General features: G+C 73.9%; 113 protein-coding genes and 2 pseudogenes (2 of these 115 cut by a window edge). 71 read left to right on the forward strand and 44 right to left on the reverse strand.

Going from position 1 to position 110,199, the window contains the following annotated elements; all coding sequences use genetic code 11:
* Positions 1-1,531, forward strand: the 3' portion of a protein-coding gene (locus ACVCAH_RS14550; protein ID WP_447136646.1) for a DEAD/DEAH box helicase. Its footprint begins 1,250 nt before the window's first position; the window shows 1,531 of its 2,781 coding nt (coding positions 1,251-2,781); the start codon falls outside the window, past its left edge; it ends in the stop codon at positions 1,529-1,531.
* Between the two features lie 72 nt (positions 1,532-1,603).
* Here the strand turns inward: ACVCAH_RS14550 and ACVCAH_RS14555 are convergent, their stop codons facing one another.
* Together ACVCAH_RS14555 and ACVCAH_RS14560 are read right to left on the reverse strand one after the other, a co-directional pair.
* Positions 1,604-2,503: a 5'-3' exonuclease gene (locus ACVCAH_RS14555; RefSeq protein WP_447136785.1), complete on the reverse strand. Its 900-nt coding sequence runs from the start codon at positions 2,501-2,503 to the stop codon at positions 1,604-1,606.
* A 78-nt stretch (positions 2,504-2,581) separates the two neighbouring features.
* On the reverse strand, positions 2,582-2,815 hold the full coding sequence (locus ACVCAH_RS14560) for a hypothetical protein (RefSeq protein ID WP_447136647.1): 234 nt from the start codon (positions 2,813-2,815) through the stop codon (positions 2,582-2,584).
* 116 nt (positions 2,816-2,931) lie between these two features.
* Here ACVCAH_RS14560 and ACVCAH_RS14565 point away from each other — a divergent pair, with 116 nt between their 5' ends.
* Positions 2,932-4,002 carry a DUF4037 domain-containing protein gene (locus tag ACVCAH_RS14565; RefSeq protein ID WP_447136648.1) on the forward strand — a complete coding sequence of 357 codons (1,071 nt, stop codon included), beginning with the start codon at positions 2,932-2,934 and terminating at the stop codon, positions 4,000-4,002.
* Positions 4,003-4,020: 18 nt separating this feature from the next.
* On the opposite strand, the gene ACVCAH_RS14570 is transcribed toward ACVCAH_RS14565, so the two are convergent.
* Positions 4,021-5,286, reverse strand: a complete 1,266-nt coding sequence (locus ACVCAH_RS14570; RefSeq protein WP_447136649.1) for an MFS transporter — start codon at positions 5,284-5,286, stop codon at positions 4,021-4,023.
* Positions 5,287-5,374: 88 nt separating this feature from the next.
* On the opposite strand from ACVCAH_RS14570, the gene ACVCAH_RS14575 reads away from it, so the two are divergent.
* Positions 5,375-6,280 (forward strand): winged helix-turn-helix transcriptional regulator, encoded by a 906-nt coding sequence (locus ACVCAH_RS14575; protein WP_447136650.1) that lies wholly within the window; start codon positions 5,375-5,377, stop codon positions 6,278-6,280.
* Positions 6,281-6,360: 80 nt separating this feature from the next.
* Here the strand turns inward: ACVCAH_RS14575 and ACVCAH_RS14580 are convergent, their stop codons facing one another.
* Positions 6,361-7,740 carry a glycosyl hydrolase family 18 protein gene (locus ACVCAH_RS14580; protein ID WP_447136651.1) on the reverse strand — a complete coding sequence of 460 codons (1,380 nt, stop codon included), beginning with the start codon at positions 7,738-7,740 and terminating at the stop codon, positions 6,361-6,363.
* A 232-nt stretch (positions 7,741-7,972) separates the two neighbouring features.
* On the opposite strand from ACVCAH_RS14580, the gene ACVCAH_RS14585 reads away from it, so the two are divergent.
* The 3 genes from ACVCAH_RS14585 to ACVCAH_RS14595 all read left to right on the forward strand — a co-directional run bounded on the left by ACVCAH_RS14585 (position 7,973) and on the right by ACVCAH_RS14595 (position 10,852).
* Complete coding sequence (locus ACVCAH_RS14585; protein WP_447136652.1) at positions 7,973-9,088, forward strand: M24 family metallopeptidase; 1,116 nt, start codon at positions 7,973-7,975, stop codon at positions 9,086-9,088.
* Positions 9,085-10,227 (forward strand): acyl-CoA dehydrogenase family protein, encoded by a 1,143-nt coding sequence (locus ACVCAH_RS14590; RefSeq protein ID WP_447136653.1) that lies wholly within the window; start codon positions 9,085-9,087, stop codon positions 10,225-10,227. The genes ACVCAH_RS14585 and ACVCAH_RS14590 overlap by 4 nt, the downstream gene beginning before the upstream one ends.
* Before the next feature lie 118 nt (positions 10,228-10,345).
* Positions 10,346-10,852 carry an Lrp/AsnC family transcriptional regulator gene (locus ACVCAH_RS14595; RefSeq protein WP_447136654.1) on the forward strand — a complete coding sequence of 169 codons (507 nt, stop codon included), beginning with the start codon at positions 10,346-10,348 and terminating at the stop codon, positions 10,850-10,852.
* On the opposite strand, the gene ACVCAH_RS14600 is transcribed toward ACVCAH_RS14595, so the two are convergent.
* The gene (locus tag ACVCAH_RS14600) at positions 10,782-11,393 is read right to left on the reverse strand and encodes a histidine phosphatase family protein (protein WP_447136655.1); all 612 of its coding nucleotides are present in this window, start codon (positions 11,391-11,393) and stop codon (positions 10,782-10,784) included. The two genes, ACVCAH_RS14595 and ACVCAH_RS14600, sit on opposite strands and share 71 nt — an antisense overlap.
* 161 nt (positions 11,394-11,554) lie before the next feature.
* Here ACVCAH_RS14600 and ACVCAH_RS14605 point away from each other — a divergent pair, with 161 nt between their 5' ends.
* Together ACVCAH_RS14605 and ACVCAH_RS14610 are read left to right on the forward strand one after the other, a co-directional pair.
* Complete coding sequence (locus ACVCAH_RS14605; RefSeq protein WP_447136656.1) at positions 11,555-11,722, forward strand: CsbD family protein; 168 nt, start codon at positions 11,555-11,557, stop codon at positions 11,720-11,722.
* A 229-nt stretch (positions 11,723-11,951) separates the two neighbouring features.
* Positions 11,952-12,284, forward strand: a complete 333-nt coding sequence (locus tag ACVCAH_RS14610; protein WP_447136657.1) for a YnfA family protein — start codon at positions 11,952-11,954, stop codon at positions 12,282-12,284.
* Here ACVCAH_RS14610 and ACVCAH_RS14615 read toward each other — a convergent pair.
* Both ACVCAH_RS14615 and ACVCAH_RS14620 read right to left on the reverse strand, forming a co-directional pair.
* A complete protein-coding gene (locus tag ACVCAH_RS14615) occupies positions 12,262-13,419 on the reverse strand; it encodes a low temperature requirement protein A (protein WP_447136658.1) in 1,158 nt (385 codons plus the stop codon). The genes ACVCAH_RS14610 and ACVCAH_RS14615 overlap by 23 nt on opposite strands.
* Positions 13,420-13,514: 95 nt before the next feature.
* On the reverse strand, positions 13,515-14,921 hold the full coding sequence (locus tag ACVCAH_RS14620; RefSeq protein ID WP_447136659.1) for a KamA family radical SAM protein: 1,407 nt from the start codon (positions 14,919-14,921) through the stop codon (positions 13,515-13,517).
* Positions 14,922-15,059: 138 nt separating this feature from the next.
* Here ACVCAH_RS14620 and kdd point away from each other — a divergent pair, with 138 nt between their 5' ends.
* Genes kdd through ACVCAH_RS14650 form a run of 6 tightly spaced genes read left to right on the forward strand, consistent with a single transcriptional unit; the run spans position 15,060 to position 21,738 of the window.
* Positions 15,060-16,121 carry an L-erythro-3,5-diaminohexanoate dehydrogenase gene (gene kdd, locus ACVCAH_RS14625; protein WP_447136660.1) on the forward strand — a complete coding sequence of 354 codons (1,062 nt, stop codon included), beginning with the start codon at positions 15,060-15,062 and terminating at the stop codon, positions 16,119-16,121.
* 5 nt (positions 16,122-16,126) lie between these two features.
* Positions 16,127-17,695, forward strand: coding sequence for an amidohydrolase (locus tag ACVCAH_RS14630; protein WP_447136661.1), 1,569 nt, complete (start codon positions 16,127-16,129; stop codon positions 17,693-17,695).
* Entirely contained in the window at positions 17,692-19,254 is a 1,563-nt protein-coding gene (gene kamD / locus ACVCAH_RS14635) for a lysine 5,6-aminomutase subunit alpha (RefSeq protein WP_447136662.1), read from the forward strand. Before ACVCAH_RS14630 ends, kamD begins: the two co-directional genes overlap by 4 nt.
* On the forward strand, positions 19,251-20,015 hold the full coding sequence (gene kamE, locus ACVCAH_RS14640) for a lysine 5,6-aminomutase subunit beta (protein ID WP_447136663.1): 765 nt from the start codon (positions 19,251-19,253) through the stop codon (positions 20,013-20,015). Before kamD ends, kamE begins: the two co-directional genes overlap by 4 nt.
* Positions 20,012-20,404, forward strand: a complete 393-nt coding sequence (kal, locus tag ACVCAH_RS14645; protein WP_447136664.1) for a 3-aminobutyryl-CoA ammonia lyase — start codon at positions 20,012-20,014, stop codon at positions 20,402-20,404. The genes kamE and kal overlap by 4 nt, the downstream gene beginning before the upstream one ends.
* Positions 20,401-21,738: a glutamate mutase L gene (locus ACVCAH_RS14650; protein ID WP_447136665.1), complete on the forward strand. Its 1,338-nt coding sequence runs from the start codon at positions 20,401-20,403 to the stop codon at positions 21,736-21,738. The genes kal and ACVCAH_RS14650 overlap by 4 nt, the downstream gene beginning before the upstream one ends.
* Before the next feature lie 404 nt (positions 21,739-22,142).
* On the opposite strand, the gene ACVCAH_RS14655 is transcribed toward ACVCAH_RS14650, so the two are convergent.
* A complete protein-coding gene (locus ACVCAH_RS14655) occupies positions 22,143-22,724 on the reverse strand; it encodes a helix-turn-helix domain-containing protein (protein WP_447136666.1) in 582 nt (193 codons plus the stop codon).
* Positions 22,725-22,797: 73 nt separating this feature from the next.
* On the opposite strand from ACVCAH_RS14655, the gene ACVCAH_RS14660 reads away from it, so the two are divergent.
* From ACVCAH_RS14660 to ACVCAH_RS14675, 4 genes are all read left to right on the forward strand, one after another.
* Positions 22,798-24,378, forward strand: a complete 1,581-nt coding sequence (locus ACVCAH_RS14660; RefSeq protein WP_447136667.1) for an FAD-dependent oxidoreductase — start codon at positions 22,798-22,800, stop codon at positions 24,376-24,378.
* A gap of 101 nt (positions 24,379-24,479) precedes the next feature.
* Entirely contained in the window at positions 24,480-26,075 is a 1,596-nt protein-coding gene (gene lnt, locus ACVCAH_RS14665; protein WP_447136668.1) for an apolipoprotein N-acyltransferase, read from the forward strand.
* Between the two features lie 34 nt (positions 26,076-26,109).
* Positions 26,110-26,919, forward strand: a complete 810-nt coding sequence (locus ACVCAH_RS14670; RefSeq protein WP_447136669.1) for a polyprenol monophosphomannose synthase — start codon at positions 26,110-26,112, stop codon at positions 26,917-26,919.
* 51 nt (positions 26,920-26,970) lie between these two features.
* Positions 26,971-27,495: an FxsA family protein gene (locus ACVCAH_RS14675; RefSeq protein ID WP_447136670.1), complete on the forward strand. Its 525-nt coding sequence runs from the start codon at positions 26,971-26,973 to the stop codon at positions 27,493-27,495.
* Between the two features lie 65 nt (positions 27,496-27,560).
* On the opposite strand, the gene ACVCAH_RS14680 is transcribed toward ACVCAH_RS14675, so the two are convergent.
* Positions 27,561-27,902 (reverse strand): RNA polymerase-binding protein RbpA, encoded by a 342-nt coding sequence (locus tag ACVCAH_RS14680; protein WP_007460094.1) that lies wholly within the window; start codon positions 27,900-27,902, stop codon positions 27,561-27,563.
* A gap of 220 nt (positions 27,903-28,122) precedes the next feature.
* Here ACVCAH_RS14680 and ACVCAH_RS14685 point away from each other — a divergent pair, with 220 nt between their 5' ends.
* Positions 28,123-29,604 (forward strand): peptide MFS transporter, encoded by a 1,482-nt coding sequence (locus tag ACVCAH_RS14685; RefSeq protein ID WP_447136671.1) that lies wholly within the window; start codon positions 28,123-28,125, stop codon positions 29,602-29,604.
* Positions 29,605-29,640: 36 nt separating this feature from the next.
* Here ACVCAH_RS14685 and ACVCAH_RS14690 read toward each other — a convergent pair whose 3' ends face one another.
* From ACVCAH_RS14690 to ACVCAH_RS14700, 3 genes are all read right to left on the reverse strand, one after another.
* Entirely contained in the window at positions 29,641-30,231 is a 591-nt protein-coding gene (locus tag ACVCAH_RS14690) for a pyridoxamine 5'-phosphate oxidase family protein (RefSeq protein WP_447136672.1), read from the reverse strand.
* 249 nt (positions 30,232-30,480) lie between these two features.
* Positions 30,481-31,656, reverse strand: coding sequence for a hypothetical protein (locus ACVCAH_RS14695; RefSeq protein ID WP_447136673.1), 1,176 nt, complete (start codon positions 31,654-31,656; stop codon positions 30,481-30,483).
* 97 nt (positions 31,657-31,753) lie between these two features.
* Positions 31,754-32,404: a LysE family translocator gene (locus ACVCAH_RS14700; RefSeq protein ID WP_447136674.1), complete on the reverse strand. Its 651-nt coding sequence runs from the start codon at positions 32,402-32,404 to the stop codon at positions 31,754-31,756.
* Positions 32,405-32,607: 203 nt separating this feature from the next.
* Here ACVCAH_RS14700 and ACVCAH_RS14705 point away from each other — a divergent pair, with 203 nt between their 5' ends.
* A complete protein-coding gene (locus tag ACVCAH_RS14705; protein ID WP_447136675.1) occupies positions 32,608-33,165 on the forward strand; it encodes a GNAT family N-acetyltransferase in 558 nt (185 codons plus the stop codon).
* 80 nt (positions 33,166-33,245) lie between these two features.
* Positions 33,246-33,734 carry a DnaJ family domain-containing protein gene (locus ACVCAH_RS14710; protein ID WP_447136676.1) on the forward strand — a complete coding sequence of 163 codons (489 nt, stop codon included), beginning with the start codon at positions 33,246-33,248 and terminating at the stop codon, positions 33,732-33,734.
* A gap of 28 nt (positions 33,735-33,762) precedes the next feature.
* Here ACVCAH_RS14710 and ACVCAH_RS14715 read toward each other — a convergent pair whose 3' ends face one another.
* Positions 33,763-34,329 (reverse strand): maleylpyruvate isomerase N-terminal domain-containing protein, encoded by a 567-nt coding sequence (locus ACVCAH_RS14715; protein ID WP_447136786.1) that lies wholly within the window; start codon positions 34,327-34,329, stop codon positions 33,763-33,765.
* A 365-nt stretch (positions 34,330-34,694) separates the two neighbouring features.
* On the opposite strand from ACVCAH_RS14715, the gene ACVCAH_RS14720 reads away from it, so the two are divergent.
* Positions 34,695-35,528, forward strand: a complete 834-nt coding sequence (locus ACVCAH_RS14720) for a nitroreductase/quinone reductase family protein (RefSeq protein WP_447136677.1) — start codon at positions 34,695-34,697, stop codon at positions 35,526-35,528.
* Positions 35,529-35,778: 250 nt separating this feature from the next.
* Here the strand turns inward: ACVCAH_RS14720 and ACVCAH_RS14725 are convergent, their stop codons facing one another.
* On the reverse strand, positions 35,779-36,534 hold the full coding sequence (locus tag ACVCAH_RS14725; RefSeq protein WP_447136678.1) for a helix-turn-helix domain-containing protein: 756 nt from the start codon (positions 36,532-36,534) through the stop codon (positions 35,779-35,781).
* Positions 36,535-36,760: 226 nt separating this feature from the next.
* Here ACVCAH_RS14725 and ACVCAH_RS14730 point away from each other — a divergent pair, with 226 nt between their 5' ends.
* The 3 genes and pseudogenes from ACVCAH_RS14730 (at position 36,761) to ACVCAH_RS14740 (ending at position 39,188) form a co-directional block, all read left to right on the forward strand.
* Entirely contained in the window at positions 36,761-37,426 is a 666-nt protein-coding gene (locus ACVCAH_RS14730) for a DUF4097 family beta strand repeat-containing protein (protein ID WP_447136679.1), read from the forward strand.
* Between the two features lie 12 nt (positions 37,427-37,438).
* A pseudogene (locus ACVCAH_RS14735) lies at positions 37,439-38,400 on the forward strand (ATP-binding cassette domain-containing protein).
* Positions 38,397-39,188 (forward strand): ABC transporter permease, encoded by a 792-nt coding sequence (locus ACVCAH_RS14740; protein WP_447136680.1) that lies wholly within the window; start codon positions 38,397-38,399, stop codon positions 39,186-39,188. Before ACVCAH_RS14735 ends, ACVCAH_RS14740 begins: the two are co-directional and overlap by 4 nt.
* A 623-nt stretch (positions 39,189-39,811) precedes the next feature.
* Here ACVCAH_RS14740 and ACVCAH_RS14745 read toward each other — a convergent pair.
* From ACVCAH_RS14745 to ACVCAH_RS14755, 3 genes and pseudogenes are all read right to left on the reverse strand, one after another.
* Positions 39,812-39,895: pseudogene (locus ACVCAH_RS14745) on the reverse strand (IS5/IS1182 family transposase); the annotation flags it as partial.
* A 41-nt stretch (positions 39,896-39,936) separates the two neighbouring features.
* The gene (locus tag ACVCAH_RS14750) at positions 39,937-40,779 is read right to left on the reverse strand and encodes an alpha/beta fold hydrolase (protein WP_447136681.1); all 843 of its coding nucleotides are present in this window, start codon (positions 40,777-40,779) and stop codon (positions 39,937-39,939) included.
* Between the two features lie 4 nt (positions 40,780-40,783).
* A complete protein-coding gene (locus ACVCAH_RS14755) occupies positions 40,784-41,401 on the reverse strand; it encodes a dihydrofolate reductase family protein (protein ID WP_447136682.1) in 618 nt (205 codons plus the stop codon).
* A gap of 131 nt (positions 41,402-41,532) precedes the next feature.
* Between ACVCAH_RS14755 and ACVCAH_RS14760 the strand changes: the two genes are divergently transcribed.
* Entirely contained in the window at positions 41,533-41,976 is a 444-nt protein-coding gene (locus tag ACVCAH_RS14760) for an OsmC family protein (RefSeq protein ID WP_447136683.1), read from the forward strand.
* Here ACVCAH_RS14760 and ACVCAH_RS14765 read toward each other — a convergent pair whose 3' ends face one another.
* Positions 41,977-42,453: an HNH endonuclease gene (locus tag ACVCAH_RS14765; protein ID WP_447136684.1), complete on the reverse strand. Its 477-nt coding sequence runs from the start codon at positions 42,451-42,453 to the stop codon at positions 41,977-41,979. It abuts the gene before it with no gap.
* 198 nt (positions 42,454-42,651) lie between these two features.
* Here ACVCAH_RS14765 and ACVCAH_RS14770 point away from each other — a divergent pair, with 198 nt between their 5' ends.
* The 4 genes from ACVCAH_RS14770 to ACVCAH_RS14785 all read left to right on the forward strand — a co-directional run bounded on the left by ACVCAH_RS14770 (position 42,652) and on the right by ACVCAH_RS14785 (position 48,094).
* Positions 42,652-43,299 (forward strand): ABC transporter ATP-binding protein, encoded by a 648-nt coding sequence (locus tag ACVCAH_RS14770; RefSeq protein ID WP_447136685.1) that lies wholly within the window; start codon positions 42,652-42,654, stop codon positions 43,297-43,299.
* 80 nt (positions 43,300-43,379) lie between these two features.
* On the forward strand, positions 43,380-46,400 hold the full coding sequence (locus ACVCAH_RS14775; RefSeq protein ID WP_447136686.1) for an FtsX-like permease family protein: 3,021 nt from the start codon (positions 43,380-43,382) through the stop codon (positions 46,398-46,400).
* Entirely contained in the window at positions 46,397-47,278 is an 882-nt protein-coding gene (locus ACVCAH_RS14780) for an ABC transporter ATP-binding protein (protein ID WP_447136687.1), read from the forward strand. Before ACVCAH_RS14775 ends, ACVCAH_RS14780 begins: the two co-directional genes overlap by 4 nt.
* A 75-nt stretch (positions 47,279-47,353) precedes the next feature.
* On the forward strand, positions 47,354-48,094 hold the full coding sequence (locus ACVCAH_RS14785; protein ID WP_447136688.1) for a class I SAM-dependent DNA methyltransferase: 741 nt from the start codon (positions 47,354-47,356) through the stop codon (positions 48,092-48,094).
* 12 nt (positions 48,095-48,106) lie between these two features.
* Here the strand turns inward: ACVCAH_RS14785 and ACVCAH_RS14790 are convergent, their stop codons facing one another.
* Positions 48,107-49,567 (reverse strand): hypothetical protein, encoded by a 1,461-nt coding sequence (locus ACVCAH_RS14790; protein ID WP_447136689.1) that lies wholly within the window; start codon positions 49,565-49,567, stop codon positions 48,107-48,109.
* Positions 49,568-49,706: 139 nt separating this feature from the next.
* On the opposite strand from ACVCAH_RS14790, the gene ACVCAH_RS14795 reads away from it, so the two are divergent.
* Positions 49,707-50,210 (forward strand): DinB family protein, encoded by a 504-nt coding sequence (locus ACVCAH_RS14795; protein WP_447136787.1) that lies wholly within the window; start codon positions 49,707-49,709, stop codon positions 50,208-50,210.
* A gap of 35 nt (positions 50,211-50,245) precedes the next feature.
* On the opposite strand, the gene ACVCAH_RS14800 is transcribed toward ACVCAH_RS14795, so the two are convergent.
* Complete coding sequence (locus ACVCAH_RS14800) at positions 50,246-51,790, reverse strand: glycosyltransferase family 39 protein (RefSeq protein WP_447136690.1); 1,545 nt, start codon at positions 51,788-51,790, stop codon at positions 50,246-50,248.
* Positions 51,791-51,876: 86 nt separating this feature from the next.
* Between ACVCAH_RS14800 and ACVCAH_RS14805 the strand changes: the two genes are divergently transcribed.
* Positions 51,877-52,272 carry a cupin domain-containing protein gene (locus ACVCAH_RS14805; RefSeq protein WP_447136691.1) on the forward strand — a complete coding sequence of 132 codons (396 nt, stop codon included), beginning with the start codon at positions 51,877-51,879 and terminating at the stop codon, positions 52,270-52,272.
* Between the two features lies 1 nt (position 52,273).
* Here the strand turns inward: ACVCAH_RS14805 and ACVCAH_RS14810 are convergent, their stop codons facing one another.
* Complete coding sequence (locus ACVCAH_RS14810; protein WP_447136692.1) at positions 52,274-53,497, reverse strand: MFS transporter; 1,224 nt, start codon at positions 53,495-53,497, stop codon at positions 52,274-52,276.
* 69 nt (positions 53,498-53,566) lie between these two features.
* Here ACVCAH_RS14810 and ACVCAH_RS14815 point away from each other — a divergent pair, with 69 nt between their 5' ends.
* The 6 genes from ACVCAH_RS14815 to ACVCAH_RS14840 all read left to right on the forward strand — a co-directional run bounded on the left by ACVCAH_RS14815 (position 53,567) and on the right by ACVCAH_RS14840 (position 56,758).
* Entirely contained in the window at positions 53,567-54,064 is a 498-nt protein-coding gene (locus ACVCAH_RS14815) for a MarR family winged helix-turn-helix transcriptional regulator (protein ID WP_447136693.1), read from the forward strand.
* 52 nt (positions 54,065-54,116) lie between these two features.
* On the forward strand, positions 54,117-54,635 hold the full coding sequence (locus ACVCAH_RS14820) for a DUF2087 domain-containing protein (protein WP_447136694.1): 519 nt from the start codon (positions 54,117-54,119) through the stop codon (positions 54,633-54,635).
* A gap of 52 nt (positions 54,636-54,687) precedes the next feature.
* Positions 54,688-55,161, forward strand: a complete 474-nt coding sequence (locus ACVCAH_RS14825) for a MarR family winged helix-turn-helix transcriptional regulator (RefSeq protein ID WP_447136695.1) — start codon at positions 54,688-54,690, stop codon at positions 55,159-55,161.
* A gap of 75 nt (positions 55,162-55,236) precedes the next feature.
* A complete protein-coding gene (locus tag ACVCAH_RS14830) occupies positions 55,237-55,650 on the forward strand; it encodes a DUF6069 family protein (RefSeq protein ID WP_447136696.1) in 414 nt (137 codons plus the stop codon).
* An 87-nt stretch (positions 55,651-55,737) separates the two neighbouring features.
* Positions 55,738-56,238, forward strand: coding sequence for a GNAT family N-acetyltransferase (locus ACVCAH_RS14835; protein ID WP_447136697.1), 501 nt, complete (start codon positions 55,738-55,740; stop codon positions 56,236-56,238).
* A gap of 94 nt (positions 56,239-56,332) precedes the next feature.
* The gene (locus tag ACVCAH_RS14840; protein WP_447136698.1) at positions 56,333-56,758 is read left to right on the forward strand and encodes an Hsp20/alpha crystallin family protein; all 426 of its coding nucleotides are present in this window, start codon (positions 56,333-56,335) and stop codon (positions 56,756-56,758) included.
* Positions 56,759-56,847: 89 nt separating this feature from the next.
* On the opposite strand, the gene ACVCAH_RS14845 is transcribed toward ACVCAH_RS14840, so the two are convergent.
* A complete protein-coding gene (locus ACVCAH_RS14845) occupies positions 56,848-57,828 on the reverse strand; it encodes a helix-turn-helix transcriptional regulator (RefSeq protein WP_447136699.1) in 981 nt (326 codons plus the stop codon).
* Between the two features lie 116 nt (positions 57,829-57,944).
* On the opposite strand from ACVCAH_RS14845, the gene ACVCAH_RS14850 reads away from it, so the two are divergent.
* On the forward strand, positions 57,945-58,943 hold the full coding sequence (locus ACVCAH_RS14850) for a tyrosine-type recombinase/integrase (RefSeq protein WP_447136700.1): 999 nt from the start codon (positions 57,945-57,947) through the stop codon (positions 58,941-58,943).
* A 21-nt stretch (positions 58,944-58,964) separates the two neighbouring features.
* On the opposite strand, the gene ACVCAH_RS14855 is transcribed toward ACVCAH_RS14850, so the two are convergent.
* The 3 genes from ACVCAH_RS14855 to ACVCAH_RS14865 all read right to left on the reverse strand — a co-directional run bounded on the left by ACVCAH_RS14855 (position 58,965) and on the right by ACVCAH_RS14865 (position 61,238).
* On the reverse strand, positions 58,965-59,336 hold the full coding sequence (locus tag ACVCAH_RS14855) for a VOC family protein (protein ID WP_447136701.1): 372 nt from the start codon (positions 59,334-59,336) through the stop codon (positions 58,965-58,967).
* 55 nt (positions 59,337-59,391) lie between these two features.
* Complete coding sequence (locus ACVCAH_RS14860) at positions 59,392-59,877, reverse strand: cation:proton antiporter regulatory subunit (RefSeq protein WP_447136702.1); 486 nt, start codon at positions 59,875-59,877, stop codon at positions 59,392-59,394.
* A 68-nt stretch (positions 59,878-59,945) separates the two neighbouring features.
* Positions 59,946-61,238, reverse strand: coding sequence for an SLC13 family permease (locus tag ACVCAH_RS14865; protein WP_447136703.1), 1,293 nt, complete (start codon positions 61,236-61,238; stop codon positions 59,946-59,948).
* A gap of 645 nt (positions 61,239-61,883) precedes the next feature.
* Between ACVCAH_RS14865 and ACVCAH_RS14870 the strand changes: the two genes are divergently transcribed.
* The 3 genes from ACVCAH_RS14870 to ACVCAH_RS14880 all read left to right on the forward strand — a co-directional run bounded on the left by ACVCAH_RS14870 (position 61,884) and on the right by ACVCAH_RS14880 (position 64,013).
* Positions 61,884-62,837: a histidine kinase gene (locus tag ACVCAH_RS14870; RefSeq protein ID WP_447136704.1), complete on the forward strand. Its 954-nt coding sequence runs from the start codon at positions 61,884-61,886 to the stop codon at positions 62,835-62,837.
* Positions 62,834-63,481, forward strand: coding sequence for a response regulator (locus ACVCAH_RS14875; protein ID WP_447136705.1), 648 nt, complete (start codon positions 62,834-62,836; stop codon positions 63,479-63,481). Before ACVCAH_RS14870 ends, ACVCAH_RS14875 begins: the two co-directional genes overlap by 4 nt.
* A 73-nt stretch (positions 63,482-63,554) precedes the next feature.
* Positions 63,555-64,013, forward strand: a complete 459-nt coding sequence (locus ACVCAH_RS14880; protein ID WP_447136706.1) for an Rv0361 family membrane protein — start codon at positions 63,555-63,557, stop codon at positions 64,011-64,013.
* A gap of 9 nt (positions 64,014-64,022) precedes the next feature.
* On the opposite strand, the gene ACVCAH_RS14885 is transcribed toward ACVCAH_RS14880, so the two are convergent.
* From ACVCAH_RS14885 to ACVCAH_RS14900, 4 genes are all read right to left on the reverse strand, one after another.
* The gene (locus tag ACVCAH_RS14885; protein ID WP_447136707.1) at positions 64,023-64,739 is read right to left on the reverse strand and encodes a thymidine kinase; all 717 of its coding nucleotides are present in this window, start codon (positions 64,737-64,739) and stop codon (positions 64,023-64,025) included.
* Between the two features lie 59 nt (positions 64,740-64,798).
* Complete coding sequence (locus ACVCAH_RS14890; protein WP_447136708.1) at positions 64,799-66,196, reverse strand: MFS transporter; 1,398 nt, start codon at positions 66,194-66,196, stop codon at positions 64,799-64,801.
* Between the two features lie 17 nt (positions 66,197-66,213).
* Positions 66,214-66,981 (reverse strand): glycerophosphodiester phosphodiesterase, encoded by a 768-nt coding sequence (locus tag ACVCAH_RS14895; protein WP_447136709.1) that lies wholly within the window; start codon positions 66,979-66,981, stop codon positions 66,214-66,216.
* A 340-nt stretch (positions 66,982-67,321) separates the two neighbouring features.
* Complete coding sequence (locus ACVCAH_RS14900; protein WP_447136710.1) at positions 67,322-68,098, reverse strand: lysophospholipid acyltransferase family protein; 777 nt, start codon at positions 68,096-68,098, stop codon at positions 67,322-67,324.
* 209 nt (positions 68,099-68,307) lie between these two features.
* Here ACVCAH_RS14900 and ACVCAH_RS14905 point away from each other — a divergent pair, with 209 nt between their 5' ends.
* The 3 genes from ACVCAH_RS14905 to ACVCAH_RS14915 are packed head-to-tail and all read left to right on the forward strand — an operon-like array spanning position 68,308 to position 71,800.
* On the forward strand, positions 68,308-69,723 hold the full coding sequence (locus ACVCAH_RS14905; protein WP_447136711.1) for a cytochrome ubiquinol oxidase subunit I: 1,416 nt from the start codon (positions 68,308-68,310) through the stop codon (positions 69,721-69,723).
* A 15-nt stretch (positions 69,724-69,738) separates the two neighbouring features.
* A complete protein-coding gene (cydB, locus tag ACVCAH_RS14910; protein ID WP_447136712.1) occupies positions 69,739-70,737 on the forward strand; it encodes a cytochrome d ubiquinol oxidase subunit II in 999 nt (332 codons plus the stop codon).
* Positions 70,738-70,762: 25 nt separating this feature from the next.
* Positions 70,763-71,800, forward strand: a complete 1,038-nt coding sequence (locus ACVCAH_RS14915; protein ID WP_447136713.1) for a nitronate monooxygenase — start codon at positions 70,763-70,765, stop codon at positions 71,798-71,800.
* A gap of 69 nt (positions 71,801-71,869) precedes the next feature.
* Here ACVCAH_RS14915 and ACVCAH_RS14920 read toward each other — a convergent pair whose 3' ends face one another.
* The gene (locus ACVCAH_RS14920) at positions 71,870-72,328 is read right to left on the reverse strand and encodes a hypothetical protein (RefSeq protein ID WP_447136714.1); all 459 of its coding nucleotides are present in this window, start codon (positions 72,326-72,328) and stop codon (positions 71,870-71,872) included.
* Positions 72,329-72,423: 95 nt separating this feature from the next.
* Between ACVCAH_RS14920 and ACVCAH_RS14925 the strand changes: the two genes are divergently transcribed.
* On the forward strand, positions 72,424-72,882 hold the full coding sequence (locus tag ACVCAH_RS14925; RefSeq protein ID WP_447136715.1) for a MarR family winged helix-turn-helix transcriptional regulator: 459 nt from the start codon (positions 72,424-72,426) through the stop codon (positions 72,880-72,882).
* Between the two features lie 61 nt (positions 72,883-72,943).
* Here the strand turns inward: ACVCAH_RS14925 and ACVCAH_RS14930 are convergent, their stop codons facing one another.
* From ACVCAH_RS14930 to ACVCAH_RS14940, 3 genes are all read right to left on the reverse strand, one after another.
* Positions 72,944-73,639 (reverse strand): hypothetical protein, encoded by a 696-nt coding sequence (locus ACVCAH_RS14930; protein ID WP_447136716.1) that lies wholly within the window; start codon positions 73,637-73,639, stop codon positions 72,944-72,946.
* 72 nt (positions 73,640-73,711) lie between these two features.
* Positions 73,712-74,170, reverse strand: coding sequence for a peroxiredoxin (locus ACVCAH_RS14935; protein WP_447136717.1), 459 nt, complete (start codon positions 74,168-74,170; stop codon positions 73,712-73,714).
* A 40-nt stretch (positions 74,171-74,210) separates the two neighbouring features.
* A complete protein-coding gene (locus ACVCAH_RS14940) occupies positions 74,211-75,044 on the reverse strand; it encodes a patatin-like phospholipase family protein (protein WP_447136788.1) in 834 nt (277 codons plus the stop codon).
* Between the two features lie 76 nt (positions 75,045-75,120).
* On the opposite strand from ACVCAH_RS14940, the gene ACVCAH_RS14945 reads away from it, so the two are divergent.
* A complete protein-coding gene (locus tag ACVCAH_RS14945) occupies positions 75,121-75,849 on the forward strand; it encodes an SDR family NAD(P)-dependent oxidoreductase (protein WP_447136718.1) in 729 nt (242 codons plus the stop codon).
* Between the two features lie 13 nt (positions 75,850-75,862).
* A complete protein-coding gene (locus ACVCAH_RS14950; RefSeq protein WP_447136719.1) occupies positions 75,863-76,603 on the forward strand; it encodes a class I SAM-dependent methyltransferase in 741 nt (246 codons plus the stop codon).
* A 4-nt stretch (positions 76,604-76,607) separates the two neighbouring features.
* Here the strand turns inward: ACVCAH_RS14950 and ACVCAH_RS14955 are convergent, their stop codons facing one another.
* Positions 76,608-77,741 carry a hypothetical protein gene (locus ACVCAH_RS14955; protein WP_447136720.1) on the reverse strand — a complete coding sequence of 378 codons (1,134 nt, stop codon included), beginning with the start codon at positions 77,739-77,741 and terminating at the stop codon, positions 76,608-76,610.
* A gap of 156 nt (positions 77,742-77,897) precedes the next feature.
* On the opposite strand from ACVCAH_RS14955, the gene ACVCAH_RS14960 reads away from it, so the two are divergent.
* Both ACVCAH_RS14960 and ACVCAH_RS14965 read left to right on the forward strand, forming a co-directional pair.
* Positions 77,898-78,500, forward strand: a complete 603-nt coding sequence (locus tag ACVCAH_RS14960) for a GNAT family N-acetyltransferase (RefSeq protein ID WP_447136721.1) — start codon at positions 77,898-77,900, stop codon at positions 78,498-78,500.
* Positions 78,501-78,623: 123 nt separating this feature from the next.
* On the forward strand, positions 78,624-80,201 hold the full coding sequence (locus ACVCAH_RS14965) for a beta-N-acetylhexosaminidase (protein ID WP_447136722.1): 1,578 nt from the start codon (positions 78,624-78,626) through the stop codon (positions 80,199-80,201).
* A 127-nt stretch (positions 80,202-80,328) separates the two neighbouring features.
* Here ACVCAH_RS14965 and ACVCAH_RS14970 read toward each other — a convergent pair whose 3' ends face one another.
* Positions 80,329-81,312, reverse strand: coding sequence for a GlxA family transcriptional regulator (locus ACVCAH_RS14970; RefSeq protein WP_447136723.1), 984 nt, complete (start codon positions 81,310-81,312; stop codon positions 80,329-80,331).
* A 169-nt stretch (positions 81,313-81,481) separates the two neighbouring features.
* Here ACVCAH_RS14970 and ACVCAH_RS14975 point away from each other — a divergent pair, with 169 nt between their 5' ends.
* From ACVCAH_RS14975 to ACVCAH_RS15010, 8 genes are all read left to right on the forward strand, one after another.
* Positions 81,482-82,120 carry an HD domain-containing protein gene (locus ACVCAH_RS14975; RefSeq protein ID WP_447136724.1) on the forward strand — a complete coding sequence of 213 codons (639 nt, stop codon included), beginning with the start codon at positions 81,482-81,484 and terminating at the stop codon, positions 82,118-82,120.
* A 167-nt stretch (positions 82,121-82,287) separates the two neighbouring features.
* Positions 82,288-84,135: a glycoside hydrolase family 15 protein gene (locus tag ACVCAH_RS14980; protein ID WP_447136725.1), complete on the forward strand. Its 1,848-nt coding sequence runs from the start codon at positions 82,288-82,290 to the stop codon at positions 84,133-84,135.
* Positions 84,135-84,914 carry a glucose 1-dehydrogenase gene (locus ACVCAH_RS14985; RefSeq protein WP_447136726.1) on the forward strand — a complete coding sequence of 260 codons (780 nt, stop codon included), beginning with the start codon at positions 84,135-84,137 and terminating at the stop codon, positions 84,912-84,914. Before ACVCAH_RS14980 ends, ACVCAH_RS14985 begins: the two co-directional genes overlap by 1 nt.
* Before the next feature lie 170 nt (positions 84,915-85,084).
* Positions 85,085-85,531: a VOC family protein gene (locus ACVCAH_RS14990; RefSeq protein ID WP_447136727.1), complete on the forward strand. Its 447-nt coding sequence runs from the start codon at positions 85,085-85,087 to the stop codon at positions 85,529-85,531.
* A gap of 39 nt (positions 85,532-85,570) precedes the next feature.
* Positions 85,571-85,756 carry a hypothetical protein gene (locus tag ACVCAH_RS14995; RefSeq protein ID WP_447136728.1) on the forward strand — a complete coding sequence of 62 codons (186 nt, stop codon included), beginning with the start codon at positions 85,571-85,573 and terminating at the stop codon, positions 85,754-85,756.
* Positions 85,757-85,895: 139 nt separating this feature from the next.
* A complete protein-coding gene (locus ACVCAH_RS15000; RefSeq protein ID WP_447136789.1) occupies positions 85,896-86,276 on the forward strand; it encodes a helix-turn-helix transcriptional regulator in 381 nt (126 codons plus the stop codon).
* 5 nt (positions 86,277-86,281) lie between these two features.
* The gene (locus tag ACVCAH_RS15005) at positions 86,282-86,692 is read left to right on the forward strand and encodes a VOC family protein (RefSeq protein WP_447136729.1); all 411 of its coding nucleotides are present in this window, start codon (positions 86,282-86,284) and stop codon (positions 86,690-86,692) included.
* 203 nt (positions 86,693-86,895) lie between these two features.
* Entirely contained in the window at positions 86,896-89,289 is a 2,394-nt protein-coding gene (locus ACVCAH_RS15010) for an ATP-binding cassette domain-containing protein (protein WP_447136730.1), read from the forward strand.
* Positions 89,290-89,427: 138 nt separating this feature from the next.
* Here ACVCAH_RS15010 and ACVCAH_RS15015 read toward each other — a convergent pair whose 3' ends face one another.
* Positions 89,428-89,913 carry a carboxymuconolactone decarboxylase family protein gene (locus ACVCAH_RS15015; RefSeq protein WP_447136731.1) on the reverse strand — a complete coding sequence of 162 codons (486 nt, stop codon included), beginning with the start codon at positions 89,911-89,913 and terminating at the stop codon, positions 89,428-89,430.
* A gap of 309 nt (positions 89,914-90,222) precedes the next feature.
* On the opposite strand from ACVCAH_RS15015, the gene ACVCAH_RS15020 reads away from it, so the two are divergent.
* Both ACVCAH_RS15020 and ACVCAH_RS15025 read left to right on the forward strand, forming a co-directional pair.
* Positions 90,223-91,431 carry an NAD(P)/FAD-dependent oxidoreductase gene (locus ACVCAH_RS15020; protein WP_447136732.1) on the forward strand — a complete coding sequence of 403 codons (1,209 nt, stop codon included), beginning with the start codon at positions 90,223-90,225 and terminating at the stop codon, positions 91,429-91,431.
* A 10-nt stretch (positions 91,432-91,441) separates the two neighbouring features.
* Positions 91,442-92,395 (forward strand): sigma-70 family RNA polymerase sigma factor, encoded by a 954-nt coding sequence (locus ACVCAH_RS15025; protein WP_447136733.1) that lies wholly within the window; start codon positions 91,442-91,444, stop codon positions 92,393-92,395.
* 255 nt (positions 92,396-92,650) lie between these two features.
* On the opposite strand, the gene ACVCAH_RS15030 is transcribed toward ACVCAH_RS15025, so the two are convergent.
* Entirely contained in the window at positions 92,651-93,487 is an 837-nt protein-coding gene (locus ACVCAH_RS15030; RefSeq protein ID WP_447136734.1) for a hypothetical protein, read from the reverse strand.
* A gap of 436 nt (positions 93,488-93,923) precedes the next feature.
* On the opposite strand from ACVCAH_RS15030, the gene ACVCAH_RS15035 reads away from it, so the two are divergent.
* The 4 genes from ACVCAH_RS15035 to ACVCAH_RS15050 all read left to right on the forward strand — a co-directional run bounded on the left by ACVCAH_RS15035 (position 93,924) and on the right by ACVCAH_RS15050 (position 97,306).
* On the forward strand, positions 93,924-94,193 hold the full coding sequence (locus ACVCAH_RS15035; RefSeq protein WP_447136735.1) for a metal-sensitive transcriptional regulator: 270 nt from the start codon (positions 93,924-93,926) through the stop codon (positions 94,191-94,193).
* 131 nt (positions 94,194-94,324) lie between these two features.
* Positions 94,325-95,737 (forward strand): rhodanese-like domain-containing protein, encoded by a 1,413-nt coding sequence (locus ACVCAH_RS15040; RefSeq protein WP_447136736.1) that lies wholly within the window; start codon positions 94,325-94,327, stop codon positions 95,735-95,737.
* 70 nt (positions 95,738-95,807) lie between these two features.
* On the forward strand, positions 95,808-96,413 hold the full coding sequence (locus tag ACVCAH_RS15045) for a rhodanese-like domain-containing protein (protein ID WP_447136737.1): 606 nt from the start codon (positions 95,808-95,810) through the stop codon (positions 96,411-96,413).
* Positions 96,410-97,306: a sulfite exporter TauE/SafE family protein gene (locus ACVCAH_RS15050; protein ID WP_447136738.1), complete on the forward strand. Its 897-nt coding sequence runs from the start codon at positions 96,410-96,412 to the stop codon at positions 97,304-97,306. The genes ACVCAH_RS15045 and ACVCAH_RS15050 overlap by 4 nt, the downstream gene beginning before the upstream one ends.
* A 393-nt stretch (positions 97,307-97,699) precedes the next feature.
* On the opposite strand, the gene ACVCAH_RS15055 is transcribed toward ACVCAH_RS15050, so the two are convergent.
* Complete coding sequence (locus tag ACVCAH_RS15055) at positions 97,700-98,245, reverse strand: AAA family ATPase (protein ID WP_447136739.1); 546 nt, start codon at positions 98,243-98,245, stop codon at positions 97,700-97,702.
* Positions 98,246-98,300: 55 nt separating this feature from the next.
* Here ACVCAH_RS15055 and ACVCAH_RS15060 point away from each other — a divergent pair, with 55 nt between their 5' ends.
* On the forward strand, positions 98,301-99,305 hold the full coding sequence (locus ACVCAH_RS15060) for a tyrosine-type recombinase/integrase (protein ID WP_447136740.1): 1,005 nt from the start codon (positions 98,301-98,303) through the stop codon (positions 99,303-99,305).
* 81 nt (positions 99,306-99,386) lie between these two features.
* Here ACVCAH_RS15060 and ACVCAH_RS15065 read toward each other — a convergent pair whose 3' ends face one another.
* Positions 99,387-99,596, reverse strand: coding sequence for a hypothetical protein (locus tag ACVCAH_RS15065; RefSeq protein WP_447136741.1), 210 nt, complete (start codon positions 99,594-99,596; stop codon positions 99,387-99,389).
* 38 nt (positions 99,597-99,634) lie between these two features.
* Here ACVCAH_RS15065 and ACVCAH_RS15070 point away from each other — a divergent pair, with 38 nt between their 5' ends.
* Positions 99,635-99,955: a hypothetical protein gene (locus ACVCAH_RS15070; protein ID WP_447136742.1), complete on the forward strand. Its 321-nt coding sequence runs from the start codon at positions 99,635-99,637 to the stop codon at positions 99,953-99,955.
* Positions 99,956-99,962: 7 nt separating this feature from the next.
* Here ACVCAH_RS15070 and ACVCAH_RS15075 read toward each other — a convergent pair whose 3' ends face one another.
* The 3 genes from ACVCAH_RS15075 to ACVCAH_RS15085 form a co-directional block, all read right to left on the reverse strand.
* Positions 99,963-100,622 carry a fasciclin domain-containing protein gene (locus ACVCAH_RS15075; RefSeq protein WP_447136743.1) on the reverse strand — a complete coding sequence of 220 codons (660 nt, stop codon included), beginning with the start codon at positions 100,620-100,622 and terminating at the stop codon, positions 99,963-99,965.
* Positions 100,623-100,708: 86 nt separating this feature from the next.
* Positions 100,709-102,808, reverse strand: coding sequence for a M14 family zinc carboxypeptidase (locus ACVCAH_RS15080; protein WP_447136744.1), 2,100 nt, complete (start codon positions 102,806-102,808; stop codon positions 100,709-100,711).
* A 131-nt stretch (positions 102,809-102,939) separates the two neighbouring features.
* Positions 102,940-103,719 (reverse strand): endonuclease/exonuclease/phosphatase family protein, encoded by a 780-nt coding sequence (locus ACVCAH_RS15085; RefSeq protein ID WP_447136745.1) that lies wholly within the window; start codon positions 103,717-103,719, stop codon positions 102,940-102,942.
* Positions 103,720-103,981: 262 nt separating this feature from the next.
* On the opposite strand from ACVCAH_RS15085, the gene ACVCAH_RS15090 reads away from it, so the two are divergent.
* The 4 genes from ACVCAH_RS15090 (at position 103,982) to ACVCAH_RS15105 (ending at position 108,519) form a co-directional block, all read left to right on the forward strand.
* On the forward strand, positions 103,982-104,917 hold the full coding sequence (locus ACVCAH_RS15090) for a LysR family transcriptional regulator (protein ID WP_447136746.1): 936 nt from the start codon (positions 103,982-103,984) through the stop codon (positions 104,915-104,917).
* A 181-nt stretch (positions 104,918-105,098) separates the two neighbouring features.
* Positions 105,099-105,872 carry a sulfite exporter TauE/SafE family protein gene (locus ACVCAH_RS15095; protein WP_447136747.1) on the forward strand — a complete coding sequence of 258 codons (774 nt, stop codon included), beginning with the start codon at positions 105,099-105,101 and terminating at the stop codon, positions 105,870-105,872.
* Between the two features lie 47 nt (positions 105,873-105,919).
* Positions 105,920-106,696, forward strand: a complete 777-nt coding sequence (locus ACVCAH_RS15100) for a GNAT family N-acetyltransferase (RefSeq protein WP_447136748.1) — start codon at positions 105,920-105,922, stop codon at positions 106,694-106,696.
* Between the two features lie 242 nt (positions 106,697-106,938).
* A complete protein-coding gene (locus ACVCAH_RS15105) occupies positions 106,939-108,519 on the forward strand; it encodes a VWA domain-containing protein (RefSeq protein ID WP_447136749.1) in 1,581 nt (526 codons plus the stop codon).
* A gap of 69 nt (positions 108,520-108,588) precedes the next feature.
* On the opposite strand, the gene def is transcribed toward ACVCAH_RS15105, so the two are convergent.
* Positions 108,589-109,098 (reverse strand): peptide deformylase, encoded by a 510-nt coding sequence (gene def / locus ACVCAH_RS15110; protein ID WP_447136750.1) that lies wholly within the window; start codon positions 109,096-109,098, stop codon positions 108,589-108,591.
* 10 nt (positions 109,099-109,108) lie between these two features.
* On the reverse strand, positions 109,109-109,897 hold the full coding sequence (locus tag ACVCAH_RS15115; protein WP_447136751.1) for a TetR/AcrR family transcriptional regulator: 789 nt from the start codon (positions 109,895-109,897) through the stop codon (positions 109,109-109,111).
* A 76-nt stretch (positions 109,898-109,973) separates the two neighbouring features.
* Here ACVCAH_RS15115 and ACVCAH_RS15120 point away from each other — a divergent pair, with 76 nt between their 5' ends.
* Positions 109,974-110,199: the 5' portion of an ATP-binding cassette domain-containing protein gene (locus ACVCAH_RS15120; RefSeq protein WP_447136752.1), read on the forward strand. Its footprint extends 740 nt past the window's final position; only the first 226 of its 966 coding nucleotides appear in the window; it begins with the start codon at positions 109,974-109,976; its stop codon lies beyond the right edge, outside the window.

The following is a 110,199-nucleotide window of genomic DNA, read 5'->3' on the forward strand; positions in this document are numbered from 1 at the left end:
CAACGGCGAGGCGCACGTTGACCTGACCCCGGGGGAGTACACCCAGCTCACCGGCCGGGCCGGCCGGCGCGGGATCGACGTCGAGGGGCACGCCGTGGTGGTCTGGTCCCCGGAGACCGACCCGCGGCACGTGGCCGGTCTCGCCTCCACCCGCACCTATCCGCTGCGGTCCAGCTTCCGGCCCTCGTACAACATGGCGGTGAACCTGGTCGGCACGGTCGGCGCGGAGCCGGCCCGGGCGCTGCTGGAGTCGTCGTTCGCGCAGTTCCAGGCGGACCGGTCGGTGGTCGGTCTGGCCCGGCAGGTGCAGCGCAACACCGAGACCATCGAGGCGTACGGCGCGGAGGCGGCCTGCCACCACGGTGACTTCGACGAGTACTTCGCGCTGCGGGTGGCGATCGCCGACCGGGAGCGCGCCATCGCCCGGCAGGGGCAGAGCCAGCGCAAGGCGGCGGCGGTGGCCTCGCTGGAGCGGCTGCGGGTGGGCGACGTGATCCGGGTGCCGTCCGGCCGGCGGGCCGGCCTGGCGGTGGTGCTGGATCCGGCGACCGGCGGGTTCGGTGAGCCGCGGCCGCTGGTGCTCACCCAGGACCGCTGGGCCGGGCGGGTCAGCCCCGGCGACTTCACCACCCCGGCCGAGGTGCTGGCCCGGATCCGGGTGCCCAAGCACTTCAACCACCGCTCCCCGGCCGCCCGGCGGGACCTCGCGGCCGAGGTCAGCGGCACCGGGCTGGACCGGCACGGCGGCCGGCGCGGCGGGCGGGGCCGGCAGGCGGCCGGCGAGGACCACCGGCTCGGCCAGCTCCGCGCCGAGCTGCGCGGCCACCCCTGCCACGCCTGCCCGGACCGGGAGGAGCACGCCCGCTGGGCGGAGCGGCGTCGCCGCCTGGAGCGCGACACCGAGGAGCTGCGGCAGCGGGTGGCCGGGCGGACCGGCTCGCTGGCGCGTACCTTCGACCGGATCGTCGCGCTGCTCACCGCACGCGGCTACCTGGCACCGGACGGCGCGGTGACCGACGCTGGCCGGATGCTCGGCCGGATCTGGACCGAGGCCGACCTGCTGGTCGCGGAGTGCCTGAGGCGCGGGGTGTGGGACGGGCTCTCCCCGGCCGAGCTCGCCGCCGCGGTCTCCGTGGTGGTCTTCGAGGCGCGCCGGGACGTCGACGAGCGGGCGTCGCTGCCGCGCGGCGGGGTCTCCGATGCGGTGGACGCCACCTTGAAGCTGTGGAGCGAGATCGAGGCCGACGAGGCGTCCCGCGGGCTGGCGGTGACCCGGGAGCCCGACCTGGGCTTCGCCTGGCCGATCTACCGCTGGGCCCGGGGCGAGGCGCTGGCCAAGGTGCTGGCCAGCGGCCACGAGATCGACGGGGAGATGCCCGCCGGCGACTTCGTCCGGTGGGCCCGGCAGGTGGTCGACCTGCTCGGCCAGCTCGCCGACTCCGGCGGCGCCTCCGCGGACCTGCGGTCCACCGCCCGGCAGGCGATCGGCGCCGTCAACCGGGGCGTGCTGGCCTACCACGCCGCCGCCTGACCCAGCCGGCGGCGCCCGCCGTTGACGGGCGCCGCCGCCCGGCCGCGGTGGGTACCGCGGCCGGGCGGGCGGTCAGCCGCGGGTGGCGAGGGCGTCGACCAGCCGACGGGCGGAGCCGGCCAGGTTCCACCGCTGGGCCAGCTCCAGCAGGCGCTCCGGGTCGGCCGGGGCGGTCGGCAGGTCGGTGGGCAGCTCGGGCAGCGGCACGTCGAGGGCGACCCGGACCACCTTCGGCGCCACCGCGAGGTAGTCCTGGGCGGCGGCGAGCTTGGCGCGCAGCCCGGGGGCGAAGCCAGAGTCTGGGTCGTCCAGGGCGGCCAGGATGCCGGCGATGTCGCCGTAGCGGGTCACCAGCCGGGCCGCGGTCTTCTCGCCGACGCCGGGCACGCCGGGCAGCCCGTCGCTGGGGTCGCCGCGCAGCGCGGCGAAGTCGGCGTACCGGTCGGCCGGCACCCCGTAGCGGGTCCGCACCGCGGCGTCGTCGCAGTCCTCCAGCTTGGCCACCCCGCGCCCGACGTAGAGCAGCCGCACCGGCCGGGCGTCGTCGACCAGCTGGAACAGGTCGCGGTCGCCGGAGACCACCTCGACCGGGGCGCGCTGGGTGACCGACAGGGTGCCGAGCACGTCGTCGGCCTCGTAGCCGGCCGCGCCGACGGTGGTGATGCCGATGGCGTCGAGCACCTCCAGGATCACCGGCACCTGCGGGGTGAGGGTGTCCGGCACCACCTCACCGCCCTCCGGCGCCAGCCGGTGCGCCTTGTACGACGGCAGCAGCGCCACCCGCCAGTCGGGCCGCCAGTCGTGGTCGAGCGCGCAGACCATCCGGTCCGGCCGGCGGGTGCGGATCAGGGTCGCCAGCATGTCGAGGAAGCCCCGCACGGCGTTGACGGGGCTGCCGTCCTCGGCCCGCGCGGCGGACTCGGGAATGCCGAAGTAGGCCCGGAAGTAGAGGCTGGGGGAGTCGACGAGCATGATCGGGGGTTGCTGTGCCACGTCCGACAGCCTGGCACAGCCCACCGACGATCGGGGGGACGGCCCGCCCGCCCGCCGTCAGGTCCGGTCGCCGTGCCGGTAGTAGGTCTCCCGGCGGGCCACGTACTGCAGGCCGTAGCTGACCAGCAGCAGCAGGATCGCGGCCGTCACCTCGATCCAGGCGGTGGCGCCGTCGGCGATGGTCAGGCCGACGACCAGCAGCAGCAGGCCGAGCAGCGCGAGGACGCCGGACCAGAGCAGCCGGCGACGACGTGCCGCGGCGCGGTCCGCCTCGTTGGCTGCCACCGTCATCGGTCCTTCCGTCCGTCGCCCCCGGCCCGGGCGCCCGTACCCAGGCTATCGACGCGCCGGCCGCCGGAGGGCGGAACCGGGATGCGGCCGGCCGGCGGCGGGCGCAGACTGCCCGTGTGGCGTTCCTTCCCGGCCTGACGCTGGCCCGCCGGTTCCACGACGAGGTGCTGGCGCCGATCGTGCGCCGGCGCTGCCCGGGGCTGCGGTACGCGGCCGGGCTGCTCGACGGTGGCTCCGAACTGCTCGGCCTGGACACGGCCCGGTCCACCGACCACGACTGGGGTCCGCGCGGCCAACTGTTCGTCGCGGCGGCCGACGCCGGGCGGATCCCGCAGCTGCGGGCCGGGCTCGACGCCGATCTGCCGGCGGAGTTCCTCGGCTGGCCGACCCGGTTCGCCGGTGCGGACGCCCGGCTGGGGGTCGCCGACCCGGCCGGCATCCGGCACGGGGTGAGCGTCCGCGAGCTGGGCGGCTGGTGGCACGAGCGGCTCGGCTTCGAGCCCGCCGCCGGGGTGGGCACCGCCGACTGGCTGGCCACCCCGACCCAGCGGCTGGCCGAGCTGACCGGCGGCGCGGTCTTCCACGACGGGCTCGACGGCGCGCTCACCGCGGGCCGGGCGGCGCTGGCGTGGTACCCGGACGACGTGTGGCGGCAGGTGCTCGCCGCCGGCTGGACCCGGATCGCCCAGACGGAGCACCTGCCGGGCCGCTGCGCTGAGGTCGGCGACGAGCTGGGCAGCCGGACGGTCACCGCCGGGCTGGCCCGGGACGTGATGCGGCTCGGCCTGCTGACCCAGCGCCGGTGGCCGCCGTACGACAAGTGGCTCGGCACGCTGTTCGGCCGGCTGCCGGACGCGGCGCCGGTGGTCGCGGCGCTGGTCGAGGCGCTCGGCCCGGGCGACTGGTCGCGGCGGCAGCACGGGCTGGTCCGCGCCTTGGAGGCGGTGGCCGGCTGGACCGACGCCACCGGGCTGGCCGACCCGGTGCACGCCCGGGCCCGGCCGTTCCACCGCCGGCCGTTCCTGGTGCTGGACGCCGGTCGGCTCGCCGCCGCGCTGCGTGCCGCCGTCACCGACCCGGCGCTGCGGGACCGTCCCCTGCTCGGCGCGATCGACCAGTACGTGGACAGCGTCGACGTGCTGACCCACGCCGGACGGGCCCGCCGGCTGGCCGCCGGGCTGCGCTGAACCCGCCCGGTCGGCGGCTCAGCGGCCGGCCGGCACCGGGGCGGGGTGTTCCTCGGGCTCGCGGTCGTGGTCGGTGAGGTCGCGCAGCCGCCGGACGGGGGAGAGCAGCAGCACCAGCGGCGCGCCCACCACGGCGCCGGCGAAGAGCAGCAGCGTGACCCGGGCGTCGAGGGCGGCGGCCAGGGTGCCGGCGACCAGCCCGCCGACCGGGATCGCCCCCCAGGAGACGAACCGGACCGTGGCCATCACCCGGGCCAGCAGCTCGGGCGGGCTGGCGACCTGCCGGTAGGTGCGGGTGGTCACGCTGAGCACGACCGTCCCGACGGCGAAGACGACGTTGCCGGCCGCGAACGCCAGGTACGCGGGCCAGCCCGTGCCCAGCGGGACGAGCACCGCCCCGCCGACGGTGACCCACGAGGCGAGGACCAGCGCCCGGGCGGTGCCGAGCCGGGCCGTGATCCGCGGGGTGAGCGCCGCCCCGACCAGCGCGCCGACGCCCTCGACGGCGAGCAGCACGCCGACCAGGCCGGCCGGCGCGTGCAGCTCCCGGACCAGGTAGAGCGGGTAGAGCGCGAACTGGGCGCCGCAGACGAAGTTCATCGCGGTGGCGGCCCACATGCTCGGGCCCATCACCGGGTGGTGCGCGACGAAGCGCCAGCCCTCGCGGATCATCGCTCCGACCGGCGGCCACCGGTCCGGCGCGTCGGCGCGGCGCGCGGGCAGGGTGCGCAGCAGCACCGCCGAGACGAGGTAACTGGCCGCGTCGACCAGCAGGGTCGGCACCGCGCCCAGCGCCTGCACCGCGAGCCCGCCCAGTGAGGGGCCGCTCAGCTGGGTGGCGGCGTGGGTGGCCGAGGTCAGGCTGTTGCGGGCGTGCAGCTGGTCCCGGTCGACGATGCTGGGCAGGAAGGTCATGTTGGCCACGTCGAAGAGCACGTTGGCGAAGCTGACCACCAGCGCGGTGATCACCAGGTGGGCGACGGTCAGGTGGCCCCACCACCAGGCGAGCGGGATCGACGCGACCGCCGCCGCCCGGGCCAGGTCGGCGCCGACCTGCGCGCCGCGCAGCGGCAGCCGCTGCACGATGACGCCGGCGGGTAGGCCGATCACCAGCCAGGCCACGTAGCTGGCCGCGGCGATCAGGCCCATCTCGAACGCGCTGGCGTCCAGCACGGTGAGCGCGGTCAGCGGCAGCGCGACCGCGCCGACCGCCGACCCGACCTGGCTGGTCGTGCCGGCGGTCCACCAGCGCCAGAACACCCCGGCTCGCTGTCCGACGTCCATCGCGTCCGCCCCCGTTCCGCCGAGCCAGTCAGTTCCAAACTGAAACGGACTATAGTCGGGGCGACGGTGACCGGTGAAGGGGTGGGGTGTGCGGAGGGCCGACCTGACAGTCGCGGACTGCGGCATCGCGCAGGCGCTGGGTGTCCTCGGCGACTGGTGGACGTTCCTCATCGTGCGCGACGTCGCCGGCGGCACCACCCGCTTCGACCCGCTGCAACGCGCCCTCGGGGTGAGCCGGCGGGCGCTGGCCGAGCGACTGGCCGGGCTGGTCGAGCACGGCGTGTTGGAGCGGCGGGCCTACTCGCAGCACCCGCCGCGCTTCGACTACCTGCTCACCGCCAAGGGCGAGGCGCTGCTGCCGGCGCTGATCGCGCTCCAGGACTGGGGCACCCGCCACGTGATGGGCGACGGTGGCCTGACCGCCACCGCCGCGTCGGACTCGGCCGAGGCGCGGCGGGTGCACGACCTGGTCGGCCGGCGGCTGCCCGAGGTGGTCCTGCCCGGGCCCGACGGGCGGCCGGTGGCCCCGACCGACGGGCGCCGGTGGAGCGTGCTCTACTTCTTCCCCGGCGCGTTCGCGCCCGGTGCCCGGGAACTGCCGCCGGGCTGGGGCGAGATCCCGGGCGCGACCGGCTGCACGCTGGAGTCGACCACGTACGCCGCCCGGGACGCCGACTTCCGCGCCGCCGGGGCCCGCATCGTCGGGGTCAGCACCCAGCGCCCCGACCAGCTGGCCGACTTCGTGGCGTACGCCGACCTGCCCTTCCCGCTCCTGTCCGACCAGGACGGCCGGCTCGCGGCCGGGCTGCTGCTGCCCACCTTCCGGGCCGGCGGGGTCGAGCGGTTCAAGCGGCTGAGCCTGCTGGTCGATCCGGGCGCCGTGGTCCGCGCGGTGCAGTTCCCGGTGACCGACCCGGCCGGCTCGGTGGACGAGATGCTCGACCTGGTCCGCCGCCGGTCGGACGCGGCCGGGCCGGCGGCCGGGGTGGCCTGACGGGTCGCCAACCGGCTCCGGGGTGAGCCGGGCGCGGACCCGGGTGGGGCCCCGCCAGCCGGCGGGACCCCACGACCGGCTCAGGCGGGCAGCCGCCAGACCTGGTTGGCGCCGCCGAAGCAGTCCCAGATCTGCAGCCGGGTGCCGTCGGCGGAGCTGTTGCCGGTGGCGTCGAGGCACTTGTTGGACTGCGGATTGCGCAGCGTGCCGTTGGCCTGGGCCTGCCAGACCTGGGCGCCGGTGCCGTTGCAGTCCCACAGCTGGACCTTGGCGCCGTTGGCGGTGGAGCCACTGGCCACGTCGGCGCACTTGCCGAGGGCGCGCAGGGTGCCGTCGCCGCCCACCGTCCAGCGCTGCGCGTTGGTGCCGTTGCAGGTCCAGAGCTGGATCGCGGTGCCGTTGGCGGTGCTGGCGGACGCCACGTCGACGCATTTGCCGCCGATCCCGGTGATCGGGCCGGTCCGCCCGGTCGGCGGCGGGGTGCCGCCCATGACGGTGTCGTAGATCGCGCTGACCAGCGAGGTCGAGTCGTTCCGGTCCTGGGACAGCTCCCAGTTCATCATCCCGCCGGCGTTGGTCGGCGCCCACTGGGTCTTCCGCTTGACCGTCGGTACGCCGTTGTAGCACTGCTGGACGCCGCCGACCGTGGTGCAGTCCCGGTTGGCGTTGGCCGGGTCCATGCCCACCAGAGCCGAGTAGGTGTAGTAGCCGGGCCGGCTGTAGAACGGCACGCCGAGCACCGCCTTGCCGGCCGGCAGGCCGCGCGCCTTCCACCCGTTCACGCTGTTGATCGACCAGTCGTAGTTGGCGTGTGGGCTGCCGCCGTCGTACGCCATGATGTTCAGCCAGTCGACGTGGCCGAAGACCGCGGTCGGCACGCCCTGCACGTAGTAGCCCTCGGACACCACGGCGGCGGTGAGCAGCTTGCCCCGGCTGTGCAGGGCGCTGCTCAGCTGCTGCATCAGCAGGCCGTAGTTGGTGGCCGACGCGCCCGGGTCCGGGTACTCCCAGTCCATGTCGACGCCGTCGAGGTTGTACTGGTTGACGAAGTTGACCACGTTGTTCACGAACGCGGTGCGGGTGCTGGCGTTGGCGGCGAGCGCCTCGAACGCGGAGTCGTCGCCGTTGTTCCAACCGCCGATGGCGATCGAGACCTTCACGTTGTTGGCGTGCCCGAGCGACACCAGTTGGGACAGCTTGCCCGGGTTCTCCACGGCGCGCAGGCTGCCGGTGCTGTTCGGCAGCACGAACGCGTAGTTGATGTGGGTGAGCTTGCTGTACTGGACGGCGTTGACGTCACCGCTCCAGGACGGCAGGTAGCCGACGCTCTTGAAGTTGTTCGGCAGCACGGCGGCGGCGGCCGGGGACGGCGCGGCGAGGGCCAGGCCCGCGCCGGCGGTGACCAGCGCGAGCAGGCCGGCCGCGAGGGCCGAGCGGGGACGGGGATGTGGTGAGGACATCGCGGGCCTTCCCGTGGGCGGGCGGTGGCGACCGTGCCGCCGGGCCGGTGCCCGGTGGGCCGGGTACCGGCGCGGCGTACGGATCGGAACGGGAGGGTGCGCATCCTCGGGGGAGCCAAATCTTAAAGAGTGTTAACGGTTTACGTCAATGACGGTTCTCGATGAGTGGGAGAGCGCTTTCCCGTGCCCGGGGCGGCTGGGTCACCGCCCGAACGACCGTTAAGCTGACCGGGTGGGAACCGACGAGCTCTACCCGCCGGATCGGCTGGCCGCCGCTCGGCGCGCCACCGCCGCCGCCGGCCTGGACGCGCTGCTGCTCACCCCCGGCTCCGACCTGCGCTACCTCACCGGCTACGACGCGCACGCGGGCGAGCGGCTGACCTGCCTGGTGCTGCCCGCCGAGGGCGAGGCGACGCTGATCGTGCCGACCCTGGAACGGCCCGCCGCCGAGGCCTCGCCGGCCCCGGCCACCGGGGTGCGGATCGTCGACCACGCCGACGGCACCGACCCGTACCCCCTGGTGACCGCGGCCCTCGGCGGGCCGGTCGGCGCGGTCGGGCTGGCCGACCGGATGTGGGCGGAGCAGGTGCTCGCGCTGCGCGCCACGCTGCCCGGCGCCGACCAGCGGCTCGCCGGTGAGGTGCTGCGCGAGCTGCGGATCCGCAAGTCGACCGCCGAGGTGGCGGCACTCGCCGAGGCCGGCGCGGCGATCGACGCGGTGCACGAGCGGATGGGGCAGTGGCTGCGCCCGGGGCGCACCGAGGCCGAGGTGGCCACCGACATCGCCGCGGCGATCCGCGCCGCCGGGCACGTGACCGTCGACTTCGTCATCGTCGCCGCCGGGCCGAACGGGGCCAGCCCGCACCACGGCACCTCCGACCGCCCGATCGGGGCCGGTGAGCCGGTGGTGGTCGACATCGGCGGCACCATGCCGTCGGGCTACCGCTCCGACTGCACCCGCACCTACGTCGCCGGCGGCCCGGCCCCGGCGGAGTTCTCCGAGTACTACGCGGTGCTGCACGCCGCCCAGCGCGCGGCGGTGGCCGCGGTGCGCCCCGGGATCACCGCCGAGGCGGTCGACGCCGCCGCCCGGGAGCCGATCGCCGCCGCCGGCTTCGGCGCCGCGTTCCTGCACCGGACCGGGCACGGCATCGGCCTGGACGGGCACGAGGAGCCGTACGTGTTGGCCGGCAACCCCCGGCCGCTGGAGCCCGGCATGGCGTTCTCCGTCGAGCCCGGCATCTACCTCGCCGGCCGGCACGGCGCCCGGATCGAGGACATCGTCGTCTGCACGACGGACGGCGTACAACGGCTCAACACCACCCCCACGGAGCTCATCGCGCTATGACTGTCGACCGGATCCTCCCCACCGACGAGGCCCACGACCTGCTGGACCTCGCCACCGAACTCGCCGATCGGGAGCTCGCGCCGCGGGCCGCCGGGTTCGAGGAGCGCGCCGAGTTCCCCCGGGAGGTGCTGCGTACCCTCGGCCGGGCCGGCCTGCTCGGCCTGCCCTACCCCGAGGAGCACGGCGGCGCCGCGCAGCCGTACGAGGTCTACCTCCAGGTGCTGGAGATCCTGGCCAGCCGGTGGCTCGCGGTCGCCGAGGCGGTCAGCGTGCACACCCTGTCCTGCTATCCGGTGGCCGCCTTCGGCAACGCCGAGCAGCGCAAGCTGCTGCCCGACATGATCGGCGGCGAACTGCTCGGGGCGTACTGCCTCTCCGAGCCGCAGGGTGGTTCGGACGCCGCCGCGCTGACCACCCGCGCGGTCCGCGACGGCGACGCGTACCTCGTCTCCGGCACCAAGGCGTGGATCACCCACGCCCGGGTCGCCGACTTCTACAACATCTTCTGCCGCACCGGCGGGCCCGGCCCGAAGGGCATCTCCTGCCTCCTCGCCGACCGCGGCACGCCCGGCATCCACCCACAGGCGGCCGAGCGGACGATGGGGCTGCACGCCTCCCCGGTGGCGCAGATCGCCTTCGACTCCGCCCGGGTTCCCGCCGACCGGCTGATCGGCGGGGAGGGGATGGGCTTCACCATCGCGATGTCCGCGCTGGACTCGGGCCGGCTGGGCATCGCCGCGTGCGCGGTGGGGCTGGCCCAGGCGGCGCTGGACTACGCGGTCGGCTACGCCAAGGAGCGGCAGCAGTTCGGTCGGCCGATCATCGACTTCCAGGGGCTGGGGTTCAACCTCGCCGACCTGGCCACCCAGATCTCCGCGGCCCGGGCGCTGACGCTGGCCGCGGCCCGGCTGCGCGACGCGGGCCGGCTGTACTCGATCGAGGCGGCCAAGGCGAAGCTCTTCGCCACCGACGTGGCGATGCGGGTCACCACCGACGCGGTGCAGGTGCTCGGCGGGGCGGGCTACGTGGCCGACCACCCGGTGGAACGGTACATGCGGGAGGCCAAGGTGCTGCAGATCGTCGAGGGCACCAACCAGATCCAGCGGCTGGTGATCTCCCGCGCGCTGGCCAAGGGCTGAGGCGTCGCTGACGCAGCGTCGCGCGGCCGGTGCGATGGGTCCACCGCGCCGGCGCGGGTCCGTTCGACTGCGGGCCACGTCGTCGCCGTCGGGCGGTTTTACCGGTAGGTTGCACGCCGTGGAGGAGATCGACCGCGCCATCGTCGCAGCCCTGACCGTTGACGGCCGGCTGTCGTACACGGATCTGGCGGAGAAGGTGGGCCTGTCGGTCTCCGCCGTGCACCAGCGGGTGCGCCGGCTGGAGCAGCGCGGGGTGATCAAGGGGTACGCCGCGCGGGTCTCCTTCGAGGCGCTGGACCTGCCGCTGACCGCGTTCGTGGCGATCCGGCCGTTCGACCCGTCGCAGCCGGACGACGCGCCGGAGCGGCTGGCCCACCTGCCGGAAATCGACTCCTGCTACTCGGTGGCGGGGGAGGACTTCTACCTGCTGCTGGTGCGGGTGGCCGGCCCGGCGGACCTGGAGCGGGTGCTGCAGGAGATCCGCACCGCGGCCAACGTGACCACCCGTACGACGGTGGTGCTCTCCACGCCGTACGAGGGGCGGCCGCCGAAGGTCAGTGCCGAACCCCCGGTGCGGGGACGGTCCCGGGTGCCGGGAGAGGTGGCTGGTTCCACCGCCGGATGACCTGTCGGCCGTGCTCGTGGCCGAGGGTGCTGACCGTCGCGGTGTCCAGCCGCAGTCGGCCGCCGGCCGCGGGCGGCAGCCCGATCCAGCGGGCGCCGGCCACCCGGAGGCTGTGCCCGTGCGCGACCAGCGCGACGTGACCCTTGTCCAGCAGGGGAGTGACCCGGGCCAGCACCCGGTCGAGTCGGCCGCCCACCTGCTCGGGTGACTCGCCGCCGGGGCAGCCGTCGCTCCACAGGTTCCAGTGCGGGTGGTCGGCGTGGATGTCGGCGCTGGTGCGGCCCTCGTACTCGCCGTAGTTCCACTCGGCGAGGTCGTCGTCGGTCTCGTCGACGGTGAGCCCGGCGAGCTGGGCGGTGCGCACCGCCCGCTTCCGGGGGCTGCTGAGCACCGCGATGAAGTGCCAACCGGCCAGGAACGCGCCGACCATCCGGGCCTGTCGCTCACCGTCCGGGGTGAGCTCCAGATCCGTGTACGAGGTGTGCCGGTGACTCGCGCTCCAGGTGGTCTCGCCGTGCCGGATCAGCAGGATCTCGCCCATTCGCCCAGTTAACCAGGCAGCGGTCTCCGATGTTCACCTAGTTTCCTAGGATGCCCTAGCGGGTGTGCGCCACGCGACCACGTTTCCGGTCACCGGCGACGGGCATGCACGGAGTCGAGGGGCCCGCAGGCCCCTGGATCGGCCGGAGCAGAGGAGGCGACATGGGCTTCACCGACAAGGCGAAGAGCAAGGTCGAGCAGCTGACCGGCGCCGCCAAGGAGCGGATGCGGCAGGAGGGGGCTTCGCAGCAGGGCGAGGCCCGGCCCCGCCAGGCCGGCGAGCCGGCCAAGGAAGCCGGTCGGAACGTGCGGGATCCCTTCACGAGGTGACCTCGCGCTGTCGTGGCGGCCCCCGGTGTACGCCGGGGGCCGCCACGTGTCCCGGGCGATTTCCGCGTCCCGGTGGCGCGTCGGGTGCGTCTGCTCTGCAGCCACCGGCGCGACTCCAGGCGGCGGTACGGGGGTGACCTGGTCGGGCGGATCCCGCCAGGTCGCCGATGTGGCGTCGGCCCGTGGGCCCGGGCCAGCGCTGGCCGGCCCGGCGGCTAGGGTCGCCGAGGTGACCGTCCTGCGTTCCCTGCTGTTGTTCGTCCTGGCCGCGCTCGCCGAGATCGGTGGTGCCTGGTTGGTCTGGCAGGGGTGGCGGGAGCACCGGGGCCTGTGGTGGGTGGCGGCCGGGGTGATCGCGCTGGGTTGCTACGGCTTCGTGGCCACCCTGCAACCGGATCCGCACTTCGGCCGGATCCTCGCCGCGTACGGCGGGGTGTTCGTGGCGGGTTCGCTGGGCTGGGCGGTGCTGGTGGACGGCTTCCGGCCGGACCGGTGGGACCTGACCGGCGCGGCGATATGCCTGCTCGGCGTCGCTGTGATCATGTACGCGCCGCGCGGCTGACCGGTCGCGTCGGGCCGCCGGCGCGGTGGCCGTCGACGACCAGCATGACGGTCACCGCGGCGATCACGACGACCAGGTGCAGGGTGGCGTTGACGTAGCCGCCGATCGGGACGGTGGCCAGGACCAGGGCCGCGGTGAACAGGCGGCTGGCCGGGCGGCCGTGGCGGACGACGCGGCGGATGTCGGCGATGCCGACCAGGAAGAGGGCCACTCCACCGGAGAGGGCGAGCGCGGCCGGCCAACCGGTCGGGGCGTCGGGATGGGCGACGGTGGCGTGCAGGCCGGTGGCGGTGGCGACGATGCCGAGCAGCAGGACGAAGTGGCTGAGGATGTAGACGCGGGCGGAGAGCCGGCTCCGGGCGCCGCGTTCGGCGCGGTCGAGGGCCGCCTCGGCGGCGCCGGCCTCGGTGAAGTAGGTCCACCAGAGGGCGGCGGGGAGCGCGAGGGCCAGCACGATGGCGCCCGCCGTGCCGGGGGTGAGGTGGTCCAGGGGCGCGCCCATGCCGATGGTGACCACGGTTTCGCCGAGGGCGACGATGACGAGCAGGCCGTGCCGTTCGACGAAGTGGGTCGGGACGATGCGGAAACTGGCGGCGACGCCGAGCCACGAGTGGCCGGGTAGCAGGTAGGGCAGCAGGGTCTGGACGAAGATGGCGGCGGCCCAGAGGGCGTACACGGCGGGTCCGGAGAGCAAGCCGGCGGCGAGGACGAGCAGGGCGGCGCCGAGGTTGTAGGGGGCCAGTCGGCGGACGCCGGCGCGGGCGGTGCTGTGGCTGAACAGGGTCAGGTGGACGGTGACCACGATGAGGTAGCCGATGCCGAAGAGCAGGCCGCTGCCGGTGAAGGCGTCGGGGATGGCGACGGCGGTGAGCAGGAAGCCGGCCATCCCGGCGAAGAGGAGGAGTTTGCGGGCGGGCCGGTGCGGTGGCACGTGGTTGGTGAGCCAGGCGTAGCCGCTGTAGAGGTACCAGAGCAGACCGAGGATCAGGACGGTGCTGCCGAGGCCGGTGTAGTCGAGGTGGTCCTCGAGCAGGTGGGCGAGTTGGGTGATGGTGAGGACGAAGACGACGTCGAAGAAGATCTCGACGGGGGTGGCCCGGTCGGCGGTGTCGGCGTCGCCTCGCGCGCGTCCCATGGGTGCAGGGTAGTCAGGGCGTCGTGCCGGGGTTTCCCGGATCCGACAGCCGCACCCCTCGGCCGTGCGACGGCCGAGGGGTGCGTGGGTGCCGGTCAGTCGTCGCGGTGCGCGGCCCACCACTGCTGGCCGCTGTCGGGCAGGGTGTCGATCGGGTCGTAGTAGGCGTAGCGCTTGTTGAGCGCCTCCAGGTCGGCGGACTCGATGCTGGTGCGGTAGTTCTTGGTCCAGTACGAGATGCCGCGTTCGCGGTCGTACTCGGTGAGCATGTGCACCCAGCGCTTGCCGACGAAGGGGACGTCGCAGACGATCCGCGGGGTGGCGTAGCCGGGCAGGTAGCCCATGATGTCGTGCTGGAGCTGCTGGGCGTGCCAGACCGGGACCCGCCAGTGTTCGGCGTTGGGGATCATGTCGCACATGTAGAAGTAGTAGGGCAGGATGCCCGCCTCTCCCTGCAGGGCGAAGCAGAGGTCGAGCAGGTCGGAGTTGGTGGCGTTGACGCCGCGCATGAGCACGCCCTGGTTGCGCACGTCGCGGACGCCGACGTCGAGGGCGGTCTGGGCGGCCTTGGCGACCAGCGGGGTGAGCGACTGGGCGTGGTTGACGTGGGTGTGGATGGCGAGGTTGACGCCGCGGCGGGCGGCGGTGCGCGCGACGCGTTCCAGGCCCTCGACGACGTCGGGCTGGAGCCAGTGCTGCGGTAGGCCCATGAGGGCCTTGGTGGCGAGCCGGATGTCGCGGATGGTCTCGATCTCGAGCAGCCGCATCAGGTAGGACTCGAGGTTGCGCCAGGGCACGTTGGCGACGTCGCCGCCGGAGACGACGACGTCGCGGACGCCGGGGTGGGCCTTGAGGTAGGTGATGTGGGCGTCGTAGCGGTCGACGGGCTTGAGGGTGAGCTTGAGCTTGTCGACGGCGGGGGTGGAGTTGCCGACCAGGTCCATCCGGGTGCAGTGGCCGCAGTACTGCGGGCAGGTGGAGAGCAGCTCGGCGAGGACCTTGGTGGGGTAGCGGTGGGTGAGTCCCTCGGCGACCCACATGTCGTGCTCGTGCAGGGAGTCGCGGCTGGCGTAGGGGTGTGAGGGCCAGTCGGTGCGCCGGTCGGAGGCGACGGGGATCATGTAGCGCCGGACGGGGTCGGCGAGGAACGCCTCGGTGGTCATCGGCGCGAACGGGACCATGGTGTTGAGCATCTGCGGCGGCACCAGCATGGACATGGTGGCGAGGGCGGCCTGGTCGGCGGCGAGGTCGGCGTAGAAGGTCTCGTCGACGAGGTCGCCGAGGACGGCGCGCAGTTGCTTGATGTTCTTGACGCAGTTGACGCGCTGCCACTGGGCGGATTCCCACTGTTCGCGGGTGACGTGGCGCCAGCCGGGGAAGCGGGTCCAGTCGGGTTCGACCAGGGGGGCCCGGCGGTATTCGTAGGGCTGGGCGGCGGTGGGGACCGTGGCCGGCGTGGGGCGGGGCGCAGGGATGGTCTCCACCGGTTGGGTCTGGGTCACGGCCCCTCCTCGTGCATGAGATGATCGGCGGCCCGAAGGCTACTGGAAAATATCCGGTGAAGAAATTAGTCTGCCGGAAGTTTTCCCGCTACGCGAGCCCTGACCGGGGGTTCGGGCGGTTGACAGGGGGAGGTCGGCGTGACGTCACCGGTGGGTCTGCACCGCGTTGTGGAACCGGCGGGGGTGCTGCCGCAGGCGGCGTGGCGGCTGGACGCGTCGCCGGTGATCGCGCCGAACGAGGTGCGGATCCGGGTGGAGCGGCTGAACCTGGACGCGGCGAGCTTCCGGCAGTTGTGGGAGAAGCACGGCGGGAACGGGGCCGCGGTGCGCGCCGAGGTGCTGGAGATCGTCAACGCCCGGGGCAAGATGCAGAACCCGGTGACCGGGTCGGGCGGGATGCTGATCGGCACGGTGGAGGAGGCCGGGCGGCGCTCGCCGCTGGGGCTCAAGCCGGGGGAGCGGGTGGCGACGCTGGTGTCGTTGACGCTGACCCCGCTGGTGATCACCGACGGGTTGGCCCGGTGGGACGGGCGCAGCGAGCAGGTGCCGTGCGACGGGCACGCGATCCTGTTCGCCCGGTCGATCGCGGCGGTGCTGCCGGACGACGAGGACCCGCAGTTGTCCCTCGCCGTGCTGGACGTGTGCGGGGCGCCGGCGCTGACCGCGCGGGTGGTGTCGCGCTATGTGGCCGACCGGGCGCGCGAGGGGGACGCCCGGCCGGTCAGCGTGGCGGTGATCGGTGCGGCGGGCAAGAGCGGGTCGCTGTCGTTGGCGGCGGCGCGGCGGGCGGGCGCCGCCCGTACGGTCGGGGTGGTGCCGGTGGCGGCGGAGCGGGACGCGCTGTCCGACGCCGGGCTGGCCTCGGTGGTGGCGTTGGCCGACGCCCGGGATCCGGTGGCGTTGTCCCAGGCGGTGACGTCGGCGCTGGGGGTGCCGGCGGACGTGACGGTGGTCTGCGTGGACGTGCCGGGCTGTGAGCACGGGGCGGTGCTGGCGACCGCGGACGGCGGCACGGTGATCTTCTTCTCGATGGCGACCAGTTTCTCGGCGGCGGCGTTGGGTGCCGAGGGGTTGGCGGCGGACGTGACGATGCTGGTGGGCAACGGGTACGTGCCGGGGCACACGGAGTTGGCGCTGGGTCTGCTGCGTTCGGAGCCGGGGGTCCGGAGGCTGTTCGAGTCGCGGCTGGTTGCAGACTGAGTGCCATGACGAACCCCTCGACGTTGTACCGCGGCGGAGTGCTGCACTGTCCGGCCGACCCGAGCGCGACGGCGCTGCTGGTGGCGGACGGCAAGATCGCATGGTTGGGGCCGGACGCGGAGGCGCCGGCCGCGGACCGGGTGGTGGAGCTGGACGGGGCGTTGGTGACGCCGGCGTTCGTGGACGCGCACGTGCACGCCACGGACACCGGGCTGGCGCTGTCGGGGCTGGATCTGTCCGGGGTGCGCTCGGCGGGGGAGTTGCTGGACGCGGTGGCCGGGTTCGCGGCGGGTCTGCCGGCGGAGGCGGTGCTGCTGGGGCACGGTTGGGACGAGTCGAGCTGGCCGGTGCCGCGGTTGCCGGACGCGGCGGAGTTGGACCGGGCGGCCGGTGGGCGGCGGGTGTACCTGTCGCAGGCGTCGATCCATTCGGCGTTGGTGTCGCGGGCGCTGCTGGCGGCGTGTCCGGAGGTGGCGGCCGCGGCGGGGTACGACGCGTCGGGGTGGCTGCGCCGCGACGCGCACCACGTGGCGCGGGCGGCGGCGTTCGCGTCGGTGACCCGGTCGCAGCGGATCGCCGCGCAGCGGCGGGCGTTGGCCCACGCGGCGTCGCTGGGCATCGCGGCGGTGCACGAGTGCGGTGGGCCGGAGATCTCCGACGAGGAGGACTTCACCGGCCTGCTGGGGATCTCCGGTGCGGGGTTGCCGGAGGTGTACGGCTACTGGGGTGAGCTGGGCGGCGCGGCGCGGGCGCGGGAGTTGGGCGCGGTGGGCGCCGGGGGTGACCTGTTCGCCGACGGGGCGTTGGGGTCGCGCACGGCGCACGTGTCGCGGGACTACCTGGACGGGGACGGCGGCTGCGGGCACGGCTATCTCACCGCGGAGCAGGTGCGTGACCATCTGGTGGACTGCGCGGCGCACGGGCTGCAGGGCGGGTTCCACGCGATCGGTGACGCGGCGATCGCCACGGTGCTGGCGGGGTTCGCGGCGGCGGCGGAGAAGCTGGGTACGGATCGGCTGCGGGCGGCCCGGCACCGGGTGGAGCACGCGGAGATCATGAGCAAGCGGCTGATCGCCGGGTTCGTGGAGTACGGGATCGTGGCGAGCATGCAGCCGGCGTTCGACCGGTTGTGGGGCGGCGCGGGCCGGATGTACGAGGCGCGGTTGGGGCTGGACCGGTCGTTGGAGTCGAACCCGATGGGGTCGATGCACGCGGTCGGGGTGGCGTTGGCGTTCGGGTCGGATTCGCCGGTGACGCCGCTGGACCCGTGGGGTTCGGTGCGGGCGGCGGCGGCGCACCACAATCCGGCGCAGCGGATGAGTGAGCGGGCGGCGTTCGCGGCGCACACCCGGGGTGGTTGGCGGGCGGTGCACCTGGACAACGAGGGGGTCCTGGCGCTGGGGGCGCCGGCGACGTTCGCGGTGTGGTCCACGCCGGCGGGAGTGGACCGGGGGTTGCCGGTGGTGCAGGCCGACGACCCGGAGGTACGGGGTCCGCAGGATCCGACGCCGTTGCCGGTGTGCCGGCGCACGGTGCTGCGCGGTGAGGTGATCTTCGAGGAAGGGTCTTCGTGACAGGGAAGCTTGACCTGGATCCGGCGCTGGTGGCCCGGGCGCGGGAGTTGGCGCGCCGGGCCGGGCGGCCGGTGGTGGAGCTGGCGCGCAGCCACACGACGGTGTCGGTGGAGCGGGCGGTGCTGCGGCTGGCCGGGGTGGCCGGCGCCGACCCGGACGGCATTCCGTGGGTGAACCGGCTGGTCGACGCGGTGGTCGCGGACACCGGCCTGGGGCACGGGGTGGCGATGCCGGTGTTCGACGCGCTGGCCCGGGAGCAGATCAGCGACGTGACGCTGCTGGCGCAGAAGGCCGCCGCCGGGTCGGTGCGGTTCCAGGTGCCGTCGGGGAAGGCGGCGACCGCGGCGCGCCGGGCCGCCCGGCGGGCGGTCGCGGCGGGGATCCGGCAGATCGACCGGCGCCGCGTCGAGCGGGAGCGTCTGGTCAAGCGGTACGGGGATCCGGCGCGGCGGCCGTGGATCTACCTGATCGTGGCGACCGGGGACATCTACGAGGACATTCCGCAGGCGCAGGCGGCGGCCCGGGCGGGCGCGGACGTGATCGCGGTGATCCGGTCGACGGGGCAGTCGCTGCTGGACTACGTGCCGGAGGGGGCGACCCGGGAGGGGTTCGCCGGCACGTACGCCACCCAGGAGAACTTCCGGTTGATGCGGGCGGCGCTGGATCAGTCGTCGAAGGACCTGGGCCGCTACGTGCGGCTGACGAACTACGCGTCGGGGCTGTGCATGCCGGAGATGGCGACGCTGGCCGGCCTGGAGCGGCTGGACATGATGCTCAACGACTCGATGTACGGGATCCTGTTCCGCGACATCAACCCGATCCGCACCTTCGTCGACCAGCGGTTCTCCCGGCAGGTGCACGCCCGGGCGGGCATCATCATCAACACCGGGGAGGACAACTACCTCACCACCGCCGACGCGGTGGAGGAGGCGCACACGGTGACCGTGTCGCAGCTGCTCAACGAGTACTTCGCGCACGAGGCCGGGTTGGCCGACTGGCAGCTGGGGCTGGGGCACGCGTTCGAGATAAACCCGGATCTGCCGGAGTCGTTCCGGCTGGAGTTGGCGCACGCGTTGCTGGCTCGGGAGTTGTTCCCGGACGCGCCGCTGAAGTGGATGCCGCCGACGAAGCACATGACCGGGGACGTGTTCCGCGGGAACCTGCTCGACGGGTTCTTCAACCTGGTGGGCGCCATGACCGGGCAGGGCATCCTGCTGGTCGGGATGATGACCGAGGCGGTGGTGACGCCGTGGCTGTCGGACCGGGACATCGCCCTGCAGAACGTCCGCTACGTGCTGGGTGCCGCCGGTGGGCTGCACGAGGACTTCGTGCCGGCGCCGGGCGGGTTCATCCAGCAGCGCGCGCAGCGGGTGCTCGGTGAGGCGGTGCGGCTGTTGGAGCGCATCGGTGAGCAGTCGCTGCTGACCGCGATCGCCGAGGGCACGTTCGGGATCATGAAGCGGCCCGCGGACCGGGGCAAGGGCCTGGACGGGGTCGCCGCGCACGAGCCGGACTACTACAACCCGGCCACCGAGATCCTGGAAGGGGACCGCGCGTGACGGCCGCGGCGGAGAAGAAGATCGTCCGGCCGTACGGGGACACCACCGGCGACGGCATGGTGCAGGTGTCGTTCACGTTGCCGGTGCCGCACGACAAGCGGGCCGAGGGCGCGGCGATCCAGCTGGCCAACAAGATGGGCATCGACCCGGCGATGCTGGTGCACGCCAAGCCGATGGGCGACGGGTTCACCTTCTTCGTGGTGTACGGGCGGGTGAACCACCTGGTGGACCTGTCCGCGGTGCAGGTGGTGGAGCGCGACTTTCCGCTGCTGAGCGCCAAGGAGGTCAACGCGGTGGTGAAGCAGCGGCTGCGGCGCAAGCTGTCGGTGGTGGGGGCGTGCATCGGCACCGACGCGCACACCGTCGGCATCGACGCGATCCTCAACGTCAAGGGCATCGCCGGGGAGAAGGGCCTGGAGTACTACCGGGAGCTGACGGTGACCAACCTGGGCGCGCAGGTCAGCGTGCCGGAGTTGGTGGAGGCGGCGCGGGCGGAGAAGGCCGACGCGGTGCTGGTGTCGCAGGTGGTCACCCAGCGCGACGCGCACCTGCACAACACCCGGGAGATGTCCGCGGCGTTCCGGGAGGCGATGCCGGCGGGGAAGCGGCCGCTGCTGATCGTCGGCGGGCCGCGGTTCGACGAGACGATGACCGAGGAGTTGGGGGTGGACCGGATCTTCGGCCGGGGCACCACCCCGGGCGAGGTGGCCAGCTACCTGGTGCACGCCCTGATCACGAACAAGAAGGCGGCGAAGGCATGACTGATTCCCGGGTCGGGTTGACCGTGACGCACCGGCGGTACGTGCCGTACTCGCACGCCCACTACGCCGGGAACCTCGTCGACGGGGCGTACGCGCTGGGGTTGTTCGGGGACGTGGCCACCGAGGTGTGCATCCGCACCGACGGCGACGAGGGGCTGTTCGCGTCCTATTCGGACGTGCAGTTCCGCAGCGCGATGCGGGCCGGGGACGTGCTGGAGGTGACCGCGACGGTGACCCGGGTGGGCACCCGCAGCCGCACCATCGACTTCGCCGCCCGGGTGGTGTGCCGGGGCCGCCCGGACCGGGGCGAGTCGGCGGCGGAGGTGCTCGCCGAGCCGGTCGTGGCGGTCACCGCGACCGGCACGGTGGTCGTGCCCGCCGCGTCGTGACCCTGGCGGTCTGCGCCGACGTCGGGTCGACGTACACCAAGGTCGCGGTGGTGGACCTGGCCGCGGCGGCGCTGGTCGCGGCGGCGTCGGCGCCGACCACGGTGGGCACGGACGTGCTGCACGGCCTGGACGCCGCGGTGGCCGCGGCCACCGACGGGCTCGGGGCGCGCGACGTGCCGTGGTACGTCTGCTCGTCGGCCGGCGGTGGGCTGCGGCTGGCGGTGGTCGGCTACGAGCATCTGGTGACCGCGCAGGCCGGCCGGCGGGTGGGCCTGTCGGCGGGCGCGAACGTGGTGCACGTGGCCGCCGGCCGGCTCGGCGGCGCCGAGGTGACCGCGTTGCGGGCGGCCCGGCCGGACGTGGTGCTGCTCGTCGGCGGCACCGACGGCGGGGACGCCGACACGCTGACCCACAACGCGACCCGGCTGGCCCGGGCCCGGTGGCGGCGGCCGGTGGTGCTGGCCGGCAACGTCGATGTGCGCGACGACCTGTACGCCCTGCTCGCCGGCGCGGGGGTGCCGGTGACCGTCGCCGACAACGTGCTGCCGCGCATCGGGGTGCTCGCGCCGGCGAGCGCGCGGGCGGCGATCCGGGAGGTGTTCCTGCGGCACGTCATCGGCGGTAAGGGGCTGTCGCGGGGGTCGCGGTTCACCCGGCTGGTGCGCGCCGCCACCCCCGACGCGGTGCTGACCGGGGTGGAGGCCCTGGCCGACGCGATCGGCGGGGATCTCGCGGTGGTGGACGTGGGCGGGGCGACCACCGACGTGTACTCGGTGCTCACCCCGGACGAGCGGGACAGCGGGCCGGGTCGGGAGGTCGCCGGCACCCTGTGGCGGGCCCGCACGGTCGAGGGTGACCTGGGCATGCGGTGGAGCGCGCCGGGGGTGGTGCGGGCCGCCGCGGAGGAGCGGCTGCTGGCCCCCGGCGAGCAGGAGACGCTGGCGGCCGCCGCGGCGGCGCGGGCCGCCGAGCCGGGGCTGCTGGCCGTCACCGACGCCGAGCGGGCCGTCGACCGGCGGATCGCCGCGCTGGCCGCGACGGTGGCGCTGCGCCGGCACGCCCGCGGCGGCGCCACCGGGGAACGCGGCGGGCGGGACCTGCGGGACGTGCGGCTGGTGGTGGGGTCCGGCGGGGTGCTGCGGCACGCCCCGGCCGGGCACGCCGCGCAGGTGCTGGCGGCGGTGCTGGCCGACCACGCCGGCGGGTGGCCGCTGCCCCGGGCGGCGCGGGCGGTGGTCGACGTGGATTACGTGCTGGCCGCCGGTGGGCTGCTCGCCGGTGAGCATCCGCAGGTGGCGGGGGCGTTGCTGCGCCGGCACCTGACCGTCGACTGAGGACCGCCGGCGCGACACGCCGAACCGCGACACACGACAGGCCGGGGGTGGGTTGACAGCGCCCGGGGTGGAGCACGTACCGTCTTTGAGTCCTACCACGGGAAGCGGCTGCTGTTCGCTTCGTCCCTTCGTCCGCTGGCCGAGCGACCTTCACGGTCGCGGCGGCCAGGTCCAGCGGGCGGGGGTCGGCGGGGCGGCGCGAACCGGCCGCGGTTACCGGTGTACGGGCAGGGTGAGGTGCACGGCCAGTAGACAACGGCCCGGCGGGGGCAGCCAGTCCGCGTCCGGTCGGTCCGAAGGTCGGCGTGCCGCATCCTCGCCCCACCGGCCGGGAAGGGCCTGGGAGCATCGGGGCGCGGCGCGAGCCGCGCCCCGATTTCGTCCACCCCGGTCGTGGTGTGGGGTCAGCGGCGGGTGGGGCGGGCGCGCACGTGCAGCCGTTCGCCCTGCGGCCCGAACAGGGTGAGGATCTCGGCGGGTTCCGGTCCCGGGTTGGCCACGCAGTGCGGCACCCGGGTGTCGAACTCGGCCACCTCGCCCGGGTTGAGGATCAGGTCGTGCTCGCCGAGCAGCAGCCGCACCCGGCCGGAGAGCACGTACAGCCACTCGTAGCCCTCGTGGGTCTGCTGTTCGGGCTCGGCGGGGGTGTGCGGCGGCAGGATCTGCTTGAACGCCTGCAGACCACCCGGGCGGCGGGTCAGCGGCAGGAACGTCACACCGTGGCGGACGATCGGGCGGGCGTGCACCCGCGGATCGCCGACCTCCGGCGCGCCGACCAGCTCGTCCAGCGGCACCTGGTGGGCGCGGGCCAGCGGCAGCAGCAGCTCCAGGGTGGGCCGGCGTTGCCCCGACTCGAGCCGGGACAGCGTGCTCACCGAAATGCCGGTGGTCGCGGCCAGGTCGGTCAGGGTCGTGCCACGCTGCTTACGCAGCGCCCGCAGCCGCGGCCCCACCGCCGCCAGCACGGTCGCCTCGTCGTTTGCCATAACAGCAACATTACTTGTCGAAACCGCGACGCCGGTGGAACGTGGAGCCCGCACGAGGCGACGAGGGGGAGAGATGGACGACAGATACGACGTGGTGGTGGTCGGCGGCGGCGCCGCCGGGCTGGCCGGGGCGATGGCCCTGGCCCGGGCGCGGCGCTCGGTGCTGGTGGTCGACGCCGGCGAGCCGCGCAACGCCCCCGCCGGCCACATGCACAACTACCTGGGCCGCGACGGCACGCCGCCGGCCGAGCTGCTGGCCGCCGGCCGCGCGGAGGTCACCGGCTACGGCGGGCAGATCGTGCCCGGGCGGGTCGAGGACGCGCGGCGCGACGGGGCGGACTTCACCGTCGCCCTGGACGACGGGCGCACGGTGCGGGCGCGGCGGCTGCTGGTGACCACCGGCCTGGTCGACGAGCTGCCCGAGCTGCCCGGGCTGGCGCAGCGGTGGGGCCGTGACGTGCTGCACTGCCCGTACTGCCACGGCTGGGAGGTGCGCGACCAGCGGATCGGGGTGCTGGCCACCGGCCCGTTCGGGCTGCACCAGGCGCAGCTGTGGCGGCAGTGGAGCCGGCACGTGCTACTGCTGATGCACGGCGCCCCGACGCCCAGCGCCGAGGAGGCCGAGCAGCTCGCCGCCCGGGAGATCACCGTGGTGGACGGCCCGGTCGCGGAGCTGGTGGTGACCGGCGACGCGCTCACCGGCGTCCGGCTGGCCTCCGGCGAGGTCGTCGACCTCGACGCGGTGGTGGTCGCGTCGACGATGACCGCCCGCGCCGGGGTGCTGGCCACGCTGGGACTCAAGCCGGTCGAGGTGGAGATGAACGGGCACGTCTTCGGCACCCAGATCCCGGCCGACGCCAACGGCGCCACCGCCGTGCCGGGGGTGTGGGTGGCCGGCAACGTCGCCGACCTCCGCGCCCAGGTGATCACCGCCGCCGCGGCCGGCCTGACCGCCGGCGCGGCGATCAACGCCGACCTGGTCGCCGAGGACACCCGCGACGCGGTGGCCGCGCACCGGCAGCGGCGGGAGACCCTGTTCATCGAGGCGGCCTGGGAGGAGCGCTACCGGTCCCGGCCGGCGGTGTGGAGCGGGCGGCCCAACCCGCAGCTGGTCGCCGAGGCCGCGCAGCTGGCCCCCGGCCGGGCGCTGGACGTCGGCGCCGGGGAGGGCGCCGACGCGGTGTGGCTGGCCGAGCGGGGCTGGCGGGTCAGCGCGGTGGACATCTCCGCCACCGCGCTGGAGCGGGCCGCCGCGCACGCCGCGGCGCTCGGCGCCCCGGTCGCCGAGCGCATCGACTGGGTGCGGGCCGACCTGCGCGCCCAGCCGCCCGCCGCCGACGCCTACGACCTGGTGTCGGCGCAGTTCATGCACCTGCCGCCGGAGGAGCGGCGGGAGCTGTTCGCCCGGCTGGCCGCCGCGGTGGCCCCCGGCGGCACCATGCTGCTCGTCGGGCATCACCCGTGGGACCTGCGCACCACCGCGCACCGCATGCACTACCCGGAGATGATGTTCACCGCCGAGGAGGTGGCGGCGTCGCTGGACCCGGCCCGCTGGGAGGTGCGGGTCGCCGAGGCGCGGCCCCGGGCGGCGACGGATCCGGACGGACGGGACATCACCATCCACGACGCCGTGCTGGTCGCCCGCCGCCGGTAGCGGCGCGAAGGTCCCCGGCCGGTCCCGCCGGCTGCCGCCACGGCGGCGGCAGCCGGCGCCGGGCGGGTAGCCTTCAGCACCGTGATCGAGATGAGGCACCGGTGACGACCCTGGACTCCACGCACGCCGAGCCGGCCGCGCGGCCGGCGGCGGCGCCGCGCCCGCTGCCGCTGCGGGTGGCCGCGCCGCTGGCGATCGCCGCCGGGGTGGCGCTGCTACTGGCGTTCCCGCCGTACGGGGTGTGGCCGCTGGCGCCGGGCGGGGTGGCGCTGCTGGCCGCGGCGGCGCACCGGCGGCGGCTGCGCGCCGGCGCGGGCCTGGGCTTCCTCACCGGGGTGGCGCTGTTCGCACCGCTGCTGGCCTGGACGAACCTGCACACCGGCTACCTGCCGTGGGTGCTGCTGTCCCTGCTGCAGGCCGGCTACCTGGCGCTGCTCGGGGCGGGCACCGCGTGGGTGTCCCCGCTGGCCGACCGGTGGCGCGGGGCGTGGCCGGCGCTGACCGCCCTGCTCTGGGTGGGGCAGGAGGCGCTGCGCGACCGCACCCCGTTCGGCGGCTTCCCGTGGGGCCGGCTGGCGTTCAGCCAGGACGACGCGCCGCTGCTTCGGCTGGCCGCCCTCGGCGGGGCGCCGCTGGTGACGTTCGCGGTGGCGCTGACCGGCGGGCTGCTGCTGGGCGCGGCGTGGCGGCGCTTCGACGGCCGGCGGAGCTGGGCGCCGGCCGCCGCACTGACCGCCGGCGCGCTCGTCGTGGTCGCCGCCGGGCTGCTGGTGCCGGTCGGCGCCGCCGGCGGCGGACCCGCCGTCACCGTCGCGATCGTGCAGGGCAACGTGCCCCGCCTCGGGCTGGACTTCAACGCCCAACGGCAGGCGGTGCTGAACAACCACGTCGACGCCACCATCGAGCTGGCCGCCCGGGTGGCCGCCGGGCAGCAGCCGCAGCCGGACCTGGTGGTGTGGCCGGAGAACTCCAGCGACATCGACCCGCTGCGCAACTCCAGCGCCGGGGCGCGGATCTCCGCGGCCGCCGACGCGGTCCGGGCGCCGATCCTGGTCGGGGCGGTGCTGCTCGGCCCGGAGCCCGGCCAGGTCCGCAACGCCGGCATCCTGTGGCGTCCCGGCGCCGGCGCCGACCTGGAGCAGCTCTACACCAAGCGGCACCCGGTGCCGTTCGCCGAGTACGTGCCGCTGCGGGATCTCGCCCGGATGGTCAGCAAGCAGGTCGACCTTGTCCGCAACGACTTCGTGCCCGGCACCGAACCGGGCGTGCTGCGAGCCGGGCAGACGGTGCTCGGCGACGTGATCTGCTTCGAGGTCGCCTACGACGAGGTGGTCCGGGACACCGTCACCGGTGGCGCGCAGCTGCTGGTGGTGCAGACCAACAACGCCACCTTCGACGTGGCCGAGGCGCGCCAGCAGCTGGCCATGGTGCGGCTGCGCGCAGTGGAGCACGGCCGGCCGGCGCTGATGGCCTCCACGGTCGGGGTGTCCGGGTTCGTTTCCCCGGACGGGCGGGTAAGCGACGCCACCGGGTTCAACACCCGCGCGGTCGTGGTCCGGCAGCTGACGCTCGCCGACGGGCACACCCTGGCCACCCGGGTCGGGCTGTGGCCGGAGGTGGCGCTGACCGCCCTCGCCGTGGCGGCCCTGGCGGGCGCCGCGGTGCTGCGCCGCCGGCAGCGCGCCGTGCCCGGGTAGCGACCAGCCGGCCGGCCGGTGGAGGGGGAGCAGCGTGGGTGAGGCGACCGACATCCGACGGCCGGGCACCGGTCACCCCGGGCTGGGTCGGGTGCTGGTGGTGATCCCGACCTTCAACGAGGCCGACAACGTCACCCGGACCGTTGCCCGGGTGCGCCGGGCCGCCCCGGCGGTGGAGATCCTCGTCGCCGACGACAACAGCCCCGACGGCACCGGCGCCATCGCCGCCGCTCTCGCCGGCGACGACCCGCAGGTGCACGTGCTGCACCGGGAGGGCAAGCAGGGCCTGGGCGCGGCGTACCTGGCGGGCTTCGCGTGGGCGCGCGAACGCGGCTACGACGCGGTGGTGGAGATGGACGCCGACGGCTCGCACGCCCCGGAGGAACTGCCCGCGCTCCTGGACGCCGCCCGCGACGCCGACGTGGTGATCGGGTCGCGGTGGACCCGTGGGGCGCGGGTGGTGAACTGGCCGCTGCGGCGGCTGCTGCTGTCGCGCTGCGGCAACCTGTACGCGCGCGTCGCGCTGGGGATGCCGGTCTCCGACGCCACCGGCGGCTACCGGGTGTACCGGCTCGACGCGCTGCGCCGGCTCGACCTGACCTCGATCTGCTCCCAGGGCTACTCGTTCCAGGTGGAGCTGTCCCGGCTGGCGCACCGCGCCGGGGTGCGGATCGTGGAGGTGCCGATCACCTTCGCCGAACGGGAGTACGGCAGCAGCAAGATGAGCCCGCTGATCGTCGCCGAGGCGATGTGGCGGATCACCGCCTGGGCGGTGCAGGACCGCCGGCTGGCGGTGCGGCGCGGCCTGCACCGCACGCCGACGGGTCAGGTCCGCTGGCCCTGAGCGTGGCCGTGTCATGCTGGACGGGCGGGCGTGCCGACGGGATGGGGTGACATGCGCCGGGGACTGAGGTTCGTACCGCCGGCCCTGCTGCTGGCGGTGGTGCTGGAGCTGGCGGTGTTCGTGCTGCTGGGCCGGGCCGTCGGGTTCGGCGCCGCGGTGCTGGTGGTGTTCGCGGCGTCGCTGGTGGGGCTGGTGTTGCTGCGCCGGGAGGGAATGCGGGCGTGGCGGGGCTTCCGGGCCTCCGCGCAGGCCGGGCAACCGCCGGGCCGGCAGGTGACCGACGGGCTGGTCGGGCTGGCCGGCGCCCTGTTGCTGGCCGTTCCCGGCCTGGTCAGCGGGGCGGTCGGGCTGGCGCTGCTGGTGCCGCCGGTGCGACGGCTGGCCCGCGCCGGGGTGCAACGTGCCGCCGAGCGCCGGGTGTCGTCGATGGTCGCCGGTGACCTGTTCGGGCCCCGGCGGGTGCGGGTGCGGGTGCGCCGCGGCGCACCGCAGCCCGCCGAGCGGCCGGCCGAGCAGCCGCCGGTGGTCGACGGCGGTCGGGCCATCGAGGGGGAGATCGTCGAACCGGGCCGCTGAACGACCCGGGACAGACGACGGCGCCCCGGGAGGGTTCTCCCGGGGCGCCGTGATGTCGGTACGCGTCAGGCGCGGCCGCGGCGGGTGCGGACCTCCTGCAGCCGCTCGGCGAGGATGTCCTCCAGCTCGGCGATCGAGCGGCGCTCCAGCAGCATGTCCCAGTGGGTACGCGGCGGCTTGGCCTTCTTCTGCTCCGGCTCGTTGCCGTCGACCAGCCGGGCGACGCTGCCGTCGAACTTGCACTCCCAGGTCGTGGGGACCTCGGCGTCCACGGCGAACGGGACCTCGAACTGGTGGCCCTTGGCGCACAGGTACTCGCGGGTCTGACGCGGCGCGAGCTCCGTGTTGCGGTCGGATTCGTAGCTGACTGCGCCCAGCCGGCTACCGCGCAGCATACGCTCGCCCATGATCGACTTCCCCTCGTTCGTGGTGCTGTCTACTGGTGTAACGGTCCGTCTCCGCCGGGCCATTCCCGCCCCGGGCGCTGCCGCGCCGAGGGTCGAACCTGAACAAGGGTAGCCGGCCATGACAGTCGCCCGGCGGGGTCGTCCCCGGCCGGGTGGAAACGGTGGAGTGTTTTCGCTGTCAACGGGGATGTTAGCCGCTCCGAACAGAGCGGAGGCTGCGATGGCTGGTGACGCGCCGGTGGCGAACCGACCGCCCGCCGGGCGGACCTTCTTCGGCCACCCGCGCGCCCTGGCCACCCTCTTCCTCACCGAGATGTGGGAGCGGTTCAGCTTCTACGGCATGCGGGCGATCCTGGTGCTCTACCTGACCGCCGAGCTGGCCGACGACGGGCTGGGCCTGGCCGAGTCCAGCGCCAACGCCGTCTACGGCACGTACAACGCGATGGTCTACCTGATGGCGCTGCCCGGCGGCTGGGTCGCCGACCGGCTGATCGGCGCCCGCCGCAGCGTCCTCTGGGGCGGGGTGGTCATCGCGGCCGGCCACTACGTGATGGCGGTGCCGGCGCGGTGGAGCGTCTTCGCCGGGATGACGTTGATCGTGCTCGGCACCGGCCTGCTCAAACCCAACATCTCCACCATGGTCGGCGACCTGTACGACCGGGACTCCCCGCGCCGCGACGCCGGGTTCTCCATCTTCTACATGGGCATCAACCTCGGCGCGTTCATCGCGCCGCTGATCACCGGGTTCCTCGGCGAGAAGATCAACTGGCATCTGGGCTTCGGCGCGGCGGCGGTCGGCATGACCTTCGGGGTGCTGCAGTACGTGCTGGGCGGGCGGCACCTCGGCGAGGCCGGCGCCCGCCCGGCCGACCCGCTGCTCGGCGCGGACCGGCGGCGGGCACTGACCCGGGTCGGCCTCGGCGCCGGCGTGGTGCTGGTCGCGGTGGTCGTGCTGGCCGTGGCCGGGCTGTTCACCGTCGACACCGTGGTCAACCTGCTCGCCGCGGTCACCGTGCTGGTCACCATCGGCTACTTCACCCGGATCATGGTGGACCGGGAGCTCAGCGACACCGAGCGCAGCCGGATGAAGGCGTACGTGTGGCTGTTCGTCTTCGCCGCGGCGTTCTGGCTGATCTACGACCAGGCCGGGTCGGTGCTGAACCTCTTCGCCGCCGAGCGCACCGACCGGGACGTCGCCGGGTTCACCTTCCCCGCGTCCTGGTTGCAGTCGGTCAACCCGATCCTGATCATCATCGGGGCGCCGCTGTTCGCGCTGCTCTGGCTGCGGCTGGGGCACCGCGTCTCCACTCCGGCGAAGTTCGCCGTCGGCCTGGTGCTCAACGGCCTGTCGTTCGTGCTGATGGCCGCCGCCGCGCGGGCCGCGGTCGGCGGCGACCTGGTCTCCCCGTGGTGGCTGGTGGCCGTGTACGCCATCCAGGTCGCCGGTGAGCTGTCGCTGAGCCCGGTCGGCCTGTCCGCCACCACCAAACTGGCGCCGGTGAAGTACGCCAGCCAGATGATGGGGCTGTGGTTCCTGGCCACCGCCGTCGGGGACGCGATCGGCGGGCAGGTCGCCCGGCTCGCCGACACCTGGTCCGAGCCGGTGTACTTCCTGACCTTCGGGCTGGCGTCGGTGGCGCTCGGGCTGGGCGCGGTGATGTTCGCCCGGCAGATCCGCACGCTGATGGCCGGCATCCACTGACGCCCCCGCCGACGGCCGGCGGGCGACCGGTCCCGGTCAGGGCGTCGGCGGCAGCGGCAGCGGCAGCGGCAGCCCGGGCAACCCGTCGATGCTACGGGCGACGTGCTCCTTCTTGGCGAAGTAGTCGCTCAGCGACGCGTCGTCCTCCCGGGCGAACCGGCGGGCGTGCAGGTCCCGGTCGGCGTCGTAGGACATGAACGGCACGGCGTAGCCGCAGGTGTCGCGGATCAGCTCGGCGCGCACCACGATGATCGCCCGCAGCCCGTGCACGCTGGTGTCGATGTCCGGGAAGTGGGTGACCAGCTGTGCCCAGCGCGGGTCGTCGCGGAACACCGGCTCGCCGCGCCCGTGCACCCGGACGATGTTCGGCGGCCCCTGGAAGGCGCACCACATCAGCGTGATCCGGCCGTTCTCCCGCAGGTGCGCGACGGTCTCGGCGTTGGAGCCGGCGAAGTCGAGGTAGGCCACGGTCAGCTCGTCGAGGACCGCCCAGGAGCCGCGCAGCCCCTTCGGGGACAGATTGATGGTGCCGTCGCCGGCCAGCGGCGCGGTCGCGGTGAAGAAGAGCGGCTGTTCCTCGATGAAGGTGCGCAGGCGGCCGTCGATGCGTTCGTACGTCTTTCCCACCCCGGCATCATCTCCCCGACCGCGCCCGATCGGGTGCCCCGCCCCGGCACCGTCCCACCCGCTGGCCGTGCTCCGGACCGATCCGTCGTTCGATCGGCACGTCGGCGTGCACGAACTGGGAGCGCGCCGTCGGTTGACCGCAGCGCGGTGCGCAGCGGCTCGTGCCGCCGGGAAAGCTCGATGAGCGCGCGCAGCACTTCGGCGTCGGTGCCGGCCGGCGGCAGGATCGGTGGCCGCAGGAGGAAGCGGTCAGCGGGACGCGGCGTCGGCCACGGTCCCGGCGGGGGCGGCCGGGCCGGACAGCCGGGCCAGTGCGGCGGCCAGGTCGGTCACCTGGCCGGCGAGTTGGGCGACCCGCTGCTGGCTCAGGTCGCGGTCGGCCTCGGCGGCACGCAGCCGTACGGTCAGCTCGGAGAGCCGGCTCTCGGCGGCGGCGCCGCCCTGCCGGGCGGCGGCCAGCTCGGCGCTGAGCGCGTCGCGCTGGGCGGCGCCGGCGGCCAGCTCCGCGCCCAGCTGTGCGGCCGCGGCGACCGCCTCCTGCCGCGCGGCGTCGGCGGCGCGGACGGCGGCCTCGGCCCGTTCCCGGGCGCGGTCGGCCCGCTCGTGGGCCCGCACCGCGTCGGCGGCGGCGGCCCGGGCCCGCGCGGTGTCGGTGCGGGCCTGCTCGACCTGGCGGCGGACGTCCTCGACCTCGACCCGCCACCGCTCGGCGCGTTCGGCGGCCTCGGCGGCGGCCCGGGTGGCCCGCTCCGCGTCGGCGAGAGCGGTGTCGCGTTCGGCGGTCAGGTCGGCCGCCCGGCGTCGCTCGGCGTCCCGGTCCGCGCGCACGGTACGCAGCTCGTGCCGGGCCGCGTCGCGGTCCCGCTCGGCCTGCACCCGCAGTGCCTCGGCCGCGCTGGCCGTCCGGCGTGCCTCGTCCCGGGCCGCCTCGGCCCGCTCCGCCCGCTCGGCGTCCCGGCCGGCCCGCGCCACGGCCTGCTCGGCCCGCTCACGCGCCGCGTCCCGGTCGGCCAGGGCCGCCCGCGCCTCCTGCCGGGCCTGCCCGGCGGCCGCGCTGGCCTCCTCGGCCTCGCGGCGTGCCTCGTCCCGTTCGGTGTGCGCCGAGGCCACCTGGGCGGCCGCCTCGGCGCGGGCCTGGGCCAACTGGCGCTCGACCCCGACCGGTGACAGTTCGTCGTGCAGCGCCTCGGTCAGCGTCTGCACGATCTGGTCGAGCCGGTCCACCGCCTCCCAGGTGCGGGCCACCTGCCCGGGCAGCCCCGGCGCGTTGCGGTGCCGCATCCGGTTGTTGCGCGACGCCCGCTGGCAGGCGCCGTCGTTGTCCCGGCAGTAACGGAACGGCCGGCCCGCGCCGGCGCGCTGCGGCACCGGGCGTCCACAGTGCGCGCAGGGGCGGGTCTCGACGGGGGTGGGCTCGGCGTCCATCGAGGGCGAAGTCTAGTGCCGTGCGGTCGTCCGGCCCGTGCCGGTCGCCGGTGCGGGTTGGCCGGCGCCACCACGCCGCGCGTCGACCGGCCGGGGGTCAGGGCGTGGCGACGGCGGCGCGGGAGCGGTCGGCGGCGATGCGGACCGCCAGCCCGCCCAGCACGGTGCCCATCACCCAGCGCTGCACGCGCAGCCAGAGCGGCCGGCGGGCGAAGAACCCGGCGAGCGTGCCGGCGCCGAGCACGATCAGCCCGTTCACGGTCAGCGCGACGCTGATCTGGGTCAGGCCGAGCAGCAGGCTCTGCGCGGCGACGTGCCCACGCTGCGGGTCCACGAACTGCGGCAGCAGCGACACGTAGAGAATGGCGATCTTCGGGTTGAGCAGGTTGGTGACCAGCCCCATGGTGAACAGCCGCCGGGGCCGGTCCGGCGGCAGCGGCGCCGGGGTGAACGGCGACTGCCCGCCCGGGCGCAGCGTGCGCCAGGCCAGCCAGAGCAGGTACGCCGCCCCGGCCAGCTTCACCGCCGTGTACAGCGCCGGCACCAGCACGAAGACGGTGGCCAGGCCGGCGACCGCGGCGGTCAGGTAGACGGCGAACCCGGCGGCCACCCCGAGCAGCGAGATCAGCCCGGCGCGGCGGCCCTGGGCCACCGAGCGGGAGACCAGGTAGACCATGTTCGGCCCGGGCGTGAGCACCAGACCCAACGCGACCAGAGCGATCCCCACCAGCGCGCCCGTACCGACCATGACCAGACCCCCCCGTCGACCTGCGCCGACCCTATGCCGGGGCGATGGCGGCGGCCGAGAGCCACCGGCCGTCCGGTGGCCTGCGGGAAGCCCGGCAGAACCGGGCACAACGCCACAAGACCGCTCGTGACGGCGAACACACCGCCGCTGCACAGCCGCGGCCCCGGTCCCATCGGCGGACCGGCGGCGGGGACACTGGGCCGGTGCCGATCCTGTTGCGCGCGCCGGCGTCCCCGGCCGCACCGGAACTCCTGCTGCGCCCCTGGCGGGCCGAGGACGCCGACGCGCTGATCGAGGTCTACCGGGATCCGGTGCTGCGCCGGTGGACGAGGTTCCCGGTGACCACGCACGTCGAGGCCCGACACTGGCTGGCCGAGGTTCACGAGGGCTGGGAGAGCGGCCGCCGGTATGCCTTCGCCGTGCTGGAACCGCTGCCCGACGGCGACCGGCTGGTGGCCAACGTGGTGCTCAAGAACGTCACGCCGGGGCGCCAGGACGCCGAGGTCGGCTACTGGACGGCCGCGGGGGCCCGGGGGCGGAGCATCGCCCCGCACGCGCTGGAGGCGGTGACCCGGTGGGCGTTCGACCGGTTCGCCGCCGTCGGGCTGACCCGGCTGGAGCTGCTGCACCAGGTGGACAACCCGGCCTCCTGCCGGGTGGCGGAGAAGACCGGCTACCGGTTCCAGGAGGTGCTGCCGGCCCGGCCGCCGTTCCCCCGCGACGGGCACCGGCACGTCCGGTGGGCCGGGTCACCGGCCTGACCCCGCCGGGAATGACCGTTCCGCCCGGTGCGCTGGTTCTTCCGACGACCGCGTTACGGTGGCTTTCGGGAGGTGGCGGGGTGAACGGTGCGTGGGAAGCGAGCGTCGAGGCGCAGATCCGCTCGGCCCAGGAGCGGGGCGAGTTCGACAACCTGCCCGGCATGGGCAAACCGATCCCCGGCCGCAACCTGCCCTACGACGAGTCGTGGTGGATCAAGAGCTTCCTGGAGCGCGAGGCGCTCCCCAGCGACCTGCTGCTGCCCACCCCGCTGCAACTGCGCCGCAAGGTCGAACAGGTGCCGGACGAGGTGCGGGACCTGCCGACCGAGGCGGCGGTGCGCTCGTACGTGGCCGCCCTGAACGCCGAGATCATCGCCTGGCTGCGCAACCCGGAAGGGCCGCAGGTGGTGGTGCGCCCGGTCAACGCCGACGACGTGGTACGCCGCTGGCGCGACGAGCGCCGGCCGGCCCCCACCACCGGACCCGCCACCCCGGCGCCCGCTCCGGCCGCCGCCGGCCGGCGTAACCGGCGCGGGTGGTGGCTGCCGTGGCGCCGCCGGGCGGCGTAGTCGGCCCCTCTCCGGTGCGTGGCCCGGGTCAGTCCAGCGCGGCGCGCCACGTCCAGGACGTCCGCCGCGGCCGCCCCGGCAGCTCACCCCGACCGGTCAGCCAGAGCAGCACCGCCGGCGCGGGCCCGTCCGGGGCGTCCGGGAACAACCGGCGCACCACCGCGGCGCTCAATCCGTCGGGCGGCTGCCACCGCACCCCGAGTCCACGGGTGATGTCGTAGGTGTGCAGCAGGGTCTCGGCCACCCCCATGGCCGCGAAGCCCGGCGGCTCGCACGGCCCGTAGTGCCAGGCCCGACTCTCCGGCGCGGCGGCGTCGAGCGCCGCGCGCAGCAGGCCCGCGCAGGCGGCGACCACCCGCAGCACCTCCCGGGGCGCGGCGGTCGGGGTGACGACGAGGTCGAACGGCAGGTAGCCGGCCTCCGGCCGGCCCGCCACCTGGCCGGCGTAGGCCAGCAGGTCGTGCGCGACGTGCGCCGCGGTGGTCCAGCAACTCCAGGTCAGGTCGCCGGCCGGCACGGTCCAGTCCCGCTCGTCGTACGGGCTCAGGACGGCGGTCATCTCGGCCACCGCGCTAGCCACGTCGGCCCCGGTCATCGGCATCCCCAGACGGTGCCAGCGGTCCGGGCCGGGCACAACCGGAAAAGATCGTTGCCGGGCGCGGCCGCGCGGCACTAGGGTCGGGACCGTGACTGCCGGGTCGGCCATGGGCCACGAGCGGACAGGGCACCCGGCCGGGTCGTGAGCCGGGGGTGGGCCCGCGGCCCGCCGACCCTGCCGACAGTTCCGCCGCGCCTCGGCGCGGCACGGTCACGACCTCGGCTCCCTCATCTCACCGGGCATCAGGTGCCCGTGATCCTGGCTTCCCTCTTGCGCACGCGCCGGCCCGAACGCGGCCGGGGCGCGCTCCCCGCGCGGCCCGCCACCGGCCGGCCGTCGCGTTCTCCGACAGAAAGCAGCGCATGCCGAACGACTTCAACCAACAGATCATCGACGAGTTCCGGGCCAACTCCGGCCGGGTGGGCGGCCCCTTCGAGGGCGCCCGGCTGATCCTGCTCACCACCACCGGGGCGCGCACCGGCGCCCCGCACACCACCCCGGTCGGTTACCTGCCCGACGGCGGGGAACGGATCCTGGTGATCGCCTCCGCCGGCGGTGCGGCCCGGCACCCCGACTGGTACCACAACCTGGTGGCCGACCCGCGGGCCACCGTCGAGGACGGTGTGTTCACCTACCAGGCCCGGGCGCAGGTGCTGACCGGCGCCGAACGCGACCGCGTCTTCGCCCGCGCGGTGGAGGCCGACCCCGGGTGGGCCGCGTACCAGGAGAAGACGACGCGGGTCATCCCGGTGGTGGCGCTGCACCAGGTGGCCGGCGGGCCGCCCAACGCGTCGTCCTTCGGCGCGGGGCTCAAGCTGCTGCACGACGCGTTCCGGCGGGAACTCGCGCTGATCCGCGACGAGGTGGCCCGCTCCGGGCCGGGCCTGGGCGCCCAGTTGCGGATCAACTGCCTGACCGTCTGCCAAGGGCTGCACCACCACCACAGCATCGAGGACGCCGGCATGTTCACCGCCCTCGACCAGCAGCGGCCCGACCTGGCCCCGACGCTGGCGCGGCTGCGCGAGGAGCACCGGCGCGTCGCCGACCTGGTGGAGCGGCTGCGAGCGGTGATCGCCGACGCCGCCGCCGACCCGGCCGAACTGCGCCGCGAGGTCGACCGCCTCACCGACGAACTGGAGCGGCACCTGACGTACGAGGAGGAGCAGCTGATCCCCGTCCTGGACGGCGTCGGCTGAACCCGCCGCGGCGGCGACGGGCGTCCGTCGCCGCCGCGGCCGGGGCCGCCCGCCCGACGGCTCAGTCGTCGCCGGCGTCGTGGGGACCCTTCCCGGGCTGCTCACCCCGTTGGTGGCGGAGCGCGGCCGACCGGCCGCGGGGACGACGGCACGAAGGGCCGGGGGGGCGACGCCGCAAACTGACCGCCGGGTAGCTCTCGGGGAGTCACGTCTGCCGTCTCCCCGCCGCACGGCACCTCAAGACGGCTGCCTATCCGCGATCTGAACGTGGCGTGGCAGTGCCGCCCGAGGTCGATCCGGGTTTCGTGGAGAGGATCTCGCGGGCCTGCTCGGCGGCGCGGGTGATGCTCTCGCCGACGAAGTCGACGAAGCGGGCGATGTTCTCGAGGCGGGCGGCGGCCGGGGTGTCGGGACCGAGGATGCGGACGCCCTGGCGTGCGGTCTCGGCGAGCTGGGCGTGGGATCGGGCGCTTTCGATCATTCCCTGGTACCAGACGTCGTTGTCGGCGACGTAGCGCTCGCGGCGGCGTTCGTCGCGTTCCCGACGGACGAGGCTCTGGCTCTCGAGGAACGTGATCGCTTTGGAGATGGACGCCGGGCTGACCTGGAGGCGCTGGACGAGTTCGGACGCGGTGAGGCTGCCCGCGTCGCTGGTGTAGAGGCAGGTCAGCACCCGGGACATCATCTTGGGCAGGCCCTGGCGCATGAGGAGGGTGGTGAACGTCTCCTCGTACTCGCGCACGGCCTCGGCGTCGCGTCCGTGGGCCTGCGTGGGCGCCTGCGGCCCTCGGGGAGTGGCCTGCCTGCGCCGGTGGGCGCGGCGTTCGGTGGCGCGGTGGGCGAGGTCGGCACGGTAGGCGGTGGGGCCGCCGTTGCGCATCACCTCACGGGTGATCGTCGAGGTGGGGCGGTCGAGACGTCTGGCGATCTCCGCGTAGGCGAGCCCGTCGGCCAGCCCCAGCGCGATCTGCTGGCGTTCCTGCTGGGTGAGCCTGCCGCCCGGCATCGCGATCTCCCTTCACGCTTCCTTGATGCCTCCAGCATAGCGTTCACTCCAGATTCAATGCAACGAAGAGGATCTCCGCCGTTGCATTAAAAACAGAGCCGGTGCAACGATTATTGGGCTCTTACCTGCGATAATGCCGATCCTGTGCAACACAGTCGTTGCCGGATTGTTGAACGCAACGTAGCGTTTCCGCTGTCAGAAACAACAAGCGCAGGAGGAGAACACCATGCAGACCTTCGACACCCCCGCCCCGATCTCCGCCGTTGTCGACATCCCCGCCGGACGCGTCCAGTTCATCGCCGCCGACCGGGCCGACACCACGGTCGAGGTCCTGCCCTCGGACGCCTCGAAGGGCCGCGACGTGAAGGTGGCGGAGCAGACCAAGGTCGAATACAGCGACGGCGTCCTGCGGATCCGCACCCCCGAGCCCAAGAACCAGCTCTTCGGCCCCTCCGGATCCCTGGAGGTCACCGTCCAGCTGCCCGCCGGCTCCCGCATCGAGGCCAAGGCCGCCAGCTCCGAGCTGCGCGGCGTCGGCCGCCTTGGCGACGTCGTCTTCGACGGCGCGTATCGCCAGATCAAGATCGACGAGGCCGCGAGCGTCCGCCTCACCGCGATCGACGGCGACGTCGAGGTCGGCCGGCTCAACGGCCCCGCGGAGATCAGCACCGCAAGGGGCAGCATCCGGATCACCGAGGCCGTGCGCGGCACGGTAGTGCTCCGCACCCAGTCCGGCGACATTTCGATCGCCGCCGCCGCCGGCGTCTCGGCCGCCCTGGACGCCGGCACCGGCTATGGCCGCATCAGCAACGCCCTCAAGAACGACGGCACCGCCGATCTCGACATCCGCGCCACCACCTCCCACGGCGACATCGTCGCCCGCAGCCTCTGAGGAGCACCCATCATGACCAACCTGGCCATCGCGGCGAACGGGCTGCGCAAGTCCTACGGCGACAAGGTCGTGCTCGACGGCGTCGACCTGGCCGTCCCCGAAGGAACGATCTTCTCCCTGCTCGGCCCGAACGGCGCCGGCAAGACCACCGCCGTCAAGATCCTCTCCACCCTCATCTCCCCCGACCGAGCCTCCGGCGACATCCGCGTCGGCGGCCACGACCTCGCCGCCGACCCGCAGGCGGTACGCGCCGCGATCGGCGTCACCGGCCAGTTCTCCGCCGTCGACGGCCTGATCACCGGCGAGGAGAACATGCTCCTGATGGCCGACCTGCACCACCTGTCCAAGCGCGAGGGCCAGCGCACCGCCGCTGAGCTGCTGGCGCGCTTCGACCTCACCGACGCCGCGAAGAAGCCCGCCTCCACCTACTCCGGCGGGATGAAGCGCCGCCTCGACCTCGCCATGACCCTGGTCGGCAACCCGCGGATCATCTTCCTCGACGAACCGACCACCGGCCTCGACCCCGCAGCCGCCACAACATGTGGCAGATCATCCGCGAGCTCGTCTCCGACGGCGTCACCGTCTTCCTCACCACCCAGTACCTGGAGGAGGCCGACGAGCTCGCCGACCGTATCGCCGTGCTCAACGACGGGAAGATCGCCGCCGAGGGCACCGCCGGGGAACTGAAGCGGCTCATCCCCGGCGGACACGTCCAGCTGCGCTTCGAGGACCCCGCGGCGTACGAGCGGGCCGCCGGCGTGCTGCGCGAGACCGTACGCGACGACCAGGCACTGACCCTGCAGATCCCCAGCGACGGCACCCAGCGCGAGCTGCGCGCGATCCTCGACCGGCTGGACGCCGCCGACGTGCACGCCGACACCCTCACCGTGCACACCCCTGACCTCGACGACGTGTTCTTCGCCCTGACCGGCGGCGCCCGCGTCCCGCACCAGCCCAAGGAGGCCCTCCGATGAGCTCCCTCTCCCTCGCCGTACGCGACTCGTCCACCATGCTGCGCCGCAACCTCCTGCACGCCCGGCGCTATCCGTCCCTCACCCTGAACCTGCTGCTCACCCCGGTCATGCTGCTGTTGCTCTTCGTCTACGTCTTCGGCGACGTGATGGGCTCGGGCATCGGCGGCGGCGGTGCGGACCGCTCCGAGTACATCGCGTACATCGTCCCGGGCCTCCTGCTGATGACCATCGGCAGCACCGTGATCGGTACCGCGGTGTCCGTCTCCACCGACATGAACGAGGGCATCATCGCCCGCTTCCGCACGATGGCGATCCACCGCGGTTCGGTGCTCGTCGGGCACGTCGTCGGCAGCGTGCTGCAGTCGATCATGAGCGTGGTCCTCGTGGGCGCCGTCGCCGTGGCCATCGGCTTCCGGTCCACCGACGCCGGCGTCCTGGAGTGGCTGGCGGCGTTGGGGCTGCTCGTGCTCTTCGCCATGGCGCTCACCTGGATCGCGGTCGGCATGGGCCTGGTCAGCCCGAACGCCGAGGCCGCCAGCAACAACGCGATGCCGATGATCCTGCTGCCGCTCCTGTCCAGCGCCTTCGTGCCGGTCGAGGCCATGCCCGGCTGGCTCCAGCCGATCGCCGAGTACCAGCCGTTCACACCTGCCATCGAGACCCTGCGCGGTCTGCTGCTGGGCAGCGGGATCGGCCACAACGGGTGGCTGGCGGTCGTCTGGTGCCTGGGTCTCGCGGTGCTCGGCTACTTCTGGTCGACCTCGAAGTTCAACCGCAGCCCGAAGTAGCCGCCATGACAGCGCGGGCCGCCTCCCGCAGCTCGTCCGCCCGAGGGCGGCGTACTCCGACACCCCGTCGGCGTACGCCGCCCGTCGGCGTTCTCGGCTTCGTTGGGCCCGATCCGCGGCCGGGTCACCGGGATCTGGGAGAGCGTCGACGGCACGGTCCCGTCACGCCGTTCCAGGACGCCCTACGGGCAGCCGTAGCCGACGAGTTCTGCTGGCACAGCCGAGCGCTTCGCGTGCCCGACGCGGTGTGGCTGCCGCCAGCTCGGCCTCCGGCGACAACCCGGTGACGCCTTGGACGAGCAGGCCTTGGACGGCAGCCCACAGATCCTCCACGGCTGGCCGCAACGAGCCGTCGGGGTCTGCCGGCTGCATTATCGGATTGCGATTACCAGTAATCCGATAATGCACTCCGGCAAATCGGGCATAAAGCCGACGCATCATAATGACTGTTCTTGAGCGTAAGGATTTTCGATGGTGTAGCTCGTGGGCCAGGCTGTGAGTGACTTCCCTGACGAGGAGGTTGGTGAGATTTCTCGGTCAGATGTCGGTGCCGAATTCTCATCTCCTGCCAGCGGCGCCGGTGGCGGCGGAACGGGACGCGCTGGTCGCGCCGGCGGGATCGACAGCGGCCGGCCGCGTCCGTCGACGGCGAGGTGGATCTTCGTGCTCAGCCCGCCTCGGGATCGGCCGATGGCCTCACCATCTTGCGCACCAGGCGTCGCCGGACTTGCCGGGGAGCCCTCGTCCGCTATCCGAGTGTGAGCATTGCCTCGGTGACCTCGCCGACCGCCGCATCGGGGATCGCAGTGGCAGCCTCCTCGAGGACGAGCAGCCGTGCCCCAAGGATCTCGCGCGCGATCGCCTCGCCGTTGCCGACGGGGAAGAACCGGTTGCGGCGGCCGTGGACGACGAGCGTGGGGACCTCGATCTCGGGCAGGCGCTCACGCCAGCGTGGTGTGCAGTCGAGCCTGGAAAACACCATGCCCATCTGGTTGGCCATCTGGACCGGTGGTGTAGTGCCGGGCGTGCGGTCCCAGATGCGCGCAGCGATTGCGCGCGCGGCGACGGGGTCGTCGCCGAGGATCTCCGCGCCGGCGGCGGCGAACTCCGCAACCGCCTCGCGGTCGGTCCAATCGGGCATCGGACGCGCGAACAGCCGGCTCATCGTCGCCTGGTCATGGTCGGGGAGGTCATCGTCAGGCGGGCCAGGGGCAACCGCGCGGGTGCCGACCAGGGTGAGCGCCGAGAACCCGCCCGGATGGTCGAGCACGGCCACCTGGGCGACCATCCCGCCGACGCCGATCCCCGCGAGGTGCGCAGGCCCCCCGCCGAACGCGTCAGCAAGGGCCGCCGCGTCGGCGGCGAGGTCGCGCAGGGTGTAGGCGGGCGCCTCCGGATCCGTCGTTGTCGACTCCCCGCTGTCGCGCAGGTCGTAGCGCACCACGCGGCGCCCGCCAGCGGCGAGGCGCTCGCAAAGCGCGTCGGGCCAGGAGAGCATCGTCGGCCCGCCCGCGAGCAGGACGAGTGGCGCGTCGTCGTCACCAAACGACTCCATGCCCAAGGCGATCCCATTGGCGTTGACAGTGGTCATCGGATCACCGGGAGACGTCGTAGGTCAGGTGCGTCGCGGTCGATGTCGAGATCACGCTCCGCTGCACCAGCGTACGCGGCGCTCCGCCGGTGAACAGTGGTGTCCCGGCGCCCAGCACGATGGGCGCGAGGTGCAGCGTCAGCGCGTCGACCAGCCCGGCGTCGAGCGCCGAGCCGATCGTGGCGCCGCCGCCCATGAGGATGACGTCGAGGTCCTTGCCGCTGTCCGACGACGCCGCCTCGGCTCGCTCGCGCGCGGCGGTGACGGCGTCGGGCAGACCGGTGGTGACGAACGTCCAGTCGAGGTTGGTTGTCCACACCGACTCTGGTCGCGAGCTCGTCACGACGACGAACGCGGGCTTGCCGACCTCGCCGGCTCCGTAGCCGGACGTGTCGTCCCAGCCTTTCGGCCCGTCGACCACGTCGAAGAGGTGGCGGCCGAGGACGACGGCGTCCGAGCGGACGGTCCCCTCGCGCAGGACCCGGCGGTCGTCGGGGTCGTTGGAAAACGCCCACCTGTGCAGGGCCTCGCCGCCGGTTCCCAGACCGTTGTCCGGGCTGGGGTCGGGCCCGGTGACGAAGCCGTCGAGAGAGACCGAGATGTCAGCGATGATTCGAGTCATGCCAGGGCAGACCCGATCCGCCGCCCAAACTCATCGCTCACGCAGGAAGCGTTTGGTGAGAAACCTCATCGCGGGACGGGTCAGCCAGGCCGGTGGCTCGGTGGCCGGAAGGCCTGGGTAGCTTCCCTGTCATGAGTGAGGACACCTTCCGCTCGGTGGAGATCGAGCGCACCAGCGTCGGGCAGTACGTCGTGCGGAACGTCCGCGGCGGATCAATGACGATGGGCACGGGCGAGGACGGCAGCTTCACGCCGGTGGAACTGCTGCTGGCGGCCATCGGTGGCTGCACCGCGGTGGACGTGGACCACATCACCAGCCGCCGCGCCGAGCCGACCCAGTTCACCGTCGCAGTCACCGGCGACAAGGTGCGGGACGCGGCCGGCGGCAACATCATGCAGAACCTCAAGGTCGAGTTCACCGTGACGTTCCCGGTGGGCGCGGACGGCGACAAGGCGCGCGAGGCGCTGCCCCGGTCGCTGCAGCAGTCGCACGACCGGCTCTGCACCGTCTCCCGAACCGTCGAACTCGGCACGCCCATCTCGATCGTCGAGGTTTCCGGTTCCACCGGCCACTGATCAGCAGCTCGCCGGCTTCGGCCGACCGTAGCTGGCGCGCGCCTCGGCAACCTGTGCCGCCTGCCGTTCTCGCCACCGCTTCTGCGCGTCCCGGTTACAGCTGCGGCAGACCTTGCGGTAGCGGCCGGTGGCGGGATCGATGTCGCGGTCGTGCCCGTTGCGGCATCGTGGGCGCTGCCTCCGAGGGCGACGGTGCTCGGCGGGGGTGCCCTGGCGGAGGTGGGTCGGCTCGATGCAGTCCGGCGCGCCGCACACGTGCTGGACGTCGAGTGCCGGGTCGTAGCCGCCGACGAAGACGACGAAGGCGGCGATGTGCGCCCACGCCCGGCCCGCGAGCTTCTGATGGACGCCGCGCTGGCCGCCGTAACCGCGCACGACCAGGCAGCCGTCATCGAGGCGCACGGCCCGGTCGAGCAGGTAGGCCCGGAGGGTCTCCTCGGTGAAATGTCGGGACAGCCCCTTCACCTGCGACAGCACGCCGTCAGGATATGGACGGGGTGAGACACCGCACCGTCGGGTGCCTCTGCGGGCGACGGGCGGGCGGTCTGCAAGCCCGGGAAAGGCCCGACGTCCCGGGGCCTGATCCGGGAGCGCCGAGCGCACGGATCTGTTGTGCGGCGGCCACTCGGCGTGGCAGTCTCCTTGGGCCCCGGCCCCGGAGGGAAGCGGTTGCACATGCTGGCGATCCACGAGGTGTCCGTCGGATACGGCGACGCGCCGGCCGTCCTCACGGACGTGTCGGCGACGGTCCGGCCGGGCCGGGTGCTGGCGCTGACCGGCTCGTCGGGCGCGGGCAAGACCACCCTGCTCAACGCGATGGCCGGGCTGCTCCGACCGCGGGCCGGCGCGGTGACCGTGAAGGGGCAGCCGCTGCGCGACCGCGACCACGCGGTGGCCTGCGGGATCGTTCTCGTCCCGCAGGACAACGGCCTGGCCTCGATCCTGACGGCGGCGGAGAACGTCCAGGTGGCCCTCGACGCCGGTGGGGTGGCACCGCCGGAGGCGCGTCGGCTGACCGCCGGGGCGCTGGACCGGTTGGGGCTCGCCGGCCAGGCCGACCAGCTGGTCGAGGAGCTGTCCGGCGGCCAGCAGCAGCGTACGGCGATCGCCCGTGGCCTGGCGCTGCGCGGCGGCGTGCTGCTGGCCGACGAGGTGACCAGCGAACTCGACGCCGGTAACCGGCAGCGGGTGCTGGAGCTGCTGCACGAGGAGGCCCGGCGGGGCGCGGCCGTCGTCTTCGCCACCCACGACCCGGAGGTGGCGGCCGACTGCGAGGCGGAGCTGCACCTGGCCGACGGGCGGGCGGAACTGCTACGGGGGTGAGCGACTCCCGGTAACCGATCGGTATCGAAACTCGTGCGCGGGCCGGTGGCGGTCCGCGGCGCTGCATAGCATGACCGTCCATGCTGGCCGTCATCGTGGGAGCACTGGCCGCCCGCCGGATCCAGGCCCTGGCGGTGCTCCTGCTCGCGGTCCTCGCCAGCGCCGCCGCCGCGGCCGCACCGATGTACGTGGCCGCCGCCGGTCAGGCGCTCGCGAGTCAGGAACTCGCCGCCGCCGCCCCCGACGAACGCCGGCTACGGCTCAGCTCGATCGACGAATATACGGGGATGCCGGCCGATCCCGGCGTCGCGGCGTTCCGTGGCCAGGTCGAGCCGTTCGCGGCGGCCGGCTTCGACGTCGTGCTCGGCGCGCAGGCCGGTGGCGTCGCCGCCGGCCCGGCCGGGACGGTGACCTCGAACCTCGTCTTCCGGCAGGGCATCTGCGAGCGGGTCGCCGTGACCGGCACCTGCCCGAGGTCCACCTCGGACGGCCAGCGACCCGAGGTGATCGTCAGTACGAGCACCGCGGCGCATCTCGGCGTGACCGCCGGCGGCGAGGTGACCTTCGCCGGTGTGCCGCTGCGGGTCGCCGGCGTCTATCGGCCGCTCGACCCGGCCGCCCCGTTCTGGCTCGGCGACGAGTATCTCCGACCCCCGGCACCAGGCCCGGCGACCGCCTCCGCCGTGGGCAGCGCGCAGGACGCCATCTTCACTGCCGAGTCCGCCCGCCTCGCCGACCCGGAGGCCCTCCTGCAACGCCCGACGGTCGACCTGTTCGTCACCGAGGAACTGGTGCGCACCGGGTCGGCCGAGGCACTCGATGCCGCCGTCGCGAATGCGGCACGCAACGCCGCGCATCAACGTCTCAGCGTCGGCACCAGCCTGCCCAACCTGCTCGACCGCGTCACGGTGCAACGCGGCCAACTGGCCGTCGGCGTGACCCTGGGCGCCGGGCTGCTGGTCCTGCTCTGCTGGCTGGTGCTCTTCGTGGCGGTCAGCTCGGCGGCCGACGTGCGCCGACCGGAGCAGGGCCTGCTGCTGCTGCGCGGCGTGCAACGCCGGCGCCTGTGGCTGCTGGCGGTCGGCGAACACGCCGTGCCCGCGCTGGCCGCCATCCCACTGGGCTGCCTGGCCGGCCTGGCCGCCGCGGACCTGCTCGCCGCGCGCACGCTGACCGGCGGGGCCGGGACGACGCTCGGCATCGCCGCAATCGGCTCCGCCACGCTCGCTGCCGCCGGCGCGCTCGCCGCCGTGCTGCTGGCCCAGGCCCGGACCTTGTCCGCACCGGTCGTCGACCTGCTGCGCCGGGTACCGGCGCGGACGCGTGGCTGGCGGGCGAGCATCGGTGACGTCGCGGCAGTGTCCCTCGCCGTGGCCGCCGTGGTGCAGTTGCGCGCCGGCGGGCCACCCACCGGGCTGGCCCTGCTGGCGCCGGTCGTCGGTGCGCTCGCCGTGGGTGTCCTGCTGGCGCGGCTCGCCATGACCGTCGGGGCGGCGGTGGGCGCCCGACTGCTGGCCCGGGGCCGGACCGCCGTCGGCCTCGCCCTGGTGCAGGTGGCCCGGCAGCCGCGGTTCCGGTCCCTGATCGCGCTGCTCACCGTGGTGGTCGCGATGCTCGCCTTCACCGCCGCGACGCGGCAACTCGCGGCGGCGGCCTACGCGGACCGGGCAACCGTCGACGTCGGCGCTCCCCGGGTGATCGGTGTCGACGCGCTGTCCCGCGGACATCTGCTGGAGGCCGTCCGGGCCACCGACCCCGAGGGGCGGTTCGCGATGGCGGCGGTGACGACGAACGCGACGAACAGGTCGGACGTACCGATACTCGCCGTGGACTCCGACCGGCTGGCGACGGTGGCCGCGCCGCACCCGTCGTACGGCGTGGGGCTGGCCGACATCGCCCGCACGCTGCGTCCGGACCCACCGGCGGCGCCGGTGCCGCTGCGCGGCCGGCTGCTCACCGTGACCGTCACCGCCGACTACGACGAGGACGTCTTCGCCGGCTTCGCGCCCCGCCTCTTCGTCTTCGTCGCCAGCCGGTCCGGCACCCGCCAGATCAGTGCCGGCCGCGCCCTGACGCCGGGCCGGGCGGAGTATCGCCTCCCGGTGCCCGAGTGCGAGACGCAGTGCCGGCTGATCAAGTTCGAGGTGATCGCCCAGGTCACCCCGCAGCCGCTGCGGATCCGGCTCGAGGAGCTGCGTGACGGTGACGGCGACACCGTCCGGATGACCGGTACGGAGCTGGCCCGGGCGGAGCGGTGGCGGTCACCCGGCGCCCAGGACGTCTCGCTCTACGGCACGGGCGTCAGCCCCGCGCTGGTGCTGGATGTTCCGGAGGGCCGCTGGCCGGAGCCGATCCGCATCGCCGTGGCCGACACACCCGACCCGCTGCCCGGGTGGCTGACCCGGTCGAAGGGAACGCAGCTCGGCTCGATCCGGTACGACGGCCTCGATTCGCTGCCGACCGTGGCGCTGGTCGCCGGATTCGCCCATCGGCTGCCGCGGCTCGGGGAGGCCGGGCTGCTGATCGACCTGGAGTACGGCGATCGGCTCGCCGCCGGCGGCCAGACCGGGACCAAGGAGGTGTGGCTGGGCCCGGCGGCGCCCGCCGACGTGCTCGACCGGCTGCGCGCTCACGGTCTGGTCGTGCGGTACGAGCGGACGATCGCCGCCGAGCGCCAGGATCTCGCCCGCCGCGGTCCCGCGTTGGCGTTGGGATTCAACCTCTTCGCCGCGCTGGCCGGAGTCCTGATCGGGGCGGCCGGCCTCGTCGCGACGGCGGCGGCCGAGCAGCGTGTCCGGGTCGCCGCGATGGTCGCGCTCCGGCGGCAGGGGTTGCCCCCGCGCGTCCTGCGCGGCGGGTACGGCTGGGCGGTCGCGGTCGCCACGGCGGCGGGCGTGCTCGCCGCCGCGGTGATCTGGATACTCACCCGGGACGGTCAGCGGCTGTTCAGCGACGGCCGGTCGCCCGTGCCGGTGCCCGCCTGGCCGGAGGTCGGTCGGCTGCTGGTGGTCACGGCGCCCGCGGTCGCGGTCTTCGCCGTGACCGCGGTGGTCCTCGGCCGGCTCCTCGCCGCCTCGGTGCGCCGGCGGACCGGCCGATGACCGCGACGCCGCCCGGCGGGGGCACCTCGGTCACCTGCCACCGGCTGATCCACATCTACCCGGTCGGCGCCGGTGAGGTGGTCGCGCTGTCCGGGGTGGACCTGCACATCGCCGCCGGGGAGATGCTGGCGCTGGTCGGCCCGTCCGGCTCCGGCAAGTCCACTCTGGTGTCGATCCTCGGCGGCCTGATGCGGCCCAGCGCCGGGCGGGTGTACGTGGGCGAGCACGAGCTGTCGCGGCTGTCGGCGGGCGAGCTCGCCGCGCTGCGCGGAACGGTGGTCGGCACGGTGTTGCAGGGCGCGGAGCGCAACCTGCTGCCGTACGTGTCGCTGTCGCGCAACCTCTGGCTGGCGCAGCGACCCGCGGCCCGCCTGGCCGGGCGGCGACTGGATCCGCCGGAGGCGATCCTGGACCTCGTCGGCCTCGCCGGCGCCGGCGCCCGGCAGGTCGGCGAGCTGACCCCGGGGCAGCGGCAGCGGGCCGCGCTGGCGCAGGGGCTCGCCGCGGGGCCCGGGCTGCTCCTGGTCGACGAGCCGACCAGCCAGCTCGACGGTCCCGGCCGGGACGAGGTGCTCGCGGCGCTGGAGACGATCAACGCCGAGCGGGGGACCACCGTCGTCGTGGTGACCCACGACGGCGAGGTGGGCGCCCGGCTGGGTCGGGCGGTCACCATCCGGGACGGCCGGGTGGGCGCCGAGGGGCGCGGCGGCCGCGACTTCGCCGTGGTGGCCGGGGACGGCACGCTCCAGTTGCCGCCGGAGACACTGGCGGCCTTCCCGCCCGGCACGCTCTTCGCGGTCGAGCACACCGACGGCACGGTCACGCTGCGGGCCGGTGCGACCCCGGCGTCCACCCCGGACGGCCGCGAAGCCCGCTGAGCCCGCCGGGCCGACGCGCGCCGCGGCGCTGAAAACCGGAGGCGGCGGGCCCGGCGTCGGCGGTACGGTCCGCCGGTGGACGATGCGGACGGGTACTTCGGCGAAGAGGTGGCGGCCCGGTACGACGACCCGGCGTCGGAGATGTTCCGGCCGGAGGTGGTGACCGCCGCGGTCGACGTGCTGGCGGAGTTCGCCGGCGGCGGTCGGGCCCTCGAACTGGGCATCGGGACGGGACGCGTCGCGCTGCCGCTGGCCCGGCGCGGGGTTCCGGTGCACGGCATCGACCTGTCCCGCGCCATGGTGGCCCGGCTGCGCGGCAAGCCCGGCGGCGACGCGATCGACGTGACGATCGGCGACTTCGCCACGACCCGGGTGGACGGGACGTTCACCCTCGCCTACCTGGTCTTCAACACGATCATGAACCTGACCACCCAGGAGGCCCAGGTCGCCTGCTTCCGGAACGTCGCGGCCCACCTCGCCCCCGGCGGCTGTTTCGTCGTCGAGGTGATGGTTCCCGACCTGCGCAAGCTGCCACCCGGGCAGGACGTCGTCCCGTTCCACGCCAGCCCCACCCGGTGGGCGTTCGACCGCTACGACGTCGCCACCCAAGAGATGAGCTCGAACTACGTGGAGGTCGTCGACGGGCGGGGCCGGTACCGGTCGATCCCGTTCCGGTACGTGTGGCCGGCCGAACTGGACCTGATGGCCCAGCTCGCCGGATTGCGCCTGCGGGAGCGCTGGGACGGCTGGGCGCGGCGACCGTTCACCAGCGAGAGCGCCGGGCACGTGTCGGTCTGGGAGAAGCCCGCCGGCTGACCCCGGCGGCCGTCAGGCCCGCGCGCCGCCGAGGCCGAGCAGCACGGCCAGGCCCAGGGCGCTGCGTGGGGCGTACGGCACCCGCCACAGCCCGCCGTGCGCCGCGCCGTACGCCTCGTCCTGCCACGGGTGCGGCTGGGCGGGCCCGCCGGTGCGCAGGTCGTGCACGAGCAGCGCGGCCATCAGGGTGTTGCTGGTGGCCGGCTCGAACACCTCGATGCCGAACCGGTGCGCGCCCGCGTACGCGGCGGCCAGCGCCCGGTTGCGCAGCACCGAGCGGGTGCGGGTGGGCGGCGCGACCTTGAACGACACGGTCGACCCCGCCTCCCGGGCCACCGTCGCCCGCCACCGCTGCAACCGCTTCGCCAGCGCGTAGTTGGGGCCCTGCTGGGGGACGAGGCTGTCGTTGATGCCCGGGTCGGCGTCCGGCGGGTAGTTGCGGTGCAGCAGCCGGCCGCCGGAGGCCAGCCGCAGCGACCGGCGGACGACGCCGCGGGCCGCGTAGCCCCGCTCGGCGTGGCGTACCGCGTCGCCGGGGACGGCGAAGACGTCGGTGGGGGTGGCCAGGAAGGCCAGCGCCACGTCGTCGCGCCGGTCCTGCAGGTGGCGGGTGAGCGCGTCGACCGCAGTGGCGACCCGGACGTTGGTGGCGCCGTCGGCGTAGACGTAGTTGCCCAGCACCAGCCGGCCGTCGACGCCGAGCAGCCAGTCGGCCACCTGCGGCAGCCGGTGCAGCAGGTCGGCGCCGGCATGGTCGGCCAGCGCGGCGTCGTCGGCGTCGGTGCCGGCGGGCACCGGCAGGTGCAGCCGCCCACCGAAGCGGCGGGTGGTCTGCAGCAGCCGCCGCCAGAGCTCCGGCCGCGGCAGGTCGACCGCGATCACCTCGCCGCCCCAGCGCAGCACCGACGGCAGCGGCCCCATCTCCGCGCCCGCGCCGAGCACGACCACGCGCTGGTCGCGCAGGTCGAGCCAGTCCGGATTGGCCGCGACGGCGCGTACGGCCTCGGCGCAGGACGGCTCGACGACGCCGGCGCCGACCCAGGCGTCGAGCCGGCGGAGCAGGTCGTCGCCGCGCAGCCGCCCGCCCCGGTACGGCAGGGACAGTTCGCGTTCCACCTCGCCGGCGCCGGTGACCGTCGCCGTGCCCAGCGGCGCGACGCCGGTGGCGGCGCCGAAGACGTCGGCCAGGCCGACCTCGGCGCCGTCGTCGCGCACCACGGTCATCCGGCGGTGCAGCGAGGCGAGCCCGTCCCGGGCGATGGTCACCGCGGCGTCGCGGGAGAGCAGACCCGCCTCGACGAGCCGCCGGAAGTGCCCGAGGTAGCCGTGCCGCCAGTTCGTCTCGTGCTCCGCCGAGCGGGCGCCGACCGGGTCGACGGCGCGCAGCGCGTCGGCGACGACCGCGCGACCGAGCGCGGAGGTGCTGCGCCCCGCGTCGGTCTTCGGGAACACCACGCCGGTCGGACCCTCCACGGCCACCGCCCTCCCGCACCGGCCCGTCGGGCCGCCCTCGGTCTTCGGTGCCACTCTGCCGCACCCGCCGTCGCCGCGCAGCGCCGGGCCGACCCCGTTCGCGCTGCCGGGCCGGCCGGCGGAGAATGGCCCGGTGACGATGCCGTTTCCCTCGCCCACCGTCCCGGCCGCCAACCGTACCGAGGTGTTCCTGCGCTACCTCGACTACTTCCGGGAAAGCCTGCTGGCCAAGGTCTCCGCGCTGCCCGAGGAGGAGGTGCGCCGTAGCCGGCTGTCGTCCGGCTGGACGCCGCTGGAGCTGGTCAAGCACCTGCGGTACGTGGAGCTGCGCTGGATCGAATGGGGGTTCCAGGGCCGCGACGTCGCCGAGCCGTGGGGCGACCGCCGCGGTGACCGCTGGCACATCGCGCCCGAGGAGACCCGGGAGGACCTGGTGGCGGCGCTACGCGCGCAGGGCGCGCACACCAGCGCGGTGGTGAGCGGCAACGACCTGGCGGCGGTCGGCGCGCCGGGCCCGCGGTGGGAGGGCGCCGACCCGGCGACCCTGGAACGGGTGCTGTTCCACCTGCTCCAGGAGTACGCCCGCCACCTCGGGCACCTGGACATCGTCGCCGAGCTGGCGGGCGGGCCGACGGGGGAGTGACCCGCGGCCGGCCGCGACGCACGGCGGTCGCCGGCTCAGCCGCGGTGGCGTACCTCGGTGTCCCAGATCTGCGCCCACGGGCGCCGCAGCCCGCGGCAGACCCAGATCGGGCCGCCGTTCTCGTCGTTGTCCACCTCGACCCGCTGGTCCACCTGCCCGGCCAGGGTGACCTCGGTGAACCAGCCGCGCAGCCGGTCGGGGCGCTGCCATCCGACGGCGATCACCACGTCGGCGCTCTCCGGCGGGCGGCCGAAGTCGGCCATGCTGTTGTGTCCGGAGTAGGCGGCGGGCAGGCCCCGGGCCGGCCCGTAGCGGGCCACCGCGCCCGCCTCGCCGTAGTTGCCGGTGAAGACCACGGCCCGCGCGCGCTCCTCGGCGGGGAGGCCACGGTGGACGGTGGCGAGTGAGTCGGCGAACGCGGGCCAGCCGATCGTCTCGCCGGCGTCGTAGTTGACCGCGACCACGAAGTCGGGCAGCTGCTGCGGGGGCAGGGTGGGCAGCAGCAGCACCGCGCTGCCGGCGACGGTCAGCGCAGCGCCGGCCGCCAGCAGGCCGCGCCGCCAGCGGGCCCGGGCGGCCCAGCCGGCGGCGACCACCGCGCCGGCGGCGGTGAGCACCAGCAGCAGTGGCGCGTCGTAGTAGCCCTTGCCGCCGGCGACCAGCACCACGGTGACGACCACCAGCCACGCCCAGGCCACCGCCCGGTAGGCCCGCCACGCCGGCCGGCGCAGCAGCGCCACCAGCCCGGCCACCCAGATCGGCACCGCGTACGGGCTGATGATGACGAACTGCAGGATGAGGGCGTCGAGACGACCGCTGTAGGAGCTGTCCCCGTCGGCGATCGAGGCGGCCACCGACAGCTGCGGGAACCCGTGGCTGGCCTGCCAGATCAGGGTGGGTGCGGCGAGCACCGCGGCCAGCGCGGCGGCAGCGAGCACCCACCGGTCGCGCAGCAGCCGGCGTGGCCCGGCGACGGCCACCCCGGCGAGCAGCCCGGCCGCGAGCAGGGCGGGCAGCAGCTTGTTGAGCATCCCGACGCCGAGGGCCAGCCCGACGCCGAGCGCCCAGCGGCTGTCGCCGGTGCGCAGCAGCCGGACCGCGCACCACGCCGCGGTCAGCCAGACCAGCAGGTCGACGGTGGTGGTGCTGAGCAGGTGCCCGGGAGCGAGGACGATGCCGGAGGTGGCGGCGAGGAAGGCGGCGAAGGTCTGCCCGCCCTGCCGCGCGCCGAGTTCCCGGGCGATCGCCGCGGCGAGCAGCACCGCGGCGCCGGCGATCAGCGCCGACGGCGTGCGCAGCGCGAGCAGGCTGCCCGGGGCCACGGTGTCGGTGAGCCGGGCCAGCGCCGGCACCAGCGGGCCCTGGTCGACGTAGCCCCAGTCGAGGTGCCGGCCGCAGAGCAGGAAGTACAGCTCGTCGCGGTGGTAGCCGTAACGGGTGGCGAGCAGCAGCAGCACCGTGGTCGTGGCGGCGGCGACCAGCCACGGGCCGCGGGCGCGCGGACCGGTTGCGGGCGGGTGGTCCGGCGCGGTCGGCTCAGCGGGGGCCCGGGCGGCGGCGTCGGTGACGGGTTCGGCCACCCGCTCATCATCACCCGCCGATACCACCGAGTGCTGCCCCGCGGCGCGGGCTGACGGGGAGCGGTGCGGCCGGGCAGGATGGACGGATGAGAGCTGAGCCGATCGACCTGGCGACCGCGCTGGCCGGGTTCACCCAGCTGTGGAGCCCGCGGATCGTCACCCGGGTCAACGACTATGACGTGCGGATCGCCAAGGTGGCCGGCGAGCACGTCTGGCACACCCACGACGACACCGACGAGTTCTTCCTGGTCCTGGAGGGAGAGTTGCGCATCGCGCTGCGCGACGCCGACGGCGGCGCCGAGCGCGAGGTGGTGCTGCCGCGCGGGTCCGTCCACGTCGTACCGCGCGGGGTGGCGCACCGACCGTCGTCGGCGGCCGGCGCGTCGATCCTGATGTTCGAGCCGTCCGGCACGTCCAGCGTCGGGGACCGGCACGACCCGGTCCCCGACCACGTGGACGCCACCACCGGGCACCCGCTCTGAGTCAGCGCGCGGCAACCGCGAGGTCGTCGCGCGGCGCCGGGGTCGTGGTCAGCCGGCGGACGCCGGGCACGGCGGCGGTGCCCGCGCAGGCGACGAGGACCAGCAGGCCGGCCGCGAGCAGCGGCGCGGGTTCGCCGAACGCCCGCGCCGCGACCGGTGCCAGGGCGTAGCCGAGCGGCATCGCGCTCAGCGAGACCAGCCAGTCGTACGAGGTGACCCGGGCGAGCACCTGCGGCGGAAACTGGTGCTGCACGACGGTCTCCCAGACCGGGTTGAGGAAGCCGAGGGCGGTGAGCGCCAGGCCGTAGGCGGCGATCACCAGCGGGGCGGGCGCGGCGACGGCCAGCAGGGCCAGCGGGGCTGCGTAGCCGGCCAGGGCGAGGTTGGCGAGCAGCACCGGGCGGCGGGGCCGGATCCGCGCGGCCAGCAGCGACCCGGTGAGCATGCCGACCGCCCCGGCCTGCAGCAGCAGCACCCAGACGCCCTCGCCGCCGAGGCGGTGTACCGCGACCGCGGGGCCGAGGGTCATCAGCACGGCGGCGGCGCCGTTCCACACCCCGTGGGCGACCAGGCTGGTCCAGTACCAGTCCCGCGCGCGGACCTCCTGCCAGCCGTGCACCAGGTCGGCAAGGACGGTCCGTTTCGGCACGGGGACGTGGCGGACCCGGATGACGGCGAGGAGCAGCGCGCTGATCGCGAACGTCGCGGCGTCGAGGATGAACGCCCAGCCCGGTCCGGCGGCCCAGATCAGCGCACCGGCCAGGGCGGGGCCGGCGAGGCGACTGGCGTTGGCGGTGACGCCGAGCAGGGCGTTGGCCGGCTGGCGCTGAGCCGCGTCGACGGTCCCGGCGACCAGGGGGGAGGCGGTGGGTATGGCGAACGCGCTGGCGCCGCCGCCGACCGCGGCGGCCACCGCGATGGTGGCCAGCGATGCCCCGCCGAGGAGTTCGAGGCCGACGACGAGTTGCGCGAGGCAGCGCACCAGGTCGGCGAGGATCGCCACACGGCGGGCGTCGAGCCGGTCGGCGAGCACGCCGCCGAGCGGGAGCAGCAACAGTCGGGGCACCATCGCGCAGGCCAGTACGAGGGCGAGCGCCGAGGTGGAGCCGGTGGCCCGGAGCACGGCCAGGGCGAGGGCGGCGGGCACGACGGCGTCGCCGACGGCCGAGACGGTACGGCCCAGGAAGAGCAGCCGGAAGGAATGGACGCGGAGGGGATGGGTCACCGGGACAGGTTACTTCGACATCGAACCTTTCGACAACGAATATTTCGGCATTGACGTATGCTCGCCGGCATGACCGCCCGCGACCATGTCGACCGGCACGTCGAGCGCTGGCTGCCGGTGCTGCCCGACCTTGACCCCGACGTCGAGGGCGCGGTCACCCGAATGCAGTTCCTCACCCGGCACCTGCGCGCGGTGAAGCAGCGGGTGCTGGCCGAGCTGGACCTGCAGCGGCACGAGTACGACACGCTGCACGTGCTGGCCGGCCGCGGCGGCCGGGCCGCCCCCTCCGACCTGGCCCGCGACCTGGCCATGGCGCCCGCCTCGGTGACCGCCCGGGTGGACACGCTGGCCCGACGGGGGTTCGTGCAGCGCATCCCGTCGGCCACCGACCGACGCCGGGTGGACGTGGAGCTCACCGACGCCGGCCGGGCCGCCTGGCAGGGGGCGATGGACGTACGCGGCACCGAGGAGCACCGGCTGCTTGCCGCCCTCGAACCGGAGCAGCGGCAGCTGCTGGCCGACCTGCTGCGCCGGGTGGTGCTGGTCGCCGAGCGGCCCGCCGACTGACCGGCGGAAATCGCCTGGCGCCGCCGGTACGCCCGCTGGCAGGGTGGCCGGCATGATGGCCCAGGTGCTGGCGGGAGCGCTCGCCGACGACGTACGACGACAGGTCTTCGCGGCGATCGTGCTCGGCGCGGCCGACGCGGCCGCGGTGGCCGGTCGCACCGGGCTGGCCGCGCGGCCGGTCGTCACGGCGATCCGCCGGCTGCGCGACGCCGGCCTGGTCGCCGGCGACGACGGTGACCTGCGGGTGGACGCCGAGCGGCTGCGCGAGGCGGCCCGCACCGATCCGCCGGCGCGGCCGGCGGAGGAGCCGGAGCAGAAGATCCTGCGGACGTTCCTGCGCGACGGGATGCTGGTCGCCCTGCCGGCGCAGCGCGGCCGGCGCCGGGTGCTGCTCGCGCGCATCGCCGCCGCCTTCGAGCCGGGCGTGCGCTATCCGGAGCGGGCGGTGGACGACACGCTGCGCGCCTGGTGCGCCGGCGGCGGATCGGACCACGTCACTCTGCGGCGGTACCTGGTCGACGAGCACCTGCTGGCCCGGGAGCAGGGCGTCTACTGGCGCACCGGCGGCTGATCGTCCGTCGGCGAAACGATCCCGCCGGGGAACATCTTGTTAGCCTCGGCGCATGACCTCGTGTTCGCCCGGTGGCACCCGGGACCTGATGTTCCTGCTCTCCTGGGCCAGCCACGCGCTGACCGGCGAGCACGCCGCCGGGCTGGCCGAACTGGGCATCTCACCCCGGGCGCACTGCGTGCTGCTGATGGCCCGGCCCGGCGGGCTCACCCAGCGGCAACTCGGCGAGCGGTGCGGGATCGACAAGACCACCATGGTCGTGACGCTGGACCAGTTGGAGGCCGCCGGCCTGGTCCGCCGCCGGCCGTCGCCGAGCGACCGGCGGGCCCGCCTGGTGGAGGTCACCCCGGAGGGCGAGAAGGTGCTGCACCGGGCGCAGGAGATCGCGGCGCGCATCCAGCGGGACGTGCTCGCCGCGCTGCCCGAGGCCGACCGCGAGGTGTTCCTGCGGTCGATCGAGGCGCTGGTGGCCGGGCGGCTGGCGGGCAGCGGCGCGTGCGGTCCGGGCAGCCGCCCCGGATTTTAGTTCCGACAGAGATAGTTCCGATCGAGACGATCTGTTACGGTCTCAGTTGTTCGCGTCCCCGACCGAGGAGCAACCATGACCGTGACCGCGTCGCCCGCCACCACCCCTGCCTCATCCCTGCGTCGCCGCGCCCTCGGCGTGGCCGCCGCCGTCGTGGCCTGCGTGCTCATCTGGGCCGCCGGCGCGGTCGCCGGGGTCGACTACACCGTCCGGAACCCGGGGCAGCCGGCGATGGTGCTCGGCCCCGCCGCGATCATCACGGTGTCGCTCGGCTCGGCCCTGCTGGGCTGGGCGGCGCTGGCCGTCCTGGAGCGACTGACCCGGCGGGGGACCGCGATCTGGACGGTGCTCGCCGTGGTGGTGGCGCTGCTCTCGCTCCTCCCGGTCATCGCCACCGACGCCACCGGCGGCGCCAAGGTCGCCCTGGGCGCCATGCACCTGGCGGTGCCGGCGGCGCTGATCGCCCTCCTGCCGGCCCGCCGTCGCTGACCGCCCGACGAGGTGCGGTGCCGGCGCAACCACGGCGCCGGCGCCGCGCCGCCCGAAATCCGTTGACCCCCGGGCGAGGATCAACTCGTGACGACGCCCACCCGGGTCGGTTGGACGACCGGTCCCGCCCGCCCCGACCAGCCCGACGCCGCGGCCCTGCTCGAGGAGTACTTCGAGGAGATGGTCCGCCGCTATCATCGCCGCCCCGCGCGCCCGGGTGAGGTGGCCGCCGCGATGGCCGACTCACCCAGCCACGACCTGGCCCCGCCCACCGGGATCTTCCTGATCGCGACCTACCGGGGCCGCCCGGCCGGCTGCGCCGGGCTGCGGCTGCGGCCCGACTGGGCCGAACTCACCCGGGTCTACGTCCGCCCCGGGCACCGGGGCCGGGGCGGCGGTGCCGCCCTGCTCGCTGCGGTCGAGCAGCGCGCCCGCGCCGCCGGGGCCGACCGGATCCGGCTGGACACCCGCGGCGACCTGGTCGAGGCCCGCGCCCTGTACGCCCGGCACGGCTACGTCGAGATCCCCGCCTTCTCCGCCGACCGGTACGCCGAGCACTGGTTCGAGAAGCTCCTGCCCCGAACTTGACGACCGTCGTGTCCCGCGCTATCACAGAAGAGGAAGTTGAGCCATCCAGACTCAACCTGACACCTTCGGCCAGGAGAACCGAGGAGGCACGACCATGCTGATGCGCACCGACCCGTTCCGCGAGATCGACCGGATCACCGAGCAGTTCTTCGGCACCACCGCCCGCCCGGCGATGATGCACATGGACGCCTACCGCGACGGCGACTACTTCTACGCCGCGTTCGACCTGCCCGGCGTCGACCCGGACAGCATCGACTGCACCGTGGAGCGCAACGTGCTGACCGTCCGCGCCGAGCGCCGCCGGCCCACCGGCGACAACGTCGAGCTCGTCGCCGCCGAGCGCCCGATGGGCACCTTCAGCCGGCAGCTCTTCCTCGGCGACACGCTCGACACCGACAAGCTCGAGGCGGGTTACGACAACGGCGTGCTGACGCTGCGCATCCCCATCGCCGAGCGGGCCAAGCCGCGGCGGATCAGCATCACCGCCAACGGCAACGGCCGCAAGCAGATCAACGCCTGACCGCCTGCGGGGGCGGGGCGGCGCGACCGGCCCGCCCCCCAGCGCCCGGCCGCCGGCGTGCCGCCCGCCGCCGGGCTCCGCGGCGCGCGTCAGGTCGCCGGCGCGTAGATCTCGGCCAGCGCCCGCGCGGTCCCGACGAACCGCTCCCGCAGTTCCGCCGGCGCCAGCACCTCCACCTCGGCGCCGAGCTTCAGCAGCTCGATGTGGCCGTGCTTGACCGACTCGATCGGCACCGTGGTACGCAGCCAGCCGTGCTCGTCCGGCGCGCTGGCCGCCGCCCGCGCGGCCCGGCTCATCGCCGGTGGGAAGACGTACCCGGCCAGGTCCAGCGCCGCCGCCGTCATCCGCACCGTCGCCTCGGCCCGGTAGACGCCGCGCTCGTAGCGGTCGGCGTACTCCTGCCAGCAGCGGCCCAGGTCGAAGTCGTCCGGCCGGTCGAAGCGCTCGTCGAGGACGGTCAGGTCGAGCACCGCCCCGACCCGGTAGGTGCGCACCTCGCCGCCGGCGTCGGCGAGCAGGTACCAGCGGCCGGCCTTGAGCACCACGCCCAGCGGGGCGAGCACCCGGGTCACCTCCCGGGGCGCCTTCCACCGCCGGTAGCGCACCTCGACCCGGCGGTCCTCCCACACCGCGCGGGCCAGCGCGGCCAGGTGCGGGGTCGGCTCGGGTTCCCGGAACCAGGTCGGCGCGTCGAGGTGGAACCGCTGCCGGATGCGCTCGCCCCGGTCGGCCAGCTCCGCCGGCAGCGCGGCGCGCAGCTTCAGCTCGGCGGTGGCGAGCACCGAGCCGAGTCCCAGCTCGGCCGCCGGGCCGGGCATGCCGGTGAGGAACAACGCCTCGGCCTCGTCGGCGGTGAGCCCGGTCAGCCGGGTGCGGTAGCCGTCCAGCAGGCGGTACCCGCCGGCCGGCCCCCGGTCGGCGTAAACCGGGACACCGGCGGCGCCGAGCGACTCGACGTCGCGGTAGACGGTACGCACCGACACCTCCAGCGCGTCGGCGAGTTCCTGCGCGGTCATCCGGCCCCGGGTCTGCAGGAGCAGCAGCAGGTTCACCAGCCGACTCGCGCGCACCGCCCGACGGTACCCCCGGCCGGCGGTCCCGGCGGCGGCCGGGGAGACCGCGCTGTCGGGAACCGGTCGGGCGCGCCTCATCCCGATTCCCACCCGGGGCTGAGAACCTTTTTCACATGCTCTTCTCGGACACCCCGGTGCTGCCCGGCCCGTCGGCCCCGCCCGCCCTACCGGGCGGACCCACCGACTTCACCGAGGCGTGGCTGCGCAACCGGCGGCTGAGCGAGCACACCCGGGACGCGTACCGCCGGGACATCGCCGGCTGGCTCGCCTGGTGCGCCGCCCGCGAGCTGGACCCGCTGCGGGCGAACTTCCTGCACGTCAACGAGTACGCCCGGACGCTGGAGTCCACGCTGGCGGTCCGCAGCGGCCGCCCGCTGACCCCGGCCACCGTCGCACGCAAGCTCTCCGCGCTCTCCAGCTGGTACGACTTCCTGGTCAAGCTGCGCGCTGTCGACGCCAACCCGGTGGCCGGCGCGGACCGGCCGCGCATCGACCGGGACCACTCGGCCACCGTCGGGCTCACCCCGCAGGAGGTGGACGCGCTGCTCGCCGCCGCCGAGGCGGACACCGGGCCGACCGCCGTGCGCAACCGCGCCACCATCGCGCTCCTGGCCGATCTCGGGCTGCGGGTCGGGGAGCTGGTCTCGCTGGACCTGGCCGACCTGGGCGCCGAGCGGGGGCACCGCAGCGTCCGGTTCGTCGGCAAGGGCGGCAAGGCCCGCCGCCGGGCGCTCACCCCGGGCACCGCGTACGCGGTGGACGCCTACCTGGCCCAGCGGGCCGCCGCCCAGGGGATGCCGGTGACCGAGCTGGCCGGGCCGCTGCTGGTCACCGCCAGCGGCGCCCGGCTCGACCGGCACTCGGTGTTCCGGTTGGTGCGCCGGCTGGCCCGGACGGCCGGGATCCCGGCCTGGGCGAAGCTGTCGCCGCACTCGCTGCGGCACGCCTTCGCCACCACCGCCCGCGCTGAGGGCGTCCCGCTGGAGGACGTCCAGGACGCGATGGGCCACGCCGATCCCCGCACCACCCGCCGCTACGACCGGGACCGGCACAACCTGGACCGGGACCCGGCGTACGTGATCTGGGCGGCCCGGGCCCGCCGCCGCGGCTGACGGCCCGGGCCGGCGACGGGTTCAGCCCTGGGGGCGGGGGCAGATGCAGAACGGCTGCCCGATCGGGTCGACGAGAACCACCCACCGCCCGTCGCCGGGCTGGAACTCCGGCTTCGACGCGCCCGCCGCCACGAACTCCTTCTCGGCCAATGCGAGGTCGTCGACGTACAGGTCGAGGTGGTAGCGCTTGCCGCCGGAGGCGTCCGGCCAGGACGGCGGGCGGTAGCCCGCCACCAGCCCGAAGCCGATGGCCACGCCACCGCCCGAGATCATGGCGTACTCGGGCTGGCTGTGGGTGATCTCCCAGCCGAGCACCCGGTGGTAGAAGGCGGCGTGCGCGGCCGGGTCGGCGCTGTCGAGGTTGACCATGGCGAGGTCGGCTGTCACTGTCATGCCCGCCAGCCTGCCGCGGGTACCTGACATCCTCTGGCAGGTACCCGCGACGGAGTTACGGCTCGGCGGGGGTGAGCCGGCGGCTCAACGCGCCGACGCCCTCGGGGGTGCCGGCGACGAGCAGGGCGTCACCGTGCGCGAGCCGGTGTTCCGGCCCGGGCGCGGTGATCGTCCGCCCGTCCCGGATCACGGCGACCACGGTCACACCGGGGACGTCCGCGACCACGTCGCGCAGGGCACGCCCGCCGTGCGGCGAGACGGCGGTGACCGGCACCGCGGCGACGGTCAACGACCCGGTCCGCTGCTCCAGGTCGGGGACGTGGTCGATGGTGGCGACCGGGTGCAGCAGTTCCGCCAGTTCCCGTGCCTCGGCGGGGGTGAGGGTCAGCGACCGCTCGACGGTGTCCGGGTCGCCGGGCGCGTAGAGGAGCAGATCGCGGCGCCCGCCGTGGTGGTGCAGCACGCCGAGCGACCGTCCCTCCACCGTGTGCAGGGTGTAGCCGATCCCGATGCCGGGCAACGCGGTGCGTTCGATCTGCATGGTCATCTCCTCTTCGCTGGTGGGGCGGGTCAGGTTTGCCGCGACCCCCCTCGCGTCGGCCCGGTCGGTCAGGCGAAGTAGCGCAGCCACACGTACCCCCAGGCGATCAGCGTGGTCAGCACCGTGGTGGCGATGCCGTACCGGGTGAACTGCCAGAAGCTGATCGGTTCGCCGGCGCGGGCCGCGATGCCCAGCACGACGATGTTGGCGCTGGCCGCGACGGCGGTGCCGTTGCCGCCGAGATCGGCGCCGAGGGCGAAGGACCACCACAGCGCCTGTCCGGTCTGCGGGTCCGCCTGGCTGGCGATGTCCGCCACGATGGGCGCCATCGTCGCCGTGTACGGGATGTTGTCGAAGAACGCGCCGAGCACCGCCGAGCCGAAGATGAGGCTGGACGCGCCGGCGAACCAGCTGTCACCGACGGCGTTGCTCGCCCACTGCCCGATCTGCTCGATGACCCCGGTCTCGGTCAGCCCGGCGACCATCACGAACAGTCCCAGGAAGAACGTCAGCGTCGCCCACTCCACCTCGGCCAGGTACTTCGCGGTGTCGGCCCGGGTGACCAGCACCATCACCCCGGCGCCGAGCAGGGCGACGATCGCCACGTCGACACCGGTCACGGTGTGCAGCGCGAAGCCGACCATGACCAGGACGAGCACGACCAGGCAGCGGGTCAGCATGGCCGAATCGGTGATCGCGGCGCGGGCGTCCATGTCGCGGACCGCCGCGAACCGCTCCGGGTGGTACTCGAACGACTTGCGGAACATGAACCGCGCCAGCACCAGGAAGGCCAGGAACATCACCACGGTGATCGGGGCCATGTGCACCAGGAAGTCGTTGAAGCTCAGCCCGGCGCGGCTGCCGATGATGATGTTCGGCGGGTCCCCGATGAGCGTCGCGGCGCCGCCGATGTTGGACGCGAGCACCTCGGCGATCAGGTACGGGGCGGCGGAGATGCCCAGCCGGCGGCAGACCGAGATGGTGATCGGGGCGACCAGCATCACGGTGGTGACGTTGTCCAGGAACGGGGACGCGAGGCCGGTGATCCCCACGAGCAGCGCCATCAGCCGGTACGGGCGCCCTTGCGAGCGTTGCGCCGCCCAGATCGCCAGGAACTCGAACACGCCGGTCTGCTTGACCACCCCGACGATGACCATCATGCCGAGGAGCAGGAAGATGACGTCCCAGTCGATGCCGGCGTGGTGGGCGTAGAACACGTCCGAGCCCGGCACCAGGCCGAGCAGAGCCATCAGGCCGGCCGCCCCCAGCACCACCGCCACCCGGTTGATCTTCTCGGTGGCGATGAACAGGAACGCCACCGCGAAGATCGCGATGGCGGCGACGGCGGGTACGGCGCTCACGGGCGCCCGCCCGGCGGGCCGTGCCGGCCGTGGTGCGTGCCGTCGGGCGGTCCGGCGGGCGGTGTCGTCGGTGCGGGCGGCACCTGCGTTGCGGTCACGGGTTCCTCCGGGTAAGGGTCGGCGACCACCAGCCCTTCCCGGCGGCGCGAGGCCGCCGGGAAGGGCCGCCGGGGAGGGTGGCGGGGTCGCGGGCCGGACGGCGCGTCCGGCCTCGTGCTGCAAGTTCAGCCGCCCGGGGCGTCACCCGACCATCGGGTCTGACACCCATTTGGCGCCGGTGCCGGCCTGTAGTCCGACGCCCCGGTCGGGCCTGCCGCGGCCACCGCCGTCGCGCGCTCCGCGCACCGCCCGGCCGGCACCCGTCACCCCCGGCGGCCGGGCGTGCCATGCTGGCCGTGGCGTTTCTCCGCGCCGCGATCCGCCGGCGCCCACCACGACCGGCCGGCACACCCGCCGGGCCCGGGCCGCCGGATGAACCCAGACGTCAGGCGCGGGCGGGCATGGGTGGGCCACGGCGGGCAAATGGGTGTGGCCACGCATGTACACCGGCCGCCGGCGCCGGACAGACTGGTCAGGATGGTGGCGGACCGCGACCGCGGTCCGGCCGGCCACCGGCGGCGGGTCGGGGGAAGGAGGGGCGCACTGGTGTCGCTGTTCTGGCGGATCTTCCTGCTCAACGCCGCCGTGCTGGTCATCGCCACACTGCTGCTGCTCGGTCCGGTCACCGTCTCCACCCCGGTGCTGCTCACCGAGGCGGTCGTCCTGGCCGTGGGGCTCGCGGCGATGCTGGTCGCCAACGCCGCGTTGCTGCGGGTGGGCCTGGCGCCGCTGCGGCGGCTGGCCCGGGCCATGACCACCATCGACCTGCTGCAGCCCGAGGCGCCCCTGGTGCCCGCCGGCCCCGGCGGCACCGCGGAGCTGATCCACGCCTTCAACGCCATGATCGACCGGCTCGAGGCGGAGCGGGCCGCCAGCGCCGCCGCCGCGCTCTCCGCCCAGGAGGCCGAACGCCGCCGCGTCGCCCAGGAGCTGCACGACGAGGTCGGCCAGACGCTGACCGCGGTGCTGCTCGAACTCAAGCAGGTGGCCCGGCGCGCCCCCGAGCCGCTGCGCGGGCAGCTGACGCAGGTGCAGGAGACCACCCGCGACAGCCTCGACGAGATCCGCCGCATCGCCCGCCGGCTACGCCCGGGAGTGCTGGAGGAGCTGGGGCTGGTCAGCGCGCTCAAGGCTCTCGTCCCCGAGATCACCGGGCACACCGACCTGACCGTGGAGCAGCACCTCGCCGCGGACCTGCCGGCCCTCGGCAGCGAGGCCGAGCTGGTGCTCTACCGGGTGGCCCAGGAGGCGTTGACCAACACCGTCCGGCACAGCAAGGCCAGGGCGGTCGAGGTGTCGCTGGAGCGTCGTACCGGGGCCGTGCGGCTGCGGGTATGCGACGACGGGCGGGGCGTCGGCGCCGCGGCGGAGGGCGCCGGCATCCGTGGCATGCGGGAGCGTGCCCTGCTGATCGGCGCCCAGCTGAGCGTGGGCCCGGTGGCGGGCGGCGGCACTGAGGTGCGGTTGACCGTGCCGGTGGACGAGCGGGGCGGGTCGTGACCACCCGGATCCTGCTCGCCGACGACCACGCCCTGGTCCGCCGGGGGGTGCGGCTCATCCTGGACAGCGAGCCGGACCTGACCGTGGTGGCCGAGGCCGGTGACGGCGCGGAGGCGCTCACCCTGGCCGCCACCGAGCGCCCCGACCTGGTCATCCTGGACATCGCCATGCCCCGGATGACCGGCCTGCAGGCCGCCCGGGAACTGGCCCGCCAGCAACCGGACCTGCGCATCCTCATCCTGACCATGTACGACAACGAGCAGTACTTCTTCGAGGCGCTGAAGGCCGGCGCGAACGGCTACGTGCTCAAGTCCGTTGCCGACCGGGACCTGGTGGAGGCGTGCCGGGCCGCCATGCGCGACGAGCCGTTCCTCTACCCGGGCGCGGTCAACGCGCTGATCCGCAACTTCCTGGAGCGCAGCGCGCAGGGCGCGGACCCGCCGGCGCGGGCCATCACCGAGCGCGAGGAGGAGATCCTCAAGCTGGTCGCCGAAGGCCACTCCTCGAAGGAGATCGCGCGGCTGCTGTTCATCAGCGTTAAGACCGTGGAACGGCACCGGGCGAACCTGTTGCAGAAGCTCGGCCTGCGTGACCGGCTGGAGCTGACCCGCTACGCCATCCGGGCCGGCCTGATCGAGCCGTGAGCCGCGGTGGCGGCCGCCGGGACCGGGCGACTTTCCTGCGCGCGGGCCCTGCCGTTCTCTACCGTCGACAGATATGGGCGCTGAGCAGCCGTGGAGCCGGCCGGCCCGGCGGCGCCGCCCGGTCCGCACCGGGCTGGTCTTCGCCGGCCTGGGCGTGGCGTTGTGCTGCGTGGGGGTGGCCGGGCTGGGCGCCTGGAACCTGCAGGTGGTCACCCAGGCCAGCGGGCCGGTGCGGGAGACCGCCGACGGTTTCCTGCGGCAGGTGACCGCGGGCGACAGCGCCGGGGCGTACGACCGGCTCTGCGCCGACGCGCGCAGCCGGTGGAGCGAGATCGGCTTCACCAGTTGGGTGCGCACCCCGCCGGTGGTCAGCGGCTACGAGATCGTCGACGTGTCGGTGGCCACCCGGCGGGGTCGCCCGCATGGCGCCGTGCAGGTGCGGCTGACCCGGGAGGGCGGCGCCACCGAGGAGCGGACGCTGTCCGTGGTGAATGAGGACGGCGGGTGGCGGGTCTGCGGCGACCCGTACTGAGCCGCGCGGTCAGTGGCGCGGACCGAGGTCGCCGGCGCGGTAGTGCCGCCGGCAGAGCACCTGGTAGCGCACGTCGGCGGTGTCCACCGTGTCGCCGATGACGACCTGCGCGCCCTCGCGGACCACCCGCCCGCCGACCACCCGGGCGTTGAGCAGCCCTTCCCGGCCGCACCAGCAGAGCACCTCGACCTGGATGCGGGCCACCTCGTCGGCGAGTTCGAACAGCCGCTGCGCGGCCGGGAACAGGCAGGAGCGGAAGTCGGTGGCCAGGCCGAAGGCGTACACGTCCACGTCGTAGCGGTCGACCAGCTCGGCCATCTGCTCGACGTGGTCGACACTGTAGAAGCTGGCCTCGTCGCAGATGAGGTAGTCGACGCGGACCCCCTCGGCCCAGGTGTCGCGCACCAGCGCGCGCAGGTCGAGGTCGTCGGTGACCTCGACGGCGTCGTGGGCCAGGCCGATCCGGGTGGTCACCCGGGGGCCCAGCGACCGGTCGATACGGGTGGTGACCAGGCCGCGACGGCCCTGCCGGGAGTGGTTGTAGTTCATCTGCAGGGCCATCGTGGACTTGCCGCAGTCCATCGGCCCCCAGAAGAACTTCAGCGCCGCCGCGTGCAGCGGCCGCCCGTCCGCCCCGCGCGCCGCGGCGCAGCCGACCGGGGTGTCGTGCGGGCCGGGCAGCGGGCGGGCCAGGCAGGTCTGGGCGGCAGCGGCGTCGTCGGTCACGGTCGGGCAGCCTAACCGATCGACCCGGCCGGATCTGCCGCACGCACGCCGGACGCGGGTCAGAGCACCCGGGGCGGGGTGTTGCCGGCGGCGACGATGGCCCGGCGGATCGGCACCGCCAGCAGCAGCAGGAACCCGACGACGAAGAAGATCAGCAGGGAGACCAGGCCGACCCGGTAGGAGGCGGTGAGCTGGAACACCAGGCCGAACGCGAGCGGGCCGAGCCAGCTGGTGCCCTTGTCGCTGATCTCGTAGAAGCCGTAGTACTCGCCTTCCTTGCCGGCGGGGATGAGCTGGCTGAACAGCGACCGGCTCAGCGCCTGGCTGCCGCCCAGCACCAGGCCGATCGCGGCCCCGAGCACCATGAACGGCAGCGGCGCCTCGGCCGGAAGGCGGAACGCGGCGACGATCACCCCGGTCCACAGCACCAGGCTCAGCAGCACGGTCTTCCAGGCGCCGATGCGCCGGGCGAGGGCGCCGAGGCTGAGCGCGCCGCCGAAGGCGAGGAACTGCACCAGCAGGATGGTGGTGATCAGGGTGCTCTGCCCCAGGCGCAGCTCCTCGGTGCCGTACTGGCTGGCCAGGGTGATGACGGTCTGGATGCCGTCGTTGTAGACCAGGAAGGCGAGCAGGAAGAACAGCGTCAGCGGGTACGCCTTGATCTCGCGCAGGGTGCGGGCGAGCTGGCGGAAGCCGTCGGTGAACACGTTGCCGCGGCCACCGGCGGCGAGGGCCGCGGCGGTGGGCCGCTCGCTCAGCCAGCGCAGCGGCACCAGGGTGAACACCGCCCACCACACGCCGGCCGAGACGATGGACCAGCGGGCCAGGTCCAGGGTGCGCTGCGGGTTGCCGTCCTCGCTGAGCAGGGTGACCGCGACCAGGTTGCCGGCCAGCAGCAGGCCGCCGCCGAGGTAGCCCAGCGCCCAGCCGCGGCTGGAGATGCCGTCGCGTTCGTCGGGGCCGCCGAGCTGGGGGAGGAACGAGTTGTAGACCACGATGGCCGCGCCGAAGCTGATGTTGGCGATCAGGAACAGCGCCCCGCCGAGCAGGTAGCGGTCGCCGGTGACGAAGGCCATCGCGACGGTCGCCCCGGCGCCGGTGAACGCGGCGCCGCCGAGCAGCCGCTTCTTGTGCAGGGACCGGTCGGCGATCGCCCCCATCACCGGCAGCACGAAGACGGTGAGGAAGACCGACAGCGAGATCAGGTACGGGTAGTACGAGCCGGCGGCGACCTTGATGCCGAGCGGGTACACGAACCCGTCGCAGCGGTCCGCGCCGAGTTCGCAGCCGGCCGCCAGCTCGGCGACGGTGGTCAGGAACGGGCCGAGGAACACCGTGATGACGGTGGTCTGGAAGGCGGAGTTGGCCCAGTCGTAGACGTACCAGCCGGTGCGCTCCCGGCGGGTGCTCGCCGGGGCGGGGGTGTCGCCCACGGTGGGGGTGGCGGTCTCGGCCATCGGTTCCTCGTCGGGGGTCAGGCGGCCCAGTGGCCGCGGCTGCGGTAGACGTCGCGCAGCACGCCGACGTGATCGGTCATGATGCCATCCACACCAAGATCAAGTAACTCGTGCATCTCGGTGGGTTCGTCGATCGTCCAGACGTGCACCTGCAGGCCGAGGCGGTGGCAGTAGGCCAGAAAACGACGGTCGACCACGCGGATGCGCCCGTAGCGCACCGGCACCTGGGCGGCGACCACCGACGGCGGCAGCCGCAGCGACCGCCCGTGCAGCGAGGCCATCCGCAGCCGGGCCACCCCGCGCATGCCGAGGCCGGTGGCGACCCGCCCCTCGGTGAGCGCCCGCATCCGGGCCAGCCGGGCGTCGCTGAACGAGGCGAGCAGCACCCGGTCGCCGGCGCCGGCCCGCGCCACGGTGGCCACGGCCGGCTCGACGCCGCCGTCGGCCTTGACGTCGACGTTGAACCGCACCTGCGGCCAGGCGTCGAGCACCTCGTCGAGGCGGGGCACCACGGCGGCGCCGCCGACCCGCACCGAGGCCAGGTCGGCCCAGCGCAGCTCGGCGATGCGGCCCCGCTCGCCGGTGACCCGTTCCAGGGTAGGGTCGTGGAAGATCACCGCCACCCCGTCCACGGTGGCGTGCACGTCGGTCTCCACGTACCGGTAGCCGAGGCCGATCGCGCGGGCGAACGCCGCGGCGGTGTTCTCGTCACCCTCGGCGGCGCCGCCGCGGTGGGCGAAGGCCAGCGGCGCGGGCGCGTCGAGGTAGGGGTGGCCGGTCAGCACGCAGCGCAGTATGCCCGCCGGAGGTGGCCGCCCGGCGAGCAGCCCGTGACCGATGGATCGCGGCGAAGGCGGCTGGAGCGGTGACCCACGTGGAGCCAACCCGACCGTCACCGACCGTGAAGGACCCTGCGGGCTGACGCTCGGTCACCGGGCAAACTCCTCGGTCGCCGCCTGCCCGCCCCCTTTGCTCTGCACACAGATACGCACCAGCCGTCAACCTGCGGCTACTCCGGCCGTCGTTCCCGGCCGTCGCCCAGCGAGGTCACTGTCGGTGACCACCCCCCGGGTCGGTCGCGGATGCGCAGGACGGCCCGTCCCACGCCCTCCTTGGGGCGCGGCGTCAGGCGGTGGGGCGGCGGCGGTGGGAACGGCTGGTGTCGGCCGGGCGGCCGGGGTCGACGTGGCGGGGGCGGTCGGGCTCGTCCGGGCGCAGCGGGACCAGGTCGTCGGTGAGCGCGTCGATGATCCGGTCGGTGGCCCGGCGGGCCGCGCCGGGCACGCCGTAGGTGAGGCCGGCCAGGTCGACCGGGTCGCCGAAGTGCACCCGGATCACCGGGCGGCGCAGCGCGGCCCGGGCGAGCCCGCGCAGCATCCCCTTCGGGGCACGGTAGGGCAGCACCTCGTGTGAACCCCACTGGGCGACCGGGATCACCGGGGCGCCGCAGGTCAGGGCGAGCCGGGCGGTGCCGGTCTTGCCCCGCTCGGGCCACATGCCCGGGTCCAAGCCGATGCGCCCCTCGGGGTAGACCAGGATCACCGAGCCGCCGGCGACCGCCGCGGCGGCGTCGACCAGCGCCTGGTGTACGGCGTTGGTGCCCCGGTCGACCCGGATGTGCCCGGCCTGGCGCATCGCGGCCCCGACCACGGGGGCGCGGAACAGCCCGCCGGTGGCCAGGATCCGGGGGGAGACGCCGACCGTCCGGCACGCGGCGGCCATCACCACCGGGTCGAACGGGCTGATGTGGTTGGCGGCCAGGATCAGCGGCCCGCGCCGCAGGTGTGCCGGCACGCCTCCGGTGACCTCCAGGCGGGCCAGCAGGGCGACGACGACGCGGGCGAGCAGTTGGGCGGCGCGCCAGATCGGCGGCGGCTGCCAGGGGGAGCGGGCGGTGTCCATCAGCGCGCAATGGTCGCACGGGCGGCCCGCCCGTCGGGGGTCAGGTCGGGGCGCCGTCCGCCGGACGGGGCCGCGACCGAGGGCCGGGAGGCCGGGGTGATCAAGGTCATTGGTCCCGGTGGTGATCGGGACCCCCGGCCCTGCCGATCCTTCTACGACCGGCGGTAGTATTTACTACGTCTCGTAGTATGAACGGCTGGGGGTTTCAGGTGGACGCGTTGGACGTCGCCCGCTGGCAGTTCGGTGTCACCACCGTCTACCACTTTCTCTTCGTACCGCTGACCATCGGCTTGTCCGTGCTGGTCGCCATCCTGCAGACGCTGTGGCACCGCACCGGCAACGAGAAGTACCTCAAGCTCACCAAGTTCTACGGCAAGCTCTTCCTGATCAACTTCGCGATGGGCGTGGTCACCGGCATCGTGCAGGAGTTCCAGTTCGGCATGAACTGGAGCGACTACTCCCGCTTCGTCGGCGACATCTTCGGCGCCCCGCTCGCCATCGAGGCGCTGGTCGCCTTCTTCCTGGAGTCGACCTTCATCGGCTTGTGGATCTTCGGCTGGGACCGGCTGCCCAAGCGCCTGCACCTGGCCGCCATCTGGGCCGCGGCGATCGGCACCAACCTGTCCGCGTACTTCATCCTGGCCGCCAACTCGTTCATGCAGAACCCGGTCGGCTACCGGATCAACCCGGAGACCGGCCGCGCCGAACTCACCGACTTCCTCGCGGTACTGACCAACAAGGTCGCCCTGGTCACCTTCCCGCACACCATCGCCGGGGCGTTCCTGGTCGCCGGCTCGCTGCTGGTCGCGGTCGCCCTGTGGCACCTGATCCGCAACCGCGACTCGGCCGACACCCCGGCCTACCGGTTCGCCGCGAAGTTCGGCTCCTGGGTCACCCTGGTCGCCGCCGCCGGCGTGGTCATCACGGGCGACATCCAGGGCAAGATCATGACCCAGGTGCAGCCGATGAAGATGGCCGCCGCCGAGGGCCTCTACACCACCGAGAGCCCCGCCTCGTTCTCCGTGCTCACCGTCGGCAGCCTGGACGGCACCCGCGAACTGTTCGCCATCAAGATCCCGTACCTGCTGTCGTACCTCGGCACCGGCGACCCGAACGGCACCGTGCACGGCATCAACGACCTGCAGGCCCAGTACGCCAGCCAGTACGGCCCGGGCAGCTACACCCCGATCATCCCGGTCACCTACTGGAGCTTCCGCTTCATGATCGCGTTCGGGCTGGCCGCCGCCGCGATCGCCCTGCTGGTGCTCTGGACCCACCGCAAGGGCCGCGCCCCGACCAGCCGCTGGCTGCTGCGCCTCGGCCTGGCCATGCCCGTGCTCCCGCTGCTGGCCAACTCCTTCGGCTGGATCTTCACCGAGATGGGCCGCCAGCCGTGGATCGTCTTCGGCGAGATGCTCACCCGCAACGGCGTCTCCCGCAGCGTGTCGCTGACCGAGGTGCTCACCTCGTTCACCGCCTTCACCCTGATCTACGCCACCCTCGCGGTGATCGAGTTCCGGCTGCTGGTCCGCTACGCCAAGGCCGGCGTACCGGATCTCACGCCGGCGCCGGAGATCGACGACACCCACGACGACGCCGAGCGCCCGCTCGCCTTCGCCTACTGACCACCGGAGCGCACCGTGGACCTCACCACCATCTGGTTCCTGCTCGTCGCCGTGCTCTTCACCGGCTACTTCATCCTGGAGGGCTTCGACTTCGGCGTCGGCATGCTGCTGCCCGTGCTCGGCCGCGACGACCGGGAACGCCGCGTCCTGATCAACACCATCGGGCCGGTGTGGGACGGCAACGAGGTGTGGCTGATCACCGCCGGCGGCGCCATGTTCGCCGCCTTCCCCGAGTGGTACGCCACCCTGTTCTCCGGCTTCTACCTGCCGCTGCTGCTGATCCTGCTGGCCCTGATCGCCCGCGGCGTCGCCTTCGAGTACCGGCACAAGCGCCCCGAGCCGTCCTGGAAGCACCGCTGGGACACCGCGATCTTCGTCGGGTCGGTGGTGCCGGCGGTGCTGTGGGGGGTGGCCTTCGCCAACATCCTGCGCGGCGTGCCGCTGGACGCCGACCACGAGTACGTCGGCGGCCTGCTCGACCTGCTCAACCCGTACGCCCTGCTCGGCGGGGCGACCACCGCGGCGCTGTTCCTCACCCACGGCGCGGTCTTCATCGCGCTGAAGACCGTCGGCGAGGTCCGTGAGCGCGCCGGCGCGCTCGCGGTGCGGGTCGGCGTGGTCGCCGCGGTCCTCGCCGTGGCGTTCCTGACCTGGACGTTGGGCATCCGCTCCAGCACGGCCGCCGTCGCGCTGGCGGCCGGCGCGGCGCTCGCCCTGCTCGGTGGTCTCGCCGCCGCCCGGCTACGCCGGGAGGGCTGGGCCTTCACCGGCACCGCGGTGGCGATCGGCCTCGCCGTGGCGACCCTGTTCGCGGCGCTGTTCCCGAACGTGCTGCCCTCCACCCTGGACGCCGCCGGCACGCTGACCGCGACTAACGCCGCCTCCACCCCCTACACCCTGAAGATCATGACCTGGGTGGCGGTGGTGTTCACCCCAATCGTGCTGGCCTACCAGGGCTGGACGTACTGGGTGTTCCGCAAGCGCATCGGGGTGGCCCACATTCCGCAACACTGACCCGGCCCGGGACTAGGGTGAAGCGGTGACCGGCGACGCGTGGACCGACCTGTTCGGCAGCGCGACGCCGGTCGTCGCCGCCCCGCTCGCCGGGGGCGCTACCACCCCGGCCCTGGTCCGCGCCGTCGCCGCGGCCGGCGGCTTCGCCTTCCTCCCCGCCGGCTACAAGACCCCGGAGGCGGTCGCCGCCGAACTGGCCGAGTTGCGGGCGACCGGGACGCCGTGCGGGGTGAACCTGTTCGTGCCCGGCCCTCGCGACATCGACGAGCCCACCTTCCGCCGATACGCCCACGAGATCGCCGCCGAGGGCGCACCGTACGGGCTCGACCTGGCCGGCGCGCCGCTGGTGCACGACGACGACCACTGGTCGGACAAGATCGACCTGCTGTTGGCCGCCCCGGTGCCGGTGGTCAGCTTCACCTTCGGGCTGCCCGACCCGGCGGCGGTGACCGCGCTGCGCCGCGCTGGCAGCCGGGTGCTGGTCACGGTGACCTCGGTGGACGAGGCGCTCGCCGCCCGCGACCTGGGCGTCGACGGCCTCGTAGCCCAGGGCACCGAGGCCGGCGGGCACAGCGGCACCCACACGCCGCACCGACCGGCCCCGCCGACCTCGACCCGACCCCTGGTCGGCGACGTGGTCCGGGCCACCGGGCTGCCGGTGGTTGCCGCCGGCGGCGTGGCCGGCCCCGACGACGTCCGCGCCCTGGTCGCCGCCGGCGCCACCGCTGTGGCCGTCGGGACGCTGCTGCTGCGCACCGACGAGAGCGGGGCCAGCCGCACCCACCGCGACGCCCCGGCCGACCCGGCCCGCACCGGCACCGTGCTCACCCGCGCCTTCACCGGCCGGCCGGCGCGCGGGCTGCGCAACGCCTTCATCGACCGGTACGAGCCCGTCGCGCCGCTCGGCTATCCGGAGCTGCACCACCTGACCCGCGGCATGCGCGCGGCGGCCGCCGCGGCCGGGCACGCGGACCGGGTGCACCTGTGGGCCGGCACCGGCTACCGGCACGCCGCCACCGGCCCCGCCGCCGCCGTGGTCGAGCGGCTCACCGCGACGCTCTGACCGCGACGAGGTCAGCCCACCTCCGGCACGGGTCGGTCGCACCCGCGCCGGAGGCGTGACCGGGGCGGGTCAGGCCGCCGCGGGGGCGCCGTTCCCGGTCGCCGCCAGCTCGGCGTCGGCCCGCTGTTTGAGCAGGGTGAGCACGCGTCCGGCCACGGCCAGGTCCGCGGCGGGGATGTCCCGGTACAGCCGGGCGGCGATGCCGACGACCACGTCGGCGATGCGGCGCTGCACCTGTCGGCCGGCGTCGGTGAGCGCCAGTCCGGACCCGCCGGCGGGCAGCGCGCGCAGCAGCCCGCCGGCGACCAGCTCCTCCACCGCGGCCAGCACCACCGACTGGTCGACCTTCAGCGCGCCGGTCAACCGCTCGACGAGGTCTGCCCGGACGACGGCCCCGCCCTCGGCGGCGGCGGCGTTGAGGGCGAGAGACTGGTGGAAGGTGATGCCGAACCCAACCAGCTCGCGTTCCAGCACGGCACGGGTGGCGTAGTGGGCCTGGCCGATGATCTGGCCGTTCACGGCGGTCATGACGATCCTCCTGATGAATTGGTTGCACCAATGTTGGCGCAACCAACGATAACAGGATTTGTGGGTCGTGCCAACAATCGGGTTAGGCTCTCCGCATGGACCACATCGGCGAGCCGGAAACTCCCACCCGGCTGCGCACCACCCCGAGCTGGCTGCTCTCCCAGACCGCCGCCCACGCCGGCCGGCTGGTCAGCGACGGCTTCGGCGGCATCGGCGCCCGCGGCTACCACTATCGGATCCTCGCCGCCCTCGACGAGTTCGGCCCGGCCAGCCAGGCCGACCTCGGCCGGCGCGGCGCCATCGACCGCAGCGACGTCGTCGCCACCGTCAACGAACTCGCCGCGAGGAACCTCGTCGTCCGCGCACCGGACCCCGCCGACCGGCGGCGCAACGTCATCACCATCACGTCCGCCGGGCGGCGCGAACTCCAGCGCATGGGGGAGACCCTCGCCGGCGTCCAGGAGACCCTGCTCGCCCCGCTCACCTCCACCGAGCGCGACGAGCTCACCCGCCTGCTCGGCAAACTCCTCGCCCACCACCGGCAGCGCCACTGACCGGCGAAACGACGGTGGGGCGGGCGGCGCCACCGCCACCCGCCCCACCGGCGCCCACCGCTCAGTGGGCCTCGCGCAACTCCGCCAACCGCGCCTCGATCTCCGCCAGCTCCGCGCGCAGCTTCTCCGCCTGCTGCTCCGCCTCGGCCCGTTCCGCGGCCAGGATCTGCTCCACCGCCTCGTGCACCCCCGGCACGTCCACCAGCGCCACCATCCGCAGCGCCTCGGCCGGCTTCACCACGTACGGCTTGGCCAGGGCCTTGCTGCCCTGCTGCGCGGCCACCGTCCATTCGCCGTCGGCGTACGCCAGGGTCACCGTCAACGCGGCCGGCCCCTTCGGCTTGGCCGCCTTCGCCGCCCGGCGCGCCGGCCTGGCCGCCTCCACCGTCTCCACCTTCGACTCCTCCTGCCGCTCCGGCCGCTGCGCCGGCACCCGGTCCAACACGAACTCCGGCTCCGCCGGCGCCGCCTCCGGCTCCGGCTGCGGCTCGGGCTGCGGCTCCGCCGCCTTCCGCCCCGTGCCCCGCGGCGCCACCGCCACGTCGGCGGGGGAGAACGGCAACTCGTCGCGGCCGAACCGGACCACAACGAACTCCTCCGACACCGCCGGATCGGTCAGCTCCACCACCTGCCCGACCTGCCCGGCGATCTGCCCGGCCGCGGCGGTGAACACCACCTTCGGCTTGCGGCCCGCCGCCAACGCCTCCCGGATGCTGCGCACCTCGTCATCGGACAACCCCTGGCCAGCGGCACCCATCAGCAACCTCTTCCGTACACCTGTTTGATTCCTGCCTTGATACCAGCCGGCTGCGACAGCACCGCAGCGGGATCACCCACCCAACGCCCGCAGCGCCCGGTCCGCGTGCCCGGTCATGCTGAGCTCACTGTGGACCACCTCGATCACCCGCCGGTCGGCGCCGATCGCGAACGTCACCCGCCGGGTGCTCAACGGTCCCAGCGGCAGCCGCCGCCGCACCCCGAACCGGCCCGCCACCACACCGTCCGGATCCGACAGCAGGGGATAGTCGAACCCGTGCAACCGGGCGAACTCCGCCTGCTTCGCCACCGGATCCCGGCTGATCCCCACCCGCTGCGCGCCCACCGCCGCGAACTCCGCCGCCAGGTCCCGGAAGTGACAGCTTTCCGCCGTACAGCCGCGGGTCATCGCCGCCGGGTAGAAGAACAGCACCACCGGCCCCGCCGCCAGGAACTCCGACAGCCGCCGCACCGTCCCCGTCTGGTCCGGCAGCGCGAAGTCCGCCACCACGTCCCCGACATCCAGCACCACGCACCTCCACCTCGAACCGACGCGCGGCGAGCGTAGAGGATCACCCCCACACCGCCGCCACCTCGTCCGCCACCGCCGCCGCCTGCACCCGACCGGCCCGGGCCGCCGCCGCCCGCCGCGCCGGGTCCAGCACGTTACGCCCGATGGCCGCCCGCGCCGCCGCGTCCGGCGACACCGCCACCACCTGCGCCCCTTCCGCCCGCAACGCCGCCACCTGCGCCGACAATCGCGGCATCGGCCCGAACGCCGCCGTGGTCGGCGCCAGCACCACCACCCGCCGCGCGCCCCGGGCCAGATCCGCGTTCACCGCCGAGCGCAGCCCGCCGTCGATGAACCGCCGCCCACCGATCGTCACCGGCGGCCACACCCCGGGCACCGCGCAACTGGCCCCCACCGCGTCCACCAGCGACACCCCGCTGTCGGCGTCGAACGCCACGAACTCACCCGAGGTCGCGTCCACCGCCGTCACCAGCAACCGCCGCGCCGGCCAGTCCCGCACCGGCAACCGCGCCTCGATCACCGCCCGCCGCGACTGCTCCGAGGGCGTACGCGCGGCCAGCGCCATCGCGCCGATCCGGGCCCGTGCCCGTACCGCGTCCCGGGTACGCCCGCCCGCCCACACCAGCCGCGCCACCGCGGCGAACCCGAACCGCGCCGCCACCTCACCCCGCGGCGGCGCCAACTGCGCCTCGTACAGCTCCTGCACCGGGCGGCCCGAACACATCTGCGCACCCACCACCGACCCCGCCGAGGTGCCCACCACCAGGTCCGCTTCGGCCAGCGCCACGCCCCGCTCGGCCAGCCCGGCCACCACCCCCAGTTCCCAGGCGACCCCGGTCACCCCGCCGCCACCGAGCACCAACGCCCGCGTTATGTGATCCACCCCTCCCCGCCGGCACGTGCCGGTCACGGTAACGTCGGCGCAGCAGCCACGGCAGGGGAGAGGTCCGTTGAATCCCGTCACCGTCATCACCGGCGGCAGTCGCGGCATCGGCGCCGCCACCGCCCGCCGGCTCGCCCACGCCGGCCATCACATCGCCCTGTCCTACCGCCGCGACCGCGACGCCGCCGAGGCCGTTCTCGCCGACCTGCGCGCCACCGGCGTACGCGCCGTCGCCGTGGCCGCCGACACCCGCGACCCCGACCAGGTCACCGCCCTCTTCGACGCCGCCGCCGACCTTGGCGACCTCACCGGGCTGGTCAACAACGCCGGGGTCACCAGCCCCATCGGGCCCTTCACCGACCTCGACCCCACCGACCTGCGCCACGTCGTCGACGTCAACCTCATCGGCTACGTCCTCTGCGCCCAGCAGGCCGCCCGCCGGATGAGCAGCGGCGCCGCCATCGTCAACGTCTCCTCCGCCGCCGCCACCCTCGGCAGCCCCGGCGAGTACGTGCACTACGCGGCCGTCAAGGCCGCCACCGACACCCTCACCACCGGCCTGGCCAAGGAACTCGCCCCCCGCGGGATCCGGGTCAACGCGGTGGCCCCCGGCGTCATCCGCACCGAGATCCACGCCCTCTCCGGTCAACCCGACCGCCCCGACCGCGCCGCCGGCCGCATCCCCCTCGGCCGCGCCGGCGAACCCGACGAGGTCGCCGGCGCGGTCGCCTGGCTGCTCAGCCCGGACGCCTCCTACACCACCGGCGCGGTCCTGCGCGTCGCCGGCGGCCTCTGACATCATCGGGCCCATGACCGGAGTCTTCGGCGACGTCGCCGACCTCTACGACGACGCCCGCCCCGGATATCCCGCCACGATCGCCGACACCGTCCGTGCCTACCACGGCGGCGCCCCCGCGCACGTCGTCGAGCTCGGCGCCGGCACCGGCAAGGCCACTGAGGTGCTGCTGCGCCTCGGCGCCCCGCTCACCTGCGTCGAACCCGACCCGCGGATGGCCGCCCTGCTGGCCGCCAAGTACCCGCAGGTGACCGTCGCCGCCCAGAGCTTCGAGCAGTGGCGGCCACCCGCCGGCGGCGTACCCCTGATCGCCTGCGCGCTGGCCTGGCACTGGCTCGACCCGGCCACCCGCAACCAGCGCGCCCACGCCGCCCTCACCCCCGGCGGCACCCTCGCCGTCTTCGGCCACCAGTACGGCTACGCCGACCCCGAACAGGGCCGGGCCATCGACACCGCGCTGCGCGCCATCGACCCCACCGTCGAGGAACGACCCGCCGGCTGGTTCCACCACGACATCACCGCCAGCGGCCTGTTCACCGACATCCGCACCGACACCGTCCACCGCGACATCGACCTGACCACCGACCGCTACCTGCACCTGCTGCAGACCTTCGGCCCGTACCGGCAACACTCCGCCGACCAGCAGGCCCGCGCCCTGGCCGCGCTGCGGTCCGTGGTGGACGGATTCGGCGGCACGGTCACCCTGCGCCTGCGCACCGACCTGGTCCTCGCCCGCCGCCCCGCCACCGGCTGACCGGTCAGCCCGCCGACACCTCCGCGCCACCGTCGGTCACGCCGCCCCCGGCACCCGGGACGAGTTCCAGCCGCGGGATCAGCCGGAGCGCGATCCGCGCCCGCCCCGGACCGGTCACGTTGCGCGGGCCGTACTTCGCGTCGAACAACGCCAGCACCCGCACCCGCTCGGCGTCCCCGTCCACCCGGACCAGCCGGAACGACGTACCCGACCACCCGTGGACGGTCAGCGGACGCGACAGCCGGACCTCCAGCGGCCCGGTTCCGTGGTCGGTGAGCTGGTCCACCATCGGCGAGCCGTCGATGCAGCACTCGTCGGCGGCGACGACGAAGTGCACCTCGCAGGAACGCAGCACCCGGTGACCGTGATTCACGGTCAGCGGCAGGCAGACGTACTCGTCCAGCCGCCGGGTGCTGGGATGCGCCCACAGGTCGTCGAAGCGGCTCGCCACGAACTCCCCGAGCGGACTGGCCATGAAGACCTCCAGGTGCGGCGACGCCGACGCCCGGGCACCGATCGGAAAGAACGAGATGAGCGCCTTGTCGTCCCAGCGGAACATGTGGATCGACGGCGAGGCGTCGTAGATGCGCACCTGGAACCGGGTACGCGGCTCCCGGTCGAGGGACCCGGCGAAGTCGTTGAGCCGGCGCAGGTTGTCCACGAGCACCTCCCGGACGTCCACCGGCCGGATCTCCTCGGCCCGCTGGGACGCGGCGGCCGAGTCGGGGTCGAGCAGCAGCACCCGGACGACCACCCCGTTGTGCAGCGCGGCCCGCAGGGCGCGCAGGAACCGCTCCCGCCCACCGCCCTCGAGCAGATGACTGCCCGTGTCCATGATCGCGACCATGGCCTGCGCCCCGGCCACGTGCGCGCTGAACTCCTCATCGTCCAGGCGCGGGTGCTCCTCCACCCGGGACCGGCGCAGCTCCTCGAAGAGCGGATCGAAGATCGCGTACGTCAGAGCGACGATGACGATGCTGGCTCCGATGTTGAGCAACACGTCCCCGTCGTAGCCTTCCGCCGCCCGACCCCACGCCAGCAGCGCGACCGACAGCACCACCAGCGCCAGGGAACCGGCCACCCGGCGCAGACGCCAGCGCAGACCACGACGGAGAACCACTGCGATCCGCTTGCCCACGCGTCCTCCCGTGTGGCGCAGGTGGGATCGATGATCGCCCATCAGCGGGTGTCACGCAACGGCTCCGGCCCGTCACCGGACCGGTTGCCGCGCCGCCTGATCCTCAGGTGGCGCGCCGGGGCAGGGGAGCGGGGTGCCGGCGGGACAATCGACCGCATGCCCCTGCTCGTCCCACCGCTGGTGACACCCGGCACGCTGGCGCGCCTGCCGCAACCCGAGATCGACGCCGACGGCGTACGGCTGCGTCCCTGGCGGCCGGCCGACCGTCACGCCGTGGTCGCCGGCTACGCCGACCCGGCCATCCGGCGCTGGCACTGCCGGTCGATGACCGACGCCGAGGCCCGCGACTGGATCGGCAGCTGGCCCGAGCGGTGGCGACGCGAGACCGGCGCCGGCTGGGCGGTCGTCGACGACGCCGGGGTGCTCGGCCAGATCAGCCTGCGCCGGCTCGACCTCGCCGAAGGGCTGGCCGAGGTCTCCTACTGGGTGCTGCCCGCCGCTCGGGGCCGGCGTGTCGCCCCGCGCGCGCTGACCGCGCTGGCCGGCTGGGCGCACGGCCGGCTCGGCCTGCACCGGGTGGAGCTGTCCCACTCGACGGCCAACCCCGCGTCCTGCCGGGTGGCGCTGCGGGCCGGCTTCACCGCCGAGGGCACCAAACGTGGCGAGGGCCGGCACGCCGACGGCTGGCACGACATGCACCTGCACGCCCGGCTCGCCACCGACTCCACCCCGGATGTCTCGTCGTCGATGCGGCGGTGAGCCGCAACCGTCACGATAAGGAAGGTTTACAGTTCGGGGGAGACGCGGGTAGCGTCCGGGTTCAGATCGACAATCACCGATCACACGAGGGCCTGAAGGGTATTCGTGCGTCGCCGGAACACCATGACGCGGCTGCTGGCCATAGCCGCACTCGGACTGCCGTTGGCCCTTCCCGCCGCCCCGGCCGCCGCCACGCCGGTCACCGCGGTCCGGCAGCTGGGCGATGTGGTCCCCGCACCGGTCGAGACCCGCCCCGACGCCCGGGGCACGTTCACGCTCGGCCCGCTCACCGTCATCCGCACCTCACCCGGCTCGGCCGACGCCTGGCGGGTCGGGCGGCAGCTCGCCGAGACACTGCGCCCCGCCACCGGCTACCCGCTGCCGGTGCTGCCGGCCCGCTCGACACCGCTGCCCGAGATCGCCCTGCTCCTCGGCGGCCCCGACGGACGCGTCGGCCAGGAGGGCTACCAACTCGACGTCACCCGCCGAGGGGTGACGATCCGGGCGAACACCGCGGCCGGGCTCTTCGCCGGTACGCAGACCCTGCGCCAGCTGCTGCCCGCCCAGATCGAGGCGCCCGACCGGCAGCGGGTCACCTGGGCCGTGCCCGGCGGACGGATCCTGGATTACCCGCGCTTCGCCTACCGCGGCGCGATGCTCGACCTGGCCCGGCACTTCCACACCGTCGACGAGATCACCGCGTACGTGGACCTGCTCAGCCAGTACAAAATCAACTACCTGCACCTGCACCTGACCGACGACCAGGGATGGCGGATCCAGATCGACTCCTGGCCGCGCCTGACCACCGTCGGCGGCGGCCCCGGCACCGGCGTCGACGGCGCCGGCCCCGGCTACCTCACCAAGGCCGACTACAAGGCCGTCGTCGCCTACGCCGCCGCCCGGCACATCACCATCGTCCCCGAGATCGACATGCCCGGGCACACCAACGCCGCCCAGTCGACCTACGCCGAGCTGAACTGTGACGGGGTCGCGCCGCCGCCGCGCACCGACATGGCGGTCGGCTACAGCTCGCTGTGCATCGACGACGAGTTGACCTACCGGTTCGTCGAGGACGTCATCCGCGAGCTCGCCGCGATCACGCCCGGCCCGTTCCTGCACATCGGCGGCGACGAGGCGCACGCGACCACCGACGAGGATTACCGCACCTTCATGCAGCGGGTGCTGCCGCTGGTCGCGAAGTACGGCAAGCGCTCCTCGGGGTGGAACGAGGTCATGCAGGTCGACCCGCCGACCGACGTCGTGGCCCAGTTCTGGGGGACCGGCACCACCAACGCCGACCTGGCCGAGGCCGCCGCCCGGGGCAACAAGGTGGTCATGTCACCGGCCAGCAAGGCCTACCTCGACATGAAGTACGACCCCACCACCCGGCTGGGGCTGTCCTGGGCCGGCTACACCGAGGTGGACGACGCGTACGGCTGGGATCCGGCGACCCGGGTGACCGGCGTCGGCGAGAACGCGATCCTGGGCGTCGAGGCGCCACTGTGGTCGGAGACCCTGCGCAGCCTGGACGACATCGAGTACATGGCCTTCCCGCGCCTGCCCGCGATCGCCGAACTCGGCTGGTCCACGGCGGCCAGCCACGACTGGGAGTCGTTCCAGACGCGACTGGGGGCGCAGGCGCCGCGGTGGCGCCTGCAGGAGGTCGACTTCTACCCGTCGCCGCAGGTGCCGTGGTCCTGACCGGATGAGCCGCGGGTCCGGGCCGGCAGCGGCCCGGACCCGCCACGGCGCGGTTCACCCGCGCCGCCCTACCAGCCCGTGGCCGCGCGACGACCACCGCGGACACGGCCACTACCGTCGCCGACGGTCAAGATCCAGTCCCGGTCCGTACCGCAGTGGTCCGGAAGCGGCGCTGGTAGACCGAGGGCGGGATGCCGTACGACGTGACGAACGCCCGCCGCAGCGTCTCGTCGCTGCCGAACCCGCTGCGCCGGGCGGCCTCGGTGACCGTGCCGCCCTGCTCCAGCAACGCCCGGGCAGCCTCGATCCGGGCCAGCTCCAGGTAGCGGCCGGGTGTGAGGCCGAACTCCTGCTGGAAGAGCCGGCGCAGGTGGCGCGAGGTGACGGCGGCGTCGCGGGCCATCGCCTCCACCGGATACGGCGCCGACGGGTCGGCGGCCACCCGGTCGACCACCCGGCGCAGCCGCTGATCGCCGGTCGCCGGCAGGTCCTGCCGGACGGAGAACTGGGACTGTCCGCCCGGGCGTTGCATGAACACCACCAGTTCCCGGGCCACCTCGCGGGCCAGTCCGGAACCGTGGTCCGCCTCGACCAGGGCGAGCGCCAGGTCGATCCCGGCGGTCACCCCGGCGCTGGTGGCGAAGCGCCCGCTGCGCACGTAGATGGCGTCCGGTCGTACCTCGATCGCCGGGAACTCGGCCCGCAGCCGCGCCGTGTGCCGCCAGTGGGTGGTGGCCGGGTGCCCGGCCAGCCAACCGGTGCGGGCCAGCAGGAACGCGCCGGTGCAGATCGCGGCGAGGCGGGTGTCCGGCCGGACCAGCCGGCCCAGCCGGGCCCGGACGTCGGCCGTGCCGGGCAGCGCGGAGAGGTCGTCCGCCCCGGTGAGCACGAGGGTGTCCACCGGCTCGGCGTCGTCGACGGTGGTGTCGGCGACGAGCCGCACCCCGGACGAGGTGCGTACCTGCGCCGACCGCCAACCGAGCAGCGCGACCGTGTAGCCGGCGCCGCGTCGGCTGGCCGCGTCGAACACGTCCACCGGACCGGAGACGTCGAGCAGCTGCACCCCGTCGAAGACCACCACACCGACCCGATGCGGTCGTGACCTGGCCATTCCCGGCACCTCCTCGTGGCCCTTCCGCGACCCGGCCGGCTCATGTCCGTATCCGTGGCATAGGTGTCCTCACGGACATGGCCGGGCCGAGTCTAGTCCCGGCAGCATCGGCGGAGCACAAGGCGACCACCACGAACGCGGCCAGCCCGCCGCCGAAGGGACCACCCGAATGACCGAGATCATCGCCGGGATCACCATCCCGGACACGCCGCTCGCCGCCGCCGCGACCGACCTGGTCCGGCGGGCCACCGACGACCTGCTGTACCACCACTCCCGCCGGGTGTTCCTGTTCGGCGCGCTGCAGGGGGAGCGGCGCGGCCTGTCCCCGGACCCGGAACTGCTCTACGTCGGGGCGATGTTCCACGACCTCGGCCTGACGAGTGCGTACGGCAGCGCCGACCTGCGCTTCGAGGTCGACGGGGCACGGGCGGCGGAGCGGTTCCTGCTCGAGCACGGCCGCCCGGCGCAGGACGCGCGTAAGGTCTGGCTGGCCGTCGCGCTGCACACCACGCCGGGCGTACCGGACCACCTCGACCCGGAGATCGCGCTGGTCACCGCCGGCGTGGAGACCGACGTGCTGGGCATCGGCCACCGCGACCTGGATCCGGCCCGGATCGCCGAGGTGACCGCCGCCCACCCGCGTCCCGACTTCAAGCGCCGGATCCTGGCCGCCTTCACGAAGGGCAACGCGCACCGACCCCGGACCACGTTCGGCAACGTGAACGCGGACGTGCTCGCGCACTACGACCCGTCGTTCGTCCGGGACGACTTCGTGGAGATCATCCTGGGCAGTGACTGGCCGGAGTGAGCCGGCCGCCGATCACGGCGGACGACCGGCCGACGCTGGCCGGCCGGTCGTGCTGGTTTCTCGCCGGCTGTCCCGTCTCATCCACCCTGGGCTACCTGGACCGGCCCTGCCCGGGCACCACCGGTGGCGCTGAGGTATGCCACCCGTCCGGCCGGGTAGGCACCCGCGTGGAGAGCGGACGGATCGGCGACCACGGCTTTCTGGCGGACGGCCGCAGCGGGGTCCTGGTGGACCGGGCCGGATCGGTGAACTGGTGGTGCCCACTACGCTTCGACGCGCCGTCCGTCTTCGGGCGGCTGCTCGACGACGACGCCGGTTACTGGTCGATCCAGCCGGCGGAGCACTTCACCTCCGAACGGTCCTACCTCACCGACACGCTCGTGCTGCGTACCGTCTTCACCACCCGGCAGGGCAGCGTGGCGCTGACCGACGCCCTCGCGCTGGAGCCCGGCGCGCGCGGCCACGACATCGGCCTGCGCTCACCGCGGGTGCTGGCCCGCGTGGTCGAGGGGCTCTCCGGCGAGGTGCCGGTGCGCCTGGACTACCGTCCGCGGTTCGAGTACGGACGGGTCACCGCCTACCTGACCGAACACGACGGCGTGGTCGACGCGAACGCCGGCGCCTGCCGGCTGAGCCTGCGCGGCGACGTCCCGTTGCGACGGCGGGAGGGCGACGCCACCGCGAGCTTCACCGTCCGGGCCGGCGAAACCTACCGCTTCACCCTCGGCCACGCGCCCACCTACGACGCCGACCCGCCCGCGGTGCCCGACGCCGACCGGGTGGTCGCCGACGCCGTCGCCGGCTGGCGCTCCTGGGCCGACCTGCACGCCGACCAGTACCGCGGCCTGTTCCGCGACGAGGTGCGGCACAGCGCCCTCATCCTGCAGGGAATGACCTACCGACCCAGCAGCGCGATCGTCGCGGCGGCGACCACGTCACTGCCCGAGGAACTGGGCGGGGACCGCAACTACGACTACCGCTACGTCTGGGTGCGCGACTTCAGCCTCACCCTCCAGGCCCTCTGGCGGTCGGCCTGCCCGGACGAGGCCAACCGGCAGTTCACCTGGGTGGCCCGGGCGATGGGGCGCATCGGTGACGAACCGGTGCCCATCATGTACGGGGTGCAGGGGGAGCGGGATCTCACCGAGCACCCCCTCGACCACCTCTCCGGGTACGCCGACAGCCGGCCGGTCTTCGTCGGCAACGACGCCTGGAGACAGCGGCAGTCCGACGTGCTCGGCGAGATCCTCGACGCGGCCTGGCTGATGCGCCACTACCTCGACCCGATGATGCCCGACGTGCGCCAGCTGCTGCGCGACCTGGCCGACCAGGCGGCACGCAACTGGCGCCGGCCGGACGCCGGCATGTGGGAGGCCCGGGACGCCGAACGGCACTACGTGTCGTCCAAGGTGCAGTGCTGGACGGCGCTGGACCGGGCCGTGCGCTTCGGCCCACGGCTCGGCGACCAGGCCGACGTGGCCCGCTGGGCCGCCGCCCGGGACGAGGTCCGCGAGGCCGTACTGACCCGGGGCTGGCACGAGCGGCTCGGCGCGTACACCGGGGCCTTCGACTCCGACAACCTGGACGCCTCGGTGCTGCTCATGCCGCTTGTCGGCTTCCTGCCGGCCGACGACCCGCGGATGCGTTCGACGGTGCGCGTGATCGAACGCGAACTGTCCCACGACGGGTTGCTGCGCCGCTGGGACGGCGACCCGGCCGGCTTCGTCATCTGCTCGTTCTGGCTGGTCAGCTGCCTGGCGCTGGCCGGTGAGGTGGACCGGGCCCGCCGGATGTTCGGTCGGCTCGCCGGCCGGGTCAACGACCTGGGGCTCTTCGCGGAACAGATCGACCCGTTCACCGGCGAGCAGGTGGGCAACTTCCCGCAGGCCTTCTCGCACATCGGCCTGATCAATGCCGCCGGCCGGCTCACCGAGGCCGCCGAACGGCGCGCCGCCGCCGGCCGGCCGCGACAACCCGTGCCGGCCGGTACGGGACGGACGGAAGGAGCACGCTGATGACTGGACGCCTCGAGGGCAAGACCGCCCTGATCACCGGCTCGGACTCGGGGATCGGACAGGCCACCGCCATCGAGTTCGGCCGGGAGGGCGCCGACGTGGTGGTGCACTACCTGCACGACCACGCCGGCGCCAACCACACCAAGGCCAAGGTGGAGCAGGCGGGCCGGCGGGCCGTCGTGGTGCAGGGCGACATCAGCGTCGAACACCAGGTCGAGGCGATGTTCGACGAGGCGCTGGCGGAGTTCGACACGCTGGACATCCTGATGAACAACGCCGGGGTGGACGCCTCCGGCATCCCGGTCGCCGACCTGGACACCGAAACCTGGGACCGGGCCATCCGGGTCAACGTCTACGGCGCGTTCTTCTGCTCCCGGCGCTTCGTGCAACACCGCCGGGACCAGGGCGGCCACGGAAAGATCATCAACACCACCTCGATCCACCAGGAGGTCGCCCGGGCCGGCGGCGCGGACTACGACACCAGCAAGGGCGCGCTGCTGGAGTTCGCCAAGAGCCTCGCCCTGGAGGTCGCCCCGATGCACATGAACGTCAACAACGTCGGGCCCGGGATGGTGCTCACCCCGTTCAACCAGCGGGCCATCGACGATCCGAAGTACCTCGAGGAGCAGGTGCAGAGCATCCCCTGGAAGCGGGCCGCGGAGCCCGCGGAGATCGCCAAGGTCGCGGTCTTCCTGGCCAGCGACGACGCCGACTACGTCACGGGCTCGACCTACTTCATGGACGGCGGCCTGATGCAGAACCAGGGCCAGGGCGCCTGACGACGGCCACTGCCGTCGGCGTTGCACTATCCACGAGATTCGCACGTTTTGGAGTTCTTCGCATCCTTTGGCCGCGGCTGGTCGAGGATGGGCGCAGAGGCCAGCCACGGCCGCAGGGACCGACGGTGGTCGTACGTCGCTGCCATCGCAGGGGGAGAGGAGCCGACGTCATGGACATGAAGCTCGAGTTCATCGTGCTGCCCGTCGCCGACGTGGGACGTTCCAAGGACTTCTACACGGCGCTGGGGTGCCGGGAGGACATCGACAAAGGCGAGGGAGATGCCCGGGTGGTGCAGATGACGCCGCCCAGGTCGGACTGCTCGATCATGTTGGGTCCCAGCCTCACCTCGGCCGCGCCCGGCTCCATGCAGGGCCTGTACCTGGTGGTGAACGACATCGAGGCGGCCCGGGCCGAGCTGGTCGGCCGCGGCATCGAGGTGAGCGAGGTCTTCCACCAGGCGGCCGGCGGACTGCCTCTTGCGAACGGGCAAGGACGGGCCCCCGGGTTGGCACCGGACCGGGGCAGTTACTTCTCCTTCGCCTCGTTCAACGACCCGGACGGCAACGGCTGGTACCTCCAGGAGGTCACCACGCGCTTCCCCGGCCGGCTGTGGTGAGTGCCGCAACGGCCCCTCTCGCGGAAGAGGAGGCCCCGCATGCCGGCGACCTATGAGTCGGTGGCCGAGCTGGCAGCCGCACTGCGCCGGGCGGCGGACGCCCACGGCCGCTACGAGGAGGAGATCGGGCACCCCGACCCGGACTGGCCGGACTGGTACGCCCAGCACATGCTGGACGAGCAGACCGGCCGCTCCGGCCCGGCGACACCGGCAGCGGGCACCTGAGCGACCGTCGGGTCCCGGCGACGACCGCCGCGGCGCCGGCCACCTCCCGCGCGTCGTTATCATCTCTCCTGTGACCGGCAGTCCCGCCCTGGCGCAGCACCTGCGCGACCTCGCGCTGCTGCGCCGCGTCCGGGACCGGATGGACCGGGAGTACGCGCAGCCGCTGGACGTCGAGGCGCTCGCCCGCGGCGTGAACATGTCGGCCGGGCACCTCAGCCGCCAGTTCCGGCTCGCCTACGGCGAGTCGCCGTACGCCTATCTGATGACCCGGCGCATCGAGCGCGCCATGGCGCTGCTGCGTCGCGGCGACCTCAGCGTCACCGAGGTCTGTTTCACGGTCGGCTGCTCATCGCTGGGCACCTTCAGCACCCGCTTCACCGAACTGGTCGGCGTGCCGCCCAGCGTCTACCGGGAGCAGGCGGCGCGCGCGACGGCGGGGATGCCCCCGTGCGTGGCGAAACAGGTGACCAGACCGGTCAGGAATCGAGAAGCGCCCGCCTCGGGGCCGCACCTAGCGTGACTGCCATGGGCATCACCATCCACTCGAGCTTCCTCCCGCACACCGACCCGGACGCCTCCCTGGCCTTCGACCGGGACACCCTCGGCTTCGACGTCCGCAACGACGTCGGATACGAGGGGATGCGCTGGATCACGGTCGGGCCGGCCGACCAGCCCGACACGTCCATCGTCCTGCACCCACCGACCGCCACCCCCGGGCTCACCGACGACGAGCGCCGCACCATCCTCGAACTGATGGCCAAGGGCAGCTACTTCGGCGTCAACCTGGCCACCGCCGACCTCGACGGCACCTTCGCCAAGCTGGCGGCCGGCGGCGCCGAGGTGGTCCAGGAGCCGACCGAGCAGCCCTACGGCGTCCGCGACTGCGCCTTCCGCGACCCCGCGGGCAACATGATCCGCATGCAGGAACTGCGCTGAGCCGCCGCGGTGACCGGACGTACGGCACCGGGAGCGGCGTGGATACCGTGGTTCCTGCGCCACCCCGGCCGGCACCGCCGATCGAGGTCGGCGAGCGACCCTGCCGCGAGCGCGCCGAATTCCACAACCAGACGTACCTTCCGAAACTGCCAGCCGACGCCGGGAGCCCGCGAGAGCGGCCCCGCGTGACAGATGGAGACACGATGAGCATGGCCCCGAGGATGGGCAAGCAGTCGCCTGCGCCGCACGCCGCCGACAGCCACGACATGATCCGGGTGCTGGGCGCGCGCGTGAACAACCTCAAGGACGTCAGTGTCGAGATCCCGAAGCGCCGACTGACGGTGTTCACCGGCGTCTCCGGCTCGGGCAAGAGCTCCCTGGTGTTCGGCACCGTCGCCGCGGAGTCGCAGCGGCTGATCAACGAGACCTACAGCGCGTTCGTGCAGGGCTTCATGCCGACGCTGGCGCGGCCCGAGGTCGACCTGCTCGAAGGCCTGACCACCGCGATCATCGTCGACCAGGAGCGGATGGGCGCCAACCCCCGCTCCACCGTCGGCACCGCCACCGACGCCAACGCCATGCTGCGCATCCTCTTCAGCCGGCTCGGCAAGCCGCACATCGGCTCGCCCAACGCGTACTCGTTCAACGTCCCCTCGGTGAAGGCGAGCGGCGCCATCACCGTCGAGCGCGGTGCGGGCAGGACCAAGACCGAGAAGGCGACCTTCCACCGCCTCGGCGGCATGTGCCCGCGCTGCGAGGGCATGGGCTCGGTCAACGACTTCGACCTGTCGGCGCTGTACGACGACACCAAGTCGCTCAGCGAGGGTGCGCTCACGATCCCCGGCTACAGCATGGACGGCTGGTTCGGCCGCATCTTCAGCGGCAGCGGCTACTTCGACATGGACAAGCCGATCGGCAAGTACACCAAGAAGGAGCTGCACGACCTGCTCTACCGGGAGCCGACCAAGATCAAGGTCGAGGGCATCAACCTCACCTACGAGGGCCTGATCCCCAAGATCCAGAAGTCGATGCTCGCCAAGGACGTCGACGCCATGCAGCCGCACATCCGCGCCTTCGTGGAGCGGGCGGTGACCTTCACGACCTGTCCCGAGTGCGACGGCACCCGCCTCACCAAGGAGGCCCGGTCGTCGAAGATCAACGGCAAGAACATCGCCGACCTCTGCGCGATGCAGATCAGCGACCTGGCCGACTGGGTCCGCAAGCTCGACGAGCCGACGGTGGCCCCGCTGCTCCGCGGCCTGCAACACCTCCTCGACTCGTTCACCGAGATCGGTCTGGGCTACCTCTCGCTCGACCGGCCGGCCGGCAGCCTGTCCGGGGGAGAGGCGCAGCGCACCAAGATGATCCGCCACCTCGGCTCGTCGCTCACCGACGTCACCTACGTCTTCGACGAGCCCACGATCGGCCTGCACCCCCACGACATCCAGCGGATGAACGACCTGCTGCTGCGGCTGCGCGACAAGGGCAACACCGTGCTCGTCGTCGAGCACAAGCCCGAGACGATCGCGATCGCCGACCACGTCGTCGACCTCGGCCCCGGAGCCGGCACGGGCGGCGGCACCATCTGCTTCGAGGGCAGCGTGGAGGGCCTGCGGGGAAGTGACACCACCACCGGCCGCCACCTCGACGACCGGGCGAGCCTCAAGGAATCGGTGCGTACGTCCTCCGGCAAGCTGGAGGTCCGCGGCGCGTCGACGCACAACCTCCAGGACGTGGACGTCGACATCCCGCTCGGGGTGCTCTGCGTGCTCACCGGCGTCGCCGGCTCCGGCAAGAGTTCCCTGATCCACGGCTCGGTCGCCGGCCGCGACGGCGTGGTCGTGATCGACCAGGGCGCGATCCGCGGCTCGCGGCGCAGCAACCCCGCGACGTACACCGGCCTGCTCGACCCGATCCGCAAGGCCTTCGCCAAGGCCAACGGCGTCAAGCCGGCCCTGTTCAGCGCCAACTCCGAGGGCGCCTGCCCCGCCTGCAACGGCGCCGGCGTCATCTACACCGACCTGGGCGTCATGGCCACCGTCGAGTCCACCTGCGAGGAGTGCGAAGGGAAGCGGTTCCAGGCGTCGGTGCTGGAGTACACGCTGGGCGGCCGCGACATCGCGGAGGTGCTCGCGATGTCGGTGACCGAGGCCGAGGAGTTCTTCGGTGCCGGCGAGGCGCGCACGCCCGCCGCGCACGCCATCCTCGACCGGCTCGCCGACGTCGGGCTCGGCTACCTCACCCTCGGCCAGCCGCTCACCACGCTCTCCGGCGGCGAGCGGCAACGGCTCAAGCTGGCCACCCGGATGGCCGAGAAGGGCGGCGTCTACGTCCTCGACGAGCCGACCACCGGCCTGCACCTCGCCGACGTCGAGCAGTTGCTCGGCCTGCTCGACCGGCTCGTCGACTCCGGCAAGTCGGTCATCGTCATCGAGCACCACCAGGCGGTCATGGCGCACGCCGACTGGATCATCGACCTCGGCCCCGGCGCCGGCCACGACGGCGGCCGGATCGTCTTCGAGGGCACCCCCGCCGACCTCGTCGCCGCCCGCTCCACCCTCACCGGCGAGCACCTCGCGGCCTACGTCGGCGCCTGACCGAGCCTGGTGGTCATCGCCTGGCCAGCCAGGTCGCCGGTGTCGGCCCTGCGGGCAGGATGGCGGTAGTCGCGCCCGGACATGCGCGGGCCCGGCCCGGATCGAATGATCCCGGGCCGGGCCCGCTGCGCCTGCCGATCAGTTCAACGCGGCGGCGAACATGCCGGGCTCGTAGGAGCCGCCCTTCTGGTGCACGATCACGGCGAGCCGGTTGGCCGCGTTGATCAGGGCGACCAGGGCGACCAGCGCGGCGATCTGGTCGTCGTCGTAGTGCTTGCGCACCTGGGCCCAGGTCTCGTCGGAGACGCCCTGGTGGGCGTCGGCGAGCCGGGTGCCCTCTTCGGCGAGCGCCAGCGCGGCCCGCTCGGCCTCGGTGAACACGGTGGACTCCCGCCAGGCGGCGACCAGGTTGAGCCGGAGCGCGGTTTCGCCGGCGGCCGTGGCCTCCTTGGTGTGCATGTCGATGCACCAGCCGCAGCCGTTGATCTGGCTGGCGCGCAGCGACACCAGCTCCTGCGTGGACTTCGGCAGCGACGACTGGTGGATCACCAGGCCGGCGTTGGCGAACCGCTTGGTGAACTTGACGGCGATGTCGTTGTCGAACATGTTGAACCGGGCGTCCATGACTTCGTCCTCACTCGTGGTGTTTCGCGGGACGAACACGAGATGCCGCCAACCCGATCCCTGTGACAGCCCCGGTCCGTGACGGGCGCCACAGCCACCCGGACACGAGGCCTCTCGGCCCCGGACTCCTGTCCGTGACCCACCGTGGGCGGAGTCGGCATGCGCCGGGAGTGGTCGTCCGAGGACGGCGAGCATCGTTGGGCGGCGCTCCTGCCGATCTATGGCCCATGCCACATGCAGTTCCTGTCAGCAATCGGGGCGCCGTCCCGCTCAACTCACCGAGAGCAGGCGAACCGACAGGAGCAACACATGAAGCACCGCATCGTCGTCCTCGGCGCCGGCTATGCCGGGGCCTACGTGGCCGGGAACCTGGCCCGCCGGCTGTCCCCGGCGGATACCGAGATCACCGTGGTCAACGCTGAGCCGGACTTCGTCGAGCGGCTGCGGCTGCACCAGCTCGCGGCCGGGCAGGAGATCGAGGCTCGGAAGCTCGCCGACGTCTTCGCGGGCACGGGGATACGGTTGCGCCTGGCCCGTGTCACCGCCGTCGACCCCGAGTGCCGGGTCGTCGCCGTGGCCGACGCCGACGGCGGCGGCGAGCTCGGCTACGACACGCTTCTCTACGCGCTCGGCAGCCACGGCGACGACCGCGGCGTCCCCGGCGTGACCGAGCACGCCTTCGACATCGCCGCCCGGCCTTCGGCGCTGCGCCTGCGCGAGCGCCTGGGCAGCCTGAGCAGACGGGACGAAGGCGGGAGGGTGCTGGTCGTCGGCGACGGGTTGACCGGCATCGAGACCGCCACCGAGATCGCCGAATCCCGGCCCGGCCTGTCGGTTGCGCTGATCGCCCGGGGCGAGTTGGGCGCCCGGCTCTCCGCCGGAGCCCGCAGCCACCTGCGCCGGGCCTGCGGCCGGTTGGGCATCACCGTCCTGGAGCACACCAGCGTCGAAGCCGTCGAAGCGGCGCGGGTGCGGTGCGCCGACGGCACCGCCCTGGCGTCCGATGTAACGGTGTGGACGGCCGGGTTCGCGGTCAACCCCATCGCCGCCGCCAGCGGGCTGGAGGTCACCGAGAACGGCCGGATCGTCGTCGATCGCACCATGCGGTCGGTCTCGCACCCGAACGTCTACGCCGCCGGCGACAGCGCCTACGCCATCGGCGACAACGGCCGGCCGCTGCCGATGTCCTGCGCTTCGGCCGGCTTCACCGGCCTGCAGGCCACGGACGCGATCGTGGGACGTCTGACCGGCCGCAAGATCGCGAGCACCAAGCTGGTCTACCCGGGCAACCACATCAGCCTCGGGCGGCGGGACGGGATCCTGCAGCTGGTCGATGACGACGCGCGAGCAAAGCCGAGGTACGTGGGCGGCCGGAAGGCCGCGCGGATCAAGTCGGGCATCCTCAAGATCTCGCTGTGGAGCATCTCGCACCCGACCTTCGGCCTGCCCAAGCGCAAGCACCGCCTGGCTGCCGCGCCGGATGCGTCCGCCAAAAAGGCGGTCGGCGTAGCCGCCTAGGGTGATCTGCGTGGACAGCACCGCCACTGATCGCTTCGACACCAGTCGGTTCGAGGCCAGCCGGTTCCGGCTGGCCTCGCTGGCGTACCGGCTGCTGGGCTCCGCCGCCGACGCCGAAGACGCCGTGCAGGATGCGTTCCTGCACTGGCAGGCCGCCGACCGGCAGCGGATCAAGGTGCCGGAAGCATGGCTGACCAAGGTCGTCACCAACCTGTGCCTCGACCGGCTCCGCTCGGCACAAGCCCGCCGCGAACGCACCGTCGGCGCCTGGCTGCCCGAACCGCTCCTCGACGGCGACCCGATGCTCGGCCCGGCCGACACTGTCGAGCAGCGCGAATCGGTCTCCCTGGCCGTGCTGACTCTCATGGAGCGCCTGTCACCCCTCGAGCGGGCCGTCTACGTCCTGCGCGAAGCGTTCTCCCACAGCCACGCCGAGATCGCCGACATCCTCGACATCACCGAGTCCGCAAGCCAGCAGCACCTCCACCGGGCCCGGCGCCGCATCACCGCCGCGCGCCGCCGGGGCGGCGAAGTCGACCCGGCATCCGCCCGCAGGATCGTCGAGGAATTCCTCGCCGCTGCCTCCTCGGGCCGCACCGAACGGCTGGTGGCGCTGCTCACCGACGACGCGACCGCGATCTCCGACGGCGCCGGCCTGACCGAGACGCTGCTGCGGTACGACACTCCGCAGCGCATCGCCGCCGTCGTACGGGCCGGCTTCAAACCCACACCCGCGAAACGGCGACTTGCCGGCGGCACGCCCGCCATTTACTACGCGCTCGTCAACGGCGCCCCCGCCGTCCTCTTCGTGCTCGGCGACCAGGTCGTCGGCGCCGTGACGTTCGACATCACAGGCGGCAAGATCGCAACCGTGCGCGGCATCGCCGCCCCCACCCGCCTCGCCCGCCTCACCGAAGCCTGGCGGCAGCACGAGCCGGACATGCCGCTCATCGCCCAGTGGTGACCCGGCGTCGCGTTCACCGTGCTCGCCGCGCTGTCCGGTGGAGCGCGAGTACATCCGCGACCGAACCCTCGAAGGCCACGAGTCGGCCCGGCGGCAAGACCATCGGTGGCGCCAGCGCCGCCGACGACGACATGCTCGCGATGGCTCTGCACCACCGGGACCAGGGACTGAGCTTGCGCGACATCTGCCCGGCTCCTAAATGGCACTGCCCGGCCGGTGAGTCTCCTCGCCGGCCGGGCAGCATTCCAGCTCCGGTCAGCTACCAGCGCCCAGGTCCTTCAGGCCCTGCAGCATCTCGGCGAAGTCCGCCGTCTCCGCCGGCGGCGGCGTCTCGATGGTCACCGCCTTGCCGTAGTCCGTGTAGTCGACCGTGATGTCGCCCATCTTGCCCATGCCCATGGCCGCACGGCGTGGCCGGTACTGCTCGTCGACCCAGAGGTCGACCTTGATCTCCTTGACGCCCTCCTTGGCGAACTGCTTCTCGACACCCGCCCGCAGCTTGGCGTCGATCTGCCCGAGGTGGGTCGCCACGGGAGTGGTGACGGTGTAGTGGACGGTAGGCGCCCCGTCCACCGTCTCCTCGCCGACGACCGTCACACCCTCGGAGGCGAGCAGCGTCTTGACCTGCTTGGTCGGGTCGACGTCCTCGAACTGCTTGCTGAAGTCCATTCCCGCCTGCTCGCCGACGACGCTCAGGTCCATCTTCATCCAGCGCTTCCCGCCCGTGCTCTCGCGGTCCTCCGCCGGAATCTCGACGTACATCACGGCGCCGATCATCCGGACGGTGGTCGGAGTGCCGTCCGGGCCCGCCGTCGTCATCTCGGCCTTGAGCGGGTCACCCAGGTCCAGGACACCCTGCATCGAGAGTGTCTCGCCGCCCGCCGTGCCCTTCATCGTCACGGTCACCGAGTCGGTCTTGTCGGTGGCGTCGATCGTCTTCTGCAACGACCCCTTGAGATCACTGGCAAGCAGCTGCAGCACGCTGGGCTGCTCCGGCGCCTCGGACGAGCCGGACTTCGCGCCGCAAGCGGAGACGGCGAGCGCCGTGAGCGCCGAGACCGCTACAACCGCGGTCCTCTTCCAAAGTGACACGTGACAGCTTCTTTCCCCCGAAGGATTCTGGGGATCTCCCCAAATAGACCGGCATACGCTATCCCACGCGGTCAACCTCGGGGCGACACCTCCCCACCGACCTCCACTCTGTGTGCGGGTCGCTCACCCGCACACAGACACAAAGGAGGTGTACGGGAAGGCCCGGCTCGTAGACCAGGTCCAGGCCCTCCGGCGCCTGGTCGACGGGGGCGGCGAGCATCGGCGCGACCGGCCGCCGCAGCTCGGGTCGGCCGCCGACCAGGCCCGGGGCCGGGCCGGGCTCCCGACGGATCCGGGGTGACCAGCGGGCAACGGTGTCGCCGTTGTAGCGCGCGGGGCAGCCGCACGAACCGGCGGGGAATTCGCCGCCGACCCGGGGGGTATCCGGTGGCGATCCGATACCCCCCGGGGTATGTTTGAGCGCAGGAGGTGGCAGGTGAAACTTCGGCCCGAGATGACCAGCGACGCGCTGACCCGGCTCAAGCGGGCCAGGGGCCAGCTCAACGCGGTCATCGAGATGATGGAGACCGGTCAGGACTGCCGGGAGGTGCTGACCCAGCTCGCCGCGGTGTCCAAGGCGATCGACCGCGCGGGCTACAAGCTCATCGCCTCCGGCATGCGGCACTGCAACGCCGCCCGGGAGCGAGGCGAGACCCCCGAGATGACCGAGGAGGAGCTGGAGAAGCTCTTCCTGACCCTGGCCTGACGCGATCTGAGAACTGACGCTCCCGCCGCCGCATCTCGGCGGCCGGGGGCGGATAACCGCACGCTGCGAACAAGGCAGAAGCCTGTTCCCTATATACCCCCCGGGGTATGTAAGTTGGAAGGAGTACGACGGTGGCAGTTGACGTGTCGGTCATCGCGACCTCATCCCTCGGCGACCGCAGCTACCTGGCCTCCGACGGCCGCGTGGCGATCGTGGTCGACCCGCAGCGGGACATCGACCGGATCCTGTACCTCGCCGGCGAGAAGGGCGTCCGCATCACCCACGTCGTCGAGACGCACCTCCACAACGACTACGTCTCCGGTGGGCTTGAACTGGCCCGAATCACCGGCGCCCGTTATCTGGTGGCCGCCGCCGACGAGGTCGAGTTCGACCGGGTGCCGGTCTCCGACGGCGACACCGTCGCCGTCTCCGACTCTCTGCGCCTGCGGGTCGTCGCCACCCCGGGTCACACCTTCCACCACCTGTCGTACGTCCTGGACCAGGCGACCGACGACGGCTGGCAGCCGGCGGGCGTGTTCACCGGGGGCTCGCTGCTGTTCGGCACCACCGGCCGCACCGACCTGCTCGGCAAGCAGCACGCCCACGAACTCGCCCACCACCAGTACGCCTCGGCCAAGCGCCTGGCGGACCTGCTGCCCGACGGCGCCGAGGTCTGGCCCACCCACGGCTTCGGCAGCTTCTGCTCCGCCAGCCAGTCCGACGCGCCCGAGTCGACAATCGGGCGGGAGAAGCAGGCCAACCCGGTGCTGCGGCTGGCCGCCGACGACTTCGTGACTGAGACGCTGGCCGGGCTGGACGCCTACCCGGCGTACTACGCCCACATGGGCGTGGCCAACGCCGCCGGGCCCGCGCCGGTCGACCTCACCCCGGTGACCCGGGCCGACGCCACCGAGCTGCGGCAGCGGATCGCCGACGGGCAGTGGGTCGTCGACCTGCGGCACCGCAAGGCGTACGCCGCCTCGCACCTGGCCGGCACCGTCAGCCTCGGGCTCGACGGCCCGATGTCCACCTGGCTCGGCTGGCTCATCGACTGGGGTGTGCCGATCACCCTGCTCGCCGAGACGCCCGAGCAGGTCGCCGACGCCCAGCGTGAGCTGGTGCGCATCGGCATCGACCGGCCCGCCGCCCAGTCCACCGGCGAGGCCGAGCAGTGGGCGGCCAACCGCGACCAACTGCGCGAGCTGCGGATGGCCGACTTCCCCGCGCTGGCCGCCGCCCGGGCTGGGCGGACCCCCACCGGGCTGCCGACCCCGGACGTGGTCCTCGACGTGCGGATGACCAACGAGTGGACGGCCGGCCACATCGACGGCGCGGTCCACATCCCGCTGCCCGACCTGCCGAAGCGGCTCGCCGAAGTGCCCGCCGGCGTCGTCTGGGTGCACTGCGGCTCCGGCTACCGGGCCACCGCCGCCGCCTCGCTACTGGCCAACGCGGGCCGCGACGTCGTCGTCATCGACGACAAGTTCGGCGAGGCCGAAGCGGCCGGCGTCGCCCTGGCCGAACAGTGCTTCCTGCGCTCGTGAGCACCGACCGGCCGCCGCCTGCGGCCGGCCGGTGACCACATTCCACCAAACACCCCTGAACGAGGAGAACATGAGCACCTCTAAGACCACCCGCCCCGCCACCCTCGACGCCACCACCCTGCGCGAGCTGATCGACTCGGGCCGCGCCCCGCGCCTGCTGGACGTGCGCACCCCGGCGGAGTTCGAGACCTCGCACATCCCCGGCGCCTACAACGTGCCGCTCGACCTGCTCAAGGAGCACCGCGACGAGCTGCGCAAGCACCTCGACGAGGACGTGGTGCTGATCTGCCGCTCGGGCGCCCGCGCCGCGCAGGCCGAGCAGGCGCTCGCCGGGGCCGGGCTGCCCAACCTGAAGGTCCTGGGCGGCGGCATGATGGCGTGGCAGGCCGCCAACGCGCCGATCAAGCAGGGCACCCCGCGCTGGGACCTGGAGCGGCAGGTCCGCCTGGTCGCCGGCTCGATCGTGCTGGTCAGCATCCTGGCCTCGGTGTTCGTACCCGGCCTGAAATGGGTGGCCGGCTTCATCGGCGCCGGCCTCACCTTCGCCGCCGTCACCAACACCTGCGCGATGGGCATGCTGCTCGGCAAGCTTCCGTACAACCGGGGTGCCAGCTGCGACCTGGACACCGTCGTCGGCCAGCTGCGCGACGGCTCGACAGACGGGCGGCGGTCGTGACCGGCAGCCTCGCCCTGACCGTCGGGCTGGCCGTCCTCATCGGAATCAGCCTCGGCCTGCTCGGCGGCGGCGGCTCGATCCTCGCCGTACCGCTGCTGGTCTACGTCGCCGACCTGCCGGCGAAGGAGGCGATCGCCACCTCGCTGCTCGTCGTCGGGGTGACCAGCGCGGTGGGCGTTCTGCCGCACGCCCGGGCCGGCCGGATCCGGTGGCGCACGGGCCTGGTCTTCGGGGTCGCCGGCATGGCCGGCGCGTACGCCGGCGGCCGGCTCGCCGCGTTCGTCCCGGCGGCGGTCCTGCTCACCGGCTTCGCGCTGATGATGCTCGCCACGGCGACCGCGATGATCCGGGGTCGGCGCGGCACCGGCGGTAAACCGGTTCCGCACGAGCTCCCGGTGCTGCGGGTCGTGCTGGACGGCGTCGTCGTCGGCCTGGTCACCGGCTTGGTGGGCGCCGGCGGCGGCTTCCTGGTGGTGCCCGCGCTCGCGCTGCTCGGCGGTCTGCCGATGCCGGTCGCGGTCGGCACCTCGCTGGTGGTCATCGCGATGAAGTCGTTCGCGGGCCTGGCCGGGTACCTGTCCAGCGTCAGCGTCAACTGGGGCCTGGCGGCCGCTGTGACCGCCGCCGCCGTGGTCGGCAGCCTCGCCGGTGGCCGGCTCGTCGGGCGCGTCCCGGAGGTCGTGCTGCGTAAGGCGTTCGGTTGGTTCGTGGTCGTCATGGGCGCGTTCGTACTGGTCCAGCAACTTCCTGGGAACGCGGTCGCGGGGATCGCGGTGGCGGGCCTCGCCGGCACGATCACCGCGGCGGCGCTGCTCGTCGCCGGGTGCCGGAGCGAGCGCGCCTGGATCCCGTGGCCGGTCTGCCGCGTCCTGCGGACGGTCGCACCAAGATGAAGGGCTGACCGGACGGAGAGGCGTCCACGCCGTCGGTGAACGCTCCTCACCATCCAATCGTGGGGGAGGAGAGACCGGGCGCGGGCGAGATCCACGACAACGAATGCTGCGACGGTGGCGGAAGGAGAGCCGCCGGAGGGCTCATCGACCGGCCCGATGAGGACTTACCCGGACGGTAGGGCCTCGAGGCCGTTGGCCGCCCTGAGCACCCGCAGCGCCTCTTCATCGTCCTGTTCTTCGTGGCGCTGTCTGACCAGATGCCGGGGCAGGTCAACCTCTGCCCGCCGTCACGGGTCGCGCGGAGGTAATTGAGCGGGATCTCCGTCCAGCCGCTCACGGACGTCTCGGTTCGATAATGTACATTATGTCAAGTTGACCGGATCGGGCCCTCCCTCATCGGGGCGGGTCACCCAGGTACGCCGCCACGACCGCGGCCCGTCGCTCGACCGGGCCGGGTGGGACGTCGACCAGGTCGAAGCCGTGCTCGGCGTACACCTGCTCGTGCACCCGGGCGAACGCGAGCGACTCCCTGTAGCCGATCCGGCGGGCCGCCGTCGGCGTCACGAAACCCAGCGGCCGAACCAGGAACACCTGCCGTTGGTAGATCCCCTCGCGGGTCACCCGCTCGACCTCGGCGGCCAGGCCCGGGCCGACCGGCCGACCCAGGTAGCGCGCCAGGGCCAGCGTGCACAGTGGCGAGCGGTCGTAGACCTGCACGGGTCCGCGCGCTCCGGGCGCCTCCTGGCGGGTCCGCTGGAGCCGGGCGACCGCCTCGACGAAGCCGGGCTCGGCCCAGGGCTCGTCGACGCCCCGGGCCTGCCCCGCCGCGATCAGGTCGGTGGCCGCTTCGTCGACGACCGGGTATCCCCGCCGACGCAACGCCTCGGCGACGCTGGTCTTGCCCGCTCCGGGTGCGCCGGTCAGCACGTACCGTCGCATTGCCGCCCCCTCCCCTGGACTGTCGGAAACACGAAAATCATGCATAATATCCCTTATGCATGACAAACAGGACGAATCGGTGCAGCGGTTGATCGAGGAGTTCCTGACCGCGCGGGCCACCCGCAAGCCGTCCCCGCACACCGTCGAGGCGTACCGGCGGGATCTACGGACGATCGCGGCCCTGGCCGGGCAGGTCGTCACCCCTCCCCTCCCCCTCGACGCCCTGCCCGTCGCCGCCCTCACTCCCCGGGTCGTGCGGGCGGCGTTCGCCCGGTACGCCGCCCCGCGCGCGGCGGCGTCGGTACATAGGGCCTGGTCCACCTGGAACAGTTTCTTCTCCTTCCTGGTCGCCGAGCAGGTGGTCGCCGGCAACCCGATGCCGGCGGTCGACCGTCCCCGCGCCCCGCTCCCCGAGCCCAAGCCACTGCGCGGGGCGGACACCCCGGAGCGGTTGCTGACGGCGGTGGCCCGCGACGACGGCCGCCAGCGCGACCCGTGGCCGGAGCGGGATCTGGCGGTGCTGGCGCTGGCGCTCTGCGCGGGCCTGCGGCTGTCGGAGCTGCTGGCGCTGCGGGTGGGTTCGCTGGCGGGCCGGCCCGGTGAGCGGCGCGTCGACGTGGCGGGCAAGGGCGGCCGGCCGCGGGTGGTGCCGATCGAGCAGGAGCTGGACCGGGTGCTGGTGGACTATCTGGACAGCCGGGCCCGGCGGTTCGGGTCGCGCACGGTGCGGCCGGACGCGCCGCTGCTGGTGGACCGGCGGGGTGAGCCGCTGCGCCGGGGTGGGCTGCAGTACCTGGTGGAGTCATGTTACCGGCGGGCGGGCATCGGCGACCGGGTGCCGCGCGGCGCGCGGCTGCACGCGTTGCGGCACACGTTCGCGACCCGGTTGGCCGAGGACGGGGCGGGCGCGGCGGAGATCATGCGGTTGCTGGGGCACGCGTCGCTGGCGTCGTCGCAGGCGTACATCGAGGTGACGGCCGGTCAGCAGCGGGACGCGGTGCGGGCCAACCGGACCAACCGGGCGCTGGCGGGGCTGGTGCGCGGGGCGCGCCGGCCGTGAGGGCGGGCGCCGCGCGGGCGGTGGCGGCGCGGTGGGTCCGGGAGTACGCGGCGCGGGAGCTGGGCGTGCAGGGCGCGTTCCTCAGCGGCTCGGTGGTGGCTCCCGCACCCCGACACACCGCCGCCGCACCCACCCCGGCGCGGCGAACTCCGCCGCCACCCGCCGGCCCGTCGCCGCCAACCGCCCCGTGGGATCCGCCAGCACCGCGTCCGCCCGGAAACACCCGGCGAACACGAACGACCCCAGCACCCGCTCCTGCGACCCCAGCTCCGCCCAGGTCAGGAACGTCACCTCCAGCAGTACCCCGCGCGTTCGACGTGGCGGCGGGGGTGGCGCGGACGCCGTTCTTCTTCAGTGCCGACGTCACGCCGGCGGCGCGGGTGGTGGCGGTGGACGGCAGTGCGGCGTTGGTGGCGGCGGGGTGGCATCGGGAGGCGATGTTCTGGATCGTGGCGACGTACGCCCGGTGTCACGCGATCCTGGCGGCGGAAGCGCCGCAGCTTGGTGCGGGGCTGTTGCCGTTGTTCGAGGCGGCGCTGGCGGATCTGGGGGTGGTGTCGGCGGTCGACCGGCGGCGGCGGGCCGATGGGGTGCTGGCGTACCTGCCGCGGTTGTGGTCGACGGCGGAGCTGGTGATGGCGCGGCGGTGACGGGTGGTCAGTGGGCGCGGTGGCCGGTGCCGTCGGCGGTGGTGGGCAGCGGGCCGAGGACGGCGTTGACGATGTGGATGCGGGCGCGGGTGGCCTGGTAGTCGGCGCAGACGGCGTCGGCCCGGTCGGCGAAGCGGGTGGTGGCGCCGGTGCGGGTGACGGTGAGGGTGGCGCCGTCGAGGGTGGTGGCGGTGCCGGCGGCGGCCAGGTCGTCGAGGGTCTGGGCGCCGGTGATCAGGTGTGCCGTCAGCAGGGTGCGGAGCTGGTCGGGGCGGCGGGTCATCAGCTCGTCCCAGTTGTCGTCGGAGAACTTGGCGGTGAAGGCGTCGTCGGAGGGGGCGAGGATGGTGATGCCGCCGCTGGTGTCGAGGCCGGTGAGGATTCCGCTGGTGCGCACGGCCGCCTCGAACGTGGTGAGGGTGGGCATCCAGCGCAGCGCCGCGTCGACGGGTTGGCCGGCGAGGAAGGTGGGGTTTCCCGGTTCGGTGCCGCTGGGCAGGGCGGCGCAGAGCTCTCCGCTGATCTGGGGTGTGCTGGCGCTGGCCGCCGGTGGCGGGGTGGGGTCGCCGGTGCAGGCGGTGGTGGCGAGCAGCAGGGTCGCCGCGAGGATGTGGAGGGTGCGGCGCGGCGTGCGGTGGTTGCGTGCCGGGGTGCGGGGGTGCGACACGGGCGTCTCCACGGGGTCGGGCCGGCGGGGCGGGTGTGGGCCCGCCCCGCCGGCGCGGCGGTTGTCGTTCGGCTACCGGTCGGGGGTCACAGTGCCGCGCACTGGTCGGTGCGGGGTCCGTGCACGGTGTTGGGGATGCCGAGGTTGCTCGGCGCCGGGGTGTTGCCGGTGCAGGCGAGCGGGCCGTCGATGGTGCTGGCGGCGATGTCGGCGTCGGTGGTGTTGGCGGACAGGTCGACCGGGCCGGTGATCGTGACGTCGATCAGGGAGATCGCGTCGGTGGTGCCGGTGATCCGGACGGGGCCGGTGACGGTGCTGTCGGCGAGCAGGACGCCGGCGGCGCCGCGGGCGGAGACCGGTCCGGTGATGGTGCTGCCGGTGGCGACGAGGGTGGCGCCGGGGCGGACGGTGACCGGGCCGTCGACGGACGCGCCGGCCAGGCAGGTGAAGCCGGTGACGGTCAGGGGTCCGTCGCGGCGGCCGGTGAGGGTCGGGTAGACCCGTTCGCCGTCGGTGAGGTTCTCCACGCCCTGCCCGTCGAGCAGCAGCGGGATGAGGCCGCGTTCGGGCTGGTTGAGCGGTACGTAGTAGCTGTCGCCGGTCTTGACGACCTGCCAGCCGTGCGCGGCGAGGCGTTGGGCGACGATGGTGCCGACGCCGCCGGGTCCGTCGGTGCGGGCGCCGTGGTACTGCTCGTCGGTGAGCTTGTAGGCGCACGGCGGGTTGTCGAGGATGAGGTCGGGTCGGGGGGCGTCCAGCGGTGGTGGGCTGTCGCCGGGGTGCGGCGCCGGGTGGGCGGGGATGGGTCGGGAGCCGCGGAAGACCAGCCGGCCGGTGTTGGCGGCCTGGCCGGTGATGGCTTCGGCGCGGGCGGTGGTGATGTCGGCCAGTTGGGCGCGGTGGTAGTCGAGGAACTGGTGGAAGGTCCACAGGGCCGAGTAGGTCTTGCGGCGGCGGTTGTTGGCGCTGTTGCCCTCGTCGGGTCGGGTCTGGCCGCCGGAGCTGCGCAGTTCGAGCAGGGAGTTGACGACGTTCTTCAGGCCGAGGGTGTTGCGCAGGATGGTTTCCTCGCTGAGGCCGACGTTGCCGCCGCCTTCGCAGCCGTAGGGGCAGGCCCACCAGCCGGCGGTGGCGCCCTCGCGGTACATGTGGCCTTCGATCATGTCCTGGGACTCGTCGAAGATGGACTGGGCGACGTTCTGGTGCCGGGGTGGCAGCATCGGCAGGTCGCCGGCGCGGGAGTTGCCGTATTCGTGGCCGTCGTAGCCGGCGATGGGCCGGTAGTCGCGGATCATCTTGACGTACGCGGTGGTCTCGGGCTGGCGGATCAGCGAGTAGTCGCGGTTGAGGTCCTGGCCGGTGGAGTTGCCGCGGGTGTTGGCGGCCCGGCCGTCGCCGTTGATGGTGGGGACGATCAGGACGGTGGTGTGGTTGAGCAGGTCGATGATCCGCTGGTCGGTGCTGAAGGCGAGTTGCCGGGCCATGATGAGGCAGGCTTCGCGGTCGCCGGGTTCGTTGCCGTGCACGTTGCAGTTGATGGCGACCGGCGAGGTGGCGGCGACGGCGGCCGGGGTGGCCGGCGGGGTGGGGTAGCCGATGACGAACATGTTGATCGGCCGGTCGAGGACGGTGCGGCCGATCTCGACGACGCGGACCCGGTCGCTGAGGTCGTCGATGGCGGCGGTGTAGGCGTACTCGTCGGTGTCGCTGGTGTACTGGGCGGCCCGGGTGGTCTCCCACTGGGTGCGCAGTTGTTCGCCGGGGGTGTCGGGGTTGCCCCAGGGGGCGGTGGTGGTGCCGACGACGGGCTCGGAGTAGGGCTGCTCGGTGGTGCCGAGGCGGGCGCGGACGCGCCAGCGGAACCGGTCGCCGGGGTGGAAGCCGGCGTCGGCGAAGGTGGGTGACTCCTGGTTGACCTGCCGGTTGGGGCGCCAGATCCCGACGATGGTGGGCGCGCCGGTGGCGGTGTCGGTGGCGTCGACGGCGGTGCGTTCGATCTGGTAGTCGGTGGCGCCGGGCACGGGCCGCCAGGCGAGGGTGGCGTATCCGTCGGCCTGGCGGACGGTGAGGTCGGTGACCTGGTGGGGTGCGGCGGTCTCCTGCTGTTGGGCGCTGGCCGGGGTGGCGATGAGGCTGGCGGCGAGGAGTGTGGACAGTGTGATGAGGATGGGTCGGTGGCGTCTCACGTGGCCTCCATGGCGAGGACTGGTTGACCGTGACGCGGTTTGGACCAGCATGATCGGCATGGATGGCTGACGCAATGACCCTGAGGGAATCTTGCGGTAAGGGGTCCTCTCCCCTGTCGCCGCTGACCGGGTCAGCCGAGGTCGACCAGGAGGGGACGGTGGTCGGAGATGGTGGACATTGGGGTGTGCACGCCGGTGACCGGTGGCAGTTGGTCGATGCCCTGCCGGTCGGCGAGGACGTGGTCGAGTTGCACCCGGGGTTGCCCGGCGGGGTAGGTGGGGCGGCGGCCCAGCGGCCGCCAGCCGGAGACGAGCCGGGCGGCCCAGGCGGGGAGGTTCAGGTCGCCGAGCAGGATGCGGGGGGCGGGCAGGGTGCGCAGGGCGCGCACGACCCGGCGCAGCTGGTGGGCGTTCCACCCCGGGACGAAGGACAGGTGGGTGGCGGCGACGGTGAGCGGGCCGCGGGGGGTGTCGAGGATCGCGGCGAGCAGCACCCGGGGTTCGTCGCGGAGGAGGATGAGCCCGCCGCCGGGGCCGGGGACGTAGACCGGTGAGCGGACCGGGGCGGGGCGCAGCCGGGTGACCCGCCAGCTGCGTACCGGGTGGCGGCTGATCAGGCCGACGCCGTAGCAGGGTTCGCCGTGCCCGTCGTCGTCGTGGGTGAGGGGGCGGAACTGTTCGCCGGGGGTGCCGACGACGGCGGCGGCGAAGTGGTGTTCGGGTGCGTCGAGGGCGCGGGCGGCGATCGCGGTGAGGTCGAGCTTGCCGCTGCGGCTCTGGTCGCGGTCGACCTCCTGCAGGGCCAGCACGTCGGCGTCGAGGGCGGTGACGGCCGCGGTGAGGCGCTCGGGGTCGACCAGGCCGTCGGTGAGGGAGCGGCCGTGCAGCAGGTTGAACGTGGCCAGGCGCACGCTTGCACCCTACGACGTCGTGGCACAGTTGCCCGGTGCTCAAGGTGTTGCTGTGTTCCGCGTTGGTGTTCGTGGCGGTGGGCGCGGCGGGTGTCTGGTTACGGCGCCGCCGGGGCCGCTGAGGCGCGCTCGCGGCGCCGGTCGGGGCGTCCGTCCGGGCCGGTGGCGGGTGAGCGCGACGCCGGGCAGGACGACGGCCATGCCCCCGAGTCCGACCTGTTAGACAAGCGAAAGGTTCTGCACGGTCGTTAAGCTGTGATTCATGCTTGATGTGCGGCGGATGCAGGTGCTGCGCGCGGTGGTGGAGCACGGCTCGGTCAGCGCGGCCGCCCGGGAGCTGGGTTACACCCCGTCGGCGGTGAGCCAGCAGCTGGCGGTGCTGGAACGTGAGGCCGGCGCGGTGCTGCTGGAGCGCAGCGGGCGGGGGGTGCGCGCCACCGAGGCCGGCCGGCTGCTCAGCGACCACGCGGCGGTGATCGGCGAGCAGGTGGCGCAGGCGCAGACCGCGCTGGCCGACCTGCGCGCCGGGCGTACCGGCCGGGTGGTGGTGCGGTATTTCGCCACCGCCGGGGCCAGCCTGGTCGCGCCGGCGGTGGCCGCGCTGCGCCGGGACCTGCCGGGCGTACGGGTGCAGCTGCGGCTGACCGGCCCGGAGGATCCGCTGCCGCTGGTGCGCGACGGGCGGGCCGACCTGGCGCTGGTGGTGCGCCCGGCGGACGCGCCGCCGGTCGACGGGATCAGGTTCGTGCACCTGCGCGACGACACCTACCGGGCGGTGCTGCCGGCCGGGCATCCGCTGGCGGCGCGGCCGGTGCTGCGGCTGGCCGATCTGGCCGGCGAGGCGTGGGTGGGCAGCGAGTGGCCGGGCCCGTGCCGCGACGCGGTCACCGCCGCCTGCGCGGCGGCCGGGTTCAGCCCGCGGGTGGTGGTGGAGAGCGAGGACTACCCGACCGCGCAGGGGTTCGTGGCCGCCGGGCTGGGGGTCAGCCTGGTCCCGGAGACCGGGCTGGGCGCGCCCGTGCCGGGCACCGTGGTCCGGCCGGTGGAGGACCCGCGGCCGGTGCGCCGGATCTGGGCGGCGGTGCGCCGCTCGGCGCCGGCCACGGCGGCCCTGCGCGGCATGCTCGACGCGCTGCGGCAGGCCGCGGACGCCAGCTCCCCGGCCGGGTGTGCCGGCGGGCCGGCAGCGGCCGGCTGACCGGCCACGATCCTGCGCCCCCGCCAGCCGCGGGGCGGCGGCCGACCGGCGGCGAGGATCTCGCGCGCCCGCCGGGGGCGAGGCTGACCGGCGGCGGCGATCTCGCGCGGCGTGGCGGGGCTGGTGAGGCTGGCCACAGACGGTCTCGCCGCCGGGGTGACGGTGGGAAGAATGGCCGCCCGTGGACCCCGTATCGCTGACCACCCTGCTCGCCGCGGCCGCCATGGCCGGCTGGGTCGACGCGGTGGTGGGCGGCGGCGGCCTGCTGCTGTTGCCGGCGTTGCTGGTGGGGGCGCCCGGCGTGCCGGTGGCCACCGCGTTGGGCACGAACAAGCTGGCCGCGATCGCCGGCACGACGACCGCCGCGGTGACCTACGCGCGCCGCACCAAGCTCGACTGGGCGGTGGCCGGGCCGGCGGCCGGGCTGGCGGTGCTCTGCGCCGGGTTGGGCGCGGCGCTGGCCGGCAGCGTCCCGGGATCGGCGTACCGGCCGGTGGTGCTGGTGGTGCTGGTGGCGGTGGCGGTGTTCGTGGTGCTGCGGCCCCGGCTCGGGGTGGTGGCGGTGCCGCAGCGGCGTACCCGGCCTCGGGTGGCGGCGGCGGTCGCGGTGGCCGGCGTGGGCATCGCCCTGTACGACGGGCTGATCGGCCCCGGCACCGGCACCTTCCTGGTGCTGGCGTTCACCGCGCTGATCGGCGCGGACTTCGTGCACGGCTCGGCGATGGCGAAGGTGGTCAACGCCGGCACCAACCTGGGCGCGCTGGTGGTGTTCGCGGCCACCGGGCACGTGTGGTGGCTGCTCGGCGCGGGCATGGCGGTGTGCAACATCGCCGGGGCGGTCATCGGGGCGCGGATGGCGTTGCGCCGCGGCTCCGGGTTCGTCCGGGTGGTGCTGCTGGTGGTGGTGCTGGCGCTGGTCGCCAAGCTCGGCTACGACCAGTGGCTGGCCGGCTGACGCTCCCGGGTGCCGGCCCGCAGCGCCCGGTGTGTGATCATCGGCGGGTGCCGGTACGCGCCGAACACGACCGGGCCGTCCTGGCGCGACTGCTGGGTCGGGATCCGGTGCTGCACGCCTACCAGTTGGGCGACCTGGACGACTTCTTCTGGCCGTACACCTCGTGGTTCCGCCGCAGCGACGAGGTGGCGCTGCTGTACCACGGTGCGGACCCGCCCACGCTGCTGGCCTTCGCCGCCCCGCCGCGGGTCCCGGCACTGGCGGCGCTGCTGCGCGAGTTGGCGCCGGTGCTGCCGGCCCGCCTGCACGCGCACCTCTCCCCCGGCCTGGCGCCGGCGCTGGCCGACGGGTTCACCCTGGATTCCGCCGGCGGGCACCACAAGATGGCGCTGACCGACCCGGCGCGGCTGGCCGCGGTGGCCCCGGCCGGCGAGGTGCTGCACGCCGGTGACCTGCCGGCGCTGCGCCGGCTGTACGCGGCCGCCTACCCGGGCAACTGGTTCGACCCGCGGATGCTGGACACCGGCCAGTACGTGGGCGTCCGCGACGGCGACGAGCTGGTCGCGGTGGCCGGGGTGCACGTGTACTCCCCGGCGTACCGGGTCGCGGCGCTGGGCAACGTCACCACCCACCCCCGGGTGCGGGGGCGGGGGCTGGCCGGGGCGGCGGTGGCGGCGCTCTGCGGCCGGCTGCGCGGCCACGTCGACCACGTGACGTTGAACGTGAAGGCCGACAACGCCGCCGCGCTGCGGCTGTACGCCCGGCTCGGCTTCACCCGCGTCGCCGACTACGGCGAGTACACGCTGACCGCTCGCCGGATCTGACCGTCGGTCGTCGAAGGATGACCGACCGTCCGGGCAGGGCGTTTCGCCGGCCGGCGGCGCGCCCCGGACGACCGGCCCAACCCGGACGTGAAAGCTGTTCCGGCTGCATGTCCGAGCCCTCGACGGGGTCGGGAACCCGACGCTGACCTGGGCCTGTGTCGGACCGGCGGGAGCGGTCGCCACCCCTAGCGTCGTGCGGCAGAGGCCGCGCGCTCCGCGCGGTGGAGCTGAAGGAGCGACGCATGGCAACAGCAGCAGTCCCCCGGCGACGAACACGGTGGGTAACCGTGATCGCCGCCGTGACCGCGGCGGTGACCGCGTTGGCGACCCCCGCGCTGGCCGCGCCCGGGGTGAGCCCGGCGACCGTGGACCGCGACGCCGACCCGGGTACCTCGATCCCGGTGGCGAAGGTGGTTTCCACCCCGACGATCCCGCCGAAGCCCGACGTGGTGCTGCTGGTCGACACGACCGGCAGCATGGGCGGGGCGATCGCCAATGTCCGCACCAACCTGCAACAGGTCATCGCCGATGTGCGCACGGCCCAGCCCGGCGCGCACTTCGCGGTGGCCTCCTACCGGGACACCGGCGACGGGGCCGAGCTGTTCCGGGTCCGCCAGGACCTCACCGACGACGCGACCGCGCTGCAGACCGCGGTGGACGGGCTGGCCGCCGGCGGCGGCGGGGACACCCCGGAGGCGTGGGTGAACGCCCTGGTCGAGGTCTCCGAGGGCGCGATCGGCTACCGGTCGGGCAGCAGCCGGATCGTGGTGCTGGTCGGCGACGCGCCCAGCCACGACCCGAGCAACGGGCGCACCGCGGCGCAGGCCGCCGCGGCGTTGCAGGCCGACGAGGCCCGGCTGCTGGCGGTGAACGTCTCCGGCGGCGGTGGCGGCCTGGACGCCACCGGGCAGGCCAGCGCGCTGGTCGCGGCAACCGGCGGGCAGCTGGTGGGCAGCTCCCCCGACACGGTCACCGCGGCGATCCTCGCCGGCCTGCGTGACCTCGACGTCACGGTCACCCCGACGGTGACCGGCTGCGACCCCGGGCTGTCGGTGGGCTTCGACGCGCCGTCGCGGACCCAGCAGTCCGGCACCGACGTGCCGTTCGCCGAGACCATCACCGTCGCGGCCGACGCCGCCCAGGGCGCGGTGCTGCGCTGCACGGTGGAGTTCCTGCTCAACGGCCTCTCCGGCGGGCCGGCGTTCACCCAGCGGATCGCCGTCCGGGTCAACGACGTCACCCCGCCGGTCGTGGTCGTCGACGACCGGACGGTGGAGGCGACCAGCCCGGCCGGCGCGGTGATCCACTACCCGGCGTCGGCGACCGACAACGTCGACGGGCCGCTCACGCCGACCTGCGTGCCGCCGCCGGGCTCGATGTTCCCGCTCGGCGCCACCACGGTCACCTGCACCGCCATCGACGCGGCCGGCAACACCGGCGGCGACAGCGCGGTGATGCGGGTGGTCGACACCACCGCGCCCACCACCGGGTGCGTGCCGACCAACAACCCCAGCGGGGACAACACCCCCGGCTCGTACAACCCGGACGGGTTCTACCAGCTGACCGCCACCGACATCGTGGACACCACGGTGGAGGTGTTCATCGCCGACGCCGCGGACCCGTCGGTGCGGTTCGGCCCGTTCCCCGCCGACACCAAGATCAAGCTGGTGCAGGCGCCGGGCGCGCAGTCCCGGGTCAAGGACGGCACCGGCGACATCGACTACAAGGTCACGCTGCGCGGTGACGCGCTGATCGTCGGCGTGGACGACGCCGGCAACACCTCGACGGCGGCGGTCTGCCTGGTGGCTCCCCCGCCGAAGTGACCCACCGTGCGGGGGTGGCCGGATGGCCGCCCCCGCACCCGTCGCCGGCGCGCCGGTGAGGGGTGCGGGTCAGCCGCGCCGGCTGGGCGAGTCGAACCGGCCGGCGCGGATCTCCCGCAGCGCGCGGCGGCGGACCTCCCCGCGCAGGGTGTCGACGTAGAGCCGGCCGGCGAGGTGGTCGGTCTCGTGCTGCAGGGCACGGGCCAGGAAGCCGCTGCCGGAGATGGTCAGCGGCTCGCCGTGCTGGTCGAAGCCGTGCGCGGTGGCGTGCATCGCCCGCCGGGTCGGGAAGTAGAGCCCGGGGATGGACAGGCAGCCCTCGTCGTCGTCCTGCGACTCCTCGGACAGCTCCAGGGTCGGGTTGACCAGGTGCCCGCGGTGGCCGTCGGCGTCGTAGACGAACACCCGGGCGCTCACCCCGATCTGCGGCGCGGCCACCCCGGCCCGGCCGGGCGCGCCGAGCAGGGTGTCCATCAGGTCGGTGACCAGGGCGCGCAGTTCGGCGTCGAAGCTGGTCACCGGCTCGCAGGGGGTGCGCAGCACCGGGTCGCCGATGATCCGGATGGGCCGCATCGTCATGCCGGCAAGGTTATCGGTCGGTGCGCGGGGCGCCGCCGCCCGGGCGGTCCCGGACGAGCACCTCGATGCCGTCGAGGATCCGCCGCAGGCCGAACTCGAAGGCGCGGGCCGGGTCGGCGGCGGCCTGGTACTCCTCGCCGGCGGCGGTGCCGACCCGCGCGGCGAGCGGGAACCGGCGCGGGTCCATCGCCTTCTCCAGGTACGGGGCGTGTGCCTGCCACCACTGCTCCTCGGTCATGCCGGTGCGCTCGGCGGCCTGGGCGGCCTCCACCGCGCCCCGCACGGCGCCGTGCACGAAGCCGCTGATCAGCGTGACCACGGCGTCCATCTCCAGGTCGGTCAGGCCGATCCCGTCGACGGCGCCGAGTTCGTACTCGTAGCGGGCGATCACGTTGGGGCCCAGCGGCGGGCGGGTGGTGGCCACCTGCAGCAGCCAGGGGTGGCGCAGGTAGAGCGCCCAGGTCTCCCGGGCGATCTGCTCGAGCCGGCCGCGCCAGCCGCCGCGCACGTCGTCGGGGCGGGCGGTCTCGCCGTAGACGGTGTCGAGCATGACGTCGAGCAGCTCACCCTTGCCCGGCACGTACGTGTAGAGGCTCATGGTGCCCACCCCGAGGCGCTCGGCGACCCGGCGCATGGACAGCGCGGCGAGCCCCTCGGCGTCGGCGACCTCGATGGCGGCCCGCACGATCCGGTCGACGCTCAGGTCGGGACGCCCCTTGCGGCTGGTGCGTTCCCGGGTGCGCCACAACAGGGCGAGGCTGCGGGCCGGGTCGCCGGTGCCGCTGTACTCCGTCGTCACATCCCGCACTGTACCGTCGCCTGTACCGTACGCCGTACGGTACAATGTACGGGATCTCTGGGAGACGGGAGCGCGGATGCACACGGACACACCGGCCATCGCGGCCGAGGGGCTGCGCAAGCGGTACGGCGACACCGACGCCCTGGCCGGGCTGGACCTGGCCGTACCGGCCGGGCAGGTCTGCGCCCTGCTCGGCCCGAACGGGGCGGGCAAGACCACCGCGGTGCGGATCCTCACCACCCTGCTGCGCCCCGACGGCGGCCAGGCCCGGGTCGCCGGGCACGACGTGGTGCGCCACCCCG

The organism is Micromonospora sp. LZ34, from assembly GCF_052981855.1.

Bases quoted from the DNA above. Each gene is read 5' to 3' on its own strand.
- ACVCAH_RS15105 (WP_447136749.1), top strand. From the start codon at position 106,939: ATGGCAACAGCAGCAGTCCCCCGGCGACGAACACGGTGGGTAACCGTG.
- ACVCAH_RS14680 (WP_007460094.1), bottom strand. From the start codon at position 27,902: ATGGGCGAGCGTATGCTGCGCGGTAGCCGGCTGGGCGCAGTCAGCTAC.
- ACVCAH_RS14965 (WP_447136722.1), top strand. From the start codon at position 78,624: ATGACGCGGCTGCTGGCCATAGCCGCACTCGGACTGCCGTTGGCCCTT.
- ACVCAH_RS15055 (WP_447136739.1), bottom strand. From the start codon at position 98,245: ATGCGACGGTACGTGCTGACCGGCGCACCCGGAGCGGGCAAGACCAGC.
- ACVCAH_RS14755 (WP_447136682.1), bottom strand. From the start codon at position 41,401: ATGACTCGAATCATCGCTGACATCTCGGTCTCTCTCGACGGCTTCGTC.
- ACVCAH_RS14775 (WP_447136686.1), top strand. From the start codon at position 43,380: ATGCTGGCCGTCATCGTGGGAGCACTGGCCGCCCGCCGGATCCAGGCC.
- ACVCAH_RS14655 (WP_447136666.1), bottom strand. From the start codon at position 22,724: ATGGCAAACGACGAGGCGACCGTGCTGGCGGCGGTGGGGCCGCGGCTG.
- ACVCAH_RS14605 (WP_447136656.1), top strand. From the start codon at position 11,555: ATGGGCTTCACCGACAAGGCGAAGAGCAAGGTCGAGCAGCTGACCGGC.
- ACVCAH_RS14630 (WP_447136661.1), top strand. From the start codon at position 16,127: ATGACGAACCCCTCGACGTTGTACCGCGGCGGAGTGCTGCACTGTCCG.
- ACVCAH_RS14930 (WP_447136716.1), bottom strand. From the start codon at position 73,639: ATGGGTGCCGCTGGCCAGGGGTTGTCCGATGACGAGGTGCGCAGCATC.
- ACVCAH_RS14825 (WP_447136695.1), top strand. From the start codon at position 54,688: ATGACCTCGTGTTCGCCCGGTGGCACCCGGGACCTGATGTTCCTGCTC.
- ACVCAH_RS14570 (WP_447136649.1), bottom strand. From the start codon at position 5,286: ATGGACGTCGGACAGCGAGCCGGGGTGTTCTGGCGCTGGTGGACCGCC.
- ACVCAH_RS15000 (WP_447136789.1), top strand. From the start codon at position 85,896: ATGGACCGGGAGTACGCGCAGCCGCTGGACGTCGAGGCGCTCGCCCGC.
- ACVCAH_RS14760 (WP_447136683.1), top strand. From the start codon at position 41,533: ATGAGTGAGGACACCTTCCGCTCGGTGGAGATCGAGCGCACCAGCGTC.
- ACVCAH_RS14840 (WP_447136698.1), top strand. From the start codon at position 56,333: ATGCTGATGCGCACCGACCCGTTCCGCGAGATCGACCGGATCACCGAG.
- ACVCAH_RS14555 (WP_447136785.1), bottom strand. From the start codon at position 2,503: ATGCTCGTCGACTCCCCCAGCCTCTACTTCCGGGCCTACTTCGGCATT.
- ACVCAH_RS14920 (WP_447136714.1), bottom strand. From the start codon at position 72,328: ATGACCGCCGTGAACGGCCAGATCATCGGCCAGGCCCACTACGCCACC.
- ACVCAH_RS14860 (WP_447136702.1), bottom strand. From the start codon at position 59,877: ATGCAGATCGAACGCACCGCGTTGCCCGGCATCGGGATCGGCTACACC.
- ACVCAH_RS14855 (WP_447136701.1), bottom strand. From the start codon at position 59,336: ATGACAGTGACAGCCGACCTCGCCATGGTCAACCTCGACAGCGCCGAC.
- ACVCAH_RS15010 (WP_447136730.1), top strand. From the start codon at position 86,896: ATGAGCATGGCCCCGAGGATGGGCAAGCAGTCGCCTGCGCCGCACGCC.
- ACVCAH_RS14700 (WP_447136674.1), bottom strand. From the start codon at position 32,404: ATGGTCGGTACGGGCGCGCTGGTGGGGATCGCTCTGGTCGCGTTGGGT.
- ACVCAH_RS14580 (WP_447136651.1), bottom strand. From the start codon at position 7,740: ATGTCCTCACCACATCCCCGTCCCCGCTCGGCCCTCGCGGCCGGCCTG.
- ACVCAH_RS14770 (WP_447136685.1), top strand. From the start codon at position 42,652: ATGCTGGCGATCCACGAGGTGTCCGTCGGATACGGCGACGCGCCGGCC.
- kal (WP_447136664.1), top strand. From the start codon at position 20,012: ATGACTGATTCCCGGGTCGGGTTGACCGTGACGCACCGGCGGTACGTG.
- ACVCAH_RS15020 (WP_447136732.1), top strand. From the start codon at position 90,223: ATGAAGCACCGCATCGTCGTCCTCGGCGCCGGCTATGCCGGGGCCTAC.
- ACVCAH_RS14685 (WP_447136671.1), top strand. From the start codon at position 28,123: ATGGCTGGTGACGCGCCGGTGGCGAACCGACCGCCCGCCGGGCGGACC.
- ACVCAH_RS15015 (WP_447136731.1), bottom strand. From the start codon at position 89,913: ATGGACGCCCGGTTCAACATGTTCGACAACGACATCGCCGTCAAGTTC.
- ACVCAH_RS15005 (WP_447136729.1), top strand. From the start codon at position 86,282: ATGGGCATCACCATCCACTCGAGCTTCCTCCCGCACACCGACCCGGAC.
- ACVCAH_RS14795 (WP_447136787.1), top strand. From the start codon at position 49,707: ATGCCGTTTCCCTCGCCCACCGTCCCGGCCGCCAACCGTACCGAGGTG.
- def (WP_447136750.1), bottom strand. From the start codon at position 109,098: ATGACGATGCGGCCCATCCGGATCATCGGCGACCCGGTGCTGCGCACC.
- ACVCAH_RS14960 (WP_447136721.1), top strand. From the start codon at position 77,898: ATGCCCCTGCTCGTCCCACCGCTGGTGACACCCGGCACGCTGGCGCGC.
- ACVCAH_RS14995 (WP_447136728.1), top strand. From the start codon at position 85,571: ATGCCGGCGACCTATGAGTCGGTGGCCGAGCTGGCAGCCGCACTGCGC.
- ACVCAH_RS14600 (WP_447136655.1), bottom strand. From the start codon at position 11,393: ATGGGCGAGATCCTGCTGATCCGGCACGGCGAGACCACCTGGAGCGCG.
- ACVCAH_RS14715 (WP_447136786.1), bottom strand. From the start codon at position 34,329: ATGACCGGGGCCGACGTGGCTAGCGCGGTGGCCGAGATGACCGCCGTC.
- ACVCAH_RS14890 (WP_447136708.1), bottom strand. From the start codon at position 66,196: ATGGCCGAGACCGCCACCCCCACCGTGGGCGACACCCCCGCCCCGGCG.
- ACVCAH_RS14990 (WP_447136727.1), top strand. From the start codon at position 85,085: ATGGACATGAAGCTCGAGTTCATCGTGCTGCCCGTCGCCGACGTGGGA.
- ACVCAH_RS14805 (WP_447136691.1), top strand. From the start codon at position 51,877: ATGAGAGCTGAGCCGATCGACCTGGCGACCGCGCTGGCCGGGTTCACC.
- ACVCAH_RS14820 (WP_447136694.1), top strand. From the start codon at position 54,117: ATGATGGCCCAGGTGCTGGCGGGAGCGCTCGCCGACGACGTACGACGA.
- ACVCAH_RS14975 (WP_447136724.1), top strand. From the start codon at position 81,482: ATGACCGAGATCATCGCCGGGATCACCATCCCGGACACGCCGCTCGCC.
- ACVCAH_RS14985 (WP_447136726.1), top strand. From the start codon at position 84,135: ATGACTGGACGCCTCGAGGGCAAGACCGCCCTGATCACCGGCTCGGAC.
- ACVCAH_RS14780 (WP_447136687.1), top strand. From the start codon at position 46,397: ATGACCGCGACGCCGCCCGGCGGGGGCACCTCGGTCACCTGCCACCGG.
- ACVCAH_RS14815 (WP_447136693.1), top strand. From the start codon at position 53,567: ATGACCGCCCGCGACCATGTCGACCGGCACGTCGAGCGCTGGCTGCCG.
- ACVCAH_RS14740 (WP_447136680.1), top strand. From the start codon at position 38,397: ATGAGCTCCCTCTCCCTCGCCGTACGCGACTCGTCCACCATGCTGCGC.
- ACVCAH_RS14900 (WP_447136710.1), bottom strand. From the start codon at position 68,098: ATGGACACCGCCCGCTCCCCCTGGCAGCCGCCGCCGATCTGGCGCGCC.
- ACVCAH_RS14660 (WP_447136667.1), top strand. From the start codon at position 22,798: ATGGACGACAGATACGACGTGGTGGTGGTCGGCGGCGGCGCCGCCGGG.
- ACVCAH_RS15090 (WP_447136746.1), top strand. From the start codon at position 103,982: ATGCTTGATGTGCGGCGGATGCAGGTGCTGCGCGCGGTGGTGGAGCAC.
- ACVCAH_RS14880 (WP_447136706.1), top strand. From the start codon at position 63,555: ATGGGCGCTGAGCAGCCGTGGAGCCGGCCGGCCCGGCGGCGCCGCCCG.
- ACVCAH_RS14730 (WP_447136679.1), top strand. From the start codon at position 36,761: ATGCAGACCTTCGACACCCCCGCCCCGATCTCCGCCGTTGTCGACATC.
- ACVCAH_RS14615 (WP_447136658.1), bottom strand. From the start codon at position 13,419: ATGGGACGCGCGCGAGGCGACGCCGACACCGCCGACCGGGCCACCCCC.
- ACVCAH_RS14695 (WP_447136673.1), bottom strand. From the start codon at position 31,656: ATGGACGCCGAGCCCACCCCCGTCGAGACCCGCCCCTGCGCGCACTGT.
- ACVCAH_RS14750 (WP_447136681.1), bottom strand. From the start codon at position 40,779: ATGACCACTGTCAACGCCAATGGGATCGCCTTGGGCATGGAGTCGTTT.
- ACVCAH_RS14970 (WP_447136723.1), bottom strand. From the start codon at position 81,312: ATGGCCAGGTCACGACCGCATCGGGTCGGTGTGGTGGTCTTCGACGGG.
- ACVCAH_RS14720 (WP_447136677.1), top strand. From the start codon at position 34,695: ATGCCGAACGACTTCAACCAACAGATCATCGACGAGTTCCGGGCCAAC.
- ACVCAH_RS14850 (WP_447136700.1), top strand. From the start codon at position 57,945: ATGCTCTTCTCGGACACCCCGGTGCTGCCCGGCCCGTCGGCCCCGCCC.
- ACVCAH_RS14675 (WP_447136670.1), top strand. From the start codon at position 26,971: ATGCGCCGGGGACTGAGGTTCGTACCGCCGGCCCTGCTGCTGGCGGTG.
- ACVCAH_RS14950 (WP_447136719.1), top strand. From the start codon at position 75,863: ATGACCGGAGTCTTCGGCGACGTCGCCGACCTCTACGACGACGCCCGC.
- ACVCAH_RS15060 (WP_447136740.1), top strand. From the start codon at position 98,301: ATGCATGACAAACAGGACGAATCGGTGCAGCGGTTGATCGAGGAGTTC.
- ACVCAH_RS14590 (WP_447136653.1), top strand. From the start codon at position 9,085: ATGACTGTCGACCGGATCCTCCCCACCGACGAGGCCCACGACCTGCTG.
- ACVCAH_RS14925 (WP_447136715.1), top strand. From the start codon at position 72,424: ATGGACCACATCGGCGAGCCGGAAACTCCCACCCGGCTGCGCACCACC.
- ACVCAH_RS14830 (WP_447136696.1), top strand. From the start codon at position 55,237: ATGACCGTGACCGCGTCGCCCGCCACCACCCCTGCCTCATCCCTGCGT.
- ACVCAH_RS15045 (WP_447136737.1), top strand. From the start codon at position 95,808: ATGAGCACCTCTAAGACCACCCGCCCCGCCACCCTCGACGCCACCACC.
- ACVCAH_RS14560 (WP_447136647.1), bottom strand. From the start codon at position 2,815: ATGACGGTGGCAGCCAACGAGGCGGACCGCGCCGCGGCACGTCGTCGC.
- ACVCAH_RS14725 (WP_447136678.1), bottom strand. From the start codon at position 36,534: ATGCCGGGCGGCAGGCTCACCCAGCAGGAACGCCAGCAGATCGCGCTG.